Genomic DNA, 98,178 nt, shown 5'->3' with positions numbered 1-98,178 from the left:
TCAAGGCTTCCTAATGAAGTTGTCAAGCCGCTGCGGCAACCGGAGGTACAGCTTGGTAACACCGTCCGTCACGGATGAGTGCCCACATAACGTTGACCCGTCGGCGGGCCAGGGCAAGGACCGCCTGCTTGTGACGCTTGCCTTCAGCGCGCTTGCGGTCGTAGAAGCGCCTGGACTCTGTATGACAGCCGATGCTGATCAACGCCGAGGTGTAGAAGACCCGTTGCAGCCCGCGGTGGTACTGCTGAGGGCGGTGAAGGTTGCCACTGACGCGCCCGGAGTCCCGAGGTGCCGGGGCCAGGCCCGCGAACGACGCGAGACGGTCAGGACTCGCGAACGAAGTGATGTCGCTGCCGATCGCGGCAAGGAACTCAGCGCCGAGCACAGGCCCGATGCCAGGCATGCTGGCGATCACATCGGCGAGTTCGTGCTTGCGAAACCGGTCCTCGATGAGCTTGTCGATCTCCGCGACCTTCCCGTTGAGGACCATCACCTCCTCGGCCAGGGCCTGGACCATCTGGGCGATTGCCTTCTCCCCCGGCACAGAGGTGTGCTGACGCTCCGCGGCCTCGTGCGCGGCGGCTGCCAGCGCGGCAGCGCTTCGAACCTTGCGGTTGCCCAGCCACTTCTCCAAGCGGCTCACACCCGCTCGGCGGATGGCCGCCGGGGTCTGGTAGCCGGCCAGCAGCACCAGCGGCCCGGCGTTGGTCAGCTCCAACACGCGCTCAAGCGCCGGGAACACACTAGTCAGCGTCCCGCGCAACCGGTTGACCGCCCGGGTACGATCACAAACCAGATCGGTCCGCCTAGCCGTGAACAACTTGAGCTCGATGGTGGCCTCGTCGCTAGGGCGCATGGGCCGCAGGTCTCGGCGAACACGAGCCTGGTCCGCGATGACCAGCGCGTCCCTGGCATCGGTCTTGCCCTCGCCCCGGTATCCGTCCGTGGCCCGGTTGACTGCCCGGCCGGGGATGTAGAGCAGCGGCTGGCCGTGGTTGACCAGCAGGGTGATCAGCAACGCGGCACCGCCGTCGGCCATGTCCACCGCCCAGGTGGCCTCCTCGCCCAGGTCGAGGACGTCGTCCAGCAGTTGCAGCAGCTCCAGCTCGTCGTTGACCACGCGTCGGGACAGCAGCTTCCTGCCTTCCGCGTCGATGACGACGCAGTGGTGGTGGGCCTTGCCGCAGTCGATCCCCGCCCATATCCGGCTCATCGTTCTCCTGCCGTGCTCGTCGATGCAGTGCTTACCACGGACGACCTCGCCGGCATTGCCCTACTCAGCGATCTTGTCGCACTTCCTAATCAGCGGCCGAGTCGTCGTGGGGTGCCGGGCGGCCAAGCCATGAGAGCCACGAGCGGCAGCCGCCTGAAAGCCACACCCAGCACCCCTGGGTGATCAAGACCATACGACTGGCTTCATCGACCCATCAACAACGTAGGGCCGCCTGACGGCCGTCCCCGCCGTGCCTATGATCAGACACAGTTACGGATCACACGGCGATCGTTCGGGCGGGGGACGCTGAGATGAGTGCAGAGGCGTTGGCGATGTTGCGGGCAGCGGGAGCGGCGGGGATCGAGCACCCCGGTGGCACCCTGCTGGCGCACCTGGAGCGGGTCGGTGCCCTGCTCACCTCCTGGGGCGCCCGGCCGGCGCTGGTGTCGGCCGGGCTGTGCCACGCGTTCTACGGGACCGACGGGTTCCCGGTCGCACTGCTGGACCTGGAGCGTCGCGCGGAACTGGTCGAGGCGATCGGCGAAGAGGCCGAGGCACTCGTCTACTTCTACGCCGCCTGCGACCGCAAGGCCTCCTACCGCGGCCTGACCGACGACACGGCCCCGCTCGTCAACCGGTTCACCGGCACGCCGATGCCCGCGAGCCGCGAGGCGCGTCAGGACTTCGCCGAGCTCACCGCCGCCAACGAGCTGGACCTCGCCGCGGTCAGCCCGGAGGTCCGCGCCCGCCACGGCGCGAGCCTGCTGGGCCTGTTCACCCGCTGGCAGCCGCTGCTGTCCGAGCCGGCCTGGGCGCACTGCCGCAGCGTGCTGGCCCAGGGCTGACCACTGATCACTCCCGCCGCCGGCGCGCGATTCGATGTGTGGGAGGCTCAGAACCCGTTGCCCACACCGGTCATGCGGGATCGAACTGTGTGGCCGAGAGGATCAGGAGCCGTTCCATGCCGGATGAGATAGCGCTGCGCCCCGTCACCGCCGACGATCTCGACCTGTTCGAGCAGGAGTTCAGCGGGCCGCAGGGCGTCGGCCCCTACCAGTGGTTCGGCTTCCACTCACCGGCCGGCCTGCGCCGCCGCTTCGCGGACACCGGCCTGCTCGGGGCGGACGGCGGGGCGCTCTCCGTCGCCGAGAAGGGGACCACGGTGGGCCGGGTCGAGTGGTTCCCCGGCAGCTGGGGGCGGCCCGACACGTCCACCTGCTGGACCCTGGCGATCGGCCTGGTGCCCGCCGCGCACGGCCGGGGCATCGGCACCCGGGCCCAGCGGCTGCTGGCCGAGTACCTCTTCGACCACACCAGAGCCGAGCGGATCCAGGCCTGGACGGACTGCGCCAACCTCGCCGAGCAGCGCGCGCTGGAAAAGGCCGGCTTCGCGCGGGAGGGCGTACTGCGCTCCGCGCAGTGGCGCGGCGGGCAGTGGCACGACCAGGTGATCTTCTCCATGCTCCGGGGGGAGCAGTCCGACGGCGAAGCGAGCTGACGGCCGGACAGGCTTGAGAAGCCGTTTTCACGCTCGCCGCCGGGCCAGTCGGCGGCGCATGAGCATCGTCAACGACCACAGCACCATCTGCTCACGCACGGCGGGGCAGCGAATCGTCTCGTCCTCGCGTGATCGCCAACGAAAGAGCAACCGATGCAACCGATTGTCCTGTTCGACCTGGACGGCCTTCTGATCGACTCCGAGCCGATCTGGGACGCGGCAAAGCGTGAGGTGTTCGGTCCGCTTGGCCTGCACCTCACAACGGAGATGCAGGCGGCGACGCGCGGGCTGCGGCAAAGGGACATGGTGGCCTATTGGTTCGATCGGGCCACCATTCAAGCCGACCCCGACGACGTCGAGCAGCAGATCGTGGCCGCCGTGTGCCGTCGGCTGGAGGGAGTGGCGCTGAAACCCGGCGCCGAACACGCCGTCGCGGCGTGCGCGCGTGCATCGAGGGCGATGGCCGTCGTGTCGTCTTCGCCGGAGTCGGTGATTCGGCATGCGCTCGCGAGCACCGGCCTTGAACGATCTTTCGATGCCGTGTTTTCGGCCGAAGACGACGAACACGGCAAGCCCCACCCGGGCGCCTATCTCCGCGCAGCCGCCGCCCTCGGCGCGTCACCCGACGAATGCATTGTGATCGAGGACTCGCTCAACGGCGTCCTTGCCGGCGCGTCAGCCCAGATGACGGTCGTCGCCGTTCCCGAGGCCGCTGATCGCTGCGATCCTCGCTTTGCGATCGCCACTCTGGTACTGGAGTCCCTCAAGGATCTCGACACCTCTGTATTCAGCGCGTATGTGTCCAGGGGGAGCCGAAACGCCACGTGAGCATCGCGTGCTGCGGATCCTCAACCGTTCCGCCGAACTCAGTGCAGGCGGCTGCGGCGGCCGCCCGGGGTCGGCGTCGCGCGGCGGGTGCGGGCCGGGCGGGTCGGGCGGGCGTCGGGGCGGGCGGCCGGCTCCTCGGTCGCCGGTGGGGCGGCCGCGGCACGCTGCCTGGCGGCGAGCAGTGCGATGGCTGCGGCGGCCGGGTTCTCGCTGATGCCGAGTGCTCGCATCACCGCCTGATGGCGCCGGCACCAGAGCGGGCTCGCCGCGCTGCCGTCGCCGTAGGTCAGCCGCTCGGGCGGGAGGTAGTGGATCCCGCACTCGGTGCATTCGAAGACGAGTCGCATGTCAGACCGCCATTCCTGAGCCGCCGCACCGTCCGCACGGGCCGGTGAAGCTCTCGACCATCACGCTCTGGGTGCCGTCCGGTGCCGTTTCGACGCTGTGCCGGATCTGCTCGGTCACGCCCGAGCCACTGCAACCACTGCAGGGCCCTGGCGCTCCTTGGTCACTCATGGTGCCGACGGTACCGCGCACAGCCATGATCGGTCAGCCGCTTGGCCGAATCAGGTAACCCGATCGGGTCAACGGACCGGAGGAGATCAGGGCCGGGCCAGGCGGCGTTCCCCGGCCGAGCCGGTCGTGTACTCGATCTCGTAGTGCGCGAACAGCGCCGGCTCGTCCTCGGCCGGCAGGATGTCGTCCAGGCCGATCGAGGGCGCGCCCTTGACCTGGTCCCGGGGGTAGCGCACCTTCAGGTAGCCCGGCCCGACCGTCGCCCCGGTGAGCGGGACGAAGGTCAGGCGGCGCTTGGAGAGCATCCCGATGGTGACCGTTGCGAACGCCGGCTGGTCGGTGTGGGTGTCGACGTAGACGGCCTCCAGCGGCCCGATCTTGCGACCCTCCACGTCCACCACCTCGTGGCCGCGCCACTCCCTGATGTCCTCGGCCTCGAAAGCCACGTCCGTCCTCCTCGCGCCGGTCCGGTCGTTCCATCCTCGCCCGAGCCGGCCCGCCCGGCGCGCTGTGGCCCGCCCGGTCCGTCCCGGGTACCGCTCAGTTGCTGGTCAGCGTGCGGGTCGCGGCGGCGGCTATCGCGATGCCGAGGGTCCAGCCGAGGACGGTCAGCACCACCGTGACCACCGCGGCCGCACCGTGGTACTGCCAGACGTCGGACTGGCCGAAGTGGATCACCGGGATCAGGTGGTCGGCCGCGTACAGCACCGGGTTGAAGGCCGAGGTGTCCTCGGTGGTCACCTTCTGCGGCCTGACCGTGCTGAAGTAGACGCTGCTCGCGGCGAGCAGCGCGATCGCCCAGCCGATCGCGCGCAGCGGGCGGTAGCCGTAGCCGACCAGCAGGTCGACCAGTTGTCCGGGTATTCGGCGCCACCAGCTCAGCCTGCTCCGCTGCGCCCGCTGCCGGGCGAGCAGCACCGTGCGGGCCTCGGCGTCGTTGCCGAGCGAGCGGTAGTACGCGGCCAGTTGCTCGTACGGCTGCGCGCGGAACCCGCCGACCTGCTGGGAGTCCGCCCGCCGCACCTGGCGCCGGATCAGCGGGAGCCGCTGCGCCGCCGTGAGGTACTCGCTGAACGAGCCGTAGCTGAAGCCGTCCAGGTTCAGCCGGCTCGGCCAGGAGTCGAGGTCGTCGCGGATGCCGCCGACCGCGTTCGCACCGTAGAGCGAGAGCAGCGCGTCGGGGCTGGCCATCCCGGCCAGGTTCAGGTGGTTGGTGATCCGGCTGCCGGTCAGCCGGATCTCGTCGGCCGTGTGGAACCCGTCGCCCAGCCGCAGCGAGCCCTCGACCAGCACCCGGCTCGCGTACAGCGCGGGGCGGTCGGCGGAGGCGACGAGCTGCGCCCCGCTGAAGTCCAGCCCGCCGCCGAACCGCGCACCGGGCAGCAGCACACTGCCCGTCGCGGTGAAGCACCGCCCGGCGGTGTCGGTGCTGAACGAGGTCTCGCTGGCCACGGTGAGCGAGTCGCCGCGAAACGCGTACCCCCCGAGGCCGTCCAGTGTGGCGCCGTCGAGCGAGAGCGCGCTGCCGATGTGCGCGCCGGGCAGGCGGAGTTCGCCGTCCGTCTCGATCCGGTCGGCCAGCAGGCTGCGGCCGACCCGGATGCCACCGGCGTTGAGCGAGCGGCCGGCGGGCGCGTGGTTGCGCACCTGCGCGTCGACGAGGACGACCTGTCCGGCGATCTGCGCGTTGATCAGGCTGAACTCGCCCGTCACCTCCGATCGGCTGGCGAGCAGGCTGCCCTCGATCCGGATGCCGTCCGCGTGCACGGCGTGCCCGTCGCGGCCGGTCACCACGGTGTCGCGCAGGTCCAGGGTGCCGCGCACCTGGGCGCCGTACGCGCTGATCGTGGTGAGCTGCGAGCCGCTCAGGTCGATCGACTCGGTGACCGCGTCGTCCAGGTCGACCGGCCCGTCGAACCGGCAGTCGCGCAGCGACAGCAGGTGGGCGACCTGCCCGTGGGCGACGAACAGGTCCCCCGTGATCCGCGCGCCGGCCAGTCGCACCGCGCCGACCGCGCCGATCGCGGCCGGGCAGCCGCCGAGCAGCAGCGCGGAGACCACCTCGCCGCGCACGGTCCGCTCGTCACCCCACCCGTCGGCGTTCGCCGGATCGTCCACGGCCGGGTCGCCGGTCCGCAGGTCGACCGACTCGCCGTACGGGAACGCGCGCCACAGGCGCCGCTCGGTCGCGGTCAGCCGACCGAGACGGCTCGGTACCGTCGTTACGGGGATGCGGTCATGAGTACGAGTCATGTGATCATCCTGCCGCAACCGGCCACCCGCTCAGCCACTCGGTCCACGCGGCCCACCCGCAGCCCACCCGGCCCGAGCGGCCTACGCGGCCCGAGCAGGGTCAGAGCGAACGGATCCGAGCCGGGATCGGGCCGTCCGGCCGCAGGGTCATCCGGAACACCGCTCCAGTGGGCGGGTCGCTGAGCACCGGCACGCAGGTCGGCAGCAGCAGCTCCAGCAGCGCGACCATCTCGCGCAGCGCGAACTGCTGGCCCAGGCAGGCGCGGGCGCCGATGCCGAACGGCAGGAAGCCGCCGAGCCGCTGCGGGCGGTGGGCCGGGTCGAGCCAGCGGGACGGGTCGAACCGCTCCGGCTCCCGCCACACTTCGGGATCACGATGGGTGAGGTACGGGCAGACCAGCACCGGGCTGCCCGCCTCGACCCGGTAGCCGCCGATCAGCTCATCGACCGCGGCGTGCCGGGGGATCAGCCAGATCGACGGGTACAGCCGCAGCGTCTCGTTGATCAGCGCGTTGACGATCTCACGGCGCTCGGCCGCGGTGCCGTAGCGGCAGGTCTGCACCGCCCGGTCGCGGACCTCCGGGTTCTGGTCCAGCAGCAGGAAGAGCCAGGTCAGCGTCGTCGCGGTGGTCTCGTGCCCGGCCACCAGCTGGGTGACGAGCTCGTCGCGGATCAGCTGGTCGGTGTACTCGGGCTGGGTCTTCGCGGCGTCCAACAGGATGTGCAGCAGGCCGGGTTCGGTGGCCCGCGGGCTCCGGTCGATGGCCTCGGCGCGGGCCGCGGCGATCGCCCGGGCCGCGGTGGCGTCGATCTGGGCCAGCGCCTCCTCCATCGCCTCGGGATCCGCGGCCGGCCCGGCGGCGACGGTCGGCAGGTTGGCCACCGCGGTGTCCACGGACTGGAGTTCCTGGCAGGTCCGGCTGTCGAGGGCGTGCCCGGTGAGCGCGCGCCAGATGGTGTCCAGCGCGAAGAACCGCATGTCCTCGGCGATGTCGGTCTGGTCGCCGGTGCGCGCGAGCTCGGACCAGCGCCAGGCGGTGCGTTGCGCCGCCTCGGTGATCCGCTGCTCGTAGCGGCGCATCCCGGTGCTGGTGAACTGGCCCTGGAGCAACCGCCGCTGGCGCTTCCAGCGGTCGCCGGTCACGATCACCACACCGTCGCCGAGCAGCACCCGGGCCCGGTGCGAGTGCTTGACGTACTCCTCCGGGTGACGCGCCAGCACGTCCTGGACCAGCTCGGGGCCGGTCACCAGGACGGTCCGGCGGCCACCGGCGGTGAAGCTGCTGACCGGTCCGAGGACGGCGGCCCTGGTCAGCAGCTCGATCAACTCGCCACCACCGGCCTGCCATTCGGCGACCACCTCGGCCGGCAACTCCGGCGGCGGCGCGACAGCAGGGACGGCAGGGACCGCAGGCGAAACGGCGACCGGCTTCTGTGCCGTGCTCATGAGGCCTCTCCCGTGCGGCGCGTGACGTGACGTTATCCGACCTGACGTGACGAACTGTACCCCATCGGATACTTTGGGCGACCGTGATCTTCACCGATGCGGCCTGCACGGCTGCGACAAAGAGTTGAGAAGCCTGGACACGGCGACGGCCGGGACGGTGACGGTGGACGCCGAGACGGTCGACTACGTCGACGCGGCGGACCGGCCGGTCGGGCGCGGTCCGCGTGGACGGGCGGCCGCACTTGGGCTCCACTACCGGGTGGCCGCCACCGTCTGCACCGACCGGAACGACCGGGTGCTGGTGTACCGCCGCACCGCACGCGCCGCGGTCTACCCGGGATACCACGACGTGCTGATCGGCGGCTCGGTCAGAGCCGGCGAGAGCTACCACGCGGCGGCGGCCCGCGAGCTCGCCGAGGAACTGGGCCTGCGGGCGGCACCGCGGGAGGTCTTCCGGATCCGGCACGACTCGCCCATCGGCCCCTGCTGGCTCGTGGTGCACCGCGCCGAGCTGTCCGGCTCCGCCCTGACCGACGGCGCGCTGCTCGCCGATCCGCGCGAGATCGCCTGGTGCCGACTCGTCCCGGCCCGCCAGGTGCTGGACGGCGCACTGGAGCCGTTCGTCCCCGCCGGCCGGCAGGCGCTGGCCCGACTGCTCGGCCGGCCCCTCGTTCCCGCTTCCCCCGACGCTCCCGCTTGCCCCGACGCCCCCGGAGCCCGCCGATGACCGCCACCTGCCTGCCGCACTCCCCCACACCGACGGCCGGCCCTCACCCGCCGCTCGCCACCGCCACCGCCACCGCCACGACCGACACCCGCGCCCGGCGCTGCCGCGACCGCCTGGCCCAGCGGGTCACCGACCGGGTGGGCGCGGACGGACTGGTCGAAGCACCCTGCGAGAGCCGGGTCCTGGAGTCGGCCATCCTGCTGCACCTGCTCACCGCCGAGGACTGCGCCCCCACCGCCCGCACCCGGCTGCGCCGCTACCTCACGAGCACCCTGGACCTCGGCCCGCCCGACCCGATCCAACTCGCCGCCGCCCGAGCCGTTCTCGGCGCAACGACCCCGGGCACGCCCGCCGCCGAGCGCGCGCTGGCCTCCTTCGACCACTTCACCGCCGGCCGCAAGCAGGTGATGTTCGCGACCATCCTCGCCGAACTGGGCGCCACCGCGTTCCGCCCCACCCCGGCGGCGGCCTTCCGTGCGGACGGCCAACAGAGCTGGCTGCGTCTGGAGATGACCGCACTGCACATCATCTCCGCGCACGGGAACGGCCGACCGCAGGCCGTCACCGACCGCGACTGGTCGGCGCTCGCGCCGGCCGTGCGGCCCGGACCGGTCTGGGAGGCCAACCAGCTGGCCCGGCTGCTCGGACTACTCGCCCTGCGCAAACACCCCTCCCACGCACTGCGCATGACGGTCCGTCAGGCGCTTGCCCGGATCGTCACCGAGCTGCGCCCGGACGGCGGGCTGGCGTTCGTCACCGGGCTGGACGTCTTCGCCACCGCGATCGGCGGGTTCGCACTGGCCGGCACCACCCGCCCCCGGCCGCTGCTCGCGGCGATGAGCGAGGCACTGATCGGGCAGCAACACCCGGACGGGGGCTTCGGATTCACCCGCGGGGTGGCCCAGAGCGACGTCGACGACGCCTCCTACGCGATCGAGTTCCTCCGCGCGGTCGACCGCGGCGCACCGCACTCGGCGACCGCCCGCGCCGTGGCCGCCGCCGAGGGCTACCTGCTCGCGCAGCGCAATCCCGACGGCGGGTTCCCCACCTTCGCCCGCGGCACCCAGTCGGAGATCGCCATAACGGCCGCCGCCGTCAACGCACTTGCCCCAAACCCGGTGCACCGGGCGGCCGTCCGGCAGGGCGTCGCGTTCATCGCCGAGCGCCAGGGCCCGCAGGCCGTCCCGGAGCGCAGCTGGAGCCGGAACGCCAGCAACGCGCTCTTTCGCACCGTGCTGGCCTGCGACGCGGCGCCCGGCGCACCCATCGCCCGGCAGCTGAAGCGACGAGCGGTCGAGCAGCTGGCGGCGACCCAGAACCCGGACGGCGGCTGGGGCCACCAGGCGGGCGACGAGAGCGATCCGATCAGTACCTCCTACGCGGCGATCGCGCTCTCACGCAGCCCTCGGTACGCCAATCGGCTGAATCGTTCCGTCGAATTCCTGATCGAGCGCCAGCAGTCGGACGGCGGCTACCTCAGCCGGCCGGACCAGGCCGGACCGCGTCCGCTGCTCTACGACGCCCCCGCACTCGCGGACGTCTGCGTGCTGCTCGCGCTCGCGCACGCGGTCGGGCCCGACCGGGCACCGGCGGCCCGGCGGCCCGCGCTGCCGAGGGGTCGCGCGGCCGACCGGGCGACCCGTGGACATCGCCCTGGCAGCACAGCAGTTCGGACCGGCGGCGCAGCAGGTCCGAGTGGGTGACGGCGTTCACTCGTTGGCGGGGCGGGCCCGGATCCCGCTTGTGGTCCGGTCGCGAATGCAGTTCTATCAGCGAGCCCGCCGGGACACCGCGCGGCTCGGAGAGGAACCCGCCAACCGTGCCCACCCCGCCCGCCCCCGCCGCCATCGCTCCGGGAGGCCTGCCGCTCGTCGGCCATGCTCGCCAACTGCTGCGGCACCGGCTCGAGTTCCTGGAGTCGCTGCGTGGGCACGGCCCGGTGGTGGCGATCCGGCCCGGGCCGGGCCGGCCGGCGTTCGTCCTGAACGACCCGCAGCTCGTGCGGGAGGTGCTGACCAGGCGCGCGGTCGAGTTCGGGCTGAGCCCGCAGTTCCGGGTGATGAAGCGGATCATCGGCAACGGCCTGCTCGTCACGGACGGCCCGTTCCACCGCCGCCAGCGCCGGCTGATCCTGCCGGCCTTCCAGCACGCCCGGATCGCCGAGTACGCGCGGACGATGAGCGCGCTCACCGAGGAGCGGCTGGACCGCTGGCCGGGTGACGGACAAGTGCTCGACATGAGCCGGGAGTTCAGCGAGCTGGCGACCGAGATCACGGTCCGCTGCCTGTTCGGTGGCGGAGTGGATCAACGCGGCGTCGCCACCGTGGTGGCCGCACTCCCGGACCTGATGCGCTGGGCGGGCAGCCGTGGCCTGGACCCGACCGGGCTGCTGGCCCGGCTCCCGACCCCGCTCAACCGCCGGTTCCGGCGCAGCATGACCACGCTCGACGCGCTGCTCGCCGACCTGATCGCCACCCGCCGGGCCGAGCCGCGCGGGGCGGCGGACGAGGTCGGTGGCGATCTGCTCTCGGCGCTGCTCGCCGCCCGGGACGCCGACACCGGGGAGCCGATGGCCGACCAGCAGGTGCACGACGAGGCGATGTCCCTCCTCCAGGCGGGCACCGAGTCGGTCTCCCGCACACTCACCTGGAGCGTCTACCTGATCGGCCGCAACCCGGAGCTCCGGGAACGGCTGCAGAGCGAGGCCGACCGCGAACTGTGCGGCCGGACGGCGCAGTTCGACGACCTGCCACGGCTCGACTACACCCGCAAGCTGCTGCACGAGGCGCTGCGGCTCTACCCGCCGGGCTACCTGATCTCCCGCGCCGCGAAGGTGGACGTCGAACTCGGCGGCCGGCGGATCCCGGCCGGGAGCATGGTGATGTTCTCGCCGTACGCACTGCAGCGCGATCCCGCCTGGTTCCCCGAGCCGGAGCGCTGCGACCCCTCGCGCTGGGATCTCTCCGCCGAGCGATCCGTACGGTCCGAGCAGTCCGACGGCCTCGGGTGCCCCGAGCGCCCCAGCCGGGCGGATCCGCAGGCCTTCCTTCCGTTCGGTCTCGGCGCGCACGGCTGCCTCGGCGAGTCCTTCGCCTGGACCCAACTCGTCATCGTGCTGGCCTCGATGGCCGCACGCCGGGAGCTCCGGCCGGTCTCCGCGGCGCCCGTCGAGCCGGTGCCGACCTTCTCGCTCACGCTCGGCGCCCTGCCGATGACGGTGCACGACCGCTCGGCGGCGCCGAGCCGCTCACGCGAGAAGGCCCAGCCCGGCGACTGCCCCGCCGAGAGCGCGACTGCCGACAGCAGCACCACCACGTGAACCACTGCCGACGTCACCACCACCGAAGCCATCGTGAACAGAGGGAGAACGCCATGCCGTTCGAGGAGCTGAAGGATCTGCTGGTGGAGATCGGCACCCCCGAGGAGCTGATCGAGCCGCAGGCGCTGCGCGAGGAGGCCGGGGTGGACTCGCTGGCCATCGCCGAGCTGGTGCTGGTGTTGCGCCGGCAGTTCGGCGTCGTCGTCGAGGAGGAGAAGCTGCACGCCGCCGCCACGCTCGCCGAAGTGGCCGAAGTCATCGACGCGCACCAGGCGGTGGCCTCATGAGCCGAGCCGAGGTCGCGGTCACCGGGATCGGGCTGCTGACGCCGGCGGGCGACGGCTGGGCGACGAGCTGGGACCGGGTCTGCAAGGGGCTGCCGACCTCGGCGCTCGCGCCGACCGCCGATCCTGTCCCCCATCTCTCCTGCACCGCACCGCCGTTCGACCCCGAGCGACTCGGCCGGGCCCGCTCCCGCCGACCCGACCGGGCGACGGCACTCGCACTGCTCGCGCTGCGCGAGGCGCTGATCGACGCCGACTGGGACCCGGCCGCCGGCGACCGCGCCCGCGTCGCCGTGGTGCTCGGCTCCGGGCTCGCCGGGAGCACGACGCACGAGGCCGAGCACCGGGCGCTGCTGGCCGGCGGCGCGGCGGAGCTCTCCGCGATGGCCTTCCCGAGCACCTTCGGCAACTCGCTCTCCGCGCAACTCGCGATCGACATCGGTGCCACCGGGCCCTCGTTCACCGTCAACACGGCCTGCGCCTCCGGAGCCTCCGCGATCGGCCTGGCCGTGGACCTGCTGCGGCTGGGCCGCTGCGACCTGGTGGTCACCGGTGGCTCGGACGCCGCTCTGCCGCCGTACCACATCGCCGGCTTCGACCGGCTGGGCGCCCTGTCCCGGCGATTTGACGATCCATCAGGCGCGCTGCGCCCGTTCGACGCGGACCGCGACGGCTTCGTGATCGGCGAGGGCGCGGGGATCCTGGTGCTCGAACGGGCCGCCGACGCCCGGGCCCGCGGTGCCCGGCTGCGGGCACTGGTGCTCGGCCACGGCTCCTCCAGCGACGCCCACCACGTGGTGAAGCCGCACCCCGAGGGCACCGGTCTGCGGTCGGCGCTGAGCGCGGCACTGGCGGACGCGGACGCCGCCGGCTCCGACGTCCGGTACGTCAACGCCCACGGCACCGGCACGCCGCTCGGCGACCTGGTCGAGGCGAGGGTGCTGGCCGACCTGCTGCCGCACCGGCCCGCCGTCAGCTCGACCAAGGCGGTGACCGGGCACCTGCTCGGCGCGGCCGGCGCGGTGGAGGCGGTGCTCACGGTGCTCGCGGTCGAGAGCAGCCGGATCCCGCCCACCGCCAACCTCGCGACGCCCGGCCGCGGCATCGAACTCGACCTGCCCACCGAGTGCCGGCTCGGCCGGATCCCGCTCGCGCTCTCCGGCTCGGTGGGCTTCGGCGGGCAGAACACCGTGCTGGCGATCGGAGCCGCCTGACCATGCCCAGCCACCCGGCCGGCACCGAGTCCTCGGGCTCACCCGGCGCGATCACCAGCGCGGCGGACGCGCTGCCCGACCCACGTCCCGAAACACCGCCTACGGTGCCGGCCCCGCGTCCGCTCTGCGTCCAGGACCGCCTGGTGCTCAAGCTCGTCGAGCTCGGCACGGATCCGGCCATGCACCTGGGACTGGCCCTGCTGCTGGACGGCGAGCCGCCGACAGCGGCCGAGCTGGCCGAGGAGCTGGCCCCCCGGCTCGCCGCCGCCCCCGAACTCACCTGCCGGCTCGGCGGATCACGCCGGCGACCGCGCTGGGAGCCAGACCCGGCGTTCGACCTGAGCGCCCACCTGCACGAGCACCCCGGCCCGGCCGGCTCCACCACACCAGCCACCACGGCCGACCTGCTGGCCGAGCTGATCGAAGAGCCGCTGGACCGCACCCGGCCGCTCTGGGGCCTGTGGATCGCCCGCCGGCCCGGCGGCGGCCACCTGCTCTGCTACCGGGCCCACCACGTGTTCCAGGACGGCCTGGCCGCCGTCGAGACGGTCCAGCGACTCTTCGGACCGGCCGCGCGCCTCCCGCGCCAGGTGAGCCGTGAGCAGCACCCACCGGCCCGCTGGCAGGCCGACCTGCTGCGGGAACTACTGCCGCCGATGCGCCGCGGCGCGCACTGGTCCGCCCTGGACACCCCGCCGAGCGGTCGGCGCGCCGTGCACACCGCCTGCGCGGAGCTCGGCCGCCTGCACGCGATCTCCCGGGCCACCGGCGCGAACACGCACCAGATCGCGCTCGCCGTCCTCACCGGCGCGCTGCGGGCCTGGCACCCCGCGGACTGGGCCGCCCCCGGTCCCGGGCTGCGGGCCACCCTGGCCGTCAGCGTCCGCCCGCCCGACCACCCGCACCGGCTGCTCGGCAACAGCAGCGGCGTCGCCGGCGTCGCGCTGCCCTGCGCCGAGCCGTCACCACTGGACCGGCTGCGGATCCTCCGCGAGCAGGTCACCTTCGCCCGGTTCGCCGCGCTCGGCCGCCGGCACCAGGTGCTCTACCAGCGGCTGCCGTACTGGTGCGGCGCGCTGAGCCTGAGCCGCAGCATCGACCCGCGCTACACCCCGCTCACCCTCGCCGACGTCCGGCTGCGCCACCCGCTGACAGTCGCCGGCCGACCGGTCGCCGAGCTGTATCCGCTGCCGGTGTCGGTGCCGGGCCAGCCGCTCTTCGTCGCCTGGTCGGCCGACCGGCACCGGCTCTACGTCACCTTCCTGGCCGACGCCGCACTCCCGGGGGCCGACTCACTCCCCGCGCTGTGGCACGACGCCCTGGCCGAGCTGGAGCGCAGCGGATAGGGCCCGCCGCACACCGGCCACGCGTACCGTCCGCCGGGTCGAGAATGAAGGAGGGGCGGCCCGTCCACCCGCCGGGCCCGCCCCCGGAAGCCGCAGCGTCGCCAACCGCAGAACCGCAGGTGAGAGCGATGACCATCCCGTTCCCCTCCGACCCGGACGTGGCCCCGCCACGCCCCTTCCCGCCCGAGCCGCTGCCACCGGAGCCGATGCCGCCCGACCCAACGCCGCAGCCCCCGCGCCCGCCCGTCCCGGGTCCGGACCCGACCGACCCGGAGCCGCCCGAAGCCCGGCACCGCTGACCCCAAGCTGACCCACCGCGCCTGCCCGTCCCCCCGACGGCCGCCGCCGGGGAGCCCGCTCGCGCACTCCCGCCCCAGGGCCTCTCTTATGGCTCTTGCCGGGCGCGCGACGCCGGGCATCCCGCCTGGACGCACCGGCGAATCATCCAAGTACGACCCAGTACGAGGACGATCCGCCGGCACGCCCAGCCGGGCGCCCAACGCCGCGCGCCGATCCGGCAAGACCCATAAGAGAGGCCCTAGCGTGTGAGCGATGACCACCGATGTCGCTCTCCACGGATCCCTCGGTCGGCTGGGCCGGTTCTGCTACCGGCGGCGCCGGCTGGTGGTCGTGCTCTGGGGGATCGGCCTCGTCCTCGTGATGGCCGTCGGGTTCGGCTTCTCCGCGCCCGCCGACAACATGTTCACCGGCGGGAGCTCGGAGTCCGCCCAGGCCCAGAACCTGATCAAGGAGCACTTCCCGGAGCGCAAGGGCAGCCTGCTCACGCTGGCGATCGAGGCACCGGCCGGGATCGCCGACCCCGCGGTGCACGCCCGGGTGGACGCACTGATCGCGCAGCTGGCGAGCGCCCCGCACATCACCTCGGTGCACTCGCCGTACAGCACGCCGGGCCAGATCTCCCAGGACGGCACGATCGCGTTCGCGCCGATCCAGTCGGACACCAATCCGCTGCCGACCGCCGAGGTCAAGCACCTGATCGACGAGACCAAGGCGGCGAGCGGCAACGGCGTGACCTTCGCGCTCGGCGGCGCCGACGTGGTCACCGCGGAGACGCCCTACGGCGGCAAGTCGGACGCGATCGGCGCGCTCGCCGCGATGCTGGTGATCCTGATCGCGTTCGGCTCGCTGCTCGCGATGGGCCTGACCATGCTGGCGGCGCTGTTCGGCATCGGCAGCGGCCTGGCGCTGACCTTCCTGCTCGGCTACGTCTTCCCAGCGCCCTCGTTCAGCCCGATCGTGGCGACGCTGCTCGGCCTGGGCGTCGGCATCGACTACGCGCTCTTCATCGTCACCCGCTACCGCGAGGGCCTCGCCGACGGCGCGGACCCCGAGCAGGCGGTGATCATCTCGATCTCCCGGGCCGGCCGGGCGGTGCTCTTCGCCGGCGCGACCGTGGTGATCGCGATGCTCGGCCTCTTCGTCGTCCAGCAGAAGCTGCTCAACGCGACGGCCGTCGCCGCCTCGGTGACGGTGCTGATGACGATGATCGCCTCGATCACGCTGCTGCCCGCGCTGCTCGGCTTCGCCGGGCACGGGATCGACCGGTTCAGGCTCCCCTACCTCGGCCGGACCGGCTCGCGCAGCCCGCTGGCCGAGCGGTGGGCCCGGGTGATCCAGCGGCGCCCGGTGACCGGGCTGGTCGTGGGGGCCACCGTGATGATCGTGCTGGCCATCCCGGCCTTCTCGATGCGGCTGAGCTTCGAGGACAACAGCACCGAGCCGCACGACACCAGCGGCTACGCCGCACACCAGATCCTGACCAAGGGCTTCGGCGCGGGCTACGACGCGCCGTTCGTCATCGTCACCGAGCTGCCGCCGGGCGGCGCGGCCCACCTCGACCAGCTGATCAGCGCGGTCGAGCACACGCCCGGGGTCGCGCAGGTGACGCCGGCACAGATCAGTACGGACGGCGAGGCCGCACTCTTCATCGCCTACCCGACGACCGCGCACCTGGATCCCGCGACGCCGCAGCTGCTGGACCGGCTGCGCGGCGAGGTGATCCCGGCCGCCGTGGCCGGCACCGGCCTGGTCGTGCACGTCGGCGGCCCGACGGCCGGCGACACCGACTTCGCGAACGAGGTCAGCGCGCGGCTGCCGTATCTGATCGCGACCGTGATCGGTCTGGCCCTGGTGCTGCTGCTCTTCCTGGTCCGCTCGGTCGCGATCGCGCTGAAGGCGGCGGTGATGACGCTGCTCTCGGTCGGCGCCGCGTTCGGCGTGCTGGTCGCGATCGTGCAGTGGGGCTGGCTCGGCTCGCTGCTCGGGTTTCCGACCACGGCGCCGATCACGGCATGGGTGCCGCTGTTCATCTTCCCGATCCTGTTCGGGCTCTCCACCGACTACGAGGTCTTCCTGGTCTCGCGGATCCGCGAGGAGTACGACGGCGGCCTGGACACCCGGGAGGCGGTGGCGCGCGGCCTGGGCCGGACCGCGCGGGTGATCACCACGGCGGCCGCGATCATGGTGACGGTCTTCCTCTCGGTGCTCGCCACGCCCGACATCGCGGTCAAGGAGTTCGGCCTGGGCCTGGCGGTCGCGGTCTTCCTGGACGCGACGCTGGTCCGGATGGTCCTGGTCCCGGCGATCATGGAGCTGCTCGGCAAGGTCAACTGGTGGCTGCCGCGCTGGCTGGACCGGCTGCTGCCCCGGGTCTGACCGACGCGGTCCCGCCTCCCACCTCGCGCCGGTCAGGCCGGGCGGTGGTAGCTGCGGCCGTCCCGGGTGCGGGAGAGCCGGCCGCTCTCCACCAGGTAGCGGCGCAGCGCCGACCAGTCGTCGTACACCGTGCCGATCGCCTCGTTGACCTCCGGCTCGGTGTAGCTGCGCTCGGGCTCGAAGAGCGTCGCGGCGAGGTGGTCGAGCAGCTGCGCGCGGCGGGCCTCCTTGCGCGGGATCGTGGTCAGCCGCCCGTCCGAGAAGAATGCGGACAGTTGACGGTCGGCGGGCTCCGACATGAGCGGGCTCCTTCACTCGGTCGACGGACGGTGGCGTGCGGTCCGAGGCTGGCAGAGCACGCGGGGGCTCGGCACCTGGTTTTTCTCCCGCTGCCGATCGCCGCCGGGAGCCGCCACCGACGGCCGCCCGCTCAGCCTTCCGCCGGGCGAGCCGCGAACGCTACTCTCCGGTAATGAACCTCCGCCGATCCGGCGGAGCCGGAGGCCGGGAGTTGCCGTGCTGGGATCGAAGCGTTCCGCGAAAGCGCTGAGCGGACTGCTGCTCGGGATGGGTGTCGCACACTTCGCGGTGCCCCGCCAGTTCGACGCGATCGTGCCCCGGTCGCTGCCGGGCAGCCCGCGCAGCTGGACGTACGCGAGCGGGGTCGCCGAACTCGCGGTCGGCGCGGCCGTCGCGATGCCGCGCACCCGCCGGGTCGGCGCACTGGCCGCCGCCGGACTCTTCGCCGCGGTCTTCCCCGCCAACGTCAAGATGGCGTACGACTGGCGCCACCGCCCGGCACCGCAGCGGGCCGTCGCGCTCGGGCGGCTGCCGCTCCAGGCGCCGCTGATCCTCTGGGCCCTGCGGATCGGCCGCACCGAGGCGGGCCGGCACCAGGGCTAGGACCTGTCCGGGCGTCGTTAGCCCTGCTGTCACCGGCCTTCAGCTCTGCTGAGCACCCGATGGCACGGCCGAGGTCCACAGTGGAGCCCGGCAGGCGTCGAGGTCGCCTGCCGGACGCTCCCAAGGAGGCTGGCCCATGTCCGCGCCCATGTCCGTGCCCGTGCCGAACCGTTTCGCCGCCTGCGCGGCCGCGCTCGCCGCCACCGTGGTCCTCGGCGGCTGCGCATCCGGCTCCTCCGCAAGCAGCGGTGGCGCACCGGCCGCGGCCTCGGTGGCGGCCCCGGCACCGGCCGCGGCCGCCCCCCGTTGGGTGATGGCACTGCCCGACAGCGTCGCCGGGCACCCGCGGATCCAGCCGAGCGCGGCCCAGCTGAAGAAGATCACCGACACCTGGGCACAGACCTCGGCGCAGGTCGGCGCGACCGGAGACGTGGTGGTCGGGGTCTACGACGATCCCTCGGAGGACGCCTGGCTGATCGTCACCGGCGTCAACGGCAAGGGCTTCACCCCCTCGAACGTGACCCGGCTGTCGACGGCACCGACCGCGACCAACGACGGCCAGGGCGATGCGATCACGCACAACTTCAAGCAGGTCGCCCCCGGCCCGAACGGCGGCGCCGACACCTGCGACGAGGACTTCCAGGCCGGCCGGTCGCTGCTGGGCACCATAGCGGCGGAGAACACCTCGTGCTTCTGGATGACGCCCACCACGTTCGGCGGTATCACCTTCTACAACAAGCAGGACAACAAGATCGACGCGCACTCGGCCGACATCACCGCGGACGTCGCCGGCCCGATCATGCTCGCCGTCCGCGCCGCCGCCGAACACCAGCGCTGAGCAGCGTCACAAGCGATCGCCGACCGCTCCGGACAGGCCCTAAGCCCGAGGAGCCGTCAGGCCCGGCCTGAGCAGGTACGGCTCCCGCTCCAGCACGCCCAGCCCGGCCACCGCCAGCGAGGCCTCCCGGGTCGCCTCCGTCACGGCGGCCAGCACCGCCTCCACCGCAGGTGACGGCCCGTCGGCCGCGGTGCGGTAGTAGCCGCGCAGCTGCATGTACCCCGGCACCGGCAACGCGGTGACCGTCAGCCCCCACTCGCCGCGCATCACCGACGCCGTGCCCGCCGACAGCACCGCCGCGCCCAGCCCGCCGCGCAACAGCGTCTGGGTCGCCGCCCGGGAGGTCGCCAGGTGGCGCCGGGCGGGCGTCAGAGCGTGGGTGGCGGCGAGCCGTTCGAAGACCTGCCCGGCCGCCGATCCGGGCGCGCCGACGATCCACGGCGCCCGGTCGAGCTCGGCGAACGAGGCCGGGCACGGCCAGTTCGGCGGCACCACGACCCGGTACTCGTCCTGCAGCCGGATCTGGTAGAGCACACCGGCCGGGGTCTGCGGCGGCGCCTGGTCGTAGCAGGTGACGAGCGCGAGATCGACGTCCCCGTTGCGCAGGCTGTCCAGTGACGGATTGTCGGCCTTCTCCTCGTGCAGGACCGGTTCCAGCAGCGGGTGGCGCTCGGCCAGCAGCCCCAGCGCGTGGCAGACCACCGGCAGGTAGGACGGGATCGCGCCGATCGTCACCGGTCCGGCCACCGGCGCGCCGATCAGGGCGAGATCGCGCTCGGCGCGGTCCAGCTCCTCGGCGATCCGCCGTCCGCGCGCGGCCAGCGCCCGCCCGGCGGCGGTCAGCTCGGAGCGGGCCCCACTGCGGTCCAGCAGCGGGACGCGGGCCTCCTGCTCCAGCCGGGCGAGCGCCTGCGAGACGGCGGACGGCGTGACGCCCAGCCGCCGCGCGGCCGCGCTGATCCCGCCGAAATCCGCGACGGCGTGCAGCACGAGCAGCCGCTTCGGGTCGAGGTCCATGCCGCTCATCAGACCGGTTCCCGGCCCGCCGGCGCAAACCCCGACCATGGACGTCCTCGACCGGGGGCGCCGGGCCCAAGCGAGTGAACCCGGTGCCCCCGGGCCGGGTCGGCCGTTTCGCCGCCCGGTCGATCGGGCACCCGCCGGACATGAACGAGCACATCACGGTCGAGGCACTCGGCGACCACGAGTACCTCGTCCGCCTCAGCGAGTACGGCCGGTCCTGCCAGACCCGGTTCCGGGCCGACCCCGGGGTGCTGGACTCCCTCGGCGTCGGACCGGACAGCGAACGCCGGGCCGTCGAGCAGATCGCCGACTTCCTGATCGAGCATCAGGACGCCTGGGACCTACCGCCGTGGCTCGACCTCGACGACGTCGTCGCGAGCTACCGGGACTTCCCCGCCGAGCTGCACCGCCGCCTCAGCGCGGCCTGAGGCCCGGCGGGCCACGGCGAACCACCGCCGGCCGCGGGTGGCCGGCAGCGTTCTGCTGCGCCGGACGGGCGAAGGCGTCCCCCACTCGCCGCAGTTCGGGCGGCGGCCACGCCGGCGCCCTCGTTAGGGTGCTGGAGAAGCTCAGCGTTTTGCATACAAGCACACGATCCCTCGGCCGAGGGAGCACCGGCGACCGACGGAGCATCAGTTCCGCTCAGCAGCAGAGCGCCAGCGAGCCAGCCGACCGGCACCCCGTCCGGTCCGAGCACAAGGACACGGATGCGCAGCGCTCCCCGCCTGACCTCAGCCCTGGCCCCGCTCATGACCGCCGGCCTGCTGCTCGCGGGCGCCGGGCCCGCCGCGGCCATCGCCGCCCCCGGCCCGGGCTTCCCGACCCGGTACACCGCGCCGTACCTGGAGGCCTGGCGGTCCGGCACCTCGCTGACCGAGGCTCAGAGGAGCACCGGGCTCAAGTACTTCACGCTCGCCTTCGTGATCAGCGACGGCGGCTGCAACGGTTCGTTCAACGGAACCGTCTCGGTCGAGGACGAGGGCTGGCAGTCGGCCGTGAACAAGCTGCGGGCGAGCGGCGGCGATGTGATCGCCTCGTTCGGCGGCGGGCTGGGCACCGAACTCGCGCTGGTCTGCGACACGCCCACCGCGCTCAAGGCCGCCTACCGCCGGGTGATCGACTCGCTCAACCTGACCCGGGTCGACTTCGACATCGAGGGCGACACGCTCGACGACGCCGACTCCGTCGAGCGGCGCAACCAGGTGATCGCCGACCTCCAGCACGAGTACGCGGCCGCGGGCCGGCGGCTCGCCGTGCACTTCACGCTCCCGGTCAATCCCGACGGCCTGTCACCGAGCGCGCTGCACCTGCTGACCGACGCGAAGCGCCGGGGCCTGGACGTCTCCGTGGTGAACATCATGACCATGGACTACGGCCCGGACTTCGACATGGGCCGGATCGCCACCATGGCCGCCCGTGAGCTGCACGAGCAGATGGCCCGGATCTGGCCGGAGAAGAGCGACCGGGAGCTCTGGGGGATACAGGGGAACACCCCGATGATCGGCGTCAACGACGTCACCAACGAGGTCTTCTCCACCCGGGACGCCGAGGCACTGGCGAACTTCGCCAACGCCAAGGGGATCCAGCTGCTCGCGTTCTGGTCGCTCGGGCGGGACAAGGCGTGCTCGTCCGACGGCGTCCTCTCCGACACGTGCAGCGGCACCGCGCAGCGGCTGCACGAGTTCGCCACCGTGCTCAACCGGCCGGAGCTGCGGCCCGTCCCCGACCTGCGCTCGCCGCGCTGCACCACGTGGCTGAGCCGCAACTGCACCGGGCAGCCGGCCGGCGGGACGGTACTCGACTGGCAGACCTCGCTGCGCCCGCAGACCGTGCAGCCGGACCCGGAAGTGCAGCGCGGCCGGTGCGAGGGCCGCTGGTCCTGGCCGATGGCGGGGTGCCGGCCCGGCGGCTGACGCCGGACGGCCCGAGGGCCAAGCGCCAGGCATACAGCCATACAAGCGACCGTCCGAGCGGTTGAACCGGACGTCCGGACGCACCGGTTCCCCGCGTGGCCCGGCCGTTCGCGTCCCGGACGCCGGTAGAACGGTGCCTGTGCTACGAGTCCCGACCGCGCTCCTCGCCCTGTCCCTCGCCTGCGCCGCCGGCCTCGCCGCCCCGGCGCACGCCTCGCCCGCCGCGCCCACGCCGTCGCCGTCCGCCCCGGGCCCCGGCGGCGGAACGGCGCTCCAGCAGCAGTTCGCCGCGGCCGCCGCCGAGTTCGGCGTGCCACAGAGCGTGCTGCTGGCGCTCGGCTACCAGGAGACCCGGTGGGAGTCCCACCAGGGCCGGCCGAGCACCACGGGCAACTACGGCGTCCTCGGCCTGACCGACGCTGACCTGCCCGGGGCCCCCGGCGCCCCCGCCACCCACACCCTCGCCGCGGCGGCGAAGCTGATCCACCGTCAACCGGACGAGCTGCGCACGGACAGCGCGCAGAACCTGCGCGGCGGCGCCGCGCTGCTCGCGCAGTACCAGCGGACGACCGGATCGGCGCCCGCCACCGACCCCGCCCTGTGGTACGGCGCGGTGGCCCGGTTCGGCCAGGCCGGCGCGACCGACCGGGGTGCCGAGGCGGCCGGCCAGGTCTTCGCCGACCGGGTGTTCCGCACGATCCGGGCGGGCGCGGCCCGCACCACTCCCGAGGGCCAGCGGGTGGTGCTGCCCGCCGATCCCGGGCTGCGGGTGGCCGCGCGGGCCCGGACGGCCGCACCGGAGAACGCCGAGTGCCCGGCCGAGCTGGGCTGCGACGTCTCACCCGCCGCGTACGCGCTGACCGACCCGAAGGATCCGACCTCGTTCGGCAACTACAGCCGCGCCAACCGCCCGCAGGACGGTCAGCAGATCCGCTACCTGGTGATCCACGACACCGAGGGCGGCTACCAGGGCTCGATCGACGCGTTCCAGGACCCCCACAACCAGGCCAGCGCGCACTACCTGGTCCGGTCCCACGACGGCCACGTCACGCAGCTGGTGCCCACCCGCGACGTCGCCTGGCACGCCGGGAACAAGACGATCAACATGCACAGCATCGGCATCGAGCACGAGGGCTTCGCGCTCCCGAAGGACCGGCCGACCTGGTACTCCGAGCAGCTCTACCAGTCCTCCGCGACGCTGGTGCGCTACCTCGCCGGCCGCTTCGGCGTCCCGCTCGACCGCCAGCACATCATCGGCCACGACGACGTGCCCGGTCCGACCCAGGCCGCCGTCTCCGACATGCACTGGGACCCGGGCACCTTCTGGGACTGGAGCCACTACCTGGAGCTGCTCGGCGCACCGATCGGCGGGGGCGTCGACCGGCCGCCGCTGGCCGGTGAGACGGTCACCATCGCGCCGCCGTTCGACACCACGAACGAGCCCCCCGTGGACGGCGTGTCGGCCCGCCCGGAGAACTTCGTCTACCTGCGCACCCGCCCGTCCGCCGACGCCCCGCTGATCAACGGCGGCGGCACCGCGGCCGACGACTGGAGCGACAAGGCGGTCACCGGCGCGCGGTACGTGGTGGCCGACCGGCAGGGCGACTGGACGGCGATCTGGTACGGCGGTCAGCAGTGCTGGTTCTTCGATCCGACCGGCCGCAACGCGCGCACCGACGACCGGCCGAGCACTCTGCTCACGCCGCGCGCCGGCCTCGCGTCGATCCCGGTGTACGGCCGGGCCTTCCCGGAGGCCGCCGCGTACGCCCGCTACCCCGCGATCGACCCGCCCGCCGTGGTCGCGCTGAAGGCGACCATCCCGGCCGGGCAGGCGTACCTCGCGGCCGAGGAGACGGCGAAGCCCGCCGACTTCTACTACGACCAGAACATCAACGGCGACGCGCCCGACGACCGGACGCTGGTGGTCGGTCAGGAGACCTACTACCCGATCCGGTACAACCACCGGCTGGCCTTCCTGAAGGCCGCCGACGTCCAGCCGCTCACCGCGGAGGGTGCCCGGGTCATGGCCGCGCACGGCTGGCGGCACTGACGGCGCTGACGGCCCGTCGGGCTCCCGCTCGGCGGGCTACGCCGAACGGGAGCCTCTCCGGGCGAGCGCGTGGCGCCGGGCCCAGACGCCGGCCGACACCCGGGCCAGCAGCCCGGCGGCCGGATCACGCTCCCGCTCATCCGCTCCGGAGGCCAGCGGACCGGTGTAGCAGACCGCCAGCACGTACGGCGCCGCGTCGTCGGGGTACACCACACCGGCGCTGTGCCGGACGCCCGGGATCCAGCCGTTCTTGAACGCGATCCTGGTCCCCGGCGGCAGCCCCGCCGCCAGGTCCACCCGCCAGCTGTTCGCCTCCAGCAGCGCGAGCACCTCCGGCTCCAGCGACCGCAGCAAGCGCACCAGGTCGTGTGCGGTGACCCGGTTGCCGACGCCCGCGGCGCGGGCCGCGAGGTCCTCGATACCGCGCGGGCTGGAGCTGTGGGTCGCCCCGGCCCGCCGCCAGACCTCGGCCACCGCCGGCTGCCCGACGGCGGCCAGGCACAGGTTGGTCGCCAGGTTCGACGAGTGCGTGATCATCCGCTCCGCGAGCCAGCGCAGGTCGGCCGTACCACCGCCGAGCAGCAGCCATGGCTCGGGATCACTGTCCCACTCACGCTCGTTGCCGAAGCTCCCGCCGACGGCCGAGGTGAAGCTGTTGACCACCGGAACCCGCGCGTCCAGGTCCAGCGCGCTGCGGTACAGCGCCGCGAGCACCGCCACCTTCATCGTGCTGGCGGCCTCGTGCGTCACGTCCGCGTGCCGCAGCAGCACGGGCGCACCGTCCAGCGGCGCGGCGACGACGGAGAGCACGGACATGGTTCCTCCAGCTGCCACCTGACGGTACGTCACCCATCGTCACTCTAGCTGAGCCATCAGTGACCGTCGGTCTCCCGGGGAACCGTCAGCGCGCCCAGCAGCGGCGCCAGGAACCGGCGTTCGAGCTGCCCGGGCGGCAGCTGCTCCGGCTCGACGTAGCTCTGCGCCAGGCCGCCCTCGCGGATCGCGATCAGCAGCCGGGCGAGCTCGTCGGGGTCCACGGTGAGCGTGCGACCGGCCCGGGCGAGGTGTTCGTCGAGCCCCCGGGCCAACTCGGTGCGCAGCCGGGCGTCGTGCTGGGCGAGCACCCACGCGGCCTGCGGGTCGCGGATCGCGTGCAGCGTGAACTCGGTGGTCACCAGGTACCAGTCGCGCTCGTCCGGTTCGATCCGGGCGAGCACGTCGACCAGGCCCGGCAGTGTGAGGTCCTCGGCGGCGATGGAGTCGACCAGTTCGGTCATCCGGCTGACGATCCGCTCGCTGTGCGCGTCGAAGAGGGCCAGGAAGAGCTCCTCCTTGCTGCTGAAGTTCGAGTAGAACGCACCGCGGGTGTAGCCGGCCCGCTCGCAGATCTGCTCGATCGTCGCCGCCCGGAAGCCCTGCTCGGCGAAGGTCTCCAGCGCCGCCGCGAGCAGCGCCGCGCGGGTGCGGGGGCGGCGTTTGGTCTCGCCTCTGGGCATTGCTACCAGCCTTTCGCGGATCTGTCGGGTCCATCCCGTCCAACGGATGCATTGGCGTATCGGATACATCATTGTATCTTCTGGGCATGAGCTCACCGCTGCCTGACTCATCGCCCCTCGCCCCCTCCGGTCCGGTACCCGACCCGCTCTCCGCCGCGATCGCGGCCGCCGCCGGGCCGCTCCCGGCCGGGGTCACGCTGCCGATGCCGCCGAGCTTCGACTCGGTGGAGGCCGAGCGCCAGTACCGCAAGGAGCAACTCGCCGCCGGCTTCCGCCTGTTCGGGAAGTTCGGGTTCTCCGAAGGGGTCGCCGGGCACATCACCGTGCGCGACCCGGAGCATCCCGATCGCTTCTGGGTCAACCCGTTCGGCATGAGCTTTTCTCTGATCAAGGCCTCCGATCTGATCCTGGTCGACCACGAGGGCACCGTGCTGCACGGCAACCGGGCGGTGAACCGGGCCGCGTTCGTGATTCACTCCCAGGTGCACGCCGCCCGGCCCGACGCGATCGCCGCCGCGCACTCGCACTCGCTCTACGGGAAGGCGTTCTCCGCGCTCGGCATCCCACTGGACCCGATCACCCAGGACGCCTGCGCCTTCTTCGAGGACCACGGGCTCTACCAGGACTACCGCGGGGTGGTGAACGAGGCCGAGGAGGGCAAGCGGATCGCCACCGCGCTCGGCACCTGCAAGGCGGTGATCCTGCAGAACCACGGGCTGCTCACCGTCGGCCGGTCGGTGGCCGAGGCGGTCTGGTGGTTCATCACCATGGAGCGGTCCTGTCAGGCCCAGCTGCTCGCGATGGCCGCCGGGACGCCGAAGCTGATCGACCGTGAGACGGCACTGATCACCCGCGGGCAGCTCGGCAGCTCGCTGGCCGGCTGGTTCCAGGCCCGCCCGCTCTGGGACCAGATCACCGCCTCCGACCCCGACCTGTTCGACTAGCCCACCAAAGGACCCAGCACGTGAGCAAGGACCTGCGGATCGCCGTCCTCGGCGCCGGCAGCATCGGCTGCCACCTCGGCGGCATGCTCGCCGGCACGGCGGACGTCACGCTGATCGGCCGCCCCGCCGCGATGGCCGCGATCGAACGCGACGGGCTGACGCTGACCGGCCCGGGCGGCGCCCGCCGCGAGGTGCGCACGCTGCGCCTGGCCACCGACGCCGCCGCGGCCGCCGGGGCGGACTACGTGCTGGTGACGGTGAAGTCCGCCGACACCCGCGCCGCCGCCCGCGAGCTCGCCGCGCACCTCGCGCCCGGCGCGGTGCTGGTCAGCTTCCAGAACGGCCTGCACAATCCGCAGCAGCTGCGCGAGGAACTGACCGGCCACCGGGTGCTGGCCGGCATGGTCCCGTACAACGTGGTGCGCAGCGGGCCCGCCGGCTTCCACCAGGGCAGCGGCGGGCGGCTGATGCTTCAGGACGCGCCGCCGGCCGGGCCGCTCGCGGCGGCCGCCCGGGCCGCCGGGCTCGACCTGGCGCTGCGCACGGACATGCCCGCCGTCCAGGCCGCGAAGCTGCTGATGAACCTCAACAACGCGGTGAACGCGCTCTCCGGCCTGCCGCTGCGCGACCAGCTCGGCGCTCGCCCGTACCGCAGCTGCCTGGCCCGCTGCCAGCGGGAGGCGCTCACCGCGTTCGCCGCGGCCGGCATCACGCCCGCCAAGCTGGGCCCGGTCCCGCCGAGTTGGACGCCCCGGGTGCTCGGGCTGCCGGACGCGCTCTTCCAGCGGCTGGCCGGAGCCAGCCTGCGGATCGACGCGCAGGCCCGTTCCTCGATGTGGGAGGACCTGCAGCGCGGCCGCCCGACCGAGATCGACTCGCTGCAGGGCGAGGTGCTCGCGCTGGCCGAGCGGCACGGCCTGGCGGCCCCGGCCAACGCCCGGCTGATCGCACTGGTCCGGGAGGCCGAGGCGGCCGGTCCGGGCGCGGCCCGCCAGTGGACCGGCCCGGACCTGCTCGCGGCGCTGGAGCACGCCGGCTAGCCGGCTGCGGCAGCCCGGTCCGCAGCCCGTCCGCAGCCCGTCCTCCGAGCGTCAACAGCTCGTCAGCAGCTCGTCCGCGGATCCTCAGCAGATCCGCGGCAGCTGCTCGCCGAGCGGCAGATCGACCACGCGGGTGCCGCCGAAGGCCGTCCGCGCGACCACCATGCCCGGGTGGTCGGCCACGCACTCACCGATCACCGCCGCCCGGGCCCCGAGCGGATGCGCCCGCATCGCGGCGAGCACGGCCTCCGCGTGCTCGCGCGGCACGAAGGCGACCAGCTTGCCCTCGTTCGCCACGTACATCGGGTCCAGCCCGAGGATCGCGCAGGCGTTGGCCACCTCGGCCGGCACCGGGACGGCCCGCTCCTGGATCACCACGCCGAGGCCGGCCGCCTCGGCGATCTCGTTCAGCGCGGCCGCGAGTCCGCCACGGGTCGGGTCGCGCAGCACGTGCAGGTCGGGGGTGACGGCCAGCATCGCGTCCACCAGGCCGCCGAGCGCGGCGCAGTCGCTCACCACCTGGACGCCGAACTCCAGCCCTTCCCGGACGCTCATGATCGCCACGCCGTGCAGCCCGATCTCACCGCTGACGATCACCACGTCTCCCGGCACCGCCCGCTGGGGCCGGATGTCCACGCCGGCCGGGATCAGCCCGATGCCGGCGGTGTTGAGGTAGACGCCGTCGCCGTGCCCGGCCTCGACCACCTTGGTGTCGCCGGTGACCACCTCGACGCCCGCCGCCCGCGCGGCGGCTCCCATGGCCTGCGCGACCCGCCCGACCACGGACATCTCGACGCCCTCCTCCAGGATCACGCCGCAGGAGAGGTACGCCGCGCGGGCGCCGCTCATCGCCAGGTCGTTGACCGTCCCGTTGACCGCGAGGTCACCGATGCTGCCGCCCGGGAAGAAGAGCGGGCGCACCACGAACGAGTCGGTGGAGAACGCGAGTCGGGCGCCGCCCAGGGTGAGCGCGGCGGAGTCGGCCAGCGAGCTGCCGCCGAAGGCCGGGGCGAACAGGTTCGCGACCAGCTCGGCCGACATCGCCCCGCCCCCGCCGTGCCCCATCACCACCCGCGGGTGGTCGCGCAGCGGCAACGGGCAGCTCCAGCCGGAGAAGTCGACGGTGCTGAGCGTCTCGGGCGGCGTCTGCGGCAAGGTCTCAGGCAACGGGAGCCACCTCCAGCGCGGTCGGCGCCTGCGCGGCCGCGGGCGTCGCCGCGGTGCCCGGCGTCCCCAGCCGGCGGTAGAGGTAGTACGCGGCGCAGGCGCCCTCGCTGGAGACCATGGTGGCGCCGAGCGGGTTGCGCGGCGTGCAGGTGGTGCCGAAGGCCTCGCACTCGTTCGGCTTCAGCAGGCCCTGCAACACCTCGCCGCTGCGACACAGGCCCGACTCGCAGGTGGTGATCCCGGAGACGTCGAACCGGTGCTCGGCGTCGTGCTCGCGGTAGCGCTCGGAGAGCCGCCAGCCGCTCTGCGGGATCACCCCGATGCCGCGCCAGGCGCGGTCGGTGACCTCGAAGACGTCCTCCAACATGGCCCGCGCGGCAGGGTTCCCCTCAGGTCGCACGGCCCGCTGGTACGCGTTGTCCACGGTGTGCTCGCCGCGTTCCAGCTGCCGGACCGTGCGGCGGATCCCCTCCAGGATGTCGAGCGGTTCGAAACCGGTCACCACGATCGGCACCCGGTGCCGGGCCGCCAGCTCCGGGTACTCCTCGGTGCCCATCACGCTGCAGACGTGCCCGGCGGCCAGGAAGCCCTGGACCCGGCAGTCCGGCGAGGTCATGATCGCCTCGATCGCGGGCGGCACCCGGACGTGCGAGACCAGCATGCTGAAGTTGCGGATCCCGAGCTTCCTGGCCTGGTACACCGTCATGGCGTTCGGCGGCGCGGTGGTCTCGAAGCCGATGCCGAAGAAGACCACCTCGCGGTCCGGGTTCTGCCGCGCGATCCGCAGCGCGTCCAGCGGCGAGTAGACGACCCGCACGTCGCCACCCTCACCGCGCACCCGGAACAGGTCGCGCTCGCTGCCGGGCACCCGCAGCATGTCGCCGAACGAGCAGAAGATCACCTCGGGGCGGGCGGCGATCGCCAGCGCCCGGTCGATCACCTCCAGCGGGGTGACACAGACCGGACACCCCGGGCCGTGGATCAACTCGACCTCATCCGGCAGGAGTTGGTCGATGCCATGGCGGATGATCGAGTGCGTCTGACCGCCGCAGACCTCCATCAGCGCCCACGGCCGGGTCACCGTGGCCCTGATGTCGTCGATCAGCCCGCGCGCCAGCTCGGGGTTCTGGAACTCCTCCAGGTACTTCACTGCCCTGCCTCCTCGACCATGCCGTGAACCGCCGACGCCGCCGGTGTCGCCTGCGCCCCCTGCGCCGCCTCCCAGGGGTCGCCGAACTCCTCCTGCAACAGGCCGAGTTCGGCGAAGAGGTCGAGCGTGCGGCGAGCCGACTCCTCATCCAGGCGCTGCAACGCGAAACCGACGTGCACGATCGCGTACTCGCCGATCCCCAGGTCGGGCAGGTACTCCAGGCAGACGTCCTTGACCACACCGCCGAAGTCCATGACGGCCATCCTGGTACCGTCGCGTTCCGAGATCTCCATCACTCTGCCGGGCACCGCCAGGCACATGGCCTTCTCCTCTCAGCCGGCGGCTCGCGCCGCCACCATCAGCTGGCCGAGCGCCAGCCCTCCGTCATTGGGCGGCACCCGGTGGTGCCGCAGGACCGTGAAGCCGTCCGCCCGCAGCCCGCTCGCACAGGCCGAGGAGAGCAGCGCGTTCGCGAAGACCCCGCCGGTGAGCGCGACCACTGCCACCCCGTGCCGCTCCCGGGCCGCCCCGCAGAGCTCCCGCACCAGCCGGGCGACGGCCGCGTGGAACCGGGCCGCGATCAGTCCGGCCGGGGCACCGGCGCGCAGGTCGGCCAGCACGGCGGCCAGCAGCGGCGCCGGGTCAGCGGTCATCGGGGCAGCGGCCATCGGGGCTGCCGTCACCGGGGCAACAGCATCGCCGTCACTGCCGGTCGACCACCCGCCCCGGAGTGCGAACGCGTAGCCCTCCGCCGGACCGTGCGCGACGGCCGCCGCCTCCAACTCGACCGCCGCCTGCGCCTCGTAGCCCACCCGGTGGCAGACGCCCGCCAGCGAGGCCACCGCATCGAACAGCCGGCCCATGCTGGAGGTCGGCGCGCAGTTCAGCGAGCGCTCCAACTGCACGGCCAGCAGTGGGAGTTCCTCCGGCGGGCAGGCCCGGACACAGGGCAGGTCCGCGCTCCAGCCGATCCCGGCCGCATGCAGCCAGGCCAGCGCCATCCGGTACGGGCGGCGCACGGCCGCGTCGCCGCCCGGCAGTTGGGCGTAGCGCAGGTGGGCGAGGCGCTGGAAGCCGTCGTAGTCGGCCAGCAGCAGCTCGCCGCCCCAGACCGCACCGTCCGCGCCGTAGCCGGTGCCGTCGAAGGCGACGCCGAGCACCGGCGCACTGCCGTCCAGGCCGTGCTCGGCCATCGCGGCCGCGACGTGCGCGTGGTGGTGCTGCACGCGCAGCACCGGGCGCCCGCGCGCGGCGGCCTCGGCGCGGTGGCCGGAGCGGTAGCCGGGGTGGCGGTCGGCGACCAGCAGTTCGGGGGTCACGCCGGTGACCGCGCCGAGGTGCTCGACGGCGTGGTCGAAGGCGCGCAGCGTGGCCAGGTCGTCCATGTCTCCGATGTGGCCGGAGAGGAAGGCGTGGCCGCCCTGGGCGAGTGCGAAGGTGTTCTTCAGGTCCCCGCCGACCGCGAGCACCGGCCGGACCGGCACCGGCAGCGCGATCGGGCGCGGCGCCCAGCCGCGCGAACGGCGCACCGGCAGCACCTCGCCGTCCACCACCCGCACGACCGAGTCGTCGCACGGCACGTGGATCGGGCGGTCGTGCGTCAACCAGCCGTCGACCAGCGGCGCGAGCCGCTCCAGCGCCTGCGCGTCGTCGGTGACGATCGGCTCGCCGGACAGGTTGGCGCTGGTCAGCACGAGGAGTTGCGGCCCGGGCGGGTCGCCCGGCAGGCCGAGCAGCAGGTGGTGCAGCGGCGCGTACGGCAGCATGACGCCCAGGTCCGGGCTGCGCGGCGCGACGGCCTCGGCGAGCTCACCCGCGCCGGGGCGACGGCGCAGCAGCACGATCGGACGCTCCGCTCCGGCGAGCAGCCCGGTCTCCACGGCGTCCGGCCGGACCAGCGGTTCGAGCTCGGCGAGCGAACGGGCGAGCAGGGCGAACGGCTTGTCCCCCCGGTTCTTGCGCCGCCGCAGCAGCTCGACCGCGGCCGTGTTCGCGGCATCGCAGGCCAGGTGGTAGCCGCCGATGCCCTTGACCGCGAGGATCGCGCCATCGGCGAGCAACTGCCGTGCCCTCGGGAGGACTTCGTCGTCATACTGCGGCGAGCCGCCCAGCCGGAGGAGCGCGAGCCGCGGCCCGCAGGCATGGCAGGAGATCGGCTGGGCGTGGAACCTGCGGTCGGTGGGGTCCGCGTACTCGCGGGCGCAGTCCGGACACATCGGGAAGCCGGCCATCGTGGTCCCGGCCCGGTCGTAGGGCAGCCCGGTGACGATCGTGAAGCGTGGGCCGCAGTTGGTGCAGGTGATGAACGGGTGCCGGTAGCGGCGGTCGGCCGGGTCGGCGAGCTCCGCCAGGCAGTCCGCGCAGGTGGCGGTGTCCGGCGGGATGAGCGTGCGGACCGGGCCGGTGGCGCGGGACGGCACGATCGCGAAGCCGGCGCCGCCGGTGGCCGCGAGCGGCTCGTGCCGCACCGCGGTCACCTCGGCCAGCGGCGGGGCCTCCGCCCCGACCCGGCGGCAGAACGCCTCGACCGCGTCCGGTGCCCCCTCGACCTCGGCGAGCACCCCCTCACCGGTGTTGGTCACCTGCCCGCTGAGCCCCAGGCCGGTGGCGAGCGTGAAGACGAACGGCCTGAAGCCGACGCCCTGCACGATCCCAGCGACGAAGACCCGCCGCCGCTCGCACGGCAGAACGGCCGGGGCGACCTGGCCGATCGTCAAGAACGCTCCAACAGTTGTTCATGATTCGCGTGGCTGTGCCCGTGCCCGTCGCCGTGGCCATGGCCGACCGGCTGCGCCATCACCGGCCGGTGCACCGCCGCGCCCGCCAGCACCGCGAGCGCGTGGTCGAGCAGCACGCCGACGCCCTCACCGCTACGGGCCGAGGTGAAGACCACCTCCACACCGGGGTTGACCCGCGCGACGCTGTCCAGGAACGCGTCCCGGTCGAAGCCGACGGCCTGCGCGATGTCGTTCTTGGTCACCACGACCAGGTTGGCCAGACCGAACGCGGTCGGGTACTTGAGCGGCTTGTCCTCGCCCTCGGTCACCGAGGCGAGCGCGACCCGCAGCGATTCGCCGAGGTCGTAGGAGGCCGGGCAGACCAGGTTGCCGACGTTCTCCACGAAGAGCAACCGGGTGTCCGCGGGCAGCCAGCCGGTCAGGTGCCCGCGCAGCATCACCGCCTCCAGGTGGCAGAGCCCGTCGGTGAGCACCTGCTTCACCGGCACGCCCGAACGGGCCAGCCGGGTCGCGTCGTTCTCGGTCGCGAGGTCTGCGGTCAGGGCCGCGACCGGCACGCCGCGTTCACGGGCCAGCGCGAGTTCGAGCTCCAGCAGCGCCGTCTTCCCGCTGCCGGGGCTGGAGAGCAGATTGACCGCGACCGCGCCGCGCGCCGCCAGCTCCGCGCGCAACTCCCGTGCGCTGTCGTCGTTCCTGGCCAGTACCGCCTGTTGCAGGTCATGTGTGCGACACATCTGATCAGCCTTCCCGGTCGGCCCGGGCGAGGGCCGGGCCGTCGGCCCACCGCACGTCCAGGATCTGCATTTCACGCCCGGCCAGCAGTTCGGACCGGCCCCCCGCGCACTCCGGGCAGCGCAGCTCGGGCGGCATGCCGACGGCCCATTCGGCCGCGCAGTCCGCACACCGGGCGCGGCCCGGCACGGCCGTCACGGTCAGCTCGGACCCGGCCAGCACCGTTCCGGTGCAGGCGAGTTCGTAGCAGAAGTGGAGTGCGTCGGGCACCACCCCGGCCAGCTCGCCGAGTTGGACGGACACCGCCTCGACCACCGGCCACCCGTGCTCCGCGGCCGCCTGCTCCACCTGTTCGACGACGGCCACCGCGATCGACATCTCGTGCATCGGGCCCTCTCCCCTGGCGCTCGGACGCGCCCGCTGCTCGGCAGCTCAGCACGTGGTGGACAGCGGGCACCATTAAAGGGCGCGGCGGCGGCAACGGCTCGAAGCCGCGCCGCCACCGCGCCCTGGCTACGCCTTTCGAGTGCCTCGGATCACATCCGCATGATCCGCAGGTACCGCTTGAGATCGGGCAGGTTCTGCCAGACCAGCACGCCGACGGCGGCCCACAGGGCCCCGCAGACCAGGGTTTTCACCATGTTGACGCCTTTCTCTCTGATCTCTCTGCTCTCTCGACTGCCTCGGCCGGCTCCACGACGGGCTGCGACGCGATGTCCGGCTCCGCCAGCAGGCGCAGGACCAGCGCGACCGCCTGGTCCACGGCGGCGGCGACCGGCGGACTCAGCCCGATGCCCTCCTCCAGCGACTGCGGTTCGCAGCCGACCACCAGCACCCGCTCCGGTGCCTGCCCGCCGGTCCCCGCGCTGAGCGTGGCCAGCAGCGCCAGCACCGCGTCCGGGCCCATCCGGTGCCCGTCCAGCAGCGCCGCCTCGGCCGACTCGACGGCTGCGACCGCTTCACCGGCGCCGCCGGAGGCCTCGATCAGGTAGACCGTCCCCGGCACGCCGCCGCGCGCGGTCGCGTCCACCAGCACCAGCGTCGAGTAGCCCTCCAGCAGTTGGTACGCCAGGTGGACCCCGCGCACGCCGAAGTCGGCCACCTCGACGCCCGCCGGCAGTGGGCGCCCGGTCAGCCGGCGGATCGTCTCGACGCCGAAGCCGTCGTCGCCGAGGAAGAGGTTGCCGACCCCGGCGACCAGCACCCGCCGGGTCCGGTCGCCCTGCTCCTGACGCTGCTCCTGACGCTCCGTCACGGTTCCTCCAGCGGCGCGACCTCGTCCGGCTGGAAGTACCGGAACCGGCCCTGGGCCCGCCACAGGTCGGCTCCCGGGTCGCCCTCGACGGTGACGGCCAGGTGCACCGAGCCGTCCACGTCGTGCAGCACGGCCTCCACCAGCGCGGTGCGCCCGTGCAGGAACAGGTCCTGCGCGTCGGTGCGGCGCCGCCCGGGCTTGAGCTGCACCCGGCTGCCGGCGCCGACCGAGTGGCCGTCCACCAGCACCCGGTCCGTATCGGGATCGACGTCCCGGTCGGCGCCCGGATCCCACCAGGGCTGCTCGGCCTCCGTGGTCGGCGCCGTGACCTCGCGCAGTGCCCGGACCGCGCCGTGCAGCCGCTCCAGCACCTCGGGCGGCATCGAGTCGGCGAGGTCGATCACCGCGCCGGCCCGCTCGTCGGTGCCGCGCGCCTCGCGCTTCTCCCGGTCGGTGAGGGCCGCCGTGCGCAGCGCCAGGATCTCGTCGATCTCGGTCGCGTCGTAGAGCGCGCCCGGGCTCTCGGGGGCCACCTGCGGATGGTCCTCCAGGATGATCGGTGAGGAGAGCACCACATCGGCCCGGTCCGGCTCGCCGACCAGCACCGGCCAGGTGTGCTCGCTGCGGCACTCGGCCCTGACCGCGGATCGCGCCCACTCCGGCGGGTCGGTGACCGAGAGGAAGGAGCCGCGGTCGAGGCCGAGCAGCAGGTGCGCCGAGACCAGCGAACGCGGCAGCGCGGCAGCCCGCCCGTCGCCGTCGGCCGGCAGCCACTCGGCGGTGTTCTCCACCACCGCGGTCAACTGCTGGACGCCGTACGGTCCGGGCACGTCGCGCGTGGTCAACCGCAGGACGCCGTCCAGCTGTTCGCGCCGGCGCAGCAGTCGGCCGACCAGGGCGCCGCCCTCGAGCAGCTGCTCGACCTCCTCGCAGGCCGGCAGCCGGAACGGGTGACTGACGCCGGATCCGCACAACTCATCGACTGGAAGCAGCAGTTCGACCCGCTCCTCGACGCCCTCGTCCCACGGAACCAGCACCCGGTCGGCCAGCTCCAGCTCGGCCACAGTCTCGAACCCGCCGCCTGCGGCCGCGCGTTGGACGGTGCGGCGCTGCGCTCGCAGGAACCGCAGCTGCACCGCGAGCCGGCTGCCCTGCCGGGGCTCCAGCAGGATCTCGGTGCGCTGGAACGCGTGCTCGCCGCTGTCCTGCCCGTATCCGGGTGGGACCAGCACCCCGAACTGCCAGCGCAGCCGGTTCTTCGCCGCCGAGGCCCGGTACGGGTAGAGCACGTAGCCCTCGAAGAGCACCGCGTCCGCGATCTGCCGGGCCACCGCGAAGCGGTTCTCCAGCTCGGCGGGCAGGTCGCCGGGAAAGACGGTCATAGCACGCTCTCCTCTAGCTCGGCCGCGTCCAGCAGTTCGCGCATGGTGGCCTCCCAGGACGGCAGCGCCCGCCGCGAACGGTAGGCGAGCAGCGCGTCCATCAGGTCGCCCGGCAGCCGCAGCCAGCCGCAGCCGGGGAAGTGCTGTTCGATCATCTCCTGCCAGACCGGGACCGGGAGCCGCACGGTGGCCTCCTGATCCCAGGCGACCGGTGTCACCTGGAAGCCGCCGGGCCCGGTGAAGGCCGTGCCGGAGAAGAGCATCAGCAGCGGCACCTCACCCTCGTCCAGCGCGCGCAGATAGCGGCCGGCGGCGACCTCCAGGTCGTAACTGCACGGCACCGGCAGGTCCACCTCGGTCTCGCCGGTGAACCCGGGCACCATCACCGAGAGTTGGGCGAACTGGATCGGGTGCAGCGTATTGCCCCAGCGCGAGCGCTCGCCGAACAGGTCGGTGAGCCGAGCGCCCTCGGCCTCGCCGTACTGGCGGCGGGCCGGCTCGATCCGCAGCTGGCAGCGCAGCGCGAGCGCGTGCACCCGGGTCTGGGCGTCGGCGGCGGTGATCCGCAGCCGGAAGACCAGGGTGGGGCCCGCCGCGTAGGGATCGGAGCGCACGCCCGTGCAGGCGAAGGAGAACCCGGTCACGGCAGCACCTCCGCCCGGGGCGCGCGGGCCCGTGCGGCCAACCGCCCGAAGAAGGCCTCGAGTTCGGCGTGCGCCTCGGCGCCGCCGTCGAAGCCGTGCCAGCACAGCCGCAGCCGGCCGACCAGCTCGTAGCAGAGGTCGACCGGCACCAGGTAGCAGTCGATCCGCTCCTCCGTGCGGCGCAACAGCAGCGCCTCGACGTCGGGCTCCATCAGCTCGGCCAGCCGGCTGCCGGCCAGCACCGCCTGCCAGGCCGACTCGTCGACCTCGCTCTCGGTGGCGCCGGCCGGGCTCGGGTAGAGCACCACCAGGCGGTCGAGGGCGGTGTCGCGCAGCAGGTAGGCGGTGGAGACCGGGATCCGCAGTGCGTGCCAGTCGGCCGGCGCCAGGGTGTGCTCGGGATCGGCGAGGTAGCGGCCGGGCAGGCCCCGGTAGCGGCCACCGGCCGCGCCGGGCTGCTGGAAGAGCAGCGCGCAGCCCTGGCAGGTGCAGACCAGGGCGCGCTCGTCGCGGTCCACCAGGTGGCGGTGCTCGCCCGCCAGTTGCGCGTCGCAGAACTCGCAGCGCTCGGGGCGCGGCGGGGCCGGCTCGCGCAGCCGGCGCAGCAGCGCGGTGCCGGGTCGCGCGAACCGGTGGATAGTCATCGGACCTCCGCCGTCGGCCGCAGGCCGATCTGCAACAGCGCGGGCTGCCGGGCCAGTTCGACGGCTGTCACCTCGGGGGCGAAGCAGGCCAGCGCCTGCTCGATGAGCTCCTCGTCGCGCGCGCCGCCGCAGCCGCAGCCACCGCCCGCGTCGTCGCCGGTCTGACGCAGGGTCAGCGCACCGGCGTCGGCGTCGAACTTCTGGACGGCCCAGCCGGGCGCGGCGGCGAGCGCACGCCCGATCCGGGCCTGCACGTCCTCGGGGTGCAGGTTGTGCAGGACCAGCATGCCGGCGACCAGCTCGTCGCCGAGCGCCTCGCCGGGCAGCAGCGGCACGATCCGGGCCAGGCCCTCGCCGTAGAAGTCCATCAGCGTGCGGACCAGCTCCTCGGCGGCCTCGCCCTGCCCGGCCTTCTCGAGCGTGTCGAGCACCTGCTGGACCCGCAGGCCCAGTTCCTCCGCCGTCATGCGGTGAGCCCGCTCAGGCCGGTGGGCACGTGCATGGTCTGCACGGTCTTGCCGTTGCCGACGTACATGTGCACGCCGCACGGCAGACAGGGGTCGAAGCTGCGCACGGCGCGCATGATGTCGATGCCCTTGAAGTTCTCCGGGGAGTTCTCCTCGAAGATCGGCGTGTTCTGCACCGCGTCCTCGTACGGACCCGGCGTGCCGAAGCTGTCGCGCACGCTGGCGTTCCACGGGGTCGGCGGGTACGGGTGGTAGTTGGCGATCTTGCCGTCCCGGATCACCATGTGGTGGGAGAGCACGCCGCGCACCGCCTCGGTGAAGCCGCAGCCGATGCTCTCGTCCGGAACCTCGAACTTCTCCCAGGTCTGGGTCTTGCCCGCCCGCACCTCACTGAGCGCCTTCTCGGCGAAGTGCAGTGCCGCAGCCGCCGCGTAGGCCTGGAAGTAGGTGCGGGCCCGGTTGCGCTCGATCGCGTTGCTCCACTGCGGGATCTTCCACTCGAACGTGGTCTCCGGCTTGGTCATCGACTTCGGCAGGTTGATCACCACGCTGTGCCCGGTGGCCTTGATGTAGCCGATGTCGACCAGGCCGGAGAGCGCGGTGGACCAGAGCCGGGCGATCGGGCCGCCGCCGGTGTCCAGCGCCAGGTAGTCCTTGCCGTCGAACCAGCGCGGCGACATCACCCAGCTGTACTTGTCGTCGAAGTTGCGCTTCTGCGGGGCCGGGATGGTGTGCTGGTTCCACGGGTGCCGCGGGTCGACCGGGTTGCCGAGCGGGTCGTGCGTGACGAACTGCTCCTGGCCCTCCCAGTCCTGGTAGTAGGAGCTGCCGAGCAGGATCCGGATGCCCAGGTTGATCTCGGTGAGGTCGTTGGTGACCAGCTTGCCGTCCACCACGATGCCCGGGGTGACGTACATCCGCCGTCCCCAGTCGGTCATGTTGCGGTAGGTGAAGTCGCAGTGGTCGGGGTCGTTGAGCGCGCCCCAGCAGCCGAGCATGATGCGCCGGCGGCCGACCTCCTCGTAACCCGGCAGTGCCTGGTAGAAGAAGTCGAAGAGGTCGTCGTGCAGCGGCACGACCTTCTTCATGAACTCCACGTAGCGCATCAGGCGGGTCAGGTAGTCGGTGAAGAGCTGCACGGTCGCGACCGTGCCGACGCCGCCCGGGTAGAGCGTGGAGGGGTGCACGTGGCGGCCCTCCATCAGGCAGAACATCTCCCGGGTGTAGCGGCTGACCTGGAGCGCCTCGCGGTAGAACTCGCCCTCGATCGGGTTGAGCGAGCGCATGATGTCGGCGATGGTCTTGTAGCCGTGGTCGCCCGCGTGCGGCGCCTCGGTGCGCTCGGCGAGCTCCAGCACGCCGGGGTTGGTCTCGCGGACCATCTTCTCGCAGTAGTCGACCCCTACCAGGTTCTCCTGGAAGATGTTGTGGTCGAACATGTACTCGGCCGCCTCGCCGAGGTTGATGATCCATTCGCCCAGGTGCGGCGGCTTCACGCCGTACGCCATGTTCTGGGCGTAGACCGAGCAGGTGGCGTGGTTGTCGCCGCAGATGCCGCAGATCCGGCTCGTGATGAAGTGCGCGTCGCGCGGGTCCTTGCCGCGCATGAAGACGCTGTAGCCGCGGAAGACCGAGGAGGTGCTGTAGCACTCCGCGACCTTCTTCTGCTTGAAGTCGATCTTCGTGTGGATGCCGAGGCTGCCCACGATCCGGGTGATCGGATCCCAGGACATCTCCACCAGGCCGCTGCCGTCGCCGGCCGTCCTCGTCGTCGGTGCCATCGTCTCTTGTCATGCCCTTCTGCGAGCGTGGAAGCGTGCGAGCTTGGGCCGGCGCCACCGGCGAGCGGCCCTTGGTCAGCGACGGCGGGCCGCACGCGCGGGGCGTGCGGCCCGCCGGGGCCGGGGCGCGGTCACCAGGGCGGTCGGTAACCGGTGGTCAGGCGGCCGCCGGTCTGGCGCCACTTGGGTTCCTTGTCCAGCGTCTTGCCGGTGATCGAGCGCAGTCGGCGGATCACCTGGCCGTACGCCGAGCTGGCGCCGCTGGAGACGTGCGAGCCGGGCGGCGGGTCCATGAACGGCATGAACTTGTCGGGGAAGCCCGGCATGGTGCAGGCGATGCAGATGCCGCCCACGTTCGGGCAGCCGCCGACGCCGTTGATCCAACCGCGCTTGGCGACGTTGCACTTGACGACCGGGCCCCAGCAGCCGAGCCGGACCAGGCACTCGGGGCGCCCGTACTCGGTCGCGAACTGGCCCTGCTCGTAGTAGCCGCCGCGGTCGCAACCCTCGTGCACGGTCGCGCCGAACAGCCAGGTCGGCCGGAGCTTGTCGTCCAGCGGGATCATCGGTGCCGACCCGGCGAGCTGGTAGAGCAGGTAGGTCAGCGTCTCGGCGAAGTTGTCCGGCTGGATCGGGCAGCCGGGCACGCAGACGATCGGCAGGCCGGCCTTGGACTTCCAGTCCCAGCCGAGGTAGTCCGGCACACCCATCGCGCCGGTCGGATTGCCCGCCATCGCGTGGATGCCGCCGTACGTCGCGCAGGTACCGATCGCGACGACAGCCGTGGCCTTGGACGAGAGCCGGTCCAGCCACTCACTGGTGGTGATCGGCTGACCGGTCGCCGGGTCGTCGCCGAAGCCGCACCAGTAGCCCTCCGGCTTGATCTTCTCGTTCGGGATCGAGCCCTCGACGACCAGCACGAACGGTTCGAGCTCGCCGCGGTCGGCCTTGAAGAACCACTCGACGAAGTTGTCGGCGCCCTGCACCGGCCCGCACTCGAAGTCGATCAGCGGCCAGTGCACCGCGATCTTCGGCAGCCCGGGGAGGGCGCCGGTGACGATCTCCTCGATGCTCGGCTGCATCGCGGCGGTGAGCGAGACGGAGTCTCCGTCGCAGCTCAGGCCGGCGTTGATCCAGAGAATGTGCACCGTCGGCTCTTCGCCGCCCGGCGCAGCCTCGCGGCCGGTATCAGCCGCGGTCATTGCTTCAGCACCCATGAGGATGCCTCCTCAGAAACGGGATGAGACCGACAAAACGGTCCCAGGCCTTCATAGCAGCCACCCGCCGGTAACGTCCGGGCGAAGCGGCGCAGGAGTAACCCGAAAGGGCGCAGGTCGGTACGACCGGGCGGGTGCGCGGGCATGCGACTGCCCGGCCGCTCCGCGGGGGAGCGACCGGGCAGTCGGGGCTGTGACGGGCCGGGGCGGTGTCAGCCCGTGACGGCGATTCCGTCGGGTACGTTGCCGACCGTGACGGCCGGGCCGGCGGTGCCGGTCGTGGTGTCCACCGGTCGGACCTCGTTGATGTTGCTGTCGACCACCCAGACGGTCGAACCGTCCGGCGACAGCGCGAGCGCGTACGCTCCCCCGCCGGTCGCCACGGTGGCGCCGGGCTTGAGCGTGGCGGTGTCGATCGGCGTGACGCCGCCGGGGCCGCTGACGGCGACGTACGCGGTCTTCCCGTCCGGCGCGACGGCGACGTACTCCGGGCCGGCTCCGGTCGCGACCGTCCCGACCGGCTGGTAGCTCGCGGCGTCCAGCACCGAGACGGTGCCCGCGCCGTTGTTGCTGACGTAGGCCCGGCTGCCGTCGGGGGCGAAGGCGATGCCGAACGGCGCCGGGCCGACCGCGATCGTGTGGGTCACCGTGCGGGTGGCGAGGTCCACCACGCTGACCGTGCCGTCGCCCTGGTCCACCACCCAGAGCTCGCGGCCGTTCGGGCTGACCCGCAGCCGCTCCGGCTGGCTGCCGACCTTGACCGGCGCACCGGCGGTGAGCGTGGCGGTGTCGATCGGCTGCACGGTGCCGTCGCCGAAGTTGCTGACCCAGACGGTCTTGCCGTCGGGAGTCGGCGCGACGTCGGCCGCGACGCTGCCGACCTTGACGGTGGCGGTGACCGCGTTGCTGGTCAGGTCCACCACCGTGACGTCGTTGCTGTTGTTGTTCGCGACGAAGAGGTGGCCGGCGGCGGTGCCCATGCCGTCCGGTCCGCTGCCGACCGCGATCGGCGGGCCTGCGTTGCGGGTCCGGGTGTCCACCGGGGTGACGGTGTTGTCGCTGTAGTTGGAGACGTACGCGGTCGGGATGGACTGGCCGGCCTGGGCGACCGTCACCAGCACGCTGGTCCGGGCCAGCACCGCGCCGTTCGCGGCGTGTCCGGTGAGCGCGACCTGGTAGTAGCCGGTCGCGGCGCCGGGCGCCGCGGTGACCGTGACCGGGACGGCGGTGGTCGCACCGGCCGCCGCCGTCGTGCTGCCGCTGCCCGGGGTGGCGGTCAGGCCGGCCGGGGTCTGCGCCTGCCAGCTGACGGTCGCGGGCGCGGCGCCGGCCGAGTCGTCGATCCGCACGTCGACCGTGCCGGACGCGCCGGGGGCGATCCGCAGCTGGCCGGGATCGGCGGTGAGCGCGGCCCGGGTGCTCGGCGGGAAGTTCACCGGACCGGCCGGATAGGCCGGCGGGGCGTCCGAACTTGCGCTGCCCCAGGCGGTGTTCGGGGTGGCGCCGAGGGTGAAGTCGAGGTGCGAGGTGCTGTTCAGGTCCACCCAGGTGTGGCTGGACGGCTTGCCGTTGACGGCCAGCTGCTGGACGTACGTCGAGCCGGCGCCCTTCGCGTCGATGGTCAGGTCGTGACCCGGGCCGTGGATGACCGCGTGCGGGAAGAGCGGGCTGCCCAGCACCAGCATCGGCACGCCGGGCGTCTGCGGGTAGACGCCGAGCGCCGCCCAGACGTACCAGGAGCTCATCGCGCCGAGGTCGTCGTTGCCGGGCTCACCGCCGGGGCCGAGCACGTAGAGCGTGTCCATGATCCTGCGGACCGTGGCCTGGGTCTGCCACGGCTCGCCGGTGCTGTCGTAGACCCAGGGGGTGCCGAAGGCCGGCTCGTTGCCCTGCCAGTGGTAGGGCAGGTTCGGGCCCGCGTTCAACTGGCTGAAGTAGTAGTCGAGTCGGGCGTTCGCCGCCTGGTTGCCGCCGATGCCCTGGATCAGGCCCGGCAGGTCCTGCGGGACCATCCAGGTGTACTGGGCGGCGTTGCCCTCCTGGAAACCGCTCTGGCCGAAGCCGCCGGTGGTCTGGACGGGCGGTCCGGGCGGGAAGGCGCCGTCCGCGTCGCGCGGGGCGATGTAGCCGGTCGAGGTGTCGAAGAGGTTCGCCCAGTTCTGCGAACGGGACTGGAAGCGGGCGGCGGTGGACGAGTCGCCGAGCTGACCCGCGAGCCGGGAGACGGAGAAGTCCGCCAGGGCGTACTCCAGCGTCTCGGACGCGCCGTTGGGGACCGGACTGATCGAGTCGGAGCCGACGTTGGGCACGTAGCCGTCGGCCAGGTAGTCGGCGCCGTGCGGGCGTTCGGCGTACCAGCCCTGGCCGGGCGGCCCGCCGGTGTCCTCGGCGCCGTGCACCATCGTCTGCAACGCGTGCCGCGCGTCGAAGCCGCGGGCGCCGAACGCGTAGGCCCCGGCGAGGATCGCGCCTGCCGGGTCGCCGTTCATCACGCCCGTGTAGCCGTTCGCCGTGGGCCACTTGGGCAGCCAGCCGCCCTGGTCGGCGTCGTTCAGCAGCGAGGTCGCCATGTCGCCGGTCTGATCCGGCGCGATCAGCGCGAGCAGCGGCACCTCGGAGCGGTAGATGTCCCAGCCCGAGAAGGTCTGGTACTGGTGGTGACCGGGCCGGACCCGGTGCACGGCGCTGTCGAAGCCGATGTAGCGGCCGTCGGCGTCGTCGAACAGGTTCGGGTGCAGCAGCGTGTGGTAGAGCGCGGTGTAGAAGGTGGCCTGCTGCGCGCGGCTGCCGCCGCCGATCGCGACCGCCCGCAACTGCCGGTTCCAGGCCGCCTTTGCGTCGGCGGCGGCTCCGGCGACGCTCCAACTCTTCGCCTCGGCCTTGAGGTTGGCCTCGGCGCCCTGCACGCTGACGTAGGAGACGGCGACCTGCATGCCGAGCGTCTGGTTCTTCGTGGTGTCGAAGGTCAGGTAACCACCGGCCACCACACCGGAGTCGGCGGCGGACTCGGCAGGCGCGGCAGCCGGGCTCCGCGCAGGCGTTCCGGTGGTCGGGCTCTGCCCGGGCTTGCCGGCGGCGGTGTGCTGCTCGCCGCTGACCGAGACGCTGGTCGAGCCGGCGGTCACCGCCGAGGTGGCGACGGACTGGCCGCCCCAGGTGCCGGTCGCGGTGAAAGGGTGGTCGAAGCGGGCGGCGAAGTGCACGGTGTAGCTGTTCGGCTGACCACAGAAGTGGCCGCTGGTGACCGAGCCGGTGATCTCCCGGTCGCCCACGGTCTGGAACGACGCGGCGGACCCGCCGCTCGCGCTGTCCGCGACCTTCACCAGCATCTGGGCCTGGCTGGTGGCCGGGTAGCTGAACCTGGCCACGCCGGAACGGGCGGTGACGGCCAGCTCGGTCCGCACCCCGCCCGCGGTGACCGCGTAGGAGCCGGGCTGGGCGCGCTCGGAGGAGTGGTCGAGGGCGGCGGAGGCGTTGGTCGGGTCGGCCGGCACGGCGCCGGTGAGCGGCAGGAACGGGAAGTCGCCGCCGATGCTGCACCCCGGGCCCGAGACGTGGGTGAGGCTGAAGCCGGTGGTCGCGGAGTCGGCGGTGTTGTAACCGCCGCCGTCCGGACGGGACGGGGTGTCGGGGCTCCACTGCAGCATGCCGAACGGCACGTCGGCGCCGGGGAAGGTGTCGACCTGGCCGACCACGGCGCCACCGCTGCCGGTACCGGCGAAGGTGTCGACCAGGGCGGCCGGGTCGGCGACCGCGGCATTGTCGTCGGCCGCGTGCGCGGCGGGGGCGAAGGTGAGGGCGGCGAGCACGGCCACCGCCAGCGCGAGGACGCGCCGGCGGGGGTGCCGGGGGCCGGCCGGTCGGGGACGGAACGGGCGGCGGGACAAGCGGCTACCTCTCGGGGACGGGGACCGCGCGGGGGAAGCGCAGGTGGGTGCGGGGTGGCGCGTCAGGCGTTGCAGTCGGCCTTGTAGAGGAACTGCGCGACGCTCGGGTCGTGCAGGTTGTCGCGGGTGATGCTGGCCAGGTTGGTCTGGATGTTCGCCTCGACCGACTTGCCGCCGAACGCGTTGCCCAGCTGGTCCACGGCCTGCTGCCCGATCCCGTAGGGGTCCTGCGAGATCAGCGCGTCGACCGAACCGTTCTCCAGCGCCTGGACCTGCTGCGGGCCGGCATCGAAGGAGACCACCTTGACCTTGCCCTGCTTGCCGCTGTTCTTCAGGCCGGTGCCGACCCCCTCACCTGTCTGCGAGTTGGCGGTGAAGATGCCCACCAGGGCCGGGTGGGCGGAGAGTTCGTCGCCGACCGCGGAGGCCGCGCCCTGCGCGGTGTCGCCGACCTGCCGAACGTCGTCGATCTTGATGTTCGGGTACTTGGCGGCGAGCTCCTGCTTGAAGCCCTGGATCCGGGAGTTGGTGGTCGTGGTGGTCAGGTCCGGGGTGAGCACCACCACCTCGCCGGTGCCGCCGACCAGTTGGCCCATCGTGTCGGCGGCCTTCTCGCCGCCCTGCTCGTTGTTGGAGGAGATGTGCGTGACGCCGATCGAGGTGTCGGTCAGCGAGGTGTCGACGATCGCCACCTTCGTGCCGTTGCTCTGCATCGTCTTGATCGGCGCGGCCAGCGAGTTCGGGTCGACCGGCGAGATCAGCACGCCGGACGGGTGGTTCGCGGTGACGCTGTCCACCGAGGTGACCTGCTCGGGCACGCTCCAGTCGACCGAACCGGTCGCGCTGAAGCTGTAGCCGAGCTTCTTCGCCTCGGCGCTCGCCCCGCACTTCATGGTGATGTAGAAGGGGTCGCCGGTCTTGCCCGCGACGAAGGTGACGCTCTTGCCGGAGGCGCTGCCGCCGGAGCCGGAGCTGCTGCAACCGGTCACGGCGACCAGGGCCGCGACCACCACGGCCGCACCGAGCACCGCCGACCGACGGCCCGTCAGATTTGCTGTGTTCACGCTGGCTTCCTTCCTCTCACTGCCTTGCACTGGATCCCTGGTTCGGATCTGGGTCGGGCGGGTTCGGCTATCTGTTCTCGCGTCGCCCGCGCCGCAGCTGGTCGAAGTAGACGGCCACGATCAGGACCGCGCCGACGGCGACGGTCTGCCAGAAGGACTGCACCTGCAGGATGGTGAACCCGCTCTGCAGGACGGCCGGGATGAAGACGCCGATCACGGTGCCGATCACCGAGCCGGTGCCACCGAAGAGGCTGGTACCGCCGAGGACGACCGCCGCGATCGCGTTGAGGTTGTCCTGGGTGCCGCTGGTCAGCGTGGTGCTGCTGAAGTGGGCCAGGTTGAGCACGCCGGCCAGCCCGGCGAGCAGGCCGGAGAGGGCGTACACCTTGATCAGGTGCCGGTCGGCCCGGATGCCGACCCGGCTCGCGCCCTCGGCGTTCGAGCCGATCGCCAGCGTGTACCGGCCGAACCTGGTCAGGTTGAGCCCGGCCGCGGCGATCGCCACCACCAGGATCGCGATCACCACCAGCCAGGGAATCCCGGCCACGCTGCCGCTGCCGACCGAGTTGGTCAACTCGCTCGGCATGGTGCCGATGTCCACGCCGTGGGTGATGATCTGGGCGAGCCCGAGCGCGATGCCCAGCGTCCCGAGCGTGACGATCAGCGGCGGTACCTTCGCCTTCGCGACCAGGAACCCGTTGACCGCACCCCAGGCCGCGCCGGCGGCCAGGCCCGCGGCGGTGCCCGCGAGGATCACGCCCCAGCCGGCCTTCGGGCTGCTGTCCAGCGCGTTCATCGTCTTGACCGCGATCACGCCGGAGAAGATCAGCACCGAGCCGACCGAGAGGTCGATGCCGGAGGTGACGATCACGAAGGTCTGGCCGACCGCGAGCAGCACCAGGATCGAGGACTCGGTCAGGATGCTGCGGAACTCGAAGACGGTGGCGAAGGCGTTCGGTCGCAGTGCCGAGAAGGCCACCACCAGTGCCGCCAGCACCAGGAAGGTCCACAGGGTGTTCTGGCCCCGGACCCGCTGCCAGAGCTCGGCGGCCGGTTGCTCGTTGACGCGCTGGTTGATGCGCTCACTCACGCGCTGGTTCACGCGCTCTCCTCCTCGTTCGAGACCGCGCCGGTCATCGCACCGACCAGCTCCTCCAGCGAGGTGTCCGCCGCCCGGAAGCGCGCCACCCGCCGCCCCAGTCGCAGGACTTCCACCCGGTCGGCGACGGAGAGCACTTCGGGCATGTTGTGGCTGATCAGCACGACCGAGATCCCCCGGTCGCGGACCCGGCGGATGAGTTCGAGCACGCGGCCGCGCTGGACCACGCCCAGTGCGGCGGTCGGCTCGTCCATGAAGACCACCCGCGAGGCCCAGGCGACCGAGCGGGCGATCGCCACGCTCTGCCGCTGGCCGCCGGAGAGCGTGGCCACCGGTGCGTTGATGTCCTTGAGCTGGACGCCGAGTTCGGCGAACGCCTCGACGGCGCGACTGCGCATCGCCCGCTTGTCCAGCACCCCGATCCGGCCGAGCAGACCGCCGCGGAGCAACTCGCGGCCCAGGAAGAGATTGGCCGATGCGTCCAAGTCCATGGCCAGCGCCAGGTCCTGGTACACCGTCTCGACGCCGAGGCGCTGGGCGCCGCGCGGCCCGTTGAAGGACACCGGTTTGCCGTCCAGCAGGATCTGCCCCCGGTCCGGGGTGATCGCCCCCACCAACGCCTTGACCAGCGTGGACTTTCCGGCGCCGTTGTCCCCGATCAGTGCCACCACCTCACCGGGGTGGACCGTGAAGTCCGCCTGGCGCAGGGCCTGGACCTGTCCGTAGGTCTTGACCAGTCCACGTGCTTCCAGCAGTGGCTCTGACACCGTTCCTCCTTGCGCAGACAACGTTGTCGCCGTGGCATGAACTCATGGGCCGGAAGAGGGTGTCAAGGGTTCCGGCAGGACCTCGGACACGCGCCGGGGAGCTGACGGGACAGTGACAGGAGAGCCGTTCTGACGATGTGTCAGTGATCCTTCCCGACTGTGCCCCAGATCAACCGCCGTGCGACGAACCCGAACGAATCGGTCCGAGCCGGCCGCCGCAGGACGAGCGAGGCCGGAACGTGCCACTGACGTGTCCGGAATGTGACGGTCGCGATGATGATCAACAGTGGTGCGCACTCTGGCAGTTGGGCCCACTGTCCGAGCTGCGACGGCTGGCTATACTGCATGGCAACGTTGTCCATCCCGAGCTCCGAACGGCGGCCGGGAAGGCACCCAGGAAGGCGGTCACCGCATGCCAGAGACGGCGGAGCAGCACGCGTCCGGGATCCCCGCCCGACCGACCATGAAGGACGTCGCGGCCATGGCCGGGGTCGCGCTCAAGACCGTGTCCCGGGTGGTCAACGGCGAGCCGGGCGTCAAGGAGGAGACCGCACAGCGGGTCCGCGGCGCCATCGCGGAGCTCGGATTCCGGCGCAACGACGGGGCCCGGCTGCTCCGGCAGGGCCGGCGGACCAGCAGCGTCGGGCTGATCCTGGAGGACCTGTCGGATCCGTTCTACTCCCAGCTGAGCCGCGCGGTGGAGGAAGTCGCCCGCACGCACGGCTCGTTGCTGCTGACCGGCTCCTCGGCCGAGGATCCGGACCGGGAGCAGGAGCTGGCCACCGACTTCTGCGCGCGCCGGGTGGACGGCCTGATCCTGGTCCCGACCGCCGCCGACCACGGTTATCTGGCAGCCGAGTTGGCGGCCGGCACCGCGGTGGTGAGCGTTGATCGGCCGGTGGCGGGCCTGGCGGTGGACACGGTGCTCGCCGACAACCTGGGCGGGGCGCTGGCGGGCGTCGGCCATCTGATCCGCCAGGGCCACCGGCGGATCGGATACCTCGGCGACGCCCCCGACATCTTCACCGCCGCAGAGCGCCTCACGGGCTACCGCAGGGCGATGGCGGCGGCCGGGCACCCGGTGGACGAGTCCTGGATCGAGATGGCCAAGCCCGACCCGATCGGCATCCGGTTCGCGCTGACCCGGCTGCTCACCGGCCCGGCACCGGTCACCGCGCTGATGTGCGGCAACAATCGCACCACGGTCGCGGTGCTGCGCGAGCTGGCGGCGCTGGCCAAGTGTCCGGCGCTGGTCGGCTTCGACGACTTCGAGCTCGCCGACCTGCTGGCCGTGCCGGTGACCGTGGTCGCCCAGGATCCGGCACGGATGGGGCGGACCGCCGCCGAGCTGCTGTTCCGCCGAATGCGCGGCGAGCGGGCCGAGGTCCAGCGGATCGAGCTGCCGACCAGGCTGATCCCGCGCGGCTCCGGGGAGTTGCCGCTGTGAGCTGACGCGCGACCGGCGACCGGCAACCGGCAACCGGCAACCGGCGGCGCAGTCGGACAGCGTGGCGAGTGGACAACGTTGCCAGGACGGGATCAGGTATCTTGATGTCAAGATACCTGGGCGGCCCGTGCGTCCCACCGGTCGCCCGGCCTGCCGCCGGGAGGAGCTCGCCATGTCCGACACCAGCACATCCACCCCGAGCTGGGACCCCGCCCAGTACCTCCGCTACGAGACCGAACGCACCCGCCCGCTCACCGACCTGCTCGCCCACGTCCCCGACCCGCGGCCGCGGCCCGGCTCCGCCGCGCGGATCTTCGACATCGGCTGCGGGCCGGGCAACTCCACGGCGCCACTGCGCATCCGGTGGCCCGACGCCCGGATCACCGGACTCGACAGCTCCCCCGAGATGCTCGCCAGGGCCCGGGCCGAGCACAGCGGCGGCAACCCCGGCGGGACCGGGGAGACGGACTTCGTGCTCGGTGACGCCGCCGCATGGGATGCCGCGGCCGCCCAGGCCGACCTGATCGTCTCGAACGCAACGCTCCAGTGGGTGCCCGGCCACCTCGACCTGCTCCCCCGCTGGCTGGCGGCACTGCGGCCGGGCGGCACGCTCGCGTTCCAGGTGCCGGGCAACTTCGACGCACCGAGCCACACCCTGCTCGCCGCCCTGCGCACCAGCGCGCGCTGGCAGGAGCGGCTCGACGGGGGCGCCGACCACTCCGGCCGGGTGCACGCGCCGGGCGACTACCTCCAGGCGCTGGCGGGCGCGGGTGCGACAGGTGCGGACGCGGGTTCGCACGCGAGTACGGACGGTGTCGCGGTCGACGTCTGGGAGACCACGTACCAGCTGCTGCTGCCGGGCGAGGACCCGGTGCTCGACTGGGTGAAGGGCACGGCACTGCGCCCGGTGCTCAGCGCGCTCGGCACCGCGGCGGACCGGCAGGAGTTCCTGCGCGAGTACGGCGAGCTGCTGCGCGAGGCGTACCCGCGCGGGGCGCACGGCACCGTCTTCCCGTTCCGGCGGATCTTCTGCGTGGCACGGCTGCTCTGACCCGCCAACGAGCAAACTTGTCCTTATCCATACGCAACCTTCCCTATCGAGTGGTACGTTACCTACAGATAGGGAAGGTTCGGTGTGTGGCCATGTCGCAGCAGCAACAGCAGTACTACTCCGTGGACCAGGTGGCAGAGCTGCTCGGCCTGCACGTCAGGACCGTCCGCGGCTATGTGCGCGACGGACGACTGAAGGCCACCCGGATCGGCAAGCAGTACCGGATCACCCGCGAGGACCTGGCCGCACTCACCGGTCACCCCGTCGCCGCGCCCGTACCGGACCCGGCGGTGGCGTCAGCCTCGGCATCGGCCTCGGCCTCGGCCTCGGCCGCCCGGCCGGAGCCGGCGGTGCCGCACGCGGAGGCGTCCAGCATCGTGCGGATCGACGGAATCGGGCCCGCCGCGACCATCCGGCTGACCAACACCGTGCTGGCCTCCATCAACGGACGCCCGCAGAGCGGCGAACAGCTGCGGGTCGAGACCGTCTACGACGAGGACCGCGCCAGCCTGAAGATCGTCATCCTGGGCGGCCTCGAAGACACCGCCGAACTGCTCAGACTCGTCACCATGCTGACCGAGCAGGTGCGCTGACCACAGCGGCACCGCTGCGAAGGAGCCCCGAATGCCCGACACCCTCCAGCAGATCCACGGCACGACGGTGCTGGTCTGCGCCGCCGACGGCGCAACCCTGCACGGCGAGCGCGACGCCACCGACCTGATCGGCGACGCGTTCTACCACCAGGCGTCCTGGGTGGCCGTCCCCGTCGAGCGCTTCGACGACGCGTTCTTCCAGCTGCGCACCCGGATCGCCGGCGACATCGTGCAGAAGTTCGCCACCTACCGCCTGGGCCTGGCCGTGATCGGCGACATCGCCCACCACACGGCAGCCAGCACGGCGCTGCGCGACTTCGTCCGGGAGAGCAACCGGGGCACGCAACTCTGGTTCCTGGCCGACGCCGACGCACTGGCGAACCGTCTCGCGGAACAGTCGTCGGGAGTGCCGTCGAGCACCCGGTGAGAGCTCGGGCCGCCCGGGGAACGCCATCCCCCGGCGGGTACCGTCGAGCGCATGACTGAACTGAGCGACTGGACCTACGTGGTGACCGACATCGAGGTCGATGGTCCGTGGGCGGGCCCGAACTCGATGCGGTCCTTCGCATCTGTTGCCACGACGATGGACGGACGGACGTTCGGCGAGTTCGAGGCCGTCCTCGAACCGCTCCCCGGATCGGCGCCGAACCCGCGCACGAAGGAATGGTTCGACTCCGAGCCGGGCACCTGGGAGGCCGCGACGGCGAACCCGGAACCCGTCAGCGAGGTGATGAGCCGGTACGTGGCCTGGATCCGGTCGCTGCCCGGCCAACGGGCCTTCGCCGCCGCACCGTTGTCGTTCGACGGCACATGGATCGACTACTACCTGCGCCGGTTCACGCCGTACGGGCTGCACCAGGGCCCGTACGAGCAGGACCGTCTCTTCCACGGGCCGGCGCTCTGTCTGCGCTCGTACACCGCAGCACTGACCGGGCGGCCGCCCGCCGACCTGCCGTCGCCGAAGCTGCCCCCGCACTGGCTCGGCGATGTGGAGCACACGCACAAGGCGATCGACGACGCGCGCGGCTTCGCCAACCTGCTGCACTTCCTCACCCGGAAGGCCGGGACACCCGCCATAGCGTTCGACGTCTAGCGCTGTTCGGGGGGTGCCGCGACGGCTCGGGGCAGGCCAGACTGACGCCATGCTGATCTCTGCCCGGCGTGACCGGCCTCTGCTGCGGTTCTGGACGACGACCCGCGCCAACTTCTACGCCGATGACCCGGTGGCCCGGTGGACCGCGCGGGCGGCCTGGCTGATGGTGACCGCGTCGATGTGGTTGCTGCTGATGTTCACGGTGGTGTTCGGGGCGATGGTGGCCGGGGCGTCGTCCGGCGCGGTGCTCGTGCTGACGGTGGGTTCGGCCTTCGCGGTGCCGGTCGCGTCGATGGCCGCCGTGACGTCCGGGCCGAGGGGCCGGATGGGAGCGCCGGCGCTGACCGCGCTGGTCCTGATGGCCGCCGTGCTGCTCGGCTTCTGGCTGCTCTGACCTGGGTCAGCTCTGACCCCGGGTCATCCGGCGCGCCTGCTCACGGGGTCAGCGTCACTCCGTCGTCCCACGGGGCGATCTTCTGGAGCAGCAGTTCGTCCGCCCACCGGCCGCCGACGTACGTGTGCCGGCGGGCCAGGCCGATCCGTTCGAAGCCGTTGCGTTCGAGGACCCGCAGCGACCGCTCGTTCTCCGGCCGGGTGAACGCGTCCACCCGGTGCAGCCGCAGCGCCTCGAAGGCGTGGTCGAGCGTCAGTTCCAGCGCCTGGGTGGCCAGCCCCCGGCCGATCGCGCCGGCGCCCAGCCAGTAGCCGACGAAGGCCGACCGGAGCGAGCCCAGCACGATGTTGTTCAGCGTGATCCGGCCGACCACGGCGCCCTCGCAGACGATCGCGCCCGGCCACGTCCGGCCGGCCTCGTGCTCGTCGAGTGCCCGGCGGATCCGTTCGCGCTGGCCCTGCACGGTGAAGTACCCCTCGTCCGCCGTTGGCAGTGACGCGCGCAAGTGATCGCGGCTGCCGTCCAGCAGCGCGGCGACCGCTTCGGCGTCCTGCGGTCGCAGCAGCCGGATTTGCGCGGCGGCGGCGCTCGCGCTCGGGTCGTCGGTCATGGTGGGCCCCCTGGTGATCGGAATGCTCGGATGCAACGGGCGACGACGGCCGGGCGGCCGGCGTGCGACGTGCGACGTTCATCATCGACGGTGCCGGTGGCGACTGAGCCGGTGGGGGTAGGGGGCCGTCCGGGCGGGAGTCAGCCGGTCTCGGTGGGCAGCGGGCCGAGCAGCCCGGCGATCACGCGGTCCGCCACACGGGCGGCCATCGCAGCGGCCGAGGTCAGGGCGGCGGAAGCGCCGGAAACGGGGGCGGCGGGGCTCGGGCCACTCAGGCCGCCCGGGCCACCCGGGCTGCCCGCGAGGTAGTCGGCGCAGAAGGCGCCGAGCAGCGCGGACGCCAGCACGTCCGGCTCGGCCCCGGCGGGCAGCGCTCCGCAGCGGCGCGCCTCGTCGAGCGCCTCGCGCAGCGCCGCGCGGCGCGGGCCGACGACGTGCTCGCGCAGCAGTGCCAGCAGCTCGGGCGTGTGCACCTGCTCGGCCAGGCAGGTGCCGAGCAGCGCCATGCCACCGCCGAGCACCTCCGCGAGCTCGGTCAGCCGGGCGGCCAGGTCGGCGCGGAGGTCCCCGGTCCGGCGCGGGGCCGAGCGGGGGCGCAGCGTGAGCAGCGCGGCGGCGGCCAGCTCGGTCTTGGTCTTCCAGCGCAGGTGGATGGTGGCCTTGCTGACCCCGGCGGCCTGGGCGACCTGATCGAGCGTCATCCGGGTGAACCCCTGCCGGGCCAGCAGGCCGAGCGCCGCGTCGAGGATGGCGGCCTCCTTGTCGGCGCAGCGCGGCCGCCCCCTGCGCGTGGCGTGGCCCGGCTCGGCCGTCACACAGCCGTCCGCCGTCACGCGCCCGTCCGCCGTCGTGGGCGCTTCCGTCGTCATGCCCGGCTGCGGCCGCTGCGTCGTCCTCGGCTGCGGCTTCCGGTCCGTCTCGGTCTTCGCCATGTCGTCCAGCATACCCACTTGCAATACCGAACGACTCGGTTTAGATTTTAGCCAACGCCGGACGGACCCCGTCCCGGCGCCCGTACTTCGATACATGCGACAGAAGGGCACCACCATGCGCTACGCGATCCTCGGTACCGGCGCCGTCGGCCGGGTCATGGCCACCAAGCTCGCCTCGCTCGGCCACGAGGTCGTGATCGGCACCCGCGACCCTCAGGCGACGCTGGCCCGCACCACGCCCAGCGTCATGGGCACGCCGCCGTTCGCCCAGTGGCAGCAGACGCACCCGCAGATTCCGCTGACCACCTTCGCCGAGGCCGCCACCGGTGCCGACGTGATCATCAACGCGACCGCCGGCGCCGGCACGCTGGACGCGCTCGAGCACGCCGGGGCCGAGAACCTCGACGGCAAGCTGCTGATCGACATCGCCAACCCGCTGGACTTCTCGCAGGGCATGCCGCCGTCGCTGAACCCGGTCAACACCGACAGCCTCGCCGAGCAGATCCAGCGCGCCTTCCCGAACGCCCGGGTGGTCAAGACGCTGAACACCATGAGCAGCGCGGTCATGGTGAACCCGTCGCTGGTGCCCGGCGAGCACAGCGTCTTCATCTCCGGTGACGACGCGGACGCCAAGAAGGCCGTCACCGAGCTGCTCGTCTCGATCGGCTGGCCGGCCGGCAGCGTGCTGGACCTCGGCGACATCGCCACCGCCCGCGGCACCGAGATGCTGCTGCCGATCTGGCTGCGCCTGCTGGGCACCTTCGGCCACGCGGACTTCAACTTCCAGATCCAGAACGCCCGCAGCAACGCCTGACGCTCCGCCACCCCGCAACACCACCCCCTGGCACCACCCCCCTAGTACCACCGACGCCGTAGCACCGTCCACGCCACACGCACCTCAGGAGTACCGCGTCAGATGTCCGCTCCCCGCACCCTGGTGATCGTCGCCCACCCCCGGCTGGCCGGTTCCCGGATCACCGCCCGGCTGGCCGACGCCGCCCACGGCCTCGGCCATGTGACGGTCCACGACATCGTCGCCGCGTACCCCGACGGCCGGATCGACGTGGCCCACGAGCACCGGCTGCTGCGCGAGCACGACGTGATCGTGTGGCAGTTCCCGTGGCACTGGTACTCCGTCCCGGCGGTGCTCAAGGCCTGGATCGACGAGGTCCTCTCCTACGGCTTCGCGTACGGCCCGGGCGGCACCGCGCTGCACGGCAAGACGCTGCAGCTGGTCACCTCCACCGGCGGCCCGGAGCAGGCGTACTCCCCCGACGGGCACAACCGCTTCACCATCGAGCAGCTGCTGCTGCCGATCAGCGCGACCGCGCACCTGACGGGCCTGCGCCTCGCCGAGCCGCTGGTGCTGTTCGGCGCCTCCCGGATCTCCGACGCCGAGCTGGCCGGGTACGGCGAGCGCTACCGCGCGCTGCTGGCCGGCCGTCCGGCCGAACTGAGCCCGGCACTGAGCCCGGCCGGACGCTGACCCGGGTCGGGGAACCGAGGACGCCGCCTCGGCGCCCGACCACCGCGCAGCGCCCGACCGTCCGGCGTCCGGCCGAACTGAGCCCGACCGGATGCCGAGCACCGGGCGAGCGGCCGACCGATACCCCGGTCGGCCGCTCGCGCATGCCCGGACTCATTCCTGCTGGGCCCCTGGTCGGACTCAGCCCCGCTCGGGCCGCAACCCGGCGAGTACCAGGTCGACCGCCGCCTCGGCCCAGCCCGCACGGTTCACGTACCCGGCCATGTAGTCGGCGTAGAGCGGGCCGAGCAGTATCGAGGTCGCGGCCTCCAGGTCGGCGTCCGCGCGGATCTCCCCGCGCTCGCGCGCCGCCGTCAGCAGATCGCGCAGCAGCGCCCGGCGCGGCAGCACGGTGCGTTCACGCAGCATCGCGAGCAGCTCCGGGGTGTGCGCCTCCTCGGCCAGGCAGGTGCCGATCAGCGCCATGCCGCGCACCAGCTCGACGGTGCCGCCGAGGTCGTTCAGCACCGAGACCAGATCGGCCCTGGTCTCGCCGGTGGCGGCCGGGCTGCGGGTCATCCGGATCGACTCCAGCGCGGCGGTGACCAGGTTGCCCTTGCTCTTCCAGCGCAGATGGATGGTCGACTTGCTCACCCCGGCCGCGGCGGCCACCTGGTCGAGCGTCATCCGGACGAAGCCCTGGGAGGCCAGGAGTTCCAGGGCGGCCTCAAGGATCGCCGTGTCCTTCTCCGCCGACCGTGGCCGTCCCGCGCCCTTCGTCCGGTCCATGCTGCGCTCGCTCATTCCGGCAGGATAACCGCATCCCGCCCCGAACCGTTCGGTACGAACTGATGGCCGTACGCCGCCACTCCGGCCGGTGGGGCGGCCGGACGCTCCCGGAGCGGGCCGACAGTGGGACCGGCGGCGGCCCGGCAGCGAGGCCGGCAGCGTCCCGGCGGTAGGCCGGAGCACCGGTCGGCGGGCACACTGGAAGGGCTGTTCCCCTGGAGCCGGCGACAGTCCTGGACGGTGGGCCATGCCAGAGGTCACTGATGCGGCGCGGACCGTGATTATGACCGTGGACGACGATCCCGCGGTGTCCCGTGCGGTCGCCCGCGACCTGCGCCGTCGCTACGGGAGCGAGCACCGGGTGGTCCGCGCGGAGTCCGGCGCGTCGGCGCTGGAGGCGTTGCGCGAGCTGAAGCTGCGGGGCGCGCCGGTGGCGGTGATCCTGGCGGACTACCGGATGCCCCTGATGAACGGCATCGAGTTCCTCGAGGAGGCGCTCGATCTCTACCCGGGAGCCAGGCGGGTGCTGCTGACCGCCTACGCCGACACCGACGCCGCGATCGACGCGATCAACGTCGTCGACCTCGACCACTACCTGCTCAAGCCGTGGGAACCGCCCGAGGAGAAGCTGTACCCGGTGGTGGACGACCTGCTGGAGTCGTGGCGGGCCAGCGACGGCCTGGCCGTGGACACCACGAAGGTCGTCGGGCACCGCTGGTCGGCCAGGTCCTCGCAGATCCGCGAGTTCCTGGCCCGCAACCAGGTGCCGTACCGGTGGTACTCCAGCGAGGAGCCGGAGGGCATCCGCCTGCTGGCCGCCGCAGGGCTGGACCCGCGGCGGCTGCCGCTCGTGGTGCCGCCGGACGGCACGGTGCTCGTGGAACCCGAGGAACGCGACCTGGCCGCCCACGTCGGGCTGTCGACCACCCCGGCGGCGGACTTCTACGACCTGGTCATCGTCGGCGGCGGCCCCGCCGGGCTCGGCGCGGCCGTCTACGGCGCCTCGGAGGGCCTGCGCACCGTCCTGGTGGAGCGGGAGGCGACCGGCGGCCAGGCCGGGCAGAGCTCGCGCATCGAGAACTACCTGGGCTTCCCCGACGGGGTCTCCGGCGCGCAGCTCACCGACCGGGCGCGCCGCCAGGCCACGAAGTTCGGCGCGGAGCTGCTCACGGCGGCCAAGGTCACCGGGCTGGAGGTGAACGGGGCGGCCCGCACGCTGCGCTTCGCCGACGGCTCCGCCGTCTCGGCCCAGGCCGTGATCCTGGCGACGGGCGTGTCGTACCGGCAGCTGGACGTGCCGGGAGTCGCCGAGCTGACCGGGCGCGGGGTCTACTACGGCTCGGCGCTGACCGAGGCGGCCGCCTGCCAGGGGCAGGACGTGTTCATCGTGGGCGGGGCGAACTCCGCCGGCCAGGCCGCGATGTTCCTCACCCACCACGCCCGGAAGGTCACCCTGCTGGTGCGGGCACCGGAGCTGGCCGCCTCGATGTCCTTCTACCTGCTCCAGCGGGTCGAGGACTCCCCCGCCATCTCCGTGCGCACCGGCACGGTCGTCGAGGCGGCGCACGGCAGGGAGCACCTGGAGGGGCTGACCCTGCGCGACCGGGTGACCGGGCGGTCCGAGGCCGTCGACGCACAGTGGCTCTACGTCTTCATCGGCGCGGAGCCGCTGACCGACTGGCTGGACGGCACGCTGCTCAGGGACCCCCGCGGTTTCGTGCTGACCGGCCCCGATCTGAGCGCCGACGGGCGCCCGCCGGCCGGCTGGGCGCTCGACCGCGCTCCCTATCACCTGGAGACCAGCGTGCCAGGGGTGTTCGCGGCCGGAGACGTGCGCGCGGAGTCCGCCAAACGGGTCGCCTCCGCGGTCGGCGAGGGCGCCATGGCCGTCATGCTCGCGCACCGGTACCTGGAGCAGTCATGACCACCGCCCGCCCGCCGGACTGCGACGAGCAGGAGCTGCGGACGCTCTTCCTGTTCGAGAAGCTGACACCGGAGCAACTCGCCCAGCTCTGCCGGGACGGCCACGTGGAGTGCTTCGACCCCGGGCCCGTGTACCGGGAGGGCGATCCGGCCGTGAACTTCTACGTGCTGGTCCAGGGCACCGTGCTGCTCTCGCGCCGCGTCGGCGGCCAGGAGGTGGACGTCAGCCGCACCTCCGCGCCCGGGGTGTACGCCGGCGCCTTCCAGGCGTACCTGGGCGACCAGGTGCCGCAGGTGTACAACAACTCGCTGCGGGTCACCGAGCCGTCCCGGTTCTTCGTCCTCCCCGCGGAGGCCTTCGCGCGGATCATGCGGGAATGGTTCCCGATGGCCGTCCACCTGCTGGAGGGCCTCTTCTTCGGATTCAAGAACACCCAGGAGGCGATCGGGCAGCGGGAGCGGCTGCTGGCCCTCGGGACGGTGACGGCCGGGCTCACCCACGAGCTGAACAACCCCGCGGCCGCCGCCGTGCGCGCCACCTCCGCGCTGCGGGAGCGCGTCGCCACGGCTCGCAGGGAGCTGGCCGCGCTCGCGGCCGAGCCGGGCCGGGGCGAGTGCCTGGCGCAGCTGAGCGAGCTTCAGGACCTGACCGTCGGCCGGATCGGGCAGGCCCCGCCGCTCAGCCCGCTGCAGGCCGCCGACCGGGAGGACGAGGTCGGCGACTGGCTGGCCGAGCACGAGGTCGCCGACGGCTGGGAGCTCGCGCCGGTCCTCGTCCAGGCGGGTCTGGGAACCGACTGGCTGGACCGGATCGCGGGTGTGCTGCCCGGCGAGGTCCTCGGCAGCGCGGTGAACTGGCTGACCTGCACGGTCGAGGCCGAACTGCTGCTGAACGAGATCGAGGACGCGACCCACCGCGTCTCCGCGCTGGTCGGGGCGGCGAAGCAGTACACGCAGCTGGACCGGGCCCCGTACCAGAGCGCGGACGTCCACGAGTTGCTGGACAGCACGCTGTTGCTGCTCGCCGCGAAGATCGGCCCGGACATCACGGTCGTGCGCGAGTACGACCGCACGCTGCCCAAGGTCCCCGGCTACCCCGGCGAGCTGAACCAGGTCTGGACGAACCTGATCGACAACGCCACCTGGGCCATGCGCAGCACCGGAGCCGGCGACGGCACCCTCACCGTCCGGACCGCGCGGGACGGCGAGTGGGTGCTGGTCGAGTTCCGCGACACCGGCCCCGGCGTGCCCGCCGACGTCCAGGACCGGGTCTTCGACCCGTTCTTCACCACCAAACCGGTCGGCGAGGGCACCGGCCTGGGCCTGGACGTCTCCTGGCGCATCATCGTCAACCGGCACGGCGGCGACCTGCGCCTGGAGTCCGCGCCGGGCGACACCCGCTTCCAGGTCCGCCTCCCGATCCACCCGGCCGCCGACCCCGCCGACCCCGCCGCGACCGACGCCCCGCCGGAGCAGGCCTGAGGCGATCGGCGGTGCTATGCCTCAAGGGTCTTCGCGGCGTCGCGGATCACGTCGAGGACGAAGTCGGGGTGCGAGAGCATCGGCACGTGGCTGCTGCCGACGTCGTAGGTCTTCGCGCCCATGCGCTCCGCGGCGGCCCGCTCCAGGTCCGGGTTCACGGTGCGGTCGTTGTTGGCGACGATGTACCAGCTCGGCTTCGTGCGCCAGGCCGTACCGGGAACCTGCTGGCTGAACAGGTCCGGGACCGGCACGGCACCCGTCGCGAGGACGAGCTTCTGCTCGGCTGCCGGCAGATCGCCGCAGAAGTCGCCGATGCCCGACTCGAGGAGCCAGATGCGGCCGTCGGCGACGTCGATGTGCTCGAACAGGGGCGTGCGCGCGAACTTCTCCTGCTGGTCCTGCGAGGTCTCGTCCTCGTCGGGGGCGAGCGCGGCGATGTAGACCAGCGCGCCCACGCGGTCGTGGATGCCGGCCTTGGTGATCAGGGTGCCGCCATAGGAGTGACCGACGAGCACGACGGGGCCGGGCACGTGGTTGATGGCGCGGGTGACGCACGCGACGTCGCCCTCGAGTGAATCGAGGCCGTGCTGCGAGCTGAAGACCTCGTGCCCTTCCGCCTGGAGCGCGGGGATGAGTTTGCCGAAGCACGACCCGTCGGCCCAGAGTCCGTGGGCGAAGACGATGCTGGCCTTGCTGGTCATGGTTTTCCCTTTTCGTAGACGCCTGGCCGCGAGGGCATGACTACACCGAGTGCCCACGTTATTACCGTTCGCAGTGACCCGCGACCGCCGCTCGACCGGATTCGCCTGCCGCAGTTCATGTTCATGCCCAGATGGCCTTGGGTAGGCAACGGTGCACTGAACGTAAGCGGCGGGGAGGAGATCGGAATGAACGGTCAGCCGGTAGGGGCGACGGACGCCGGCGGCGTCCAGGCTGTGGCGCCGTACGACGAAGCTGATGTCATCTTCCACGGCGGTGAGATCGTGACGGTCGCCGCCGACACCCGGGAATCCGCCCCAGGCCCCGAGGCGGTGGCCGTCAAGGACGGAGTCATCGTCCACGTCGGCGACTACCGGGACGCCGTCGCTCGCTGGCAAGGCGCCCGAACACAGCTGCGCGACCTCGGGGACCGCGCACTGCTGCCCGGATTCATCGACGCCCACGGCCACCTGGGCGGCATCGGCCTGCAGGCCACGCTCGCGAACCTGCTGGCCGCCCCCGACGGGGACGTCACCGACATCGCCTCGCTCCAGGAGAAGCTGCGCGCGTGGGCGAAGACACCCGTGGGCGCCTTCTCCAAGTGGATCATCGGGTTCGGCTACGACGACGCCATGCTGGCCGAAGGCCGCCACCCCACGCGGGAGGACCTGGACGCGGTGTCCACCACCCGCCCGGTGCTGGCCATCCACCAGTCCTTCCACCTCGGAGCGGTGAACAGCCGAGGCCTGCGGGAGCTGGGCTACACCAAGGCCACCGCGGACCCGGACGGCGGCGTCATCCGTCGCCAACCCGGCGCCGTGGCCCGGCCGTACGGCGAGCCCAACGGCGTGCTGGAGGAGACCGCGTTCAACCCTGCCTCCGAAAAGGCCACCAAGGGCCTGCCGTTGACCGCCCTGGCCGCCCTCTTCGGCAAGGGCGTGGCAGCAGCCGCGAGCTTCGGCTTCACGACCGTCCAGGAGGGCGGCGCCACGCTGGAGAACCTCCAGGCGCTGCGGGATGCCGCAGCCGTCGTGCCGTTCAAGATCGACGTCGTCGCCTACGCGCGGGCCGACGAGGCGACGGCCTCGCCGGAGGCGGATCCGGTCGGTGCGAGCCAGGAGTACCGGCGGGGCGTGCGGGCGGCCGGGGTGAAGATGTACCTGGACGGATCCCCGCAGGGCAGGACGGCCTGGCTCACCGAGCCGTACGAGGAGCGGCCGGAGGGCACACCCGAGGGCTACCGCGGCTACCCCACCATCGAGGACCCCAAGGTCGTGCTCGACCAGGTGCGCACCGCGTACGCCAAGGGCTGGCAGGTGCTGGCCCACGTCAACGGGGACGCCGCGATCGACCAGTTCATCGAGGCCGTCGAGACCGCCGCCAGGGACGTCGCTGCCGGGGATGCCGGGGACGCCGGCGCCGACGACCGGCGGACGGTGGCGATCCACGCCCAGACCGCCCGGGAGGACCAGATCGAGGACTTCGCCCGCCTGGGTGTCATCCCGTCCTTCTTCTCCATGCACACCTACTACTGGGGGGACTGGTACCGGGACACCGTCCTCGGACCGGAGCGGGCCGCGACCATCTCCCCGGCTCGCTGGGCCGTCGACCGCCAGATGATCTACACCTCGCACCACGACGCCCCGGTGGCCCTGCCCAACTCGATCGCCATCCTGTCCAGCCAGGTCACCCGCCGCACCCGCACCGACCAGGTCGTCATCGGGCCCGAGCAGTGCGTGTCGGCCCTGGACGCCGTCAAGTCCATCACCATCAACGCCGCCCACCAGTACTTCGAACAGGATCGCAAGGGCAGCATCGAGGTCGGCAAGCTCGCCGACCTGGTGATCCTCTCCGCGAATCCGCTGACGGTTCCCCCGGACGAGATCCAGGACATCAAGGTCGTGGAGACCATCAAGGAGGGAACCACCGTCCACTCCGCCACCGCCACCGCCACCGCCACCGCGAGCAGCGAGGAGCCCGAGTCCGGATTCGAAGTCCCGACCAACTACCAGTGGCACGGCTGCTGCTGACGGCCCTGCAGTCGGCATCCCGGGTGTGCGGCTGTGGTGCGGCGGCTGTTGTGCGGCCGCACCGGCCGGTCAGCGGGCGAGGACGTGACCGTCGTCGGGGCGGTGGTCGCGGGAGCGGCGCAAGTCGGTGGTGACGTAGGTGCGTTGCAGCCACCGGTCCGCTCCGTCGTACCGGGGGTGGAATGCGGTGCGGCCGTGGACGGTGACGCGGTTGTCGATGATGACCAGGTCGCCGGGCGTCAGGTGCAGGGTGCGGGCGCTCGTCTCGCAGGCGCGGCCGAACTCGGCCAGCGCCGCGGTGGCCCGAGGGGTGAGCGGGGTGGTGACGAGTTGGGCCATCCGGATGTCGGGGTCTTCGGCCGCTCCCGACAGCACCGGTCGGGGCTGCGCCTCGGGCTCGCTCGCGGCAGCACCGGGGGCGGAGGAGGGGGCGAAGGAGGGCGGTGGTGTGGTGATGAACTCCGGCGCGAACAGGGCCTCGCGGCCGGCCGGGGTGAGCAGCGGAAGTGCTTCGCGCAGACCGGCGACGCGCATGCCGGCGGTCCGGTCGTGGTCGGCGCGCAGGCACAGGAAGACCACGTAGTCGGGCGGGTGGGGGTGGAAGCCGTTCTCGGTGTGGAAGGAGAGCGGCACCGATCCGGCGTTGCCGTGGAAGGTCTCCTGCCCGGGTACGGGCACGACGTCCTGCACCAGGGCGCCGGACTTCTCGGCCTGGTAGGCGAGCGGATCGCCCAGCCCGCAGGCCACCATGGTGAGCACCGCGGCCGGGACGGTGGCCTGGCGCTGGACCGAGCCGGGTACGGCCGGTGTCGCGGGCAGGGCCGCCGGATCGACGGGCAGGCCGCCGATCACCAGCGTGCCGCGCGGGCCGGAGTGCCTGCGGAACCGGCGCACCGCACGGCGCAGCGGTAGTGGAAGGTCCTCCCAGGCGTCCCGGGCCCGGGCCACCCATCCGGGGCTGTCGATCCGGTCGTGCCCGCCGGCGCACAGGGTGCGGGCCAGTTTCTCGCACGCGCCGGCGTCGGCGGGATCGAGGTTCCAGTCGGCGGCTGCGGTGGGTCGGGTGGTGCCGGGCGTCGTCTCGGGCATCAGGCTCTCCTGCCGGGGGTGCGGGCGGCGGACGCGCGGACTCAGGAGTGGCGCAGGCCGGCCACGGCGTCGGCGACGTAGTGGTCCCCGAATCGGATCAGGGAGGCGTACTGGGCCGCACGGCGGTGGCGCATGAGCCGTAGTTCGGCAACGGCGTTGTCCGGGCCTTCGGGTTTCTGCGCGATGGAACGACGAAGGTGCACCATCGAGTACGCCAGGGTGACGTGCCGTTCGGCGTCCACGATGTCGGCTTCCAGCAGCGCGCCCCGTGCCTCGGCCAGCTCCGGGGCCCGGGCCGCCAGGTGCTCGTAGGGGTCGGGAACCACCGACAGCAGGTCCTTCATCGCCGCCCGGAACAGCTTGTAGCCGCGATGCTGACGCCCGCTCAACGGGACGTCCACCGAGGGCGGCGCCATGGTGTGGCGGATCGCCGCCATGTAGTAGTCGGCCGGGATCGTACTGGCGTGGTTCATGGCCGCCGGGAACCCGCGCACGTACACCGTCGCATCCGCCAGCCGCAGCAGCGCGGCATCGGTGTCGCCGTCCAGCAGGCGGCGGGTGGCGTCGGCCACGGCGACGGCCGCGCAGACGTTGAACAGGACGTGGACCTGGTGCCCGATGAGCCAACGAGCACTCCACACGCTCTCCAACGCACTCGCCGATGCACTGACCGATGCACTGGCCGGCGCACTGGCCGACGCACTGGCCGACGTCGCCCCCGCAGCGGACTCAGGGACGGCCACCGGCGCGGCGGCGTCAGGGTCGGCGCCTGGCGCCGCACCGGTGAGGTCGAGCACCGACTGCCGCATCCCGGCCACCTCCAGGGCCAGGTCGGCACCCGACAGCGGAGCCTCGCACAGGTCCTCCAGGCCGCGGTGGACGACCAGGGCGCCGTGCAGGGCGGCCTGCTGATCCGACAGCTCCACCTCGCGGACCCGGAAGTACGACTGACTGATCGACTCCGCCGGTACGCGCTCACCGACCACGGCCGGCGCCAGCGCCGACAGCGCGGCGACCAACTCACCGGCCACCGCAGTGGCCTGGCGCAGCGCGGCGGCCCGCTCGACAGGTCTGGCATGGGTCGCCAGCCCGGCCAGCACCCGAGCGGCCCGCTTCGCCTCGACGGCAACCCGCGGGCCCAGCCTCGGGACAGGCTGCCCGCCCCGGGGCTCACGGAAGACAGCGACAGCAGGATGACCGGCAACCGGCGATAAGCCCATGGTTGATATCTTTCGCCAGGGACATGCCATCCGAAACCCTGATCCGCACGACGATTCCCCTCCGCTGAGCCGGAGTTGGCCGGCAGCCTGCGCTGCGGCGCCCGCTCACGGCGAGGGCAGCGGGACGGCGTGTGGGCCCTCGTGGTGCTGCGGGGTCTCCTGGTGCTGCGGGGTCTCGTGGCGCTGCGGCGGGGTCAGGGTGCGGACCGAGGTGGGGAAGGCCTGTTCGGCCCAGATGATCTTGCCGTGCGGTGTGTAGCGGGTGCCCCAGTGCTCGGTGAGCTGGGCCACCAGGAAGAGGCCGCGGCCGCCCTCGTCGGTGCTCGCCGCATACGTCAGGTGCGGCGAGGTGTTGCTGCCGTCGGAGACCTCCAGGATCAGACTGCGGTCGCACAGCAGCCGGACCCGCACCGGCTCCGAGCCGTAGCGGATGGCGTTGGTGACCAGCTCGCTCAGGGCGAGCTCGGTGGCGAAGGAGAGCTCGCCCAGGCCCCAGTCGTCCAGCGCCGCCGCGCTCCACGCCCGGATGTCGGCGACGGCGGCCGGATCGGACGGCACGTCGCGCTCGGCGATCCGCTCCGGGCCGAGCACCCTGGTCCTGGCGATCAGCAGTGCCACGTCGTCCTGCGGGTGCTCCGGCAGCAGCGCGTCCAGCACCACCTGGCAGTTCTCCTCCGGATCCCGGCCGCGCTGCGACAGCGCCGCGCGCAGCAGCTCCATGCCGACGTCGAAGTCCCGGGTGCGCTCCTCGATCAGGCCGTCGGTGTAGAGCACGATCTGGGTGCCCTCGGCCAGCTGCACCTGGGCCGTCTCGTACGGCATCCCGCCCGCGCCCAGCGGCGGGCCGGTCGGCAGCTCCGGGAAGACGACCCTGCCGTCGGGGTCGACCAGCGCGGGCGGCGGGTGGCCGGCGGTCGCGATGGTGCAGAGCCGGGAGGTCGGATCGTAGATCGCGTACAGGCAGGTGGCGCCGGTGACGCCGGTGCCGCTGCCGCCCTCGCTCTCCTCCTGCTCGCTCTCCTCCTGGTCGATCCGGTTGACCAGCTCGTCGAGGTGGCCGAGCACCTCGTTGGGCGGTACGTCGAGGGCGGAGAAGTTGTGCACGGCGGTGCGCAGCCGACCCATGGTCGCGGCGGCGTGCAGCCCGTGGCCGACCACGTCGCCCACCACCAGGGCGACCCGGCTGCCGGGCAGCGGGATCACGTCGAACCAGTCGCCGCTCACGCCGGACTGCGCGGGCAGATAACGGTGGGCGACCTCCAGCGCGCTCTGGTCGGGCAGGGCGCGCGGCAGCAGGCTGCGCTGCAGGGTCACCGCCATGGCGTGCTCGCGGGTGTAGCGGCGGGCGTTGTCGATGCTGACGGCGGCCCGCGCGACCAGCTCCTCGGCCAGCGAGCGGTCGTCGTCGTCGAACGGCTCGGGCTTCTGGGACCGCCAGAAGTTGACCACACCCAGGATGATGCCGCGCGCCTTCAGCGGCGTGGTGATGAGCGTGTGGACGCCGTAGTCCAGGATCCGCCCGGCCCACTCCGGGTCCTGGGCGTGCCAGCCGTGCGCGACTTCGAGATCGGGGACGACCTGCGAGCGGCCGCTGTCGAAACCACGGGCCATCGGGGAGGACGGGACGAAGGCGGTCAGCCGGCCGCACGGGTAGAACGGGTGGTCGTCGCGGATGCCGTGGACGGCGGTGCGGCGCAGGTTGACGGCGCCGCCGGTGGGCTCGTCGCCCAGCAGCACCGGGTCGGCGAGGTCGACGGTGACGAAGTCCGCGAAGCCGGGCACCGTGACCCGGGCCAGCTCCTGGGCGGTGCGCTCGACGTCGAGCGTGGTCCCGATGCCGACGCCGGCTTCGTACAGCAGCGCGAGGCGCCGGCCGGCCACCTCGGCCTTGCCGGAGAGGGCGAGCAGCTCGGTGGAGTCGCGGATGGTCGCGACCGTGCCCATGGCACGGCTGTGCGGGTCGGTCGGCCGCTGGTTGACCGCGACGAGCCGGCTGCCGACGTGGAGCAGCTCGTCGGTGACCGCCCGGCCCGACAGCAGCAGCTCGACGGTCTCGGGGGTGAGGCCCTCGATGTCGCCCAGGTGCCGGCCCTCGGCCTGGGCGGGCAGGCCCAGCAGTTCGCGTGCCTCGTCGTTGGCCAGCAGCAGCTGCCCGTCCTGTCCGACGATGATCACGCCCTCGCGCACCGCGTGCAGGACGGCGTTGTGGTGCTCGTACATCCGGGCGAGCTCGCCGGGGTCCATGCCGCGGGTCTGACGCTTCACCCGGCGGGCGATCAGCGCGGTGCCGGTGGTGGCGATCGCGACGGCGGCGCCGCCGATACCGAGGATCAGCGGCAGCTGCCGGTTGTCGGCGGCGGTGACGTTCTTGACCTTGAGCCCGGCCGAGACCAGGGCGGGTATCGAACCGTCCGGCGCGGTCACCGGGACGGTCGCCTGGACCTCGTGGCCCAACGGACCGTGCACGCTCTCGGTGTAGATCTGCCCGTGGAGGGACGGGCCGATGGTGCCGACGAACCGCTGGCCGATCTCGCTCGGCAGCGGGTGCGTGTAGCGGATTCCCTGGTCGTTCATGACGACGATGAAGTCGACGCCGGCCACCTTGCGGGTGGCCTCGGTGATCGGCTGGAGAATCGCCGAGGGATCGGGCGACTTGAGCGCGGCGAGCAGACCGGGGGAATGCGCGAAGGTCTCCGCGACCGCGATCGACCTGTTCCTGGCCTCGGTATCGGTGCTCCGCCGGGACTCCAGGACCTGTGCCAGGATCGCCCCGAGCACGAGGAGGACCACGACCACGAGTTCGAGGGCGAATACCTGAGTGGCTACGCTCCGTCGATTTCTCGCGTTCAGTGGCTTTCTGGATACGATCCGCGATCGGTCGGCGTCTTCGACCATGGTGTCATTTCTAGCACCATGCCGTGATATTTCGGGCAGGCTGCCTTCGCCGTCTCACCCCTCGGATTCCCGCCGTCCGTCCGCAACCTCGGCCCCGGACACCCACGGGCCAGAACACCTACCACCCCTGTTGCCCGGCCGTGACGACGTAGTAGTCGAGGATCCCGCGCTCGTAGGCGCGCAGGAAGTTCCGCGGCCAGGTCTCCGGGGCCCACCACCGGCCGAGCCAGAGGTCCCAGCCGGGCCAGACGTGTTGACCGATCGGCTCGACGCGCACCTCGATCAACCCGGCCCCGGTGAGCGCGTCGGTGAGCGCGCGCACCGGGCGGGCGACGTCCAGGCCGTTCGCGAACGTCTCCAGCAGTCCGGCGAGTTCGACGGGCCGCTCGGGCGCGTCGTCGGCGGTGAAGAAGCTGGCGACGGCGACCCGGCCGCCCGGCCGCAGGACCCGCGCGGTCTCCGCCGCGAAGGCGACGACGTCCGGGAAGTGCTGGGCGGCCTCCACACTGATCACGGCGTCGAACTCGCCGTCCCCGAACGGCATTCGCTCGGCCGCCCCCTGGACGAAGCGCAGCCGGCCCGGGCCGTCGCGGAGCATCGCGGCCTGCGCGGCCTGGGCGCGCTGCAGCTGGGCGGGGTGGATGTCCATGCCGGTGACGGCTGCGGGGCCGTACTCCCGTAGGGCCAGCGCGCAGCCCATGCCGAGCCCGCAGCCCACCTCCAGGAGCGTCGACTCCCCCGGCAGTCCTGCGGCGCCCGGACCTGCGGCGCCCGGACCCGCGGCGTCCAGACCTGCGGCGTCCAGACCTGCGGCGTCCAGGACGTGCCGGTAGAGGTCCTCCTGGCTGCGGATCCGCAGCGCCTCATCGACGGGGCGGCTCAGGTCGATGGCCCGCCAGTACCCGAAGTTGATGAACCCGCCGGCGAACATCGGGGCCTGGCTCAGGTCAGCCGGACCGTACGTCTCGCGCACCGCGGCGCTCATGGCGGGATCCGCCTGCCGTTTGCCGTCAACCACCGTGCCTCACCTGCCGAGTTCGTGACCGTCGTCTGGTGCGCGGTCCTTCGGGCTCGTGCCGACGTCCGCCAGGATCGCACGACCTGACAACGCCGTGCACAGCGAACGGGTGACGGGCAGGACGTGATGTTCATCCGACCCGGACACCAGGCTCCGAGCTCCGGGCTCCGGGCTCCGGGCTCCGAGACCGCGGAGGAGAGGCTACTTCGCTGCGGCCCGGCGCTGGGCGGCGGCGAGCACCAGGGCGGCCGCACTGCCCAGCAGCGCTGCCACGATCACCGCCGCCCAGCCGCGCCGGAAGCCGTCCAGCGCGGCCTGCGGCCCGTGCGGGGTGCCGATCAGGCTGACCGTCAGCGCCACGCCCATCACCGCGCCGATCTGCCGGGCCATCGTGGTGATCGCCGAGCCGGTGGCGAAGCGCGTGGGCGGCAGCGCCGCCGCGGCGGCACCGATGAGGGTGGGCAGCGTCAGCCCCACGCCCAGGCCGGTGAGCAGCATCCCCGGCAGCAGTTCGGTGGCGTAGCCGGGCCGGACGCCGATGGCGGCGGCCCACCAACCGATGCCCGCGGCGAACAGCAGGGTACCGAGCGCGGACAGCCGTCCGGGGCCGAGCCTGCGCACCAGTGCGGCGCTGCCCAGGGCGACCGGCGGCACCAGCAGGGGTCCGGGGGCGATGGCGAATCCGGTGCGCAGCGCCGAGTACCCCCAGGCCTGCTGGCACCAGAGGACCGAGGTCAGCAGCATGCCGGCGAAGGCGAGGGAGAACAGCAGGGCTGCGGTGTTTGCGGCGGCGAAACTGGGCACCCGCAGCAGCGGCAGTTCGACGATGGGGGCACGGTGGCGCGCCGAGCGGCGCAGGAACCAACCGGTCAGCAGCGCGCTTGCGAGCAGGCCACCCAGGACCCGGAGCGAGAGCCAGCCCCAGTCGTCCCCCTTGACCATCGCCACGGCGAGGACGGCGATGGCGGCGGTGAGCAGGCCCGCGCCGAACAGGTCCGGCAGTGGGCCGTTCTCCGTACCGCGCAGCCTGGGCAGCACGCGGGCCCCCACGGCGATGGCGGCGATGCCGACCGGGACGTTGGCGATGAACACCCAGCGCCAGTCGGCCTCGACCAGCAGTCCGCCGAGGACCGGCCCGAGCCCGGCGGCGATCCCGCCGATCGAGGCCCAGGCCCGGATGGCGCCGGGGCGCTCGGCCGGTGGAGTGGCATCCAGCAGCAGCGCCAGTGAGGTCGGCATCAGCGCGGCCGCGCCCGCCGCCTGGACCACCCGGGCGGCGTCGAGCCACCCGACGGCCGGGGCGACTGCGCAGAGTGCGGAGGCGATGGTGAAGACGGCCAGCCCGGCGAGGAACACCGTCCGGTGGCCGATGCGGTCCGCCAGCCGTCCGGCGGGGACCAGCAGTGCGGCGAAGACGATGGCGTAGCCGTTCAGCACCCAGGACAGGGTGGCCAGGCTGCTGCCGTGGAAGTGCTGCTGCATCGCCGGGAGGGCGACGTTGACGATGAACAGGTCGAGGTTCGAGACGAAGACCGCGGCGGCGACCACCAGGAACGCGGCCCGGCGGTGGGGCCGGCCGTGGGGCTGGTCCCGCTCGGCCGGTGCGGCCACTGGGTTTGATATTCCAACTATCTCCATGAGCCGGAACGCTAGCGGCAGTGAGTTTGAATATGCAACCCTCATGGCGGGACGATGGCGTGACACCTGCACACCGATGCCCGGCCCACGGCCAGGGGGGGTATCCCCTGCGAGGAGGGGTCAGGACACCCGGCAGTGGACCCCGCGCGAGTTGCCGGCCGCGGGCGTGCGGCACGCGCCGCTCTTCCCGCCCGGGCGTCAGTTCTCCTACAGCAACACCAACTACATCGCGTTGGGCCTGATCCTGGAGAAGGCCACCGGCACCTCGCTGGGCGCACTCGTCCAGCAGCGCATCGCACGCCCCCTGGGCCTGACCCACACGTACCTCGCCGACGGCCCCGCGACCAGCCGCCACCAGGCCCACGGCTACGAGCCGGACGCCGCCCACCTCGCACCGTTCCTGCCGCCCGGCGTCCCGGCCGGAACCTCCTTCGCGGGCCCGGCGCGCGGCACGTGGGTCGACACCACCGCGATCAACCACAGCACGCTGTGGGCGGCAGGCGGCATCGTGTCCACCGCCGCCGACTGGGCCCGCTTCGACCAAGCCCTGCTCTCCGGCGAACTGCTGCCCACCGCCCAGCTCGACGAGATGAAGACCACCGTCCCCGAGGACCCGCGACAACCCGCCGGGAACGGCTACGGACTGGGCCTGCGCAAGGTCGTCTTCCCCTGCGGCACGGTGTGGGGCCACGACGGCCAGGCCGCGGGCTACTCCAGCGAGGCCTACGCCGACGCCGAGGGCCGACGCACCGTCACCGTCCTGGTCCCCACCATCTTCGGCCTGGCCGCACCCGGGCCCGCCGCCGCCGAGCAGGCACTGGTCCGGACGGCGGTCTGCGCCATGCTCGATGAGCCGAGCCCGCAGGCGTAGGAGAGATCGCTCCGGGATGAGTGAGGACGATAGCCGAACGGGCCTGGCCAGGCGTCAGCAGTATCCCTCCAGCCCGGTGCCACCCTTCGGGGCGAGGCTGGGCCAGGGCCGCCCGGTGCTGTCCGCGGCGAAGGAGCGCAGAAGGTCGATGAGGTCGCCTCCCGGGTAGCCCTGGAAGCTCCGGAAGGCGCGGCGGTGGTAGCAGCTCCAGTAGCTCACGACCCGCCGCTGGGTCCGGGCGAAGAAGGCGGGGTTGGACGCGATGAACTCACCGTAGGCGAGGCGCAGATCAGCCCCCGAGGCACCGGGGTCGCGCAGTCCGGCTCTGATGTCGACCAGGATCTCCAGGACGTACTCGCCGACCAGTTGGACGACGAACGGGATGACCCACGGGTCCGCAGAGCCGAGGATCCGCGCGAGGTGGCGCTGCCTGACCCAGCCGTCGCAGTGCCGCGAGTACAAGCAGTGCAGAACCTGTCGCTGACGCGGCGCGAGGGCGGCGACCGACTCCGATGGCAGCTCGTCGTTGTTGATGCGCCCCGGGATGGAGACCTGCCGGCCCTGCACCACGACCGAGAACGGCGCGACCGGCCGGTACCAGGACACAGGCATGACCGCCAGAACCGTCCGGACGTCATCGGCGAGTTCGGCCGGGAACGCCGCTGTCAACAGGTCACGGTGGTCGGAGGGCTGGTGCACGGTCCGAGCATACGTGCAGGCCGGCGGGCGAGATGATCACCCCGATGTCGAGGGTCGGGCTAAAGGCCGGTGAAACCCGTGCGCCAGGAGGGGTGTTGGGGCCGCCAGCCGCAGGACGTGCGGGCGAGCGAGTTGTCGGCGCCGCGTGCCCACGCGGCGCCTCCGGTGCCGGGTGGAGGTGGCGTGGTGCCGAAGGCCCGGGCCAGTGCGGGGACCCACGCGGCGGCCGGCGCCGGCTCGTCGTCCACGATGTTGACCGGGCCGCTCGGCCACGCCAGCGCGGCCAGCGCGGCCCGGGCCGCGTCCTCGACGTGCAGGAACGAGGAGACCGCGTCGTCGGCGGCGAGTTCGCCGCGCCGCAGCCGGTCGGCGATCGGGCCGCCCGGCGCGTACCAGGTGCCGGGCCCGTACAGCAGGCCATAGCGCAGGATCACGTGCTCCGGGAGCTCGGCCGCCGCCCGCTCCAGCGCGAGCACGCCGTCGATCGTGGTGGCGCGCGGCTCGGGGGCGGCGGTGTCCAGCGGGGTGGCCTCGACGGCCGGTCCGCCGCCGGGCTGGTACGCGAAGGCGATCGACTGGGCCACGATCCGTCCGACGCCGGCCTGCCGGGCGGCGTCCACCAGGTTGCGGGTGCCGACCCGGCGCAGGCGCGCGTTGTCCGCGAGGTCGCCGTCGGCGAGCGCCGTCAGCTGGTGCACGATCACCTCCGGTGCGGCGGCGGCCACGGCGTCCGCGACGGCCGCGCGGTCGAAGACGTCCAGCTGGACGGCGGCCGCGCCCTGCTCGCGGATCCACGCGACGCCGCGCGGCGAGCGGGAGGCCGCGGTGACCTGGTGGCCGGTCTCAAGGAGCAGCGGCAGCAGGAGCCGGCCGATGGCTCCGGTGGCTCCGGCGAGGAAGACGCGCATGCCTGTTCCGGCTGTCCTGGAAGCTGCTTGAGGTTCGGTCACCTGATCACCGTACGAGCGGATTGGCTCGCTTGTTTGCGCCACTTCGCGCCGGCTTGGTTGGGCCAATGCAGGCCCGAGCAAGAGTGCGCCGAACATAAAGCAACATAATCACACAACATCAAACACGATTGGGCGTACAGTGGCCCCACCACCCCATGATCGATCGCGAGGGAGATCCGCACAGATGAAGGTGCTCATCACCGGCGGAGCCGGTTTCATCGGCAGCACGGTCGCATCCGCCTGCCTGGACCAGGGCATCACGCCGATCATCCTGGACAACCAGTGCACCGGCCGCCGCGAGTTCACCGAGGGACGCATCTCGTACCAGGGCGACATCGCCGACGGTGCGCTGCTCGACCGGATCTTCGCCATCCACCCGGACATCACCGCCGCGGTCCACTGCGCCGCGCTGATCGTCGTACCGGACTCGGTCGCGAGGCCGCTGACGTACTACCGCGCCAACGTCGCCAAGACCATCGACCTGGTCGAGCACCTGCTGCGCAACGGCTGCGACCGGCTGCTCTTCAGCTCCTCGGCCTCGATCTACGGGCCGGGGGCGGAGGACGGCATGGTGGACGAGTCCTCGGCGCTGCTGCCGTCCAGTCCGTACGCGCGGACCAAGGCGATGGCGGAGCAGATCCTCCAGGACGCCACGGTCGGCTCCGCGCTGCGCGTGGTCTCGCTGCGGTACTTCAATCCGATCGGCGCCGACCCGGCGCTGCGAACGGGTCTGGCGCACCTGTCGCCATCCCACGTGCTCGGCAAGCTGATCGAGGCGCACACCGGTCGCGGCACGTTCCGGATCACCGGCGTCGACTGGCCGACCCGCGACGGCAGCGGGATCCGCGACTACATCCACGTCTGGGACCTCGCGCAGGCGCACGTCGCGGCGCTGCGCCGGTTCGACGAGATCGTGCCGCCGGGCCGTCAGGACGGGGAGGGCGCCGGCAGTAGCGGTGCGGGCGCAGGCGCAGGGTACGAGGTGATCAACGTCGGCACCGGAACGGGCACCACCGTCCGGGAACTCGTGCGCGCCTTCGAGGAGGTGGTCGGCGAGCCGCTCGACGTCGTGGAGACCGAAGCCCGTCCCGGCGACGTCATCGGCTGCTGGACGGCGAACGGGAAGGCGCGCCGGCTGCTCGACTGGCAGCCGACCAAGGACCTCGCCGACGGCATCCGCGACGCGCTCGCCTGGCGGCGCACCTGGACCGAGCGGCTCACGGCCGAGGGGCTCGCGGCCAGGCAGTTGGCAGGCGGGCAGTTGACGGCCAGGGAACCCGCAGACGGGGAGCTGGCGGCCGAGCCGCCGCGCTGATCCGGCCGGGCCGGTCGGGCAGCGGGCCGGTCGGGCAGCGGTCCCCTCGCGCTACCCGGCCGACTCCGCCGGCGGGAACAGCACGGCGGCCAGCGCCGGCGCGTACTGCGCGACGAGCGCCTCGTGCGTCAGCTCGATGATCCCGGGCAGCCGCAGCAGATGGCGGCAGAGCGCGAGGCCGAGCAGCTGCGCGGAGACCAGTCCGCCGCAGTCGGCCGCGCGCTCGGCGCCGACCGCGCCGGCCAGCACCGGGACGACCTGGCGGCCGAGGATCTCGGTGAGCTGCGCCGCCGCCTGCTCGTTCGTCACGGCCGAGCGCAGCAGCAACAGCAGGCCGTCGTCGCTCGGGTCGCCCTCCCAACGCTTGAGGAAGTGCCGGACCAGCGCGACCGGCAGCTCCTCGGGCGACAGGGCGGAGAGGTCCGGCAGCCGCAGGTCGAAGTCGGTCGCCGCGGCGAACAACTGCTCCTTGTTGCCGAAGTAGCGGATGACCATCGACGGGTCGATGCCGGCGCATGCGGCTATCGCCCGGATCGTCGCACGCTGGTATCCGTCGGCCGCGAAGCGGGTGCGGGCGGCCGCGAGGATGGCGGCGCGGGTCACGTCGGACCGACGCGGAGCGTCCAGGCTGTTCGAGGTCATGGCGGCAGCATAGCCAGCACCCACGGCCCAACGGTCGATGAGTTTCATTGCGCCGTCTCCAGCCCCGCCTGACGTTCAGTCGCCCCGCTCATCGGCTCGCTCATCGCCCGGCGCATCGGCCCGCTCGGCGTGCGCCTCGCACTCCGCGTACGCCGCCAGTACCGCCCGGTAGCGCCGGCGCACGTCCTCCCGGTCGGCCGCCTCCGGCACCGTCTCGGCCCCGACCCGGTCGATCATCTCGGCCTGGTCCAGCAGCACCCTGCGCTGTCCGGCGGTGCGGGTGTCCGCCATGATCTCGGCGAGCACGTCGAGCTGGCGGATCAGCACGGCGGGCATGCCGGGCGCCGCCTGCCGGATCTTCTCGAACGAGCGCTGGACCAGCCGCTCGTAGCTCACCGGCACCGCCAGCACCCGGATCCGGCCGGCCGCGTCCCGGTGCACCGGATCCGGGTGCCAGCGCGCGGCGATCCGGCACAGCCCCTCGCCGAGCCAGTCGATGCAGGTCAGCGCCGTGAAGGTGTCGTTCACCGCCGTGGACAGCGCCCGGATCGCGATCTCCACCAGCTGGTCCACGGCGAACGCGATGTCCTGCGCGAGTGTGCGGGACGGCCCGGTGATGTGCGCCCGGGCGAAGCTGCTGGCCACCGCCGGCGCGGCCTCGGCGGGCCAGACGGTGGCGAGTGGATGCCCCTGCACCAGGAAGTGCCCAGGGCGCTGGTCGAGCCGGATGACGGCGTCCAGCTCGGTCGCGATCCGGACCAGCGTGCGGTGCCGGACGAACTGCAGGTAGCCGCTGACCGGCGCCGGAACCCGCGCCCCCGCCGCGTCCAGCCGGGCGTGCAGCTCGGCCGCCGACGGGCCGTGCGCCGCGCCGTCCGCCGGCTCGGGCTCGCCCGCACCCGCCTCGATCGCCTCGGAGAGCTCCGCCGCGATGCTCGCGATCACGTGCGGCAGCTGGATCGAGGTCGCGATGTGGTGGATGAAGTAGATCAGCAGCGCGAGGTCGGCCAGCAGCAACACCATGCAGACCGTGATCGACAGGTGTGGCACGAAGTCGCCGTGCGAGCCCGGACCTATCGAGATGAGCGCGAGGATCGCGTAGGCGAAGGTCCCCACGAAGGTGCCCAGGGTCAGCTTGGTGGTGCGGTCCCGGATGAAGGTGCGCAGCATCCGCGGCCCGAACTGGGTGGAGGCCAGCGTCAGCGTGACGATCATGATCGAGAAGACCACGCCGACGACGGTGATCAGCGCGGCCGCGATGGCCGCGAGGATCTGCCGGGCGGCGTCGGCGGTGCCGCTGATCACCCAGGGCGGCAGCGTCAGCGAGCCGCGGTAGGCGGCCCGGTCCACCTGCCAGGTGGCGAAGAAGAGCAGCCCTGCGAGGGCGACCTCGACGGTCGGGACCACCCACAGGTTCGTCCGCAGCGCCTCGCTGCGCCACTGCGACTCCAGGTGGACCCCGCGGATCACCTCGCCCACCACCTGTCCTGACCAGGCGCGGTTGACTGGGCTTCCACCCTAGCGTTGTCGGCGTGTCGCAGCCGCTCGGGGAGAGGTGGGGCGAGGGAGGTGGGGGGATGCCGGGCAGCTCTCAGCCGTGGGTCAGCAGCATCGTCAGCGCCGCGAGTGTGACCAGCGCGCCGAACGCCAGGAACGCGTACTCCAGCCCCCGCCGCTCCCGGCCGGGCAGCAGCACGCAGCGCGGGTCGGCCGGGTCGTAGACGATCGCCACCTCGGCGCCGTCCGGCAGCGCGGCCGGCGACGGGGAGAACACCTCCACCACGCCGCCGCTCTCGGTGGCGAACTGCAGCAGCGGACGGGGCGAGCCGCCGTGGTCCTCCGGCTCCGGCGTGCGGTAGCGCACCAGCGCACGGGTGGCCACGCCGACCTGGTGCAGCCGACGGATCTCCGACAGGCCGGCGGCGCCCGCGAGGAAGGCGACCACACCACCGAGCGCGGCGAAGAACGCGAGGCCGAGGCCGATCCAGACCATGCCCGGCACCTACCCGCCACCGGCTCGCGGCAGTCCCGCTGCCGGGCGGCGCCGCGCAAGCATCGCGTCAAGGGCGGGCGGGTTACGGGGGGCGGGGTGCGGGGCGTCAGGCGTCCGCCAAGGGCCCGGCAGTCGGGGTGCGGCGCTGCTGGGTCGGCAGGCGGGGCTCGACGGCGGCCGCCCGGGTGAGGACGGCTCGGGCGGCCGAGCTGTCCTGGTGCAGCCGCAGCCGCTCGCGCATGCCGTCCACCGCGGTGCGCAGCCGCGCGGAGTCCACCAGCGGGTAGTCGTCCAGTACGGCGTGCCAGCTCTCGCAGGCCCGGTCGAGACTGCCGCGCGCCAGCAGCAGCTCGGCCAGCCTGGCGTTCGTGACGGCGCGCGCCCGGCGCTCCCCGGGCGGCCGTTCGCGGACCGAGCGGACCAGCGAGCGCACCGCGCCCGCCGTGTCGCCGAGCGCGGCGAGCGTCTCGGCCTCCTGGTGTGAGAACGAGGCCCAGTGGTAGTCGGCGATGCCGCCGACCGGTGTTCCGGCCTGCTCCAGTCGGCGCCGGGCCTGCCGGAGGTGCTCGAACGCCGCGGTCCGGTCGCCACAGCCCGCCGCGGCGAGCGCCTGCTGGCCCAGCACGAACGCGGCCTGCCGGGGTGCCAGCACCGGCAGGTGTGTGCCGGCCAGGTCGGCGAGCTCCCGGGCGTAGCCGCGACGCCCGAGGTAGTGGGCCTGCACGCTCATGCCGCGCAGCGCCGTCGCGTGCAGCTGCGGGTCGGCCGCCTCGGCCGCCAGCCGGCCGCAGAGCCGGTAGTACGCCTGGGCGGGGCCCTGGCGGCGCGCGTCGAAGCAGGTGAAGCCGGCCAGGTAGGCCAGCCGCGCGGTGCACAGCATCAGCTCGCGCCGCACGGTCGGCGTGGCCGGTGCCCGCAGCCAGCCGGCCATCACGGTGGCCAGGAACCCGGCCACCGCCGGGCGGGCGCGCCCGCCGCCGAGGGATTCCTCGCCGGCCAGCAGTAGCGCCAGCACGTCCTGGGCCAGGCGCAGTTCCGCGCCGCTGATCCGGGGCGGCCGCGGCACCGTGGACAGCGCCGGCGACTGCAACTGGAACTGCAACGGCGACTGGCCAGGCGGCGCCGGGAACGGCGGGACCAGCCGACGGGCCAGCGAGTACACCGGCCCGCTGCGGCCGCGCGGATCGCTGCCGGCTGCGGCCAGCCGGGCGAGCAGCTCGTCCACCGGCGGCGCGCCGTCGGCCGGCGGCGGTTCCGGAGCGGCGGCCGGCCGGGCGAGCCGGGTGTCGGCCACCGTGACCTGCCGGCCGAGGGCGCGCGAGAGCACCTCGGCGACCAGGGCCGGGACGGGCTCGGCCGGGTGCGAACCGCTGAGCCAGTGCGCCACGGCGGTGCGGTCGTAGCGGTAGCTGCGCCCGTCGGCCGCGCCGGCGCGGTTGACGGCGCGGGCCAGGTCCTGGCCGCTCCAGCCGGCCTCGGTCAGGAGGGCACGCAGCTGCTGGTTGGGGAGGCGGGTAGCGCTCATCGCGGTCTCCTGCTTCGGAGGCGGGACCTGGTTGGGGGTGTCGGCCAGGGCCGTACGGCCTGCGGCTCGCTCTGCGGTCCCGCGGGGTGCGCAGGCGTGCACGTACGTAGGTGCGCAGGTGCACAGTCTCGAGCGGTGCGCCGGCCGCGGCTCCCCCACGTCGCGCGCGGCCTGGCGTCCCCGGCCTCACAGCAGCCGGGGGTCGCACCCCCCTGGCCGGGCTCTCGCGCCGGGGCCCGGCGCACCGCACAACCGGGCCCGGACCGTACCCCGACCGGGCGCCCGGTCGGGGTACGGTCCCGAGCGTGCCGTGGTGCCGGCAGATCCGCCAGAGGCGTGCGGTGGCACCTCAGGAGCGCGCGCCGGCCGAGCCCGCCCCCGGGGCCCGACGACGGGCCCCGGCGCCCGGCGCTACCGCATGCGCACTACGGCTTCGCCCATTCGCGCCAGCATCACGCAAAGTAGTGAATTCAGTGCCACGAGCTTCATCCGGTCGCCCCTTCGACGCCGAAGACAACTCGGGCGCTCGCCCTCGCGAGCGGACCGATCCAGTCGCTCCCCGAGCCCGAGCCCGGGGAGTTTTGCGAAGGGCTTCAGATGAACAGGACGCGTGAGCTGACCGGGCTCGCGATGGCGATCGATCACTGCCCGCCGGAGACGGTCGTGGTCGCGCGGCGCTTCCGGCACGGCGGGCGCGGCGTGGTGCCCTGCCCGGCGGCCGAGCTGCTGGCCGGCACGCTGCACCGGGCCGGTCTGCGGGTGGCGGTCCGGGACCTGTCGGTGGAGGGCGCGGCGGCAGCGGCCACCGGTCCGGGCCTCCGGACGGCCGTCGTCGGCTCGGCGGTCTCGTACCTGCTGGCCCCCGACGGGTACGTCGGCCTCGCCGCGGTGGCCCGCGCCGACGATCCGCAGGCCCAGACCACGGTCCGGCTCGCGATCGAGGCCTGGGCCCGCGTGCTGCGCACCCGGCTGCTCCTGACGCCCGGGGTGTCGCCGCGCTGCAGCGGGGTCCGCGAGTTCCTCGCCGCGCTCCACCGCACGGCGACCGTGACCGACCTGCCGCTGCTGGTCACCGGCGCGGACGGCTGCGGCCGGGCCGTCGAGGCCGAGGTCACCGGGGCCGGTGCGCGGGTGGTGGCGCACGCGGCCGAGGCCCGGGCCGGCGAGGTGCTGCTGATCGGCCCGGCCGGCGTCCCCGCGAGCGAACGGCGGGACGCCGAACGCCGCGGGGTGGTGCTGGTGGACGCCGGGTGCCGCCGCGTCGAGGCGGCCCGCAGCGAGATCGCGCGGCTCGCCACGGCCGGTGAGCACGTCCTGCTGGCCGGTCCGGCGGACACCGCGAGCGGCGAGCTGCTCCGCTCGGCCGGGCCCGAGGTGCGCTCGCTGCCGCAGGCCGAGCTCTGCCGGCAGCTCCCGGTGCCCGACCCGCAGCGGGTCGGGGTGGTGCTCGCACCCGGGCAGCCGGTGCGGCCGCTGCTGTCGATCAGCGACGCGGCCCGTGGTCGGTTCGGGCACATCGTCCCGCAGCATCCCTCGACGTACTGCTTCGAGGCGGACGACCGGTGCGACACCGTACGGCTGGTCGCCGCGCAGGCCGATCTGCTGCTGATCGCGGCCGGCCCGGACGATCCGGAGAGCGCGCGGGTCGCCTCCTGGGCGAGCCCGGGGCCCAGCACGGCGACCGGTCCAGCAGCGGGCGCGGTGACCGGTCCGGCAGCGGGCGTGGCGGCCGGCGCGGGCACCACCACCTGCGTGGTCACCTCGGTGCGCGAGATCGAGCCCGGGTGGCTGGCCGGTGCCGGCGCGGTCGCGGTGGTGGAGACGCTCAACGCACCGGGCCCGCTGGCCGGACGGATCCTCGCGGCACTGCGCGGCCTGGGGCCGAGCGACACCGTCCTGCGCTCGGTCACCACCCGACGGGAGTCCGCGCACCCGGACCAGTGACGACCGCCGGGTCGGCCACCACCAGGTCGGCCACCGCCGGGCACGCGGAGCCACACCGCACCGGCCACGCACCGCACGACGCTCAACACCCCGCCGCGCTCAACACCGAGGCCCGGCAGCCGGACTCCCGCCGCTCCCGCCGGATGGCGTTCGCTGAGGTGTGCACACCCGTGCGCACACCTCAGGGAGTGGCCATGCCCCAGCAGGACGACCAGCACAGCGGCCAGTTCGCCTTCGCCAACGGGCCCGCCACCCGACTCACCGACCACCGCCCGGACCAGCACGCCGACCACCGTCCAGATCACCGCCTCGACCACCGCCTCGACCACCGTGCCGGTGGCCGGGTCGGCGGTGGCCGTCCGATCCGGCCGCGCATCGTGCACGCCTTCCCCGGCCAGGGCGACTTCCCGCTCTCCCCGCTGCCCCGGGCGCTGGCCGTCCTGCCGGTGCTGCGCCGCTCGCTGGCCGAGGTCTTCCGCGCGGCCGACCCCGTCGCCGCCGAGTTCGACGTGCTGCCGCTCGGCCCCCGGCTGCTCGGCCCGGCTCCGCCGGGCGGCGGCGCGCTCGCCGCCGAGGCCCCCGGCACGCTGCAACTCGCCCTGTTCGGCGTCTGCCTGGCCACCCACCGGGCACTGACCGCTCGCGGCCTGCTCGCCGACCGGCTGCTCGCGGTCAGCTTCGGCGAGATCCCCGCGCTCACCGCCGCCGGCTCGCTGAGCATCCCGGACGGCGCCCGACTCGCCTGCCGGCTCGGGCAGTTGTTGCACACTGCGGACGGCGGTCTGACCGTCCTGCGGGCCGGCCGGCCACGGGTCCGCGCGCTGCTGGACCGGATCGGCACCCGCGAGATGGTCGTCGCCTGCGTCAACGACCCGACCGAGACCGTGATTTCGGGTCCGCTCGGCGAGCTGGCCGCGGTCGAGCAGGCGGCCCGCGAGGCGGGCGTCCTGGCCACCCGGCTGCGGCTGCCGTTCCGCGCCCACCACCCCGGACTGGTCCGGCAGGCCGCGCAGTTCGAGGCGTACGCGCGGACGCTGCCGATCTCGCCGGCCGCGCTGCCCGTGCACTCCGCGGTCGCCGGCCGCCCGTACGGCCGGGACGCCGATCTGCCGCGCGCCCTGGCCGACTGCCTGGTCCGCCCCGCCGACCTGCCGCAGGCGGTACGCCGGGCCGTCGGCCCCGGAACGCTCGTCCTGGAGACCGGAACCGGCGCCGCGCTGAGCCGCAACATCCGCCGGCTCGTCCCGGCCGCCCGCAGCCGCGCGCCGCTCGCGGAGCTGGAGACCGCGAGCGGCACCCCGCTCTCGCTCAGCAGCACGCAGACCCCGGGGAGGACCGGATGAGCACCCTGGACAGCGACGCGGCCCAGGAACTGCGCCGACAGCTGCGCGGCGAACTCGCCACCTCGCACCCGCTGAAGCCGATCGAGTTTCTGAATGATCGTCAGATAGCCACCGAGCCGGACTCGTTGGCCGGTGACACCACCGCTCACCTGCGGTTGCGCCGGCTCGCCGCCGGGCTGCCGCCGGCCGCCGAGGTCTTCGCCGACACCGGGCTGCTGGCAGCCCTCAGCGCGGCCACCGCGCTGGCAGACCCGCCGCTCTACCAGACCTTCCTGTCGCACTACATCCTCTGCGTCGGATCCGTCGCGACGCTGGGCGGTCCGGGCACCGACCCGGCCGGACTGCTGACGCACGCGCACGCCAAGGGCTCCTTCCTGGTGACCGAACTCGGCGACGCGAGCAGTCATCTGGGCATCCGGACCACGGCGCGGTTCGAGCCGGCCACCCGCGAATTCGTGCTGGAGACGCCCGACGACCGCGCCGCGAAGTTCTCCAGCGTCGCCGCCCTGGGCCTGCCCCAACTGGCCGTGATCTGCGCCCGGTTGCTGGTCGGCGGCCGGGACGCCGGCGTCTTCTCCTTCCTGGCCGATCTCACTGACGAGCGGGGGCGCCCGGTCCCCGGCGTCGAGATCTCCAGTCCGCTCGCGATCGACGCGCTGCCGCTGCCGTACGGCGCGGTGCGGCTGCGGCAGTTGCGGCTGCCGGAGACCCGCTGGCTGCGGGACGACGCGCGGATCGACGCTGCCGGCGTGCTCATCGACCCGCTCGGCTCACCCGAAGCCCGGCTGCAGCGCACGCTCTGCGTCGGGCAGGCACTGTGGGCGACGCTGCCGTCCGCGATGGCCGCGCTGGCCGCCCGCGGAGCCGTGCTCGCCTGGCGGTTCAGCGCCGGGCGCCGCTCGCACGGACGGCTCGCGCCGGGCGCGCCGGTGCTCGCCTACCGGACCCAACAGCACGCCGTGCTCGGCGCGTTGGCCGAGGCGTTCGCACTGCGCTGCGCCGCCGAACAGGCACGCCGGAGCTGGTCCGCCGCCCGCCGCCCGGACCCGGCCGCCGACCCCGGCCCGCTCGCCATGACCTTCTCACCGTGGGGCGCGGTCGACCGGTCGCTCGCGCTGCACAAGGCGCTCGCCACCCGGACCGCAGCCCGGCTGCTCGACGAATGCCAGCACCGCTGCGGCCTCTCCGGCTTCTTCGAGGTCAACCGGCTGTCCGGCTACCTGGGTCTGGCCCGCGCCTTCGACAACGCGGGCGGGGACAACACGCTGATCCTGCTGGACGCCGGACGCGCGATCGTCGAGCACGGCCCGGGCGAGGCACCGCTCGTGGCACCTCACCCGGAAGCGGACAGCCCGGCCGATCCGGCCTGGTGGCCGGCCACCGCCGCGGCGCTGCGGCACCGCCTGGGCGCCGAGCTGCACGCCGAGTTGAAGTCCGGACTCGACTCCGGACTCGACTCCGGCACTGGCTCCACCCCGCCACCGACCGATCTGGAGCAGTGGAACCCACTGCTCGACCGGACGCTACGGCTCGGCGAGATCAGCGCGCAGTGCCTGGCCGCCGACGCAGTCGCCCACGCGCTCGCCGAGGTCCGCTCCCCCGCCGCCCGGGCGCCGCTGGCCACGCTCGCCGCACTGCACGGCGTCCTCCAGGCCCGCCGGTTCGCCGGTGACCTGCTCTGCGCCGGGCTGCTCACCCCCGCCGCTGCCCGTCAGCTGCCGGCGGTGCTGGACGGGCTCTGCGACGCGCTGGCACCGCATCTCCCCGCCGTCGCCGAGGCGCTCGACCCCGAGCTCGCCGACGCCGGCGTCCCGCTCGCCGCCCCCGACTACGCCGCCGCCCTGGCCGGCGCGCTGAGCTGGTCGCGTGGTGCCCGATGACGGCCGACCCGCCCGCGATCGGCGTCCTCGGCATGGGCAGCTACCTGCCGCCGCAGATCCGCGACAACGCGGCGGTGGCCACCGCCGCCGGCGTGTCGGCGGGCTGGATCGCCGAGCGGACCGGCGTCCGCCACCGGCACGTCGCCGCCCCCACCGAAGCCGCCTCCGACCTCGCCGCCGCAGCCGTCCGGGCCGCCTGCCTGGCCGCGGGCATCGGCACCGCCGACCTCGGGCTGCTGATCGTCGCCACCTCGACGCCGGACGAACTCGGCCCGGCGACGGCCTGCCGGGTCCAGGCCGCGATCGGGGCCGGGCGCGCGATCGCGCTGGACGTCAGCGCCGCCTGCTCCGGCTGGCTGTTCGCGGCCCGGGTCGCGCACGACTGGCTGCGGGCCGAACCGGCGGTGCGCTACGCGGCCGTGGTCGGCGTCGAGGCGTACTCCAAGTTCATCGACCCCACCGACCGCGGCACCGCCGTGCTCTTCGCCGACGGCGCGGCGGCGGCCGTGCTCGGTCCGGTCGCTCCGGGCCACGGGTTCCACGGCTTCCGGCTCGGCTCCGACGGACGCGGCGCGCACCACGTGCTGATCCCGGCCGGCGGCAGCCGCCGACCCGCCACACCGGCCACGCTGGCCGACGGCAGCCACCGGATCCACATGGACGGCCGCGCGGTGCGCGACTTCATCGTGGCGATCTTCCCGCAACTGGTCGCCGAGACGCTGGCCGTGCACGGGCTGGGCCTGGACGAGATCGACGCGTTCGTCACCCACCAGCCCAACCCGGTGCTGCTGCGGCGCCTCGGCGAACAGCTCGGCATCCCGCCCGAACGGCTGATCGTCACCGGGGAGCGGACCGGCAACATCGGCGCCGCCTCGGCGCCGTTCGCACTCGCCTCGGCCGCGGCGGCGGGCACGCTGCCCGCCGGGGCCCGGATCCTCATCTGCGTCTTCGGCGCCGGCCTGACCTGGGGCAGCAGCCTGCTGACCTGGTCCGGCGCCCCGGGCCTCGCGCTGCCTGCCACCGACCCCGCCGCCCGCCCCACCGAGGATCAGGAGCCTCAATGAACAGCCACGACGCCTGCGCGCAGGAGCCCGCCGCACCGAGCGCCGGCCGGCTCGCCGACGCCACGCTCGATCCGTTCCGCCTGGACGGCGCCCGCACGCTCGTCACCGGCGCCTCGCGCGGCATCGGCCGCGCGGTCGCCGTCGCGTTCGCCCGGGCGGGCGCCCGGCTCGCGCTCGGCGCCCGCACCGGCGAGGCGCTCAAGGCGACCGCCGATGAGATCGAGCCGCTCGGCCGGCCGGCCGTGCTGGTGCCGGGCGACCTGGCGCGGGCCGGGCAGCCGGAACGGGTGGTGGACCAGGCCGCCGAGGCGCTCGGCGGCCTGGACATCGTGATCCACAACGCCGGGATCCTGCCCACGCTGCCCGACGGCTCACCGCTGCTGACGCCGCTTCAGCACCTGCCACAGCAGGCCTGGGAGGAGGTGATCGCCGTCAATCTGAACGCGACGGCCGCGCTCTGCCGCGCGGCGCACCCGTGGCTGGCCGCCGGCGGGCCGGGGTCTGGGTCTGGGTCTGGGGCTGGGTCGGCCAGTCTCGTGCTGGTCTCCTCGGTGGCCGGCGTGATCGGCACGCCGATGATGGAGGCGTACGCCGCGTCCAAGGCCGCACAGGTCTCGCTGGCGCGCAGCCTGGCCGTCGGCTGGGCCCGGCAGGGGATCCGGGTGAACGCGCTCTGCCCCGGCTGGACGCGGACCGACATGACGGCCTTCGCCCACACCGACGGGCCGCTCAGCGCCTGGCTACTCGCCCACGTGCCGCTCGGCCGCTGGGCGGAACCGGAGGAGGTCGCGGCGGCGGCCCGCTACCTGGCCTCCCCCGCCGCCGGATACCTGACCGGGCAGGTCCTGCTGCTGGACGGCGGTCTCTCCGTCCCGGACGGCGGCCTCGCGGGGATCCCCAAGCCACCCTCACCCTTCGCGCCGGCCTCCTGACACCCAGCGGCTAGGCCGTGTCTCATAATTCGCGTCGGATCAGCGCGCGGCGTTGGGCGCCCGGCTGGGCGTGCCGGCGAAGCGTCCTCGTACTGGGTCGTACTTGGGCGTTTCGCCGGTGCGTCCAGGCGGGATGCCCGGCGTCGCGCGCCCGACGGGAATTATGAGACACGGCCTAGCTCCCCGGGCCTGCCAGGCCCGGGGAGCGAGCCGCTGGGCGTCCCGATGTCCCACCGCCCTGCGCACGCACCACCACGGCCGGCTCTGCCGAGGCGGCCTGGCGGCACGTCAGGCCGTCGGAGACGATGCCCTGGTCAGCAGGCTGAGCAGCGGGCGCGGGCCGGCGTCCAGGAACTGGCTGACGCCCGACGCGCGCAGGTGTTCGACGCAGCGGCGCAGCGGCACCGGGTGGACCAGGTGGTGGGTGACCCCGTCACGGAACTCGGCCGCCGAGCGGTAGTCCCGCCCGGTGCGCGGGCAGTGCACCCGCAGTCGGCCCGGCCGGAACTCCATGGCCTCCGCCGCCGAGCGCACCTGGCGGGCGACCGGAGCCAGTGCCGGGCTGTGGAAGAGCGTGCGGGTGGGGAGCAGGGCCTTCGCGATCGAGCGGCGCTCGGCCAGCGCCGCCAGCGCCTCGACGGCCTGTCGCGGACCGCTGACCACGCTCTGCTCGGGCCCGTTGTCGCAGGCGAGGGCAAGCCCCGGCAGCCGCGCCTCGGCCAGCAGCCGGCGGACCTGGCCGGCCGGCAGCCGCAGCACGAGCAACCCGCCCGCCGGCACCCGCAGCACGCCGCGCCAGTGCTCGCAGGCGAGCAGCAGCCGGGCGCCGTCGCCGACGCCGAGCACCCCGGCGGCGGCGAAGGCGGCGATCTCGCCGAGGCTGTGTCCGAGCAGCACCGGCCGGGCGCCCGTGGCCGGCCGCAGCAGCCGGCAGAAAGCCACCGCCTGTGCGTAGCCCGCCAGTTGGATGAGCGTGTCACCCGGCGCTGCAGTCGTTGCGGTCAACGCGGCGGGCGCGGCGGCCGGGGTGATCGGCCCGACGCGCGGCCCGGCGCCCGCTGCGGCGCTGCCCGGCACCGGCCCGGTGAGCAGGTCGGTGACCCGGTCGCCCAGCGCCGCCGGCAGCGCTGCCGCGACCTGCGCCAGCACCTCGCGCACCGCCGGCTGGTCCGCGTACCGGCCCAGGCAGCCCGGGACCAGCGAGCCGATCCCGGGGACCAGCAGCACGGTCGTCCCGGACGGCGCACCGTGCGGCCCGGTCGGCTCCCGCCGCACCACCTCCCGCCCCCTCATGCCGGCGCGAAGGCGAGCACGGCGTTCTGCCTGCCGAAGCCCGCCGAGCTGCTCAGCGCGAGGCCGATCCGGCACGGGCGCGCGCTGCCGCGCACGACGTCCAGGTCGATCGCCGGATCGAGCTCCCGCAGGTTCGCGGTCGGCGGGACCAGCTGCTCCGCGACGGTGAGCACGGTCAGCGCGGCCTCGATCGCCCCGGCCGCGCCGAGCGTGTGACCCAGCGTGCCCTTGGCCGAGGTCACCGGCACGGCGCCGAACAGCCGCCGCAGCGTCCGCGCCTCGGCCAGGTCGCCCAGCGGCGTCCCGGTGGCGTGCGCGTTGACGTGGCCGACGTCGGCCGGCCCGGCCTGGGCGTCCACCAGCGCCCGGCGCAGCGCGAGTTCGAGCCCCAGCCCGCGCGGGTGCGGGGTGGTGGGGTGGAACGCGTCCGCCGAGGCGCCGTAGCCGACCAGCCGGCCCAGCACCCGGGCCCCCCGCGCCCGCGCGTCCGGAAGGCGTTCGAGGACGAGCATCGCGGCGCCCTCGGCCAGCACGAAGCCGCTGCGCTGCACGTCGAACGGCCGGGCGGCGGCGGCCGGTTCCTCGTTCCGGCCGGACAGCGCGTCCATCCGGGCGAAGGCGGCGGCCGTCAGCCGGTCGACGGCCGACTCGGCGCCGCCCGCGAGCACCACGTCACAACTGCCCGAGCGGAGCAGGTCCCGGGCCACCCCGATGGCGGTGGCCCCGGAGGCGCAGGCGGTGCCCACCGCGAGACTGGGACCGCGTGCGCCGAGCACCGCGCACAGGTGACCGGAGAGCATGTTGGTCATGAACAGCGGAACGGTCAGCGGGGAGACCCGCGCGCCGCCGCCGTCGGCCAGCCGCCGGGCCTGCTCGGCCAGCACCGGCGAGCCACCGAACGCCGATCCGGTCACCACCGCGACCCGGGCGCCGTCCCAGCCGGACGAGTCGAGGCCGGCCTGCTCGACCGCCTCCGCCGCCGCGACCAGCGCGTACTGGGCGAACCGGGCGGTCCGTCGGGCGAGGTTCGCGCCGAGCTGGCCGACGGCGTCGAAGGCCGGCACCCGGCAGGAGAAGTCCGGTCGCAGCCCGTGCAGGCCGGGATCGCCGGTGGCCGTCGGCGTGCCGAGGCGGACCCGGGACCAGCACGCGGCCGCGCCGATCCCGGCGGGGCTGACGACGCCCAGGCCGGTCACCGCGATGTCGCGGTCGCCGCCGGTCGTATCGCGGGCGCTCACGTCATGCCCGCCTTCGGAGAGATCTCCGCGTCCGTCTCGGCGTCCGTCTCCACGTCCGTCTTCGTGCCGAGCAGGTCGCCGATCCCGGCGAGCGAGGCGGCGGCGGTCAACTCGCCGTCACCGATCGCGATGCCGAGGTCCTCGGCGAGGATGTCGCAGAGCTCCACGACGGCCAGTGAGTCGAGGCCGAGCTCTTCGAGCGTCGCGCCCGGCGACAGCGCGTCGGCGGGCACCTGGAAGGCCGAGACGAGTGCCTTCACGAGCGAGGGGTTGACCGTGCTGAACATGACGCTCCTCAGGGACGGCGGACGGTCACCGGGAAACACTCCCGGTGCCGCACTGCCCATTAGCGCCCAGCGTCACCACCGGCTGAAAGGCGCTCCGCCACCCGGTGTGTTGACTGCCCGGCACCGTTGCGCGGCCGGCCCCGCCTGATCGCTAACGGGCCGCCGGCTTGAGCAGCACGAAGTCCGCGCCCGCCGGGTCCACGCAGACCGCGAGCCGGCCGATGCCCGGCGCGTCGACCGGCCCCATCTGCAGCGTGCCACCGAACTTCGTGACCGTCGCCACCGCGGCATCGACGTCCGCGGCGGCGAAGACCGGGTGCCAGTAGGGACGGCCGCCGGTCAGCGCGAGGTGCTCGGGGAGGAGCTCCAGCAGACCGCCGTGCATCCGGTCCTCGGGCAGGCCGGCCGGGGTCAGCAGCGTGTAGGTGCCCTCGCCGCCGGGCATCGGCGTGTCACTGCTCCGCCAGCCGAAGAGGCCGCCGTAGAAGGCCTTCGCGGCGGCCGCGTCGGTCGTGTAGAGCTCGGCCCAGCAGAGCGAGCCGGGAACGTCGGCCGCCTCCATGCCCTTGAGCGTGCCCGGCTGCCAGATCGCGAACTGGCCACCCAGCGGGTCGGTGAGCTGGGCCATCCGCCCCTCGCCGTCGGAGTTCGTCGGAGCGACCCGGACCGCGGCACCGGCCTCCCGTGCCGAGGCGGTGGTGGCGTCCGCGTCGGGGGTGCTGAAGTAGATCGTCCAGGCGGACCGGGCACCCGCCTCGGTGAGCTCGCCGACCGCACCGACGGCCTTGCCGTCCAGCCGGAAGACGCTGTAGCCACCCGGCTCCGGGCCGAACGACTGGGCCTCCCAGCCGAAGACCGCTCCGTAGAACGCGACGGCCGCGGCGACGTCGGGTGCGCCGAGGTCGATCCAGCACGGGGAGCCGGGGACGAAGTCGGTGGTGAGCACGGCACTGCTCCTTCGAGGACGGGTACGGGCCTTCGAGGACGGGTACGGGGACAGCGTGTCAGCTGTCACTGACAGCGAGTCAGCGACCCGCCGACGCCGCCGACTTCGGGTCAGCCCTGCGCGGCAGCGGCCACCACGGGGGTGTCCGGCCACAGGTCGCCGCCGCGTCCGGCCACCTGCGCGCCGATCCGCGCGATCGCCTCCGCCGCCGGGAGCGCGGCCGGCCGCCGCCCGTCCCGCAGCCGCAGCGCCACCGCGCCGTCCGCCGCCTCCCGCGCGCCGATCACCGCCTGGTACGGCACCAGTCGCGCGGCCCGCACCCGCGCGCCCAGGCTGCCCTCCTCCGGCAGCGCGAGCTCGGCCCGCAGGCCCGCGGCCATGCACCGGTCGACGAACGCCTCGGCCTGCGGCAGCTGCTCGTCGCCGATCGGCTGGGCGACCACCTGCACCGGCGCCAACCAGGCCGGGAACGCGCCCGCGTGCTGTTCGATCAGCTGGGCGACCGCCCGTTCCACGCTGCCGATCACGGCGCGGTGGACCATCACCGGCCGGTGCCGGGCGCCGTCGGGGCCGATGTAGTGCAGGTCGAACTGCGCGGGCTGGTGGAAATCGACCTGGATGGTGGAGAGGGTCGCCTCACGGCCGGCGTTGTCGACGATCTGGACGTCGATCTTCGGCCCGTAGAACGCGGCCTCGCCCTCGACGCTCTCGTACGCGACCCCGGCCTCGTCGAGGACGCCGACCAGCAGCTCCGCGGCGCGGCTCCACATCGCGGCGTCGGTGACGTACTTGGCGCTCGCGCCGGGCAGCGAGAGGCGGTAGCGGGCGGCCTCGATGCCGAGCACCCGGTACGCGTCGCGGATCAGCCCGAGCGCGGCGCGGACCTCCTCGGCGACCTGGTCGAGGGTGCAGAAGATGTGCGCGTCGTTGAGCTGGATCGACCGGACCCGGGTCAGGCCGCCCAGCACACCGGACCGCTCCGAGCGGTACATGCCGCCCAGTTCGGCCATCCGCAGCGGCAGTTCACGGTAACTGCGGGAGCGGGAGCGGAAGATCACCGCGTGGTGCGGGCAGAGGCTCGGGCGCAGCACCACCTGCTCGGCGCCGAGGTCCATCGGTGGAAACATGTCGTCGCGGTAGTGCGCCCAGTGGCCGGAGATCTCGTACAGCTCGCGCTTGCCGAGGACCGGCGAGTAGACGTGGCGGTAGCCGGCCCGGCGCTCGACCTCGCGGACGTACTCCTCCAGCGCGTGCCGGACGGCGGCGCCGGCCGGCAGCCAGTACGGGAGTCCGGCGCCGATCAGCGGGTCGGTGTCGAACAGGTCCAGCTCGCGGCCGAGCCTGCGGTGGTCGGGCAGCGGCTGGGCGTTCGGCTGGTGGGCGTTGGGCTGGTGGGCGTTGGGCTGGTGGGCGTTCATGGTGGGCTCCTCGCGGTTGGGTGGAGCGAGTGCCCGTTCGGCTGCGGATACGCCAAAGCCCCGGGGCACTCGCCCCGGGGCTTGGTGGACAGAAGCAGCTGTCAGCGCGCCGGGACGGTGTCCGGCGTCGTCGTCGCAGCAGCGTGCTTCTGGAAGCTCATGTCGGACAGGCTAGCAGCCGACCGACCGCAGTTGTCGAGTCCTGGTGGATTCAGAAGTCGAAGAAGCCGTCGTCGTCATCGCGCTCCACCTCGTAGACCCGCTCGACGCGCGGCTCGTCGTCGTCCAGCAGCTCCCCGAGCAGCGCGCCGCCGACCAGGCCTGCGACGCCCGCGCCGACCACGGCGGCCGTGCTGTGCCCGGCGCCCTGCTGGCCGTACCCACCCTGGCCGTAGCCGTTCTGGCCGTAACCGCCCTGGCCGTAGCCGCCCTGCGGGTAGCCGCTCTGCGGGTGCCCGGCCTGCGGGTAGCCCTGGCCGGCGTAGCCCTGCTGCGGGTAGCCGTTCTGCGGGTAGCCGGCCTGCGGCATGCCCTGCGGCAGGTAGAACGGCGGCGGCGTGCTCTGCACCCGCTGCGCGCACGTCCCGCAGGCCTGCACCGGCCGCGGCACGCCCCACTGCGGCGACCAGAGCACGTTCACGCTGCCCGGTGCATGCGAGGGATCGAAGAAGCAGGTCACTGTGACTCCCTGAGATCGCGTTCGTACCGCCCCCGGACGGTACGGTCCGATGATCAGAACGCAGCTCCGGCACCGGCGGTTCCATCCGGCAGCGTTGTCAGTGCCGGGAGGTAGCCTCGGTCGGACCACGAACCAGGGCCGGACACGACCGGAGCGGCCCTGGATCCGCGACACGAACGGGGGCGAGGGATGACCGGCTGGATCGCCACCGGCCTGCACTGGGACGACACCCGTCCGGTGCTGAAAGCCGCGCAGGGCACCCGCGAGCACGCTCGCGAGCTGACCGCCGGCACCCCCGTCAGCTGGCGGCTGAGCGGCCCCCGCCGCTGCGTCGGCCTGCGGCTTCCGGGTGACCCGGGCCGCCGTCCGTGCCCGCACCACGCGACCGTCGAGCCGGCCGGGACCAGCGCGCAGTGCCCCGCCTGCCAGAGCGCCGACCCCGGCCTGCGGGTGGCCCGCGACCAGGTGGTGGACGACGGCCGGACGTACCGGCTGTACCTCGCCTGGTTCGGCACCGGGCTGCTCAAGATCGGGATCACCGCGGTCGCGCGCGGCATCAGCCGGCTGAGCGAGCAGGCCGCGATCGCGTTCACGATCATCGGCACCGGCCCGCTGCCGGCCGTCCGCCGCGCCGAGCTGACGGTCTCGGCCTCCGGGCTGGCCCGCGAGCGCTATCCGGTCCGCACGAAGGTCGCGCGCTGGTGGCAGCTGCCCGGGCAGGTGGAGGGTCACCGCGAGCTCACCGCCGGCCGGGCCCGCGCACTCGAACTACTCGACGGCCATGCGCTCGAACTGCTCGACGACGCACCAGTGGTGGACAACCGCCCACTCTTCGGCCTCACCGACGGCGTCCCGGCCGGGTACCGCGAGATCACCGCTCTCGCCGACGGCGCGACGGTGACCGGCGTGCTGCGCGCCCCGATCGGCCGCCACGTCTTCCTGGACCTCCCCGCCGAGCCCCACTCGGCACAACGATCCGGGCCGCCGCCCGGGCCGCTGCTGCTGGACACCCGCCTGCTGGCCGGCTGGACGGTGGCGGCCGGGCTGGACGCGCCGTGCACCGGCCTCACCCTGGCCGAGCGGCGAAGACCGGAGGAGACCGGCGATCAGCAGGCGCTCTTCTGACGCCCTGTCACTGATCGCGGCCCTGCGCGCCGCCTTGGTCCCCGCCCTGCTCTCCGCCTTGGTCCCCGCTCTCTTCCGCAACCTGCCGCTTCTCGGCGCGGCTGTGCTGGACGACCAGCAGCAGGCCGGCCAGTGCGGTGACCGCGGCGACCGCCTCGGCGACGGCGGAGGCGGTCTTCTTGGGGAACCAGGCCGGCTCGTACATGTTCGGCAGCGGGCCGAGCGCGCCGACGTCCACGTTGCGGTAGAGCAGCACCGCCCCGAATGCCGAGAGTGCGACCAGGAACGCGAACGCCCAGACCGACGACCGCCGCCGCCCCCCGACCAGCACCGCGAGTGCCGCCAGCGAGGCGACGGCCGCCTCGGCGCGGAACAGCGCGCCCTGGGTGATGTCCGAACCGATCGGGTCGTACCCCGAGGCGAGGTCGGCGTGCACGTACGCGTCCACCGCGAGCGCGGCGGCGGTCAGCAACTGGAGCAGCCCGAGGAGCAGCGTGCGCCCGCCGAACCTAGCTCGCACTCGCGCCACCGCTGCTCGCCGAGGACGCGGAGGAGGACGCGGACGCGCCGGCACCGCCGCCGACCTGGACGTGGGTGTCCATCCCGAGCGCCTTGTGGTCGTCGATCGGGCACCACAGCTCGTAGCTGCCGTCCTGCAGCGTGACGGTGAACTGCGCGTTCCCACCGGGGGCGATGGTGGACGTCTGGGTGGTGGTCACCCCCGGCCCCATGATCGCCAGCGCGTGCGAGACCGTACCGGCGTTGTCGGCGACGAAGGTGTACGTACCCGCTGTCAGCTGCGTCTGCGACGGGGTGAGCGAGTACTCCTTCTCGGTGACGGTGACCGTGGTCGCCACGGCCGTCCCGCTGGCGCTCGGCGACGCGGTGCCACTCGCGGTTGCAGAGGCGGATGCGGACGCTGACGCGGACGCGGACGCGGATCCGCTCGGCGAAGCGGCCGCGCTGCTCGCGGCGCCGGCCGTGGTCGCGGGGGAACTGCTGCTCGCCTTGCTGCCCGAACTGCTGGAGCAGGCCGTGACGGCCGCCAACGCGGCGAGCGCCAGCGCCGCCGTTCGCACACCGCGCCGGATCCCGCACCCGCGCCGCCCACTCACAACCCGCATGTCCAGACCTCCACTCGAATCAGGGCCGGTCCGGTGGATCCCGCCGGATCGGCGCCCGGTGTCGGGCACACGGCAGGACCGGCCGGGACCGGCCTAAGGCACCGAGCCTGGTGCAGCGGGGGGCTCCCGGCTGGGACGACACCCGGGCCGGCGCCCCGGTCCACCCGGTCAGCGGAACGTTTCCAGGTGCTCCGTCAGGAACGCCGCCAGCGTCCGAGGCGGCCGGCCGAGCAGGCGGGCGACCGTGTCGGTCGGCACCTCCCGGCGGCTCACGGCCAGCTGCTGGATCTCCACCACATGGGCCGCCAGCCAGCCGGGCAGCCGCCCCCGCTCGACCAGCTGCGCGGCGAGCTGCTCCGGCGTCAGATCCAGGTACCGCACCGGGCGGCCCAGCAGCCGGCCGAGCAGCGCGGCGAGCCCGCCGAAGGAGAACGCCTCGGAGCCGGTGAGGGTGTGACTGCCACCGGCGAGCTCGGGCCGGGTGAGGAGGGCGGCGGCCACGTCGCCGATGTCCCGGCAGTCGATGTAGTTGCACGGCGCGTCACCCATCGCGCCGGTCAGCACACTGCCCTGCGCGACGGCGGGCGCGAGCAGCAGCAGCTTCTGCATGAAGGCGTACGGGCGCAGCACGGTGTGCGGCAGCGCGTACTCGTTCAGGCTCCGCTCGATCGCGTGGTGGCCACGGCTGACGGCCACCGGCGAGTCCGGTTCGGCCGCCGGGGAGGAGATCTTGACGATGTGTTCGATCCCGCTGTCGTACGCGGCCCGGACCGCGCCCAGCTCGTACTCGACCTGGCGGGGACCGTTCTCCATGGTGAGGAAGAGCCGGCTCGCACCGCCGAACGCGGCGCGCAGCGAGGCCGGGTCCGCCGCGTCGGCGGCACGGACGTCGACCAGCGCGCGGGCCGATCGGCTGAGTCCGGCCGTCAGACGCTCCGGCTCGCGGCTCAGCGCACGGCTCGGCACACCGAGCTCGACGAGGCGCCGGAGCAGTGCGCCGCCGGTGGCTCCGGTGGCTCCCATGATGACGATCATCGGCTTTCCTTCGCGGTGGCAGTAGTGACGGTGGTGGCGGTGACGGAGTCGGCGCTCTGGGTCCGGGCCTGGGCCTGGGCCAGGCTCCCCCGCCAGCGCCAGCCGATGATCACCGCGGCGAGCGCCGCCGAGAGCGGCAGATCCAGCGGGAGCCGGTCGATCCAGGGCGCGGGCGCGAGCCCGGTCAGCAGCGGCAGCCAGCGCCGGGCCGCCCACCCGAGCAGCAGGCCGAGCCCGGCCGCGGCCACGCCCAGCACCACCGCCAGCCCGGACCGCGGCAGCGAGCGCGGCCAGCCGCGACGGCTGCGGCCGAGCTGCAACCAGGCCCCGGTCAGCAGCGCGAAGACGGCCGAGGTGCCGGCGATCGAGGTGCAGGCCGCCGTGGCCAGCTCGGAGTTGCGGGAGATCAGCCCACCGATACCGGCGCTCAGCGCCGGCGCCGCGTATGCCACGGCCACCTCGCGCCACAGCGTGAACGGCGGGGCGCCGGAGCGGCGTCGAACCTGCGGTGCGTCCTTGCCGAGCATGGAGGTCCTCTCCTTCGGATCCTTCGAAATATAATTAGGCACCTAACCATCAGGGCAAAGAGCAGCCCGACCACAAGGCCAGGCCCCTCCCCCGCCCGCCGACCGCCTACTCGTCGGTCAGCGCGCCGATACCCCGGACGACCCGGGCGAGCAGGTCCAGGAAGACTCCGCGTTCAGCGACGCTCAGCCCGCCGACCATCGCCTGCAGGCGTTCGAAGTGCTCGGGCGCCATGTCCCGCAGGCGCTGCGCGCCACGCGCGGTCAGCACCACGACGGTGGACCGCCCGTCCTCCTGCGAGGACCGCCGCGCGACCAGCCCCTCCCGCTCCAGCCCGCCCACCAGGCCGGTCACCGTCGCCCGGGAGACCCCGAGCGAGGCCGCGAGCTGGGACGGCGGCTTCTCGCCGCCATGGTCCTCCAGATCGGCCAGCAGCCGGTAGCGCCCGGTGGACAGGCCGAACCTGGCGAAGTGCGCCTCGGCCGCCTGGCCCACCCGAGCCCCCGCGGACATCAGCCGAACGGCGACCAGCACGGCCTGCGGATCGGCATCCAGTCCGTAGTGCCGGATCTGCCGGCCGGCCTGATCCAGCGTCGGCACCTCGGCGAAACGGTCGTCGTCCTTCGTCATGAAGGTAATATGGCAGCTAACTACTTCGACGGTCAAGCACCCTGGGCGGTGCGCCGTCCGGGGGAATTCCGAGGAACCGCCGACCAGCCCGAGTGTCACGCCCCGGCCGCGTCAGCCGGTCCCGGATGCTCGAATGCGGCCACCTCCCCAGCCACAGGGGGGACGGAACTACCGATGGGCGTGCCAGATGAGCCAGTCAGATGAGTGAGCTGATCGCACTGACCATCGCCATGCTGGCCGCCTGCATGGTCGTCATCCTGGTCGTGATCCTGCGGCACCGGCAGACCGCCACGGCCGACCCGTCGGAGACGCCGGACGTCATCGAGTACATGAGCATGATGATCGGCGTGATCTACGCGGTGGTCCTCGGGCTGGCCATCGCCGCGACCTGGGAGGTCCGCGAGGAGGCGAGGGAGGCGGTCCGGATCGAGGCACAGTCGCTGCACGAGGCCGTCAGCCGCGCCGGCACCCTGCCGCCACAGCTCCGCGACCAGCTGACGAGCGACGTCAACACGTACGTCGGCTACGTCGTCCACCAGGAATGGCCGGTGATGGAGCACGGCCACCAGGTCCCGCCCGCCGGCGACGCACTGCTCCACCAGGTACGCGCCGACGCCCAGCCCGGCTACCCGACCGACCTGCTGACCGCCGAGACCCTCGCCCCGGTCAACGACGCGCTCGCCGCCACCGACGACGCCCGCAGCACCCGCGCCGCGATCGCCACCAGCGCGATGCCCAGGGTGGTCTGGATCGGCCTGGGCATCGGCGCGCTGATCACGGTCATGCTGATCTTCCTGCTACAGATCCGCCGCACCTTCCGCGAACTGCTCCTGGCCGGCCTCTTCGCCTCGCTGGTCACGTTCCTGCTCTTCGTGGTCTGGGACTTCCAGTCGCCGTTCGGCCACACCTTCGGGGTCTCGGCAGCCTCCTTCGCCCATCTCTTCCCAGCCGCATCCTCCTGAGCGGAGGCCGGGAATCCTTGGGCTTTTGGGCGTGAGATTACCTATGACCTGCGGCGAGATCGCCACGGTTGCTCCCTCGGACGTCTGTGATCCGCTGGGAGAGTCCCTGTCCCAGGGCCACACCGCATCCTCTGGCAGACCCGACCGCGTCCAACAAAGCGCTACTAGTCGAACGTCGGGCTGACCGAATCGGAGAGTCCGACCGCCCTGAGGTCCTCCGCAAGCCATCGATAGGCGAGAGCTGTGGCCGGAGTGTCCCCGAACACCCATAGGACTTCATGGGAGACGCTTCGACTGGACCATGCGGCCGATTCGGGACGGAGGTGGCGGAAGTCGGCGTGACCGTCGACGGAACCAGACCATGGCGAGTAGTCAGGCTCAGTCCGGACGTCCTCCACCTGCGTGACATCGACCCGTGACGGGGAGCCGACCGGCAACGGGACGATGGCACGCGAGAACATGGGACCGGTGTCCCACCCCAGGTCAGTCCCGACAGGAGGCCAGCTGATCTTGCAGGCGAACTGAACCGGCAGCGCACCGCCGAGGTGCAGGGTCCGACGGACGGGAGACATGTACCCCGCGACGATGCCCTCGTAGATGGACAAAGCGGCGGTGTAGACCTGCCTGACCAGGTCGATCAACGCCTCCGTGCTGTACACGCTCGAGACGTGGTGCGAGGTCAGCGGCGGCGAGATGTCTGGTACCCGATAGGGATGATGGATCATTCCGTCGTGCATGATCGAGAGGCTGTGCTCGGCGCACTGGTCACGAAGTTCCGCGAGTTGCGACCTCAGCACGACGCCGCCGCGCTGGAACCGCACCAGGGCGACATCCGGAGTCCGCCGAAAGATCTCGTCGATTGTGGAGATGGCGTCAGCAAGGGGGATGGGACGGTGCGCCCCCATCCCGCGCTGGTTGGTCAGCAACCGGGAGAGACTCCATACCCGTTCGTGGCATGCAGCCAGGTTGTCAGGCAGCGGGAAGGCCCTGTGCGCCAGCACCTGCGCCATACTCGTCTTCACCCAAGACAAGGACAGCTGCCACGCCCAGGCAGGGACGTCGGACGTGACGGTCGCCGAACGGCTTGAGGCGATCCTCCGGCCGGCCGCTTCGCCCCGCTCCCAGTCCGGCGGGGCAGTGACCTCGAAGAAGCGCTCACGGCCATCAAGGGCTGTGGGGTCAGCGAACACGATGTTCAGGCTGCTGGAACTCTCGCTGCCTGATCCGACCCCGATGGGAACCCCTCGGCCGGTTCCGTCCGAACAGCTGAGCAGAGTACTTGCGCGGCCGACTCCGCCGAGCCAAGCATCAAGTGTTCCGGACAAGCGCCGGGCGCATTCGAGAGCCTCAGGAAGGGCGACCGTCGACCCGCACCGGTAGCTCGGAACGGCCTTGTCGATGATCCACGCGGCCAGCCCAGGGTCGACTGCCGTCAGATCCCGAAGCAGGGCCGTCACGCCTTCCCAGGGGCCACTGGAGACAACGAAGGTCAGGGCGTCTCGCCACCGGTCTCGACGCTGCGGTGAGAACTCCACGAGCTCCGGCAAGCCATTGTCCAGGACGTACTGGCCGCCGAAGTACTGTCCCAGCACCGGGAGGGCGAAGGTGAGGGTGCGCTGACGGGCGACGACCAGCCGGGTCTGGACGAGTCGAAGCTGTTCCTCCTTGGTGCCAGCCTCGCCGGCTGGGACTGCGCCGCCTGAGTCCAGAGTGAGCCGACCGAGCCGAGCAAGCAGGGCGTACGTGTCGGAACTGAGTCCCGAAGCCCGAACGAGAGCTCGTTCGACGAGGGCGGCGAGGAACGCTCCCCGCGAGTGGGGTACCTCAGAGCCGGCCTTCTGGCAGTCAGCAGCAATCAATGCGAAGAG

93 protein-coding genes (1 of these 93 running past the window's edge) are annotated in these 98,178 nt (G+C 73.1%); 39 read left to right on the top strand and 54 right to left on the bottom strand.

Translation table 11 applies throughout. The annotated features are described in order from the left end of the window. Positions 1-22 precede the first annotated feature (22 nt). The gene (locus AC060L_RS12380) at positions 23-1,213 is read right to left on the bottom strand and encodes an IS110 family RNA-guided transposase (RefSeq protein WP_483798717.1); all 1,191 of its coding nucleotides are present in this window, start codon (positions 1,211-1,213) and stop codon (positions 23-25) included. A 311-nt stretch (positions 1,214-1,524) separates the two neighbouring features. Here AC060L_RS12380 and AC060L_RS12375 point away from each other — a divergent pair, with 311 nt between their 5' ends. From AC060L_RS12375 to AC060L_RS12365, 3 genes are all read left to right on the top strand, one after another. Then, the gene (locus AC060L_RS12375; RefSeq protein WP_483798716.1) at positions 1,525-2,058 is read left to right on the top strand and encodes a DUF6817 domain-containing protein; all 534 of its coding nucleotides are present in this window, start codon (positions 1,525-1,527) and stop codon (positions 2,056-2,058) included. A gap of 116 nt (positions 2,059-2,174) precedes the next feature. Then, positions 2,175-2,711 carry a GNAT family N-acetyltransferase gene (locus AC060L_RS12370; protein WP_483798715.1) on the top strand — a complete coding sequence of 179 codons (537 nt, stop codon included), beginning with the start codon at positions 2,175-2,177 and terminating at the stop codon, positions 2,709-2,711. 153 nt (positions 2,712-2,864) lie between these two features. After that, on the top strand, positions 2,865-3,539 hold the full coding sequence (locus AC060L_RS12365; protein WP_483798714.1) for an HAD family hydrolase: 675 nt from the start codon (positions 2,865-2,867) through the stop codon (positions 3,537-3,539). Between the two features lie 38 nt (positions 3,540-3,577). Here AC060L_RS12365 and AC060L_RS12360 read toward each other — a convergent pair whose 3' ends face one another. From AC060L_RS12360 to AC060L_RS12345, 4 genes are all read right to left on the bottom strand, one after another. Then, positions 3,578-3,886 carry a hypothetical protein gene (locus tag AC060L_RS12360; protein ID WP_483798713.1) on the bottom strand — a complete coding sequence of 103 codons (309 nt, stop codon included), beginning with the start codon at positions 3,884-3,886 and terminating at the stop codon, positions 3,578-3,580. A gap of 255 nt (positions 3,887-4,141) precedes the next feature. Next, positions 4,142-4,501, bottom strand: a complete 360-nt coding sequence (locus AC060L_RS12355) for a PRC-barrel domain-containing protein (protein ID WP_483798712.1) — start codon at positions 4,499-4,501, stop codon at positions 4,142-4,144. A gap of 94 nt (positions 4,502-4,595) precedes the next feature. Beyond that, entirely contained in the window at positions 4,596-6,308 is a 1,713-nt protein-coding gene (locus AC060L_RS12350; protein ID WP_483798711.1) for a hypothetical protein, read from the bottom strand. Positions 6,309-6,408: 100 nt separating this feature from the next. Further along, the gene (locus tag AC060L_RS12345) at positions 6,409-7,755 is read right to left on the bottom strand and encodes a cytochrome P450 (protein WP_483798710.1); all 1,347 of its coding nucleotides are present in this window, start codon (positions 7,753-7,755) and stop codon (positions 6,409-6,411) included. Positions 7,756-7,879: 124 nt separating this feature from the next. Between AC060L_RS12345 and AC060L_RS12340 the strand changes: the two genes are divergently transcribed. From AC060L_RS12340 to AC060L_RS12305, 8 genes are all read left to right on the top strand, one after another. After that, a complete protein-coding gene (locus AC060L_RS12340; protein WP_483798709.1) occupies positions 7,880-8,482 on the top strand; it encodes an NUDIX domain-containing protein in 603 nt (200 codons plus the stop codon). Next, positions 8,479-10,185 (top strand): prenyltransferase/squalene oxidase repeat-containing protein, encoded by a 1,707-nt coding sequence (locus AC060L_RS12335; RefSeq protein ID WP_483798708.1) that lies wholly within the window; start codon positions 8,479-8,481, stop codon positions 10,183-10,185. Before AC060L_RS12340 ends, AC060L_RS12335 begins: the two co-directional genes overlap by 4 nt. 116 nt (positions 10,186-10,301) lie before the next feature. Next, a complete protein-coding gene (locus tag AC060L_RS12330) occupies positions 10,302-11,801 on the top strand; it encodes a cytochrome P450 (protein WP_483798707.1) in 1,500 nt (499 codons plus the stop codon). A gap of 53 nt (positions 11,802-11,854) precedes the next feature. After that, positions 11,855-12,088 carry an acyl carrier protein gene (locus AC060L_RS12325; RefSeq protein ID WP_483798706.1) on the top strand — a complete coding sequence of 78 codons (234 nt, stop codon included), beginning with the start codon at positions 11,855-11,857 and terminating at the stop codon, positions 12,086-12,088. After that, complete coding sequence (locus AC060L_RS12320; RefSeq protein ID WP_483798705.1) at positions 12,085-13,299, top strand: beta-ketoacyl-[acyl-carrier-protein] synthase family protein; 1,215 nt, start codon at positions 12,085-12,087, stop codon at positions 13,297-13,299. Before AC060L_RS12325 ends, AC060L_RS12320 begins: the two co-directional genes overlap by 4 nt. A gap of 2 nt (positions 13,300-13,301) precedes the next feature. Further along, positions 13,302-14,645, top strand: coding sequence for a wax ester/triacylglycerol synthase domain-containing protein (locus AC060L_RS12315; protein ID WP_483798704.1), 1,344 nt, complete (start codon positions 13,302-13,304; stop codon positions 14,643-14,645). Positions 14,646-14,773: 128 nt separating this feature from the next. Then, positions 14,774-14,944: a hypothetical protein gene (locus tag AC060L_RS12310; RefSeq protein WP_483798703.1), complete on the top strand. Its 171-nt coding sequence runs from the start codon at positions 14,774-14,776 to the stop codon at positions 14,942-14,944. Between the two features lie 253 nt (positions 14,945-15,197). Further along, positions 15,198-17,321 carry an MMPL family transporter gene (locus tag AC060L_RS12305; protein WP_483798702.1) on the top strand — a complete coding sequence of 708 codons (2,124 nt, stop codon included), beginning with the start codon at positions 15,198-15,200 and terminating at the stop codon, positions 17,319-17,321. Between the two features lie 32 nt (positions 17,322-17,353). Here AC060L_RS12305 and AC060L_RS12300 read toward each other — a convergent pair whose 3' ends face one another. Beyond that, positions 17,354-17,620, bottom strand: coding sequence for a DUF2087 domain-containing protein (locus AC060L_RS12300; RefSeq protein ID WP_483798701.1), 267 nt, complete (start codon positions 17,618-17,620; stop codon positions 17,354-17,356). Positions 17,621-17,888: 268 nt separating this feature from the next. Here AC060L_RS12300 and AC060L_RS12295 point away from each other — a divergent pair, with 268 nt between their 5' ends. Together AC060L_RS12295 and AC060L_RS12290 are read left to right on the top strand one after the other, a co-directional pair. Then, positions 17,889-18,224, top strand: a complete 336-nt coding sequence (locus tag AC060L_RS12295; protein ID WP_483798727.1) for a DoxX family protein — start codon at positions 17,889-17,891, stop codon at positions 18,222-18,224. Positions 18,225-18,360: 136 nt separating this feature from the next. After that, positions 18,361-19,062, top strand: coding sequence for a hypothetical protein (locus AC060L_RS12290; protein ID WP_483798700.1), 702 nt, complete (start codon positions 18,361-18,363; stop codon positions 19,060-19,062). A 39-nt stretch (positions 19,063-19,101) separates the two neighbouring features. On the opposite strand, the gene AC060L_RS12285 is transcribed toward AC060L_RS12290, so the two are convergent. Then, on the bottom strand, positions 19,102-20,088 hold the full coding sequence (locus tag AC060L_RS12285; protein WP_483798699.1) for a LysR family transcriptional regulator: 987 nt from the start codon (positions 20,086-20,088) through the stop codon (positions 19,102-19,104). A gap of 140 nt (positions 20,089-20,228) precedes the next feature. Between AC060L_RS12285 and AC060L_RS12280 the strand changes: the two genes are divergently transcribed. The 3 genes from AC060L_RS12280 to AC060L_RS12270 all read left to right on the top strand — a co-directional run bounded on the left by AC060L_RS12280 (position 20,229) and on the right by AC060L_RS12270 (position 24,048). Then, positions 20,229-20,513 (top strand): hypothetical protein, encoded by a 285-nt coding sequence (locus tag AC060L_RS12280; protein WP_483798698.1) that lies wholly within the window; start codon positions 20,229-20,231, stop codon positions 20,511-20,513. Positions 20,514-20,792: 279 nt separating this feature from the next. Continuing rightward, positions 20,793-21,998, top strand: a complete 1,206-nt coding sequence (locus AC060L_RS12275) for a chitinase (RefSeq protein WP_483798697.1) — start codon at positions 20,793-20,795, stop codon at positions 21,996-21,998. A 139-nt stretch (positions 21,999-22,137) separates the two neighbouring features. Next, the gene (locus AC060L_RS12270; protein ID WP_483798696.1) at positions 22,138-24,048 is read left to right on the top strand and encodes an N-acetylmuramoyl-L-alanine amidase; all 1,911 of its coding nucleotides are present in this window, start codon (positions 22,138-22,140) and stop codon (positions 24,046-24,048) included. Between the two features lie 36 nt (positions 24,049-24,084). Here AC060L_RS12270 and AC060L_RS12265 read toward each other — a convergent pair whose 3' ends face one another. Both AC060L_RS12265 and AC060L_RS12260 read right to left on the bottom strand, forming a co-directional pair. After that, positions 24,085-24,864: a serine hydrolase gene (locus tag AC060L_RS12265; protein ID WP_483798695.1), complete on the bottom strand. Its 780-nt coding sequence runs from the start codon at positions 24,862-24,864 to the stop codon at positions 24,085-24,087. 56 nt (positions 24,865-24,920) lie between these two features. Then, the gene (locus AC060L_RS12260; protein WP_483798694.1) at positions 24,921-25,544 is read right to left on the bottom strand and encodes a TetR/AcrR family transcriptional regulator; all 624 of its coding nucleotides are present in this window, start codon (positions 25,542-25,544) and stop codon (positions 24,921-24,923) included. Between the two features lie 203 nt (positions 25,545-25,747). On the opposite strand from AC060L_RS12260, the gene AC060L_RS12255 reads away from it, so the two are divergent. Then, positions 25,748-26,488 carry a class II aldolase/adducin family protein gene (locus tag AC060L_RS12255; RefSeq protein ID WP_483798726.1) on the top strand — a complete coding sequence of 247 codons (741 nt, stop codon included), beginning with the start codon at positions 25,748-25,750 and terminating at the stop codon, positions 26,486-26,488. Positions 26,489-26,508: 20 nt separating this feature from the next. Then, entirely contained in the window at positions 26,509-27,528 is a 1,020-nt protein-coding gene (locus AC060L_RS12250) for a 2-dehydropantoate 2-reductase (RefSeq protein WP_483798693.1), read from the top strand. A gap of 84 nt (positions 27,529-27,612) precedes the next feature. Here the strand turns inward: AC060L_RS12250 and hypE are convergent, their stop codons facing one another. From hypE to AC060L_RS12160, 18 genes are all read right to left on the bottom strand, one after another. Next, positions 27,613-28,695: a hydrogenase expression/formation protein HypE gene (gene hypE / locus AC060L_RS12245; RefSeq protein WP_483798692.1), complete on the bottom strand. Its 1,083-nt coding sequence runs from the start codon at positions 28,693-28,695 to the stop codon at positions 27,613-27,615. Then, positions 28,688-29,845: a hydrogenase formation protein HypD gene (gene hypD / locus AC060L_RS12240; protein WP_483798691.1), complete on the bottom strand. Its 1,158-nt coding sequence runs from the start codon at positions 29,843-29,845 to the stop codon at positions 28,688-28,690. The genes hypE and hypD overlap by 8 nt, the downstream gene beginning before the upstream one ends. Then, positions 29,842-30,165 carry a HypC/HybG/HupF family hydrogenase formation chaperone gene (locus tag AC060L_RS12235; RefSeq protein ID WP_483798690.1) on the bottom strand — a complete coding sequence of 108 codons (324 nt, stop codon included), beginning with the start codon at positions 30,163-30,165 and terminating at the stop codon, positions 29,842-29,844. The genes hypD and AC060L_RS12235 overlap by 4 nt, the downstream gene beginning before the upstream one ends. A gap of 12 nt (positions 30,166-30,177) precedes the next feature. Further along, entirely contained in the window at positions 30,178-32,562 is a 2,385-nt protein-coding gene (gene hypF, locus AC060L_RS12230; RefSeq protein WP_483798689.1) for a carbamoyltransferase HypF, read from the bottom strand. Continuing rightward, positions 32,559-33,317: a hydrogenase nickel incorporation protein HypB gene (gene hypB, locus AC060L_RS12225; RefSeq protein ID WP_483798688.1), complete on the bottom strand. Its 759-nt coding sequence runs from the start codon at positions 33,315-33,317 to the stop codon at positions 32,559-32,561. Before hypB ends, hypF begins: the two co-directional genes overlap by 4 nt. 4 nt (positions 33,318-33,321) lie before the next feature. Then, positions 33,322-33,702 (bottom strand): hydrogenase maturation nickel metallochaperone HypA, encoded by a 381-nt coding sequence (hypA, locus tag AC060L_RS12220; protein WP_483798687.1) that lies wholly within the window; start codon positions 33,700-33,702, stop codon positions 33,322-33,324. 149 nt (positions 33,703-33,851) lie between these two features. After that, entirely contained in the window at positions 33,852-33,956 is a 105-nt protein-coding gene (locus tag AC060L_RS12215; protein WP_483798686.1) for a DUF6893 family small protein, read from the bottom strand. After that, complete coding sequence (locus tag AC060L_RS12210) at positions 33,950-34,570, bottom strand: hydrogenase maturation protease (protein WP_483798685.1); 621 nt, start codon at positions 34,568-34,570, stop codon at positions 33,950-33,952. Before AC060L_RS12210 ends, AC060L_RS12215 begins: the two co-directional genes overlap by 7 nt. Beyond that, positions 34,567-35,952, bottom strand: a complete 1,386-nt coding sequence (locus AC060L_RS12205) for a hypothetical protein (protein ID WP_483798684.1) — start codon at positions 35,950-35,952, stop codon at positions 34,567-34,569. Before AC060L_RS12205 ends, AC060L_RS12210 begins: the two co-directional genes overlap by 4 nt. Beyond that, the gene (locus AC060L_RS12200) at positions 35,949-36,596 is read right to left on the bottom strand and encodes a DUF6084 family protein (protein ID WP_483798683.1); all 648 of its coding nucleotides are present in this window, start codon (positions 36,594-36,596) and stop codon (positions 35,949-35,951) included. Before AC060L_RS12200 ends, AC060L_RS12205 begins: the two co-directional genes overlap by 4 nt. Continuing rightward, positions 36,593-37,240 (bottom strand): DUF5947 family protein, encoded by a 648-nt coding sequence (locus tag AC060L_RS12195; RefSeq protein ID WP_483798682.1) that lies wholly within the window; start codon positions 37,238-37,240, stop codon positions 36,593-36,595. Before AC060L_RS12195 ends, AC060L_RS12200 begins: the two co-directional genes overlap by 4 nt. After that, positions 37,237-37,707 (bottom strand): hypothetical protein, encoded by a 471-nt coding sequence (locus AC060L_RS12190; protein ID WP_483798681.1) that lies wholly within the window; start codon positions 37,705-37,707, stop codon positions 37,237-37,239. Before AC060L_RS12190 ends, AC060L_RS12195 begins: the two co-directional genes overlap by 4 nt. Beyond that, positions 37,704-39,488: a nickel-dependent hydrogenase large subunit gene (locus tag AC060L_RS12185; protein WP_483798680.1), complete on the bottom strand. Its 1,785-nt coding sequence runs from the start codon at positions 39,486-39,488 to the stop codon at positions 37,704-37,706. The genes AC060L_RS12190 and AC060L_RS12185 overlap by 4 nt, the downstream gene beginning before the upstream one ends. A 131-nt stretch (positions 39,489-39,619) precedes the next feature. Beyond that, entirely contained in the window at positions 39,620-40,690 is a 1,071-nt protein-coding gene (locus AC060L_RS12180) for an NADH-quinone oxidoreductase subunit B family protein (protein WP_483798725.1), read from the bottom strand. A 227-nt stretch (positions 40,691-40,917) separates the two neighbouring features. Then, positions 40,918-44,592, bottom strand: a complete 3,675-nt coding sequence (locus tag AC060L_RS12175) for a GH92 family glycosyl hydrolase (RefSeq protein WP_483798679.1) — start codon at positions 44,590-44,592, stop codon at positions 40,918-40,920. Positions 44,593-44,654: 62 nt separating this feature from the next. Then, positions 44,655-45,656, bottom strand: a complete 1,002-nt coding sequence (locus AC060L_RS12170) for an ABC transporter substrate-binding protein (protein WP_483798678.1) — start codon at positions 45,654-45,656, stop codon at positions 44,655-44,657. Between the two features lie 67 nt (positions 45,657-45,723). Continuing rightward, positions 45,724-46,758, bottom strand: a complete 1,035-nt coding sequence (locus tag AC060L_RS12165; protein ID WP_483798677.1) for an ABC transporter permease — start codon at positions 46,756-46,758, stop codon at positions 45,724-45,726. Continuing rightward, positions 46,755-47,522 carry an ATP-binding cassette domain-containing protein gene (locus AC060L_RS12160; RefSeq protein WP_483798676.1) on the bottom strand — a complete coding sequence of 256 codons (768 nt, stop codon included), beginning with the start codon at positions 47,520-47,522 and terminating at the stop codon, positions 46,755-46,757. Before AC060L_RS12160 ends, AC060L_RS12165 begins: the two co-directional genes overlap by 4 nt. A gap of 412 nt (positions 47,523-47,934) precedes the next feature. On the opposite strand from AC060L_RS12160, the gene AC060L_RS12155 reads away from it, so the two are divergent. The 6 genes from AC060L_RS12155 to AC060L_RS12130 all read left to right on the top strand — a co-directional run bounded on the left by AC060L_RS12155 (position 47,935) and on the right by AC060L_RS12130 (position 52,100). Continuing rightward, a complete protein-coding gene (locus AC060L_RS12155; protein WP_483798675.1) occupies positions 47,935-48,969 on the top strand; it encodes a LacI family DNA-binding transcriptional regulator in 1,035 nt (344 codons plus the stop codon). Positions 48,970-49,141: 172 nt separating this feature from the next. Next, positions 49,142-50,020, top strand: coding sequence for a methyltransferase domain-containing protein (locus AC060L_RS12150; protein ID WP_483798674.1), 879 nt, complete (start codon positions 49,142-49,144; stop codon positions 50,018-50,020). A gap of 92 nt (positions 50,021-50,112) precedes the next feature. Then, positions 50,113-50,613, top strand: a complete 501-nt coding sequence (locus AC060L_RS12145) for a helix-turn-helix domain-containing protein (protein WP_483798673.1) — start codon at positions 50,113-50,115, stop codon at positions 50,611-50,613. A 31-nt stretch (positions 50,614-50,644) separates the two neighbouring features. Next, positions 50,645-51,040: a DUF4180 domain-containing protein gene (locus AC060L_RS12140; protein ID WP_483798672.1), complete on the top strand. Its 396-nt coding sequence runs from the start codon at positions 50,645-50,647 to the stop codon at positions 51,038-51,040. A 51-nt stretch (positions 51,041-51,091) separates the two neighbouring features. Beyond that, positions 51,092-51,706 carry a hypothetical protein gene (locus AC060L_RS12135; RefSeq protein ID WP_483798671.1) on the top strand — a complete coding sequence of 205 codons (615 nt, stop codon included), beginning with the start codon at positions 51,092-51,094 and terminating at the stop codon, positions 51,704-51,706. A 49-nt stretch (positions 51,707-51,755) separates the two neighbouring features. After that, positions 51,756-52,100 carry a hypothetical protein gene (locus AC060L_RS12130; RefSeq protein ID WP_483798670.1) on the top strand — a complete coding sequence of 115 codons (345 nt, stop codon included), beginning with the start codon at positions 51,756-51,758 and terminating at the stop codon, positions 52,098-52,100. A gap of 40 nt (positions 52,101-52,140) precedes the next feature. Here AC060L_RS12130 and AC060L_RS12125 read toward each other — a convergent pair whose 3' ends face one another. Together AC060L_RS12125 and AC060L_RS12120 are read right to left on the bottom strand one after the other, a co-directional pair. Beyond that, on the bottom strand, positions 52,141-52,710 hold the full coding sequence (locus tag AC060L_RS12125; protein WP_483798669.1) for a GNAT family N-acetyltransferase: 570 nt from the start codon (positions 52,708-52,710) through the stop codon (positions 52,141-52,143). A gap of 140 nt (positions 52,711-52,850) precedes the next feature. Beyond that, the gene (locus AC060L_RS12120) at positions 52,851-53,642 is read right to left on the bottom strand and encodes a TetR/AcrR family transcriptional regulator (RefSeq protein ID WP_483798668.1); all 792 of its coding nucleotides are present in this window, start codon (positions 53,640-53,642) and stop codon (positions 52,851-52,853) included. A 115-nt stretch (positions 53,643-53,757) separates the two neighbouring features. Here AC060L_RS12120 and AC060L_RS12115 point away from each other — a divergent pair, with 115 nt between their 5' ends. Together AC060L_RS12115 and AC060L_RS12110 are read left to right on the top strand one after the other, a co-directional pair. Beyond that, positions 53,758-54,456: an NADPH-dependent F420 reductase gene (locus AC060L_RS12115; RefSeq protein WP_483798724.1), complete on the top strand. Its 699-nt coding sequence runs from the start codon at positions 53,758-53,760 to the stop codon at positions 54,454-54,456. 102 nt (positions 54,457-54,558) lie between these two features. Then, positions 54,559-55,128, top strand: a complete 570-nt coding sequence (locus AC060L_RS12110; protein WP_483798667.1) for an NAD(P)H-dependent oxidoreductase — start codon at positions 54,559-54,561, stop codon at positions 55,126-55,128. Positions 55,129-55,308: 180 nt separating this feature from the next. Here the strand turns inward: AC060L_RS12110 and AC060L_RS12105 are convergent, their stop codons facing one another. Next, complete coding sequence (locus AC060L_RS12105; RefSeq protein WP_483798666.1) at positions 55,309-55,911, bottom strand: TetR/AcrR family transcriptional regulator; 603 nt, start codon at positions 55,909-55,911, stop codon at positions 55,309-55,311. A gap of 232 nt (positions 55,912-56,143) precedes the next feature. Here AC060L_RS12105 and AC060L_RS12100 point away from each other — a divergent pair, with 232 nt between their 5' ends. Continuing rightward, a complete protein-coding gene (locus AC060L_RS12100; RefSeq protein WP_483798665.1) occupies positions 56,144-57,820 on the top strand; it encodes an NAD(P)/FAD-dependent oxidoreductase in 1,677 nt (558 codons plus the stop codon). Next, positions 57,817-59,301, top strand: a complete 1,485-nt coding sequence (locus AC060L_RS12095) for an ATP-binding protein (protein ID WP_483798664.1) — start codon at positions 57,817-57,819, stop codon at positions 59,299-59,301. The genes AC060L_RS12100 and AC060L_RS12095 overlap by 4 nt, the downstream gene beginning before the upstream one ends. A 14-nt stretch (positions 59,302-59,315) precedes the next feature. On the opposite strand, the gene AC060L_RS12090 is transcribed toward AC060L_RS12095, so the two are convergent. Beyond that, positions 59,316-60,002, bottom strand: a complete 687-nt coding sequence (locus AC060L_RS12090) for an alpha/beta fold hydrolase (RefSeq protein ID WP_483798663.1) — start codon at positions 60,000-60,002, stop codon at positions 59,316-59,318. A 186-nt stretch (positions 60,003-60,188) separates the two neighbouring features. Between AC060L_RS12090 and AC060L_RS12085 the strand changes: the two genes are divergently transcribed. After that, complete coding sequence (locus AC060L_RS12085) at positions 60,189-62,030, top strand: amidohydrolase (protein WP_483798662.1); 1,842 nt, start codon at positions 60,189-60,191, stop codon at positions 62,028-62,030. A 69-nt stretch (positions 62,031-62,099) separates the two neighbouring features. Here AC060L_RS12085 and AC060L_RS12080 read toward each other — a convergent pair whose 3' ends face one another. The 5 genes from AC060L_RS12080 to AC060L_RS12060 form a co-directional block, all read right to left on the bottom strand. Beyond that, positions 62,100-63,119, bottom strand: a complete 1,020-nt coding sequence (locus AC060L_RS12080; protein WP_483798661.1) for a TauD/TfdA family dioxygenase — start codon at positions 63,117-63,119, stop codon at positions 62,100-62,102. 41 nt (positions 63,120-63,160) lie between these two features. Next, on the bottom strand, positions 63,161-64,219 hold the full coding sequence (locus tag AC060L_RS12075; RefSeq protein ID WP_483798660.1) for a hypothetical protein: 1,059 nt from the start codon (positions 64,217-64,219) through the stop codon (positions 63,161-63,163). Positions 64,220-64,444: 225 nt separating this feature from the next. Then, positions 64,445-67,234, bottom strand: a complete 2,790-nt coding sequence (locus tag AC060L_RS12070; protein ID WP_483798659.1) for a SpoIIE family protein phosphatase — start codon at positions 67,232-67,234, stop codon at positions 64,445-64,447. Positions 67,235-67,352: 118 nt separating this feature from the next. Then, entirely contained in the window at positions 67,353-68,219 is an 867-nt protein-coding gene (locus AC060L_RS12065) for a class I SAM-dependent methyltransferase (protein ID WP_483798658.1), read from the bottom strand. Between the two features lie 234 nt (positions 68,220-68,453). Next, positions 68,454-69,863: an MFS transporter gene (locus AC060L_RS12060; RefSeq protein ID WP_483798657.1), complete on the bottom strand. Its 1,410-nt coding sequence runs from the start codon at positions 69,861-69,863 to the stop codon at positions 68,454-68,456. Here AC060L_RS12060 and AC060L_RS12055 point away from each other — a divergent pair. Beyond that, a complete protein-coding gene (locus AC060L_RS12055; RefSeq protein ID WP_483798656.1) occupies positions 69,757-70,761 on the top strand; it encodes a serine hydrolase domain-containing protein in 1,005 nt (334 codons plus the stop codon). The genes AC060L_RS12060 and AC060L_RS12055 overlap by 107 nt on opposite strands. A gap of 54 nt (positions 70,762-70,815) precedes the next feature. Here AC060L_RS12055 and AC060L_RS12050 read toward each other — a convergent pair whose 3' ends face one another. After that, positions 70,816-71,460: a hypothetical protein gene (locus AC060L_RS12050; protein WP_483798655.1), complete on the bottom strand. Its 645-nt coding sequence runs from the start codon at positions 71,458-71,460 to the stop codon at positions 70,816-70,818. Between the two features lie 59 nt (positions 71,461-71,519). Next, positions 71,520-72,368 (bottom strand): NAD-dependent epimerase/dehydratase family protein, encoded by an 849-nt coding sequence (locus tag AC060L_RS12045; RefSeq protein ID WP_483798654.1) that lies wholly within the window; start codon positions 72,366-72,368, stop codon positions 71,520-71,522. Between the two features lie 226 nt (positions 72,369-72,594). On the opposite strand from AC060L_RS12045, the gene galE reads away from it, so the two are divergent. Further along, positions 72,595-73,725, top strand: a complete 1,131-nt coding sequence (gene galE, locus AC060L_RS12040; protein ID WP_483798653.1) for a UDP-glucose 4-epimerase GalE — start codon at positions 72,595-72,597, stop codon at positions 73,723-73,725. Between the two features lie 51 nt (positions 73,726-73,776). Here galE and AC060L_RS12035 read toward each other — a convergent pair whose 3' ends face one another. The 4 genes from AC060L_RS12035 to AC060L_RS12020 form a co-directional block, all read right to left on the bottom strand. Then, positions 73,777-74,367, bottom strand: a complete 591-nt coding sequence (locus tag AC060L_RS12035) for a TetR/AcrR family transcriptional regulator (RefSeq protein ID WP_483798652.1) — start codon at positions 74,365-74,367, stop codon at positions 73,777-73,779. 75 nt (positions 74,368-74,442) lie between these two features. Continuing rightward, the gene (locus AC060L_RS12030) at positions 74,443-75,846 is read right to left on the bottom strand and encodes a DUF2254 domain-containing protein (protein ID WP_483798651.1); all 1,404 of its coding nucleotides are present in this window, start codon (positions 75,844-75,846) and stop codon (positions 74,443-74,445) included. A gap of 112 nt (positions 75,847-75,958) precedes the next feature. Next, positions 75,959-76,360: a DUF3592 domain-containing protein gene (locus AC060L_RS12025; protein WP_483798650.1), complete on the bottom strand. Its 402-nt coding sequence runs from the start codon at positions 76,358-76,360 to the stop codon at positions 75,959-75,961. A gap of 106 nt (positions 76,361-76,466) precedes the next feature. Next, entirely contained in the window at positions 76,467-77,885 is a 1,419-nt protein-coding gene (locus AC060L_RS12020; RefSeq protein WP_483798649.1) for an NsdA family TPR-like regulatory protein, read from the bottom strand. A 597-nt stretch (positions 77,886-78,482) separates the two neighbouring features. On the opposite strand from AC060L_RS12020, the gene AC060L_RS12015 reads away from it, so the two are divergent. The 5 genes from AC060L_RS12015 to AC060L_RS11995 all read left to right on the top strand — a co-directional run bounded on the left by AC060L_RS12015 (position 78,483) and on the right by AC060L_RS11995 (position 85,048). After that, positions 78,483-79,829 (top strand): hypothetical protein, encoded by a 1,347-nt coding sequence (locus AC060L_RS12015; protein ID WP_483798648.1) that lies wholly within the window; start codon positions 78,483-78,485, stop codon positions 79,827-79,829. A 194-nt stretch (positions 79,830-80,023) separates the two neighbouring features. Beyond that, positions 80,024-81,172 carry an ACP S-malonyltransferase gene (locus AC060L_RS12010; protein ID WP_483798647.1) on the top strand — a complete coding sequence of 383 codons (1,149 nt, stop codon included), beginning with the start codon at positions 80,024-80,026 and terminating at the stop codon, positions 81,170-81,172. Continuing rightward, positions 81,169-83,052, top strand: coding sequence for an acyl-CoA dehydrogenase family protein (locus AC060L_RS12005; RefSeq protein ID WP_483798646.1), 1,884 nt, complete (start codon positions 81,169-81,171; stop codon positions 83,050-83,052). The genes AC060L_RS12010 and AC060L_RS12005 overlap by 4 nt, the downstream gene beginning before the upstream one ends. After that, positions 83,049-84,116 (top strand): 3-oxoacyl-ACP synthase III family protein, encoded by a 1,068-nt coding sequence (locus AC060L_RS12000; protein ID WP_483798645.1) that lies wholly within the window; start codon positions 83,049-83,051, stop codon positions 84,114-84,116. The genes AC060L_RS12005 and AC060L_RS12000 overlap by 4 nt, the downstream gene beginning before the upstream one ends. Then, positions 84,113-85,048, top strand: a complete 936-nt coding sequence (locus AC060L_RS11995; RefSeq protein WP_483798644.1) for an SDR family NAD(P)-dependent oxidoreductase — start codon at positions 84,113-84,115, stop codon at positions 85,046-85,048. Before AC060L_RS12000 ends, AC060L_RS11995 begins: the two co-directional genes overlap by 4 nt. Positions 85,049-85,336: 288 nt before the next feature. Here the strand turns inward: AC060L_RS11995 and AC060L_RS11990 are convergent, their stop codons facing one another. The 6 genes from AC060L_RS11990 to AC060L_RS11965 all read right to left on the bottom strand — a co-directional run bounded on the left by AC060L_RS11990 (position 85,337) and on the right by AC060L_RS11965 (position 90,909). Beyond that, complete coding sequence (locus AC060L_RS11990; RefSeq protein ID WP_483798643.1) at positions 85,337-86,326, bottom strand: ACP S-malonyltransferase; 990 nt, start codon at positions 86,324-86,326, stop codon at positions 85,337-85,339. Between the two features lie 11 nt (positions 86,327-86,337). Further along, complete coding sequence (locus tag AC060L_RS11985) at positions 86,338-87,579, bottom strand: beta-ketoacyl-[acyl-carrier-protein] synthase family protein (protein ID WP_483798642.1); 1,242 nt, start codon at positions 87,577-87,579, stop codon at positions 86,338-86,340. Then, positions 87,576-87,866, bottom strand: coding sequence for an acyl carrier protein (locus AC060L_RS11980; protein ID WP_483798641.1), 291 nt, complete (start codon positions 87,864-87,866; stop codon positions 87,576-87,578). The genes AC060L_RS11985 and AC060L_RS11980 overlap by 4 nt, the downstream gene beginning before the upstream one ends. Before the next feature lie 151 nt (positions 87,867-88,017). After that, positions 88,018-88,812: a VOC family protein gene (locus tag AC060L_RS11975; protein ID WP_483798640.1), complete on the bottom strand. Its 795-nt coding sequence runs from the start codon at positions 88,810-88,812 to the stop codon at positions 88,018-88,020. Positions 88,813-88,922: 110 nt separating this feature from the next. Next, positions 88,923-90,170: a threonine--tRNA ligase gene (gene thrS / locus AC060L_RS11970; RefSeq protein ID WP_483798723.1), complete on the bottom strand. Its 1,248-nt coding sequence runs from the start codon at positions 90,168-90,170 to the stop codon at positions 88,923-88,925. Positions 90,171-90,441: 271 nt separating this feature from the next. Next, on the bottom strand, positions 90,442-90,909 hold the full coding sequence (locus AC060L_RS11965; protein ID WP_483798639.1) for a hypothetical protein: 468 nt from the start codon (positions 90,907-90,909) through the stop codon (positions 90,442-90,444). A gap of 189 nt (positions 90,910-91,098) precedes the next feature. On the opposite strand from AC060L_RS11965, the gene AC060L_RS11960 reads away from it, so the two are divergent. Continuing rightward, positions 91,099-92,034 (top strand): DUF2797 domain-containing protein, encoded by a 936-nt coding sequence (locus tag AC060L_RS11960; RefSeq protein ID WP_483798638.1) that lies wholly within the window; start codon positions 91,099-91,101, stop codon positions 92,032-92,034. Positions 92,035-92,041: 7 nt separating this feature from the next. On the opposite strand, the gene AC060L_RS11955 is transcribed toward AC060L_RS11960, so the two are convergent. After that, positions 92,042-92,554 carry a hypothetical protein gene (locus AC060L_RS11955; RefSeq protein WP_483798637.1) on the bottom strand — a complete coding sequence of 171 codons (513 nt, stop codon included), beginning with the start codon at positions 92,552-92,554 and terminating at the stop codon, positions 92,042-92,044. After that, a complete protein-coding gene (locus AC060L_RS11950; protein ID WP_483798636.1) occupies positions 92,544-92,891 on the bottom strand; it encodes a cupredoxin domain-containing protein in 348 nt (115 codons plus the stop codon). The genes AC060L_RS11955 and AC060L_RS11950 overlap by 11 nt, the downstream gene beginning before the upstream one ends. Between AC060L_RS11950 and AC060L_RS11945 the strand changes: the two genes are divergently transcribed. After that, positions 92,869-93,255, top strand: coding sequence for a hypothetical protein (locus AC060L_RS11945; RefSeq protein WP_483798635.1), 387 nt, complete (start codon positions 92,869-92,871; stop codon positions 93,253-93,255). The genes AC060L_RS11950 and AC060L_RS11945 overlap by 23 nt on opposite strands. 71 nt (positions 93,256-93,326) lie before the next feature. Here AC060L_RS11945 and AC060L_RS11940 read toward each other — a convergent pair whose 3' ends face one another. From AC060L_RS11940 to AC060L_RS11930, 3 genes are all read right to left on the bottom strand, one after another. After that, the gene (locus AC060L_RS11940) at positions 93,327-94,181 is read right to left on the bottom strand and encodes an NmrA family NAD(P)-binding protein (protein WP_483798634.1); all 855 of its coding nucleotides are present in this window, start codon (positions 94,179-94,181) and stop codon (positions 93,327-93,329) included. Between the two features lie 8 nt (positions 94,182-94,189). Next, positions 94,190-94,720 carry a hypothetical protein gene (locus tag AC060L_RS11935; protein ID WP_483798633.1) on the bottom strand — a complete coding sequence of 177 codons (531 nt, stop codon included), beginning with the start codon at positions 94,718-94,720 and terminating at the stop codon, positions 94,190-94,192. A 106-nt stretch (positions 94,721-94,826) separates the two neighbouring features. Continuing rightward, a complete protein-coding gene (locus AC060L_RS11930) occupies positions 94,827-95,348 on the bottom strand; it encodes a MarR family winged helix-turn-helix transcriptional regulator (protein WP_483798632.1) in 522 nt (173 codons plus the stop codon). 200 nt (positions 95,349-95,548) lie between these two features. Between AC060L_RS11930 and AC060L_RS11925 the strand changes: the two genes are divergently transcribed. Next, a complete protein-coding gene (locus AC060L_RS11925; protein ID WP_483798631.1) occupies positions 95,549-96,310 on the top strand; it encodes a bestrophin-like domain in 762 nt (253 codons plus the stop codon). A gap of 164 nt (positions 96,311-96,474) precedes the next feature. Here the strand turns inward: AC060L_RS11925 and AC060L_RS11920 are convergent, their stop codons facing one another. After that, positions 96,475-98,178 carry the 3' portion of an HNH endonuclease gene (locus tag AC060L_RS11920; protein WP_483798630.1) on the bottom strand. The gene runs 999 nt beyond the window's last position, so 1,704 of the gene's 2,703 nt are visible here — the last part of the coding sequence; its start codon lies off the right edge, out of view; it ends in the stop codon at positions 96,475-96,477.

It is taken from the genome of Kitasatospora sp. NEAU-69, from assembly GCF_057158765.1.
Note: the sequence above shows the minus strand (reverse complement) of the source record. Positions and strands in the feature narration are given on the sequence as shown.

Coding starts and splice junctions, on each gene's coding strand:
- AC060L_RS12380 (WP_483798717.1), bottom strand. CDS start 1,213: ATGAGCCGGATATGGGCGGGGATCGACTGCGGCAAGGCCCACCACCAC.
- AC060L_RS12375 (WP_483798716.1), top strand. CDS start 1,525: ATGAGTGCAGAGGCGTTGGCGATGTTGCGGGCAGCGGGAGCGGCGGGG.
- AC060L_RS12370 (WP_483798715.1), top strand. CDS start 2,175: ATGCCGGATGAGATAGCGCTGCGCCCCGTCACCGCCGACGATCTCGAC.
- AC060L_RS12365 (WP_483798714.1), top strand. CDS start 2,865: ATGCAACCGATTGTCCTGTTCGACCTGGACGGCCTTCTGATCGACTCC.
- AC060L_RS12360 (WP_483798713.1), bottom strand. CDS start 3,886: ATGCGACTCGTCTTCGAATGCACCGAGTGCGGGATCCACTACCTCCCG.
- AC060L_RS12350 (WP_483798711.1), bottom strand. CDS start 6,308: ATGACTCGTACTCATGACCGCATCCCCGTAACGACGGTACCGAGCCGT.
- AC060L_RS12345 (WP_483798710.1), bottom strand. CDS start 7,755: ATGAGCACGGCACAGAAGCCGGTCGCCGTTTCGCCTGCGGTCCCTGCC.
- AC060L_RS12335 (WP_483798708.1), top strand. CDS start 8,479: ATGACCGCCACCTGCCTGCCGCACTCCCCCACACCGACGGCCGGCCCT.
- AC060L_RS12325 (WP_483798706.1), top strand. CDS start 11,855: ATGCCGTTCGAGGAGCTGAAGGATCTGCTGGTGGAGATCGGCACCCCC.
- AC060L_RS12320 (WP_483798705.1), top strand. CDS start 12,085: ATGAGCCGAGCCGAGGTCGCGGTCACCGGGATCGGGCTGCTGACGCCG.
- AC060L_RS12315 (WP_483798704.1), top strand. CDS start 13,302: ATGCCCAGCCACCCGGCCGGCACCGAGTCCTCGGGCTCACCCGGCGCG.
- AC060L_RS12310 (WP_483798703.1), top strand. CDS start 14,774: ATGACCATCCCGTTCCCCTCCGACCCGGACGTGGCCCCGCCACGCCCC.
- AC060L_RS12305 (WP_483798702.1), top strand. CDS start 15,198: ATGACCACCGATGTCGCTCTCCACGGATCCCTCGGTCGGCTGGGCCGG.
- AC060L_RS12300 (WP_483798701.1), bottom strand. CDS start 17,620: ATGTCGGAGCCCGCCGACCGTCAACTGTCCGCATTCTTCTCGGACGGG.
- AC060L_RS12295 (WP_483798727.1), top strand. CDS start 17,889: ATGGGTGTCGCACACTTCGCGGTGCCCCGCCAGTTCGACGCGATCGTG.
- AC060L_RS12290 (WP_483798700.1), top strand. CDS start 18,361: ATGTCCGCGCCCATGTCCGTGCCCGTGCCGAACCGTTTCGCCGCCTGC.
- AC060L_RS12285 (WP_483798699.1), bottom strand. CDS start 20,088: ATGAGCGGCATGGACCTCGACCCGAAGCGGCTGCTCGTGCTGCACGCC.
- AC060L_RS12280 (WP_483798698.1), top strand. CDS start 20,229: ATGAACGAGCACATCACGGTCGAGGCACTCGGCGACCACGAGTACCTC.
- AC060L_RS12275 (WP_483798697.1), top strand. CDS start 20,793: ATGCGCAGCGCTCCCCGCCTGACCTCAGCCCTGGCCCCGCTCATGACC.
- AC060L_RS12265 (WP_483798695.1), bottom strand. CDS start 24,864: ATGTCCGTGCTCTCCGTCGTCGCCGCGCCGCTGGACGGTGCGCCCGTG.
- AC060L_RS12260 (WP_483798694.1), bottom strand. CDS start 25,544: ATGCCCAGAGGCGAGACCAAACGCCGCCCCCGCACCCGCGCGGCGCTG.
- AC060L_RS12255 (WP_483798726.1), top strand. CDS start 25,748: ATGCCGCCGAGCTTCGACTCGGTGGAGGCCGAGCGCCAGTACCGCAAG.
- AC060L_RS12235 (WP_483798690.1), bottom strand. CDS start 30,165: ATGTGCCTGGCGGTGCCCGGCAGAGTGATGGAGATCTCGGAACGCGAC.
- hypB (WP_483798688.1), bottom strand. CDS start 33,317: ATGTGTCGCACACATGACCTGCAACAGGCGGTACTGGCCAGGAACGAC.
- hypA (WP_483798687.1), bottom strand. CDS start 33,702: ATGCACGAGATGTCGATCGCGGTGGCCGTCGTCGAACAGGTGGAGCAG.
- AC060L_RS12215 (WP_483798686.1), bottom strand. CDS start 33,956: ATGGTGAAAACCCTGGTCTGCGGGGCCCTGTGGGCCGCCGTCGGCGTG.
- AC060L_RS12205 (WP_483798684.1), bottom strand. CDS start 35,952: ATGACCGTCTTTCCCGGCGACCTGCCCGCCGAGCTGGAGAACCGCTTC.
- AC060L_RS12195 (WP_483798682.1), bottom strand. CDS start 37,240: ATGACTATCCACCGGTTCGCGCGACCCGGCACCGCGCTGCTGCGCCGG.
- AC060L_RS12190 (WP_483798681.1), bottom strand. CDS start 37,707: ATGACGGCGGAGGAACTGGGCCTGCGGGTCCAGCAGGTGCTCGACACG.
- AC060L_RS12185 (WP_483798680.1), bottom strand. CDS start 39,488: ATGGCACCGACGACGAGGACGGCCGGCGACGGCAGCGGCCTGGTGGAG.
- AC060L_RS12180 (WP_483798725.1), bottom strand. CDS start 40,690: ATGACCGCGGCTGATACCGGCCGCGAGGCTGCGCCGGGCGGCGAAGAG.
- AC060L_RS12155 (WP_483798675.1), top strand. CDS start 47,935: ATGCCAGAGACGGCGGAGCAGCACGCGTCCGGGATCCCCGCCCGACCG.
- AC060L_RS12150 (WP_483798674.1), top strand. CDS start 49,142: ATGTCCGACACCAGCACATCCACCCCGAGCTGGGACCCCGCCCAGTAC.
- AC060L_RS12145 (WP_483798673.1), top strand. CDS start 50,113: ATGTCGCAGCAGCAACAGCAGTACTACTCCGTGGACCAGGTGGCAGAG.
- AC060L_RS12140 (WP_483798672.1), top strand. CDS start 50,645: ATGCCCGACACCCTCCAGCAGATCCACGGCACGACGGTGCTGGTCTGC.
- AC060L_RS12135 (WP_483798671.1), top strand. CDS start 51,092: ATGACTGAACTGAGCGACTGGACCTACGTGGTGACCGACATCGAGGTC.
- AC060L_RS12130 (WP_483798670.1), top strand. CDS start 51,756: ATGCTGATCTCTGCCCGGCGTGACCGGCCTCTGCTGCGGTTCTGGACG.
- AC060L_RS12125 (WP_483798669.1), bottom strand. CDS start 52,710: ATGACCGACGACCCGAGCGCGAGCGCCGCCGCCGCGCAAATCCGGCTG.
- AC060L_RS12120 (WP_483798668.1), bottom strand. CDS start 53,642: ATGGCGAAGACCGAGACGGACCGGAAGCCGCAGCCGAGGACGACGCAG.
- AC060L_RS12115 (WP_483798724.1), top strand. CDS start 53,758: ATGCGCTACGCGATCCTCGGTACCGGCGCCGTCGGCCGGGTCATGGCC.
- AC060L_RS12110 (WP_483798667.1), top strand. CDS start 54,559: ATGTCCGCTCCCCGCACCCTGGTGATCGTCGCCCACCCCCGGCTGGCC.
- AC060L_RS12105 (WP_483798666.1), bottom strand. CDS start 55,911: ATGAGCGAGCGCAGCATGGACCGGACGAAGGGCGCGGGACGGCCACGG.
- AC060L_RS12100 (WP_483798665.1), top strand. CDS start 56,144: ATGCCAGAGGTCACTGATGCGGCGCGGACCGTGATTATGACCGTGGAC.
- AC060L_RS12095 (WP_483798664.1), top strand. CDS start 57,817: ATGACCACCGCCCGCCCGCCGGACTGCGACGAGCAGGAGCTGCGGACG.
- AC060L_RS12090 (WP_483798663.1), bottom strand. CDS start 60,002: ATGACCAGCAAGGCCAGCATCGTCTTCGCCCACGGACTCTGGGCCGAC.
- AC060L_RS12085 (WP_483798662.1), top strand. CDS start 60,189: ATGAACGGTCAGCCGGTAGGGGCGACGGACGCCGGCGGCGTCCAGGCT.
- AC060L_RS12080 (WP_483798661.1), bottom strand. CDS start 63,119: ATGCCCGAGACGACGCCCGGCACCACCCGACCCACCGCAGCCGCCGAC.
- AC060L_RS12070 (WP_483798659.1), bottom strand. CDS start 67,234: ATGGTCGAAGACGCCGACCGATCGCGGATCGTATCCAGAAAGCCACTG.
- AC060L_RS12065 (WP_483798658.1), bottom strand. CDS start 68,219: ATGAGCGCCGCGGTGCGCGAGACGTACGGTCCGGCTGACCTGAGCCAG.
- AC060L_RS12055 (WP_483798656.1), top strand. CDS start 69,757: ATGAACAGGTCGAGGTTCGAGACGAAGACCGCGGCGGCGACCACCAGG.
- AC060L_RS12045 (WP_483798654.1), bottom strand. CDS start 72,368: ATGCGCGTCTTCCTCGCCGGAGCCACCGGAGCCATCGGCCGGCTCCTG.
- galE (WP_483798653.1), top strand. CDS start 72,595: ATGAAGGTGCTCATCACCGGCGGAGCCGGTTTCATCGGCAGCACGGTC.
- AC060L_RS12035 (WP_483798652.1), bottom strand. CDS start 74,367: ATGACCTCGAACAGCCTGGACGCTCCGCGTCGGTCCGACGTGACCCGC.
- AC060L_RS12025 (WP_483798650.1), bottom strand. CDS start 76,360: ATGGTCTGGATCGGCCTCGGCCTCGCGTTCTTCGCCGCGCTCGGTGGT.
- AC060L_RS12020 (WP_483798649.1), bottom strand. CDS start 77,885: ATGAGCGCTACCCGCCTCCCCAACCAGCAGCTGCGTGCCCTCCTGACC.
- AC060L_RS12015 (WP_483798648.1), top strand. CDS start 78,483: ATGAACAGGACGCGTGAGCTGACCGGGCTCGCGATGGCGATCGATCAC.
- AC060L_RS12010 (WP_483798647.1), top strand. CDS start 80,024: ATGCCCCAGCAGGACGACCAGCACAGCGGCCAGTTCGCCTTCGCCAAC.
- AC060L_RS12005 (WP_483798646.1), top strand. CDS start 81,169: ATGAGCACCCTGGACAGCGACGCGGCCCAGGAACTGCGCCGACAGCTG.
- AC060L_RS12000 (WP_483798645.1), top strand. CDS start 83,049: ATGACGGCCGACCCGCCCGCGATCGGCGTCCTCGGCATGGGCAGCTAC.
- AC060L_RS11995 (WP_483798644.1), top strand. CDS start 84,113: ATGAACAGCCACGACGCCTGCGCGCAGGAGCCCGCCGCACCGAGCGCC.
- AC060L_RS11980 (WP_483798641.1), bottom strand. CDS start 87,866: ATGTTCAGCACGGTCAACCCCTCGCTCGTGAAGGCACTCGTCTCGGCC.
- AC060L_RS11960 (WP_483798638.1), top strand. CDS start 91,099: ATGACCGGCTGGATCGCCACCGGCCTGCACTGGGACGACACCCGTCCG.
- AC060L_RS11940 (WP_483798634.1), bottom strand. CDS start 94,181: ATGGGAGCCACCGGAGCCACCGGCGGCGCACTGCTCCGGCGCCTCGTC.
- AC060L_RS11935 (WP_483798633.1), bottom strand. CDS start 94,720: ATGCTCGGCAAGGACGCACCGCAGGTTCGACGCCGCTCCGGCGCCCCG.
- AC060L_RS11930 (WP_483798632.1), bottom strand. CDS start 95,348: ATGACGAAGGACGACGACCGTTTCGCCGAGGTGCCGACGCTGGATCAG.
- AC060L_RS11925 (WP_483798631.1), top strand. CDS start 95,549: ATGAGTGAGCTGATCGCACTGACCATCGCCATGCTGGCCGCCTGCATG.